The following is a 115,343-nucleotide window of genomic DNA, read 5'->3' as shown; positions in this document are numbered from 1 at the left end:
CCTTGTACGCCAGCAGCCCCTCGCGCAACGCGCCGCCGTACGGGCCGAGCGCGACGCAGGGCGGCAGGCCGGGCGGGGCCGGATCGGGCCGGGCCGGTGCGGGACGCAGCGACTCCAGCTCCCGCACGCAGCCGCTGCAGAAGCCGTGCCGCAGCCGTACCGATCCCGCGCCGCAGCCCGCGCACCCGGCGGGCAGCACCAGGTCGGTCAGGTCCGACCAGAGCCCGCCCACGTCACGCACCGACGGCTCAGTAGAGGAAGAACGGTGCGGTCGGGTTGGTCGCCCGGCTGCCCGACGGAACGTCGAGCACCTGCTCCCGCTTCACGTAGTCGAACGGGTTGTTCCGCCAGGCCGCCCCGTCCGTCTCGAACATGAACGAGAACGCGGCCAGGCCGCGGTCGCCGCCGCCCGGATACCCGGCGAGCTGGGTCACCGGGGCGCCGATCTCCACCGCCAGCGGGGTCTCCCAGGCACCGTCGACGCTGAGCTGGTGGATCGCCGAACGCCGGTCCGCCTCGTTGCCGGCGAGCGCCAGCTCGTTCTCCGCCACCCAGTCCACCACCGTCACGCCGGTGAGCAGCGTGGTCACCCGGCGGGGCTGTCCGAGGCTGACCACGCCACCGTCGACGCTCACCGCGGCGACGAAGACCGCGCCGCCGGAGGCCAGCGCGATCCGGTGGCCGTCGAGGGAACCGGCCACAGCCGTCACCGGCCCCGGAACGGACAGCGGGATCTCGCTCGTCCGGCCCGCGCCGTCGAACCGGTAGAGCCGGCCGTCTGCCGCCACCAGACCGGCCGGGCGGGCCTTGTTCAGCGACCGCAGCCAGGTGGGACGACTCATCGCCCGGAACGTACGGTCGCCGGGGCTGAGCATCGCGACCGGTTCCGGACCGGTGCCCACCTTGAGCCGCCTGCGGTTGTCCGACCCGGTCACCACGAGCGCGGCGAGCACCTGGTCGTCGGCGCGGGCGAGCGACGCGGAGACCACGTTGCGGTTCTCCGCGGGCGGCAGCGGCACGGCGGCCCGCGACTCGTCGCCGAACGCCAGGGGGCGGACGGCGCCGTCGTAGACGGCGAACCGCATCGGATCGCCGCCGCGTGGATAGGCGGCGGTGGAGACGCGCTCCCGCCGCAGGTCGACTGTGAGCCGCTTCTGGTTCTGGATCTTCAGGTCGACCTGGCCGTCGAGGTCCGACAGCGACCAGGCGAGCTGGGTGCCGAGCCGGGTCAGCCGCTGCTCGTTGGCGCCCGGCATGTTCAGGTTGATCTCCCAGTGGCCGTCGGCGCCGGTCGCATTGTTGATCAGCTGGGTGCCGTCGGGCAGCCCGGTCACGCCGGGGGCCAGCCAGTCCGACGGGCGGTCGGCCAGCCACTTCATCACCTCGGTGATCCGGCGCTCGGTCGGCGCCGACGAGGGCAGGTGACGCTGGTCCGGCACCAGCCGGGTCAGGTCGGTGTTCCAGAAGTAGACGGTGCGGGGACGGTAGTACTCGCGCATCGCCGAGTCGCTGGCCAGCAGCACGTTCGGCAACTCGGTGATCAGCAGGCCGGTGCCGGCCGGCTCGGCCCGGCGCAGCTCGAAGGCGTACTGCGTCTCGCTCGCCACCGGCGGGCCGAGCGTGCCGTCGGCGCGCAGCACGCCCACCTGCTGCACCTTGAGCGTCACGGTGCTGGTGCCCTGGTTGTTGGGCGGCGTGCTCTCCGGCTTCTCCCGCAGCCGCACCACCGTCAGTTCGACCTCGCTGGTCTGCGGCTTGCCGGGAAGCAGGTCGCGGGCTTCCGCGGCGAGGAACTTCCGGGCCCGGGCGTACGCCTGATCGCGTTCCCCTGCCGCGGCGGCCCGCAGGTAGTTCTCGATGAACGGCACCGGCTCGCTGCTGTCGGCCGGCTCGGGCGGCCGGGCCGGGCTGCCGTTGAGCGCCCCGGACTCGGCGGCCGGCACCGAGCCGTCCACCTGCACGTCCGTCTGGTCCGGGATGCCGCATCCGGCGAGCGCGGCCGGCAGCAGCGCGCCGGTCAGCAACAGGGCCAGGACGCGGCGGTTCACGGCCGCGCCTCCGCGTGGTCGCCCCCGCCGGCCGATCCGGCGGTCAGCGCCGCGACGCCGCCGCCGGGCCCGACGGCGGGCAGCCCACCGTCGCGGGGGCCGCCGAACGGCACCGTGGCGTCGGCCGGCACCAGCCGCAGCGGGGAGGTGGTGAGCCGGTCCCCGGCCCGGGCCGGCAGGGTGAGCCGGAACTGCGCGCCCTGCCCCGGCGCGCCCCACGCCTCCAGCCAGCCGCCGTGCAGGCGGGAGTCCTCCAGGCTGATCGACAGGCCCAGCCCGGTGCCGCCGGTCTGCCGGGCGCGCGACGGGTCGGCCCGCCAGAAGCGGTTGAACACCAGTTTCTCCTCCCCCGGCTTGAGGCCGACGCCGTGGTCCCGCACGGTGATCGCCACCGCGCTCTGGTCCTGGCCCAGGGTGATCCGTACCGGCTTGGCCTCGCCGTGCTCGACCGCGTTGCCGACCAGGTTGCGCAGCACCCGCTCGACGCGGCGCGGGTCGACCTCGGCGATCACCGGAGTGTCCGGCAGGTCCAGCTCGATGGTCACCCCGACCCGCTCGGCCAGCCCGGCCAGCCGCTCGGTCACCCGGTGCACCACCGGCACCAGGTCGGTCGGCTCGCTGTCCAGCACCGCGAAGCCGGCGTCGAACCGGCTGATCTCCAGCAGGTCGGTGAGCAGTTCCTCGAACCGGTCCAGCTCGGCCTGGAGCAGCTCGGCGCTGCGGGCCACAGCGGGGTCGAACTCGTCGCGCTCGGCGAAGATCAGGTCGGCGGCCATCCGGACCGTGGTCAGCGGTGTCCGCAGCTCGTGCGAGACGTCGGAGGTGAACCGGCGTTGCAGCCGGGACATCTCCTCCAGCCGGAGGATCTGCCGTTGCAGGTTCGTCGCCATCTGGTTGAACGAGGCGGCCAGCAGGGCGAGGTCGTCCTCGCCGGAGACCACCATGCGCTGGTCGAGCAGGCCGGCGGAGAGCCGCTGCGCGGTGCGCGCGGCCACCCGTACCGGCGTCACCACCAGCCGGGTGACCAGGGCGGCCAGCAGGCCGAGCAGCAGCACCAGCGCGACGCCGGTGGCGACCACCGTGGCCCGGGCGTCGGCCGCCGTCGCGTCCTGCCGGGCCAGGGGTACGAGGTAGTAGAGCTCGACCTGCCCGAACTTGGTGGGCACCGGGGAGCCGTAGACCAGATATTTCGTCCGCTCGCCGCCGAGCGAGCCGGTACGGATCTGGTGTGCGACCTTGCCCGAGGCGACTGTGGCCCGCAGCTCGTCGCCGATCACCGCGCCCACCGGCACTTCCGGCGTGGTACGCGGCTCGATGAACTCGGCGAAGTTGTCGGCGGTGATCGCCACCACCACGCCGCTGGTCTGGGTGGGGTCTCCGCCGGCCAGGTAGTTGACGGTGCCGTCGATGGTGTTCTGGAGCTGCGCCTCCTGCGGCTGGCTGTAGAGGTTGAACTGCTTGGCCGCGTACTCGCTGCCGTTGCTCAACCGCAGCCGCACGTCGGTCTCGGCGTTCTCCAGCAGGATGCTCGTGATCTTGTCGGCGATCAGATAGGCGAAACCGCCCACCAGCAGGCTCGACGCCACCAGCGTGATGGTGACCACACGGACCTGGAGCGACCGCCGCCACGCCTGGTGCACGGCGGCCACCAGCCGGGCGACCCGGCCGGTCAGGGCGAGCCAGAGCGCCCGCACGGCGTGGAGCCGGCGGGGCGCGGCGGTCGGCGGGTCGGGCAGCGGGGTGGTCACCACAGTGCTGACCAGGCTATCCGGTACCCGCCTTGTAGCCCACGCCCCGCACGGTGAGGATGATTTCGGGTCGCTCCGGATCCGGCTCGATCTTGGCGCGCAGCCGCTGGACGTGCACGTTGACCAGGCGGGTGTCCGCCGCGTGGCGGTAGCCCCAGACCTGCTCCAGCAGCACCTCGCGGGTGAAGACCTGACGCGGCTTGCGGGCGAGCGCGACCAGCAGGTCGAACTCCAGCGGCGTCAGCTTCACCTCCTCGCCGTCGCGGCTGACCGTGTGGGCCGGCACGTCGATGGTGATCTGGTTGCCGGGCGGGCCGATGGTCAGCATCTCCGGCGCCACGTCCTCGCCCCGGCGCAGCCGGGCCCGCATCCGGGCCACCAGCTCCTTGGGCTTGAACGGCTTGACCACGTAGTCGTCGGCGCCGGACTCCAGCCCGAGCACCACGTCGACCGTGTCGCTCTTGGCGGTCAGCATCACGATCGGCACGCCGGACTCGCCCCGGATGGCCCGGGCCACGTCGATGCCGCTCATGCCCGGCAGCATCAGGTCGAGCAGGACGATGTCGGGTCGGTTGTCGCGGAACGCGGCCAGCGCCCGTTCGCCGTCCGCGACGAAGGACGGCACGAAGCCCTCGCTGCGCAGCACGATGCCGAGCATCTCGGCGAGGGCGGGGTCGTCGTCGACCACGAGTACCCGGGCTCTCATGGGGTTTATCGTTCCATCCCCGTTCGTCTGGAGTGTTCGGCGTCTCCACGAGACCGTAGCGCCGAGCGGCCCCGCGCACCACAGCAAGTCGGCGTGGCCGCCCAGCGTGGCGCGCCGGGCGGACGGGTCCACCGGATGCGGACCCGCCGTGCAACCATGATCCCCCGGGCGTCGCCCCGCCCGCCACCTCCGCTCGCCCCGCCCAGGAGTACGCGTGCCCGACGCCGGCCCGACCGCGGTGCTGCCGCGCCGTCCGCTGACCGTCGGCGAGCTGCTCGACGCGGCCGTGCTGCTGCTGCGCGACCAGGCCCGGGTACTCGTCCCGATCGCCCTGCTGCTGGCCCTCGCCGAACAGGCGGTGCTCCACCCGCTGCGGATGCTCGCCGGGGCGGAACCGCCGTTCTGGTGGCCTGCGGAGTTCGGTGACTCCCTCCCCGCGTACTGGCTGCTGCTGGCGGCCGGCGCCGGCACCGAGGCCGCGATCGTCGCGCTGCTCGGCGCCCCTGCGGCACGCGGCGCCGGCGCGGCGCTGCTGGGGCGCCGTCCGGGGCCGTCCGAGCTGCTGCGCGGCACCCGGCTCGGCGTGGCGCTGCCGGCCGCCGTCCTGGTCGGGCTGACAGTCACCGCCGCCGCTCTGACCGGGCCGGGCTGGTTCCCGGCGTACGCGCTGCTCGGCCTGGTGGTGCCGGTGCTGGTGCTGGACGGGGTGCCCGCCCACCTGGCGCCCTGGCGGGCGGTACGCCTGGCCGGCCGGGTCGGCGCCCGGGCCGCCGCGATCCGGCTGCTGGGCTACCTGGGCTGGTGGCTGATCCGGCTGGGCATCGGGCTGGGCGTCTACCAGGGCCTCACCATGCTGGGCCTGTTCGACGTCTCGGCCTGGGCGCTGCCGCTGACGATCGCCGCGTTCACCGCTGTGAACGCGCTCGCGTACCCGGCGCTCGCCTGCCTGGACGCGGTGCTGCACCTGGAGACCCGGATCCGCACCGAAGGGCTGGACATCCGGCTCTCCCGCGCACCGGCCGGCGTACCCGAACCGGTCCTGCTGGCGGCGCACCGGTGAGCCGGTGGTGGACCGAGACGGTCGCGGCCCTCGGTGACGTGGTGCCGCTGCCGCTGGTCGCGCTGATCCTGCTGGCGGTCGCGCTGCTGGTGGCGCTGGGCTGGTACTTCTTCCCGGCCTGGGTGCCCCGGTTCGCTCTCCCCCGGTGGCGGCGTCCACGGCTGCCCCGGCTGAGGCTGCCCCGCTTCCGGCGGCGGCGTGCCCGCCGGAAGCGCACCGAACCGCCACCGGTACGCCTGCCCGCGCCCCGGCCGCCGGAACCGGCGGCGGCCGGACCTGGGCTGGCCGACCGGCTGGCGGCCGAGGGCCGGTACGCCGAGGCGGTCCGGGAACGGCTGCGCGAGATGGTCCGGCTCCTGGTCTTCCGGCAGGTGGTGGAGCCCCGCCCCGGGCTCACCGTCGTCGAGCTGACCGAGGCGGCGGCCCGTACCCGGCCTCAGGTCCGGCCGACGCTGCACGCGGCCGGGGAGATCTTCTCCGACCTCTGGTACGCCCGGCGCCCCGCCACCGCCGCGCACGACCGGCGGATGCGTGAACTCGCCACCGACCTGAGTCGCGAGCTGACCGGGGAGGAGCCGCGGTGACCGCCACTGTCGTACCGGAGACCACGACGACAGCGACCACCGCGGCGCCGCGCCGGCGGCCGTACCGGTTGCTCGTCCCGCTCGGGCTCGCGGTGCTGGTGATCGTGACCACGCTCGTGCTGCGCGCGGCCGACCGGCCCGACGCCGACGAGCCCGGTTTCCTGTCCCCGGTCGCCACCGACGACGACGGCGCCAGCCGGCTCGCCGAGGCGCTGCGGACGCAGGGCGTGCCGGTACGCCGGGAGACGGATCTGGCGGCGGCGCTGCGTACCGCCGGTGCCGAGCCGAGCACGCTGTTCGTGCCCGCGCCCGGCCTGGTGCACCCGGACCTGCTCGACGGGCTGACCACACTGCCGCCCGGCAGCCGGCTGGTGCTCGTCGAGCCGTCCCGGCGGGTGCTCGCCGAGCTGGACACCCCGGTCGAACCGGCCGGCGGGCGCTGGGCCGCCCGCGCGGTGCCGCCGGACGCCGACGGCACGCCCTGCCCGCTGCCCGAGGCGGTCCGGGCCGGCACGGCCGCGATCGACCTCCAGCGGTACGCCGGACCGGCCGAGGTGGACCACTGCTACGGCGGCGCGCTGCTGCGCGTCCCCGGCCGGGTCGAGGTGGTGCTGGCCGGCGCCAGCGACCCGTTCCGCAACGACCGGATCGGCGAGTGGGGCAACGAGGCCCTCGCCACCGGCCTGCTCGGCGGCGACCGCCCGCTGGTCTGGCTCGACCTGCCCGAGCCGGCGTCGGCCCCGACCGGTCCGAGCTGGTCCCCGGAGCCGTTCACCGAGGAACCCGCCCCGGCCGGCAGCGGCAGGTCGGAACGGCCCGACCCGCCCGACCGCGCCGACCCGCCGCGGGAGAACCCGCTCTGGGGTGCCTTCCCGCAGTGGTTCTGGGCCCTCCTGGTGCAGCTCGCCCTGGCCGGCCTGCTCGTGGTGCTCTGGCGGGCCCGCCGGCTCGGGCCGCCGGTGTCGGAGCCGCTGCCGGTGACAGTCCGGTCCGCCGAGACGGTACGCGGCCGGGCGCGGCTCTACCGCCGGGCGGGCGCCCGGGACACCGTCGCCGGGACGCTGCGCGCCGCCGCGCTGGACCGGCTGACGACCCGGCTCAACCTGCCCCCGGGCACGCCCGACGGCGAGGTGGCCGCCCGGGTCGCCGAGCGCGCCGGCGCCGACCCGGAACGGGTGGCCGACCTGCTCTACGGCCCCGCCCCGGAGAAGGACCGCGAGCTGCTGGAGCTGGCCCGCGAACTGGACACCCTGACCCGTACCCTGGCCCCGCATCCCAGCGAAGGAGACCCCCGGTGACCGGACCCGTCACGACCACCGCCCCGTCCGGCGCCCGCGCCGCCCTGCACCGGCTGCGCGCCGAGGTCGCCAAGGCCGTCGTCGGGCAGGACGCCGTGGTCACCGGCCTGGTGATCGCCCTGCTCTGCCGAGGGCACGTGCTGCTGGAGGGCGTACCGGGAGTGGCCAAGACGCTGCTGGTGCGGACGCTGGCCGCCGCGCTCGACCTGGACGCCAAGCGGGTGCAGTTCACCCCCGACCTGATGCCCGGCGACGTCACCGGCTCGCTGATCTTCGACCAGCGCACCGCCGCGTTCACGTTCCGGCAGGGACCGGTCTTCACCAACCTGCTGCTCGCCGACGAGATCAACCGCACCCCGCCCAAGACGCAGTCGGCGCTGCTGGAGGTGATGGAGGAGCGGCAGGTCTCCGTCGAGGGCGAGCGCCGCCCGCTGCCCGACCCGTTCATCGTCGCGGCCACCCAGAACCCGGTCGAGTACGAGGGCACCTACCCGCTGCCCGAGGCGCAGCTCGACCGATTCCTGCTCAAGCTGACTGTGCCGCTGCCCGAGCGCGAGGAGGAGCTGGGCGTGCTGCGGGCGCACCACGCCGGCTTCGACCCGCGCGACCTGCGTGCCGCTGGCGTACGCCCGGTGGCCGGCGCGTCGGACCTGGCCGCCGCCCGGGCCGAGGTGCGGATGGTGCACGTGGCCGAGCCGGTGCTCGGCTACATCGTGGACCTGTGCCGGGGCACCCGGTCCGCCCCGGCGCTGGAGCTGGGCGCGTCCCCCCGGGGCGCCACCGCGCTGCTCAACGCCGCCAAGGCGTGGTCCTGGCTGGCCGGCCGCGACCACGTCACCCCGGACGACGTCAAGGCGGTCGCCCGGCCCACGCTGCGGCACCGGCTGCGCCCGCGTCCGGAGGCGGAGCTTGAGGGCGTGACTGTGGAAGCCGTGCTGGACTCGGTGCTGGCCACCGTGCCGACGCCGCGATGACCTGGCGGGCGGGTCTGCTGCTCGGCGCGGGCGCGCTGACCCTGCCGGCCTGGCCGGCGCCGTTCCTCGGCGTCGCCGTGCTGACCGCGACGGTGCTGCTGCTGGTGCTGCTCGACCGGGCGATGGCGGTCCCGCCGGACGCGCTCACGATGACCCGGTCCGGGGAGCGGACGGTCCGCCTCGGCGGCACCGCCACCGTCACGCTGCACCTGGCCAACCCCACCGGTCGCACGCTCCACGCCCAGGTACGCGACGCCTGGGTGCCGTCGGCCGGGGCGCGCCCCGACGTGCCGCCGGACCGCCTGCTCACCGTGCCGCCCGGTGGCACCGCCACGCTGCCGGTCCGGCTCACCCCGACCCGGCGCGGCGACCGGCCGGCGGTGGCGCTGACCGTACGCTCGCTCGGGCCGATGCGACTGGGCGCCCGGCAGCGCGCCGGACAACCCGCGACGCCACAGTGGACGCTGCGGGTGCTGCCCCGCTTCGACTCCCGCCGGCACCTGCCGGAGAAGCTGGCCCGGCTGCGGGTCATCGACGGCGTGCAGGTGACACGGGGGCGCGGTCAGGGCACCGAGTTCGACACGCTGCGCGAGTACGCGGTGGGTGACGACGTCCGCTCGATCGACTGGCGGGGCAGCGCCCGTCGCGCCGACGTGCTGGTACGCACCTGGCGCCCGGAGCGGGACCGGCGACTGGTCTGCGTCCTGGACACCGGCCGCACGTCGGCGGTACGCCTCGGCGACGAGCCGCGGCTGGACACCGCCATCGACGCGGCGCTGCTGCTCACCGCGCTCGCCGCCCGGGCCGGTGACCGGGTGGACCTGCTGGCGGCGGACACCGAGATCCGGGCCCGGGTGACCGGCAGCGGCCGTCCGGCGCTGCTCGCCCGGCTGGTCGACGCGGTGGCGCCGTTGCAGCCCGCGCTGGCCGAGACCGACTTCGAGCTGATCGCCGCCGAGGTGCTGCGCCGGGAGCGGCAGCGCAGCCTGGTGGTGCTGTTCACCGCGCTGGAGGCGGGCGCGATCGGCGACGGGCTGCTGCCGGTGCTGCCCCGGCTGGCGACCCGGCACCGGGTGGTGCTGGCCGCGGCCGGCGACCCGGTGCTGAACCGGCTCGCCACCGCCACCCCGGCCGGCCCGGACGACCCGTACGCGGCCGCTTCGGCGTGGCGGGCGCTGGCCGAACGGGACCGGGTACGCGCCGCCCTGTCGCGCTACGGCGTGACTGTGGTGGACGTGCCCGGGCACCGGCTGGCCCCGGCCGTCGCCGACACCTATCTGCGGCTCAAGTCCCTCGGCCGGCTCTGACCGCGCGCCGGCCGAGCACCAGCGCGTACGCCAGGAAGGCCAGCCACACCGCGGCGCCCGCGGCCACCCGCAGCGGGATCGGCACCGGCGCCGGGGTCACGAACGCCTCGATCAGCGCGGAGACGGCGAAGACGCCGACCAGGCCGGCCGCGACCACGGCGGCGAGCCGTCCCGCCTCGGCGAGAGCCCGGCCGCGTCCGAGGTGCGCGGGCGGGGCGATCCAGGCCCAGGCGGTCCGCAGGCCGACCCCGGCGGCGACGAAGATGCCGGTCAGCTCCAGCAGCCCGTGCGGGGTGATCATGCCGAAGAAGACGTCCGCCCGCCCGTAGGAGATCATCACGCCGCCGACCACGCCGATGTTCAGCGCGTTCTGCCACAGCAGCCAGAGCACCGGCACCACGAGCACGCCGGCGGCCAGGCACTGGGCGGCCAGCCAGGCGTTGTGCGTCCAGAGGTGGAACGCGAACGTGGGCGCGGCGAACTCGGTGTAGTAGCCGGCGAAACCGGAGTCCACGAGCTGCCGGGCCGCCTCGGGGCCGACGAACGCGGCGGCGGTGTCCGGGTTACCGGCGACGAACCAGATGAGGAAGGCGCTCAGGGCGCTGAACGCCGTGGCCACGCCGCACCACCACGGCCAGGCCCGGTAGAGGGCGGCGGGCAGGTCGGCGGCCAGGAACCGGCCCACCGCCGCCCAGGACGGCCGGGGGCGGCCGGTGACCCGGGCCCGGGCGGCGAGGACCAGGTGGGACAGGCGGTTCACCAGCGTCGGCTCGGGTGCCCGGGCGCGCAGCGCGGAGAGGTGTGTGGCGCTGCGCTGGTAGAGCGCCACCAGTTCGTCGACCTCGGCCGCGTCGAGGCGACGCCGGCCGGTCAGGTGTTCCAGCCGCCGCCATTCGGCGCCGTGCTCGGCCACGTACGCGTCGAGATCCACTCGTCCTCCCCCGTCCGGCGTCCATGGTGTTCACTGTCGGGGTGCGCGCGCAACCTCCCCCACCGCCCAGTTGGGCCGACGCCGGTCTGGTCAGCGGCGAGGCGGTGGAGCTGGACGTCCGGGTGGCCCGGCTGGGCTCCCGGGTGCTCGCCCTGCTGATCGACGCCGTGATCCAGCTCGTGCTGTTCCTGTTGCTCGGCGCAGTGCTGGCCATGGTGGCGCTCGCCCTGCTGGGCGACGTCCTCGACGCCGCGCTGGCCGGCGCGCTCCAGGTCGTGCTGATGGTGCTGGTCCTGCTCGGCTATCCGGTGGTGATGGAGCGCTTCGCCGGTGGCCGGACGGTGGGCAAGCTGGCAGTGGGGCTGCGGGTGGTACGCGCCGACGGCGGCCCGGTGGGGGTGGGCCAGTCGCTGACCCGGGCGCTCGTCGGCGTCGCCGTGGAGTGGCCCGGGCTGGTGCTGCCGCTGCTGAGCTGGGCGGCGAGCGTCACGGTGATGCTCACCGACCCGCGCGGTCGCCGGCTGGGTGACCTGGTCGCCGGCACGCTCGTGGTGCACAGTCGCGGCGCCGCGCTGTGGCGGCCGCTGCCGCCGGCTCCGCCGCCGCTGCTGGTCTGGGCGACCACGCTCGACCTGACCCGGTTCGACGACGGGCTGGCGCTGGCCGTCCGGCAGTATCTGGACCGGCTGCCTCAGCTCGCCGAGCCGGACCGTTCCCGGCTGGGCCGGGCGTTGTGGGTGGAGGCCGCGGCGGTCACCTCGCCGCCTCCGCCGTGGTCCGCGCCGGACTGGGTCTACCTGTCCGCCGTGCTGGCCGAGCGGGGGCGCCGGGCCGCGCTCCGGCTGGGCCGCGCCCGGGCGGTCACCGCCACGCTCTGGCCGGAGTTGGTCCCGCCCTCGGCCGTCGCGCCGGCCGCCCTGCGTCCCGCCGCGCCGGCCGTCGACCGGTTGCGGTCCGCGGCGCCGGAGGCCGCCCCCGATCCGGTACGCCGCTGAGCCGGGCTCAGCCGAACAGCCCTCGCCCCCACCAGTCGGCGGCGTCGCGTACGCCGGGCGGGCAGGCGAACAGGCCGCTGGAGACGTGCCGCAGGTACTCGTTCATCGCGTCGTTGCGGGCCAGCCGGGTCTGGATCGGCACGAACTGCCGGCGCGGATCCCGCTGGTAGGCGATGAAGAACAGACCGGCGTCGAGCCGGCCCAGCCCGTCCGAGCCGTCCACGAAGTTGTAGCCGCGGCGCAGCAGGCGGGCACCGCTGTTCGCGTCCGGGTGGGCCAGCCGTACGTGCGCGGTGTCGGCGATGAGCGGCTCGCCCTCGTCGCCCTTCGCGGCGAAGTCCGGCTCGTCGAACTCGTCCCGCCGGCCCAGCGGCGCGCCGCTGCCCTTGGTCCGCCCGACGATCATCTCCTGCTCGGCCAGCGGGCTGCGGTCCCACGTCTCGATCAGCATCCGGATCTTCCGGGTGACCAGGTAGGAGCCGCCCGTCATCCACTCCGGGCCGTCACCGGGCTGCACCCAGAGCTGGTCGCGGAGCAGGCCCGCGTCCTCGGCCTTGAGGTTGGCGGTGCCGTCCTTGAAGCCGAACAGGTTGCGCGGCGTGGCCTGGTCCCGCGACGTCGACGAGGTACGCCCGAAGCCGAGCTGCGACCAGCGGACACTCACCACGCCCATGCCGATCCGGGCCAGGTTGCGGATGGCGTGCACCGCCACCTGCGGATCGTTGGCGCAGGCCTGGACGCAGAGGTCGCCGCCGGACAGCTCCGGCCTGAGCGCGTCCCCGGCGAAGTGCGGCAGACCGGCGAGGGCGGCCGGACGGCGGGCGGCGACACCGAAGCGGTCCCGGCCCTGCGCGTCGCGGAACAGCGTCGGCCCGAAGCCCACGGTGAGGGTGAGCTGCGACGGGGGCAGTCCGAGCGCCTCGCCGGTGTCGTCCGGCGGGGCCTCGGGCATACCGCCGACGGCGCCGATCACCCCGGCGTCCTTGCCCGTGGTCATCCGGGCCGCGGCGGCGGTCCACTCCTGCAGCATCGCGACCAGCCGGTCCCGGTCCTTCGTGACCACGTCGAACGCGACGAAGTGCAGCCGGTCCTGAGCGGCGGTGGTGATACCGGCCTGGTGCTCGCCGAGGAACGGCACGGAACCGGCGGCCGATCCGGTCGCTGACGCCTCGTTCCCGCCGGCGAGCAGCGCGCCCGCCCCGCCCGCCACGCCCGCCACCCCGGCCACGCCGACGCCGGCCAGGGTCATCGCCCGGCGCCGGGACAGGCCGCGGCCGATCCGCTCGCGGTTCGGCTCGCTCGTCGCGTCACCACCGGCCGGGCCGGTCATCGCGCGACGGCCGCCGCAACCTTGCTGACCGGCTCGGCCAGCGCGTTCACCGCGTCCGACAGCTCCTTGAGTTCGGCCTTGCCGAGCTGGGTGTGCAGCTTCCAGCCGTCGCCGTCCCGGTGCTTGCCGAGGGTTGCCTCCACGTTCGCGAACTCGCTGTCGAGCTGCTTCACCAGGTCGGGCGCGCGCTGCTCCAGCGCCGGGCGCAGCGCCGCGATCGCCGCCTTCGAGCCCTCCAGGTTGGCGTTGAAGTCCCAGAGGTCGGTGTGCGAGTAACGCTCCTCCTCGCCGGTGATCTTGCCGCTGGCGACCTCGTCGAGCAGCGCCTTGGCGCCGTTGGCGAGCTGGAGCGGGGTGAGCTTCTCGGCGTCCGCCTTGGCGACGATCGCCTTCACGTCGACCAGGAGACGGTCGGCGATCGCGCCGTCCTTGCTGACGTCCCCGGTGGTCCAGAGGTCCTTCTCGATCCGGTGGAAGCCGGTGAACTCCATGCCCTCCTCGACCACCTCCTCGCGGCCGTCGATCTTCGGGTCGAGATCGCCGAAGCTCTCCGCCACCGGCTCGATCCGCTCCCAGTAGGTGCGCGCCACCGGGTACAGCGCCTTGGCCTTGGCCACGTCGTTCGCCTTGACCGCGGCCACGAACTCCTCGGTCTTCGTCAGCAGCGCGGCGGTCTGGCTGCGCACGTACCGCTGGTAGCTCTCAGTGGCCTGGGCCAGCGCGGCGTCAGGGGCGACTGTCGCGGCGGTTCCGGAGACCTTCAGCGCGCCCCGGATGCCCCGGCCGCTCATCCCCGGCTTGCAGGCCGTCTCGTACGTGCCGGCGGTCAGCTCGACCCGCAGCTCGCGGCTGAGCCCGGGAGCGATGTTCTCCACCTCGCCCATCACCCGGTCACCTGCGGCGTAGACGTAGAACTCGTTGACCTTGGAGCCGGTATTCGTCACCTTGAACGTCACCTGACCGGCGTCGATCTCGGTGTCGCCCACCTCGCAGACGGTGTCGGTGGCCTTGACGGCGATCGGCCCGCCGTTCGTGGCGTCGGCGTCGTCACCGCCTCCGCAGCCGGCCAGTCCGGCGATGGCGAGCAGCCCGGCGGTGGCGGGGGCGGCGAGTCGAGTGGTACGCATCGTGCGGGGTCTCCTCGGAAACGGGCGGATCAGGATCGGGGGGACTGAGCGGGGGCGACGTCGGCCGGCGCGGCGGACGTGCCGGCGGCCGGCTCGTCGGGCTGTGCCGGCTCGGTGGACCGGGCGGGCTGAACCGGCTCAGCGGGCTGCACCGGCTTCGAGGGCCGGCCCGGCTTGCGCAGGAAGAGGACGAGCACCGGCACCGCGTACGCGACCCAGGCGACCAGTTCCAGCACCGTCGGCGCGGCGGTGACGTTGAACATGCCGGCGAGCAGCGCGCCGTACCAGGAGCCCGGGTCGAGCGTGTTCGAGATGTCGAAGGCCAGGTCGTTCAGGCCGGGCAGCACGCCGGCCTCCTGGAAGTCGTGCACGCCGTACTTGAGGATGCCGGCGGCGACCAGGATGAGCAGCGCGCCGGTCCAGGTGAAGAACCGGCTCAGGTTGATCCGCACCGCGCTGCGGTAGAGCAGGAATCCGATCACGACGGCGGTGGCGATGCCCCCGGCCAGGGCGAGCAGCGAGCCGGGCCCGGTGCCGCCGGCCGCGCTCTCGGCCGCGGCGTAGAAGATCAGCGCGGTCTCCAGGCCCTCGCGGACCACGGCGAGGAATGCCATGCCGGCGACCGCCAGGGAGCCGACGGCGAGGGCGTCGGTGAGCTTGCCGCGCAGCTCACCGGCGATGGTGCGGGCGGCCCGGCGCATCCAGAAGATCATCCAGGTCACGAAGACCACGGCGGCGACCGAGGTGACCGCCTCGAACAGCTCGCGCGACTCGAAGGTGCGCAGCAGCGAGGTGGAGGTGTACTGGATCAGGGAGCCGAAGCCGACGGAGAGCGCCACGGCCAGGCCGACGCCGGCCCACACCTGCGGCAGCCGGTCCCGGCGCTGCGACTTGACCAGGAAGGCGACGAGGATGCTGACCACGAGCGTCGCTTCCAGGCCCTCGCGCAGGCCGATCAGGTACGTGGCGAACATGGGTACTCCGTAGTCAGGCTTGCCTCAGCAACTTAGGGCAGCCTCACCTTGCTCCTGTTCACAGCAAACGTCAAGCTGATCCGGGTAACGTCACTCGGTTCGACATCCGCCGGACTCCCTCCCGTACGCGAAAGGGACCGGGACGGCCGCGCGGCGGCCGACCCCGGTCCCTTCGGGAGCGTGGAACTCAGTAGCGGTAGTGGTCCGACTTGAACGGGCCCTCCGGCGAGACGCCCAGGTAGGCGGCCTGCTCCTTGGTCAGCGTGGTCAGCTTCGCGCCGAGCGCGTCCAGGTGCAGCCGGGCGACCTTCTCGTCCAGGTGCTTGGGCAGCACGTAGACGCCGATCGGGTATTCCTCGGTCTTGGTGAACAGCTCGATCTGGGCGATCGTCTGGTTGGCGAACGAGTTCGACATCACGAAGCTCGGGTGGCCGGTGGCGTTGCCCAGGTTCAGCAGGCGGCCCTCGGAGAGCACGATGATGGCGTGGCCGTCGTCGAACCGCCACACGTCGACCTGCGGCTTGATGTTCTCCCGGGTCACGTCGCTGCGCTTGGCCAGGCCGGCCATGTCGATCTCGTTGTCGAAGTGGCCGATGTTGCCCACGATGGCCTGGTGCTTCATCCGGGCCATGTGCTCGTTGGTGATGACGTCGAAGCAGCCGGTCGCGGTGATGAAGATGTCGGCCTGCTCCACCACGTCGTCGAGCGTGGCGACCTGGTAGCCGTCCATCGCCGCCTGGAGCGCGCAGATCGGGTCGACCTCGGTCACCACGACCCGGGCGCCCTGGCCGCGCAGCGACTCGGCGCAGCCCTTGCCCACGTCGCCGTAGCCCATGACGACAGCCATCTTGCCGCCGATCAGCACGTCGGTGGCGCGGTTGATGCCGTCGATGAGCGAGTGGCGGCAACCGTACTTGTTGTCGAACTTGCTCTTGGTGACCGAGTCGTTGACGTTGATGGCCGGGAAGAGCAGCGTGCCGGCGCGGTGCATCTCGTAGAGCCGGTGCACGCCGGTGGTTGTCTCCTCGGTGACGCCCTTGATGCCGGCGGCGATCCGGGTCCAGTGCCGGCCGTCCTCGGCCAGCGAGCGGTGCAGCAGTTCGAGGATGACCGCGTACTCCTCGGAGTCGGCGGACTCGACCGGCGGCACGACGCCGGCCTTCTCGAACTCGGCACCCTTGTGGACGAGCAGGGTGGCGTCGCCGCCGTCGTCCAGGATCATGTTCGGGCCCTGCCCGTCGGGCCACGCCAGCACCCTCTCGGTGCACCACCAGTACTCCGGCAGCGTCTCGCCCTTCCAGGCGTAGACCGGCACGCCGGCCGGGGCCTCCGGGGTGCCCTCGGGGCCGACCACGATCGCGGCGGCGGCGTGGTCCTGGGTGGAGAAGATGTTGCAGGACGCCCAGCGGACCTGCGCGCCGAGCGCGACAAGGGTCTCGATCAGGACGGCGGTCTGAACGGTCATGTGCAGCGAACCGGTGATCCGGGCGCCGGCCAGCGGCTGGGCCTCGGCGAACTCACGCCGGATCGCCATCAGGCCGGGCATCTCGTGCTCGGCGAGCCGGATCTCCTTGCGCCCGAACGCGGCGAGCGACAGATCCGCCACCTTGTAGTCGCCCTCGGCGAGGGTGCTCGGCCGGGCCTGCGACGACGCGCCGCTGGAGGCCGCCGGGAGGGTGCTGGTCATGGAAGCTCCTGTCGAACGATGGTGGTGCGCGCAGCCTTCCACCTTACGCTCGCGGGCCACTCGGCCCGTGCCCGGTTGGCCGACCGCGCGATCGGCCGGTCGGCGGACAGCGCGCGGGGCGGTCGGTCGTGAGCGGACTTTCCACCCATGGCCCGGCCGCCCCGCGCATCCCCCCGGTTTGGTTCCCCCGCACGTCACCGGACCTTCGTCGCGACAACGCTGCGTACCCATAGAGTCACACCACGCAGCGTGACCGTCAAGCTATTTCGGGAAAGTCGGACTTGCGCGGTTCAGTGCATGCCGCAAGTGGCGACGAACGCCACGCCCGCCCCGCACACCGTCAGCGGGCCACCGGCCGCCGCACCGACCGCTGCCTGACCCGCGTCCAGCGTCACCACGCCCACGCCGTCGTCAACGGTCAGCTTCCCAGCCCGGCAGAGCACCACCCGCGGCCCGGGCAGCGTCAGCCGCACCCCCGGCGTCCCGGCGGCCACCTCGACCCGGTGCAGCGCGAAGTCCTCCACCGGCACCGGCCAGGTCAGCACCCCCGGCTCCACCTGCTCCGGCCGCAGCACCGGCTGGGTCAGCACCTCGAACCGGAGCACCCGCAGCAGCTCGTCCACGTCGACCCGCTTCGGGGTCAGCCCGCCGCGCAGCACGTTGTCGCTGGCCGCCATGATCTCGACGCCGGTGCCGCGCAGGTAGGCGTGCAGGTTTCCGGCCGGCATCCAAATGCCCTCGCCGGGCGCCAGCCGGACGTGGTGCAGCAGCAACGCCACCACCACGCCCGGGTCGGCCGGATAGCCCGACGCGAGCGTGCGGACCAGCTCGGCGTCCGCCGAGGCCGGCCCGGCCTCGGCCGCCGCCAGCACGGCCGCCACCAGCCCCGCGCGCTCCGCCCGGGGCCAGCTCAACAGCAGGCGTACCGCCTCCCGCAGCCCCGCCGGCCCGTCGCGCAACGCCGCCACCACAGGCTCCAGCGCGGGTACGCCGAACGCGGCGATCGCCGCCGCCGACTCCCCCGGATCGCGGAAGCCGCACAGCGCGTCGAACTCCGAGAGCGCCACCAGCAACTCCGGCTTGTGGTACGGGTCGACGTAGTTGACCCGCCCCACGTCGGCGGCGTGCCCGGCGCGGGCCTGCTCGGCGTCCGGATGCGCCTGGAGACTCAGCGGCGCGTCGGCGGCCAGCACCTTCAGCAGGAACGGCAGCCGGGTGCCGAACCGGCCGACCAGCCGCTCCCCCAGCCAGTGGCCCGGCTCGGCCACCAGCAGTTCGGTGAGGCTGACCGGTCGGCCGGCGCGCTGCACAGTGGCCGGGGCACCCGGATGGGCGCCCAGCCACAGCTCCGCCTCCGGCCCGCTGCTCGGCACCGGCCGCCCCTGCAACTCGGCGATCGCGGTGCGCGAGCCCCAGGCGTAGTCACGGATCCGGCCCTGCAACAACTCCATCGGTTCAGCTCCCGGGCCGCCCGGCCACCTCGTCGGCGGGGTGCGCCTCGCCGCCGGTAACGGCCTCCGGGGCGGCGGTCTTCGCCGCCCGCCCGGTGCCCGCCCGCTCGGCCTCCGGCGAGTAGATGTCCGGCTCCAGGTAGATCACCCGGGCGGTCGGCACCTCGCGGCGGATGCGCGCCTCGACCGCGTTGATGTCGCGGGCCAGGTCCTCGGCGGTCTCCCAGGCCGGCACCGCGATCTTCGCGGCCACCATCAGCTCCTCCGGGCCCAGGTAGAGCGTCTTCATGTGGATGATCCGCTCGACCTCGGGACCGTTCGTGACGGCCTGCTCGATCTTGTCCAGCTCGCTCTGCTCGGCGCCCTCGCCGAGCAGCAGGCTCTTGGTCTCGATCGCCAGCGTGATCGCGATGACCACCAGCAGCACACCGATCATCGCGGTGCCCGCCGCGTCCCACATGCCGTTGCCGGTGATCAGCGTCATGCCGACGCCGAACAGCGCGAAGACCAGACCGACCAGCGCGCCGAGGTCCTCCAGCAGCACCACCGGCAGCTCCGGCGCCTTCGCCCGGCGGATGAACCGGACCCAGGTCTGGTTGCCCCGGACCAGGTTGGACTCCTTGATCGCGGTACGGAAGGAGAAGCTCTCCATCACGATCGCCGCGACCAGCACCGCCACCGGCACCCACTGCCAGCTGTCGATCGGGTGCGGGTCGGACGCCTTGTGGTACGCCTCGTAGAGCGCGAACAGGCCACCGATGCTGAACAGCACGATCGCCACGATGAAGGCGTAGATGTAACGCTCCCGGCCGTACCCGAACGGGTGCTGCGGCGTGGCCTGCCGCTTGGCCCGCCGGCCGCCGAGCAGCAGCAGGCCCTGGTTACCCGAGTCGGCCACCGAGTGGATCGACTCGGCCAGCATCGACGACGAGCCGGTGAGGGCGAACGCGATGAACTTGGTGACGGCGATGCCGAGGTTCGCCGCCAGGGCGGCGACGATCGCCTTCGTGCCCCCGTTTGCGCTCATTCCCCGCCTCGCTCGATGCCCCGTGTGCTCACTGGTTTGCCAGCTCCTTCATCTCCGTGATGGCCGGTACCGCCATCGGGTCCAGTCCGTGTGCCAGGGCCAGGTAGATCGAGGCGAAGTCGGGAACCGCCACCAGCGACGCGAGCCGCTCCAGCGCGGAGCCGCCCTCGGCGGTCACCACGTCGCAGCGCACCCCGCGCCGCTCGGCGAGCGTCTGCACCGCGTCCGCGCGGCGCTCCTCGACCGCCAGCGGCTCGTCGGTGTCGTCGTCGGCGTTGAGCCCGCCGTCACGCAGCAGCACCAGCCGCAGCCGGGTGCCGTCGGACTCGTCGTCGCCCGGGTCGGCGAAGATGTCCCGCTCGCCCTCGGCCAGGCCGCCGAACACGCCGTCGAGCAGGCCGACGCGGCCCCGGCCCGCCTCGCCCAGCGCACCGGTGACCACCGGGTAGCGGGCGTTCGCGGACAACGTGTCACCGAACCGCCGGGCGGCCACGGTGGCCAGCGGGGACGAACCCCACACGATCGGGATCGAACCGGACAGGCCGAGCGCCAGCGACTTCGCCGGGTTGACGAAGGACTCGGCGGTCGGCCGGCATCGATCGGCGTCGGCGTCCAGCCGGGCCGCCGTCTCGGCCAGGTCCGCCTCGTTGACCTTCACGAGCCCGAGGGTACGGGCGGCCAGCAGAACCGGCACGGTGAGCGCCCAGAGGCTGGCCCGGGCCGGCGCGCGCCGGGGCACCGGGATGAACGGCGCGCGAGCGCGCTCCGCCACCGACTGGAGCTGCGAGTCGGGCGCGCCGACCGCGACCAGCCGGGCACCGCGCCGGTGCGCCGCCTCGGCCGCGCCCAGCGCCTCCGGGCTGCGGCCGGACGCGCTCACCGCGATGACCACGTCCGCCGCGCCCACCCAGCCCGGCACACCGGCGCTGCGGTGCGGGATGACCGGCACCGGGCAGCGCGGCCCGGCGACGGTGGCCAGCACGTCACCGGTACGCCCGGCGGTGCCGATACCGGCGATGACCACAGCGCGGGGTCGCCCGTCGTCGGCGAGCACTGACAGGTTCGCCTCGGCGGCCAGCGCCGCCGACTCGCGCACCTGGGCACCCCCGGACGCGGTGAACCGGAGCATGCCGCCCGGATCCCGCTCGGAGAGCTGCGCCGCGTCGTTCAGCAGGGCCTCGTCGGCGTGCCGGTGGCCGCTTACCCCGGCCGTACCCTCCATCACCGCGACGACCCGCCCCGCGCCTCGTCGGCGGCGGGTCCACCGCGCGCCTCGTCCAGCAGGAGCACCGGGACGTCGTCCCGGACCTCGAAGATGCGACCGCACTCGGTGCAGGTGAGCGTCTGCGCCTGCGCGTCGTAGTCGAGCGGGGCGTGGTGCGTGTCCGGGCAGGCGAGGATGTCGAGCAACTGCGGGTCCAGGGCCACGGCGCGGCTCCTTCCACGTATGCGGTCTCACCGGTCGGCGGTGCCGATCGGCGCACGCGATCTTATCGGCCGAGCGGCCCCGGCACCGGGCCCCGTTCGGCCCCGGTGTTCCGTCCTCCGGCCGGGCAGGTGGCGGCTACCGGGTCACGGCATGACCACCCACAGTCACGGTAACCCCGGGACCGGGTCGGGTTCCGGCTCAGTCCGGCAAGCGGGGCAAGACGCTCGTCGCGTCCCCGGCGGGCGGGGCCGGCGGCGTCGGAGCGGGCGCGGGTGCGCCGTACACGTTGCCGGCCGGGCGGGGCGGCGTCGCGCCCCCGTACACCGAGGGGGCCGGTCCGGGCGTGCCGGAGCGGTAGGTGGTGGTGCTGCGCGGCAGCGGGACCGGCGGGAGCCCGGCGTCCGGGCCGCCGCCGGTGCGGTCGGCGCGGTTGCGGCGCAGCAGCAGGACGATGAGAGCGGCGCCGACGAGCACCAGCCCGATACCGAACCACATGATCATGGAACCTCCGAACGACGAGTCGTCGGCCGCGGCGGTGGCCGGGGCGACGGCGGCGGCCACCGGCGACGTGTCGGTCGCCTCGGCCGGCGTGGTCTCGCTCGCGCTGGGCGTCGGCGAGGGCTTACGGGACGGGCTGGGGCTCGGGGTCCGCGGGGCGCCCACCAGCCGGGCCGACCCACCGGCCCGGCCGAGCACGTCGCCGTTCGCGGCGCTCGCCTCACCGGCCAGTTCCAGCCGCCCGCCGGCGGCGCCGGCCAGGAAGGACACCCGGTAGCGCACGGTGACGCCCTTGCCCTGGCAAAGCGGCCGGTCGACCGGCGCGACCGCGGCGGTGGCGACGGCGCCGTCCCCGGAGACCTGCACCGGCACCCATCGGCCCCCGGATGCCACCTGCACCCGGACCTGGTCCGCCCGCAGGCCCTCCAACCGGAGCCCGACCGCGGTACGCAACTGCACGCAGCCGTCCGTGCGCTTGCGCACCTCGACCGCCACCGTGCCCGGCGGACCACCGGCGGTGAAGCTGTTCGCCGACCGCAGTCCCACCCGGTCGTCCCGGGCCGATGCCGGTGACGCCGGGACGGCGATCAGGCCACCCAGCAGCGCGCCGACCATGACCCACCGCGCCGCGTGCCGCCCTGCCGACATCTCCACCTCACCGTTGCGTCCGGACCGGATCCGCCGGTCAGGTTACTACCGGCCCCTCCGGGCACCCGCGCATCGAGCACGCCACATGTGTGCCGCGCCACGCGCTCACCGCCCGCCCAGGTCACCGCCCGACGCGTCTGCCTCGGCGAGCACCCGCCGGCACAGCCGGTCGGCCGTACGGGTGGTCTCCGGCAGCCGGTACCGGGGCGTCAGTGCCAGTACCCGCTCCACCGCTTCGTCCAGCCCCATCCGGTGCCCGACGCTCACGAAGACCGGCCGGACACCGTCCTGGGTCCGCAGCACCCGCCCGACCACCTCGCCCTCGTCGCACAGGTCGGCGCTGTCACCACGCGCGGGTCCGGGACCCGTCCACGAGCCGACGAGCGGCGTCTTGCCCACCCCGATCGTGGGCAGCCCGGTCACCAGGCCCAGGTGACAGGCCAGCCCGAAGCGGCGCGGGTGCGCCAGCCCGTGCCCGTCACAGACCAGCAGCTCGGGACGGACGGTGAGCCGGTCCAGCGCGGCGAGCAACGCCGGCATCTCGCGGAACGCGAACAGCCCCGACACGTACGGGAAGGCGGGCCGCCCCACGCACACCGCCTCGTCCACCACGTCGAGGGTGGCCGCGTCCAGGACTGTGACGGCCGCCGCGAGCAGGTCATCGTCCTGCGCGTACGCCACGTCCAGCCCGGCCACCGTCGCGGGCGCGGCCGGACCGGGCCCGACCAGGTCGACCCGGGACCGCAACTCCTCCTGTACGCGTCGCGCCTCCGCCACGTCGCCGGGCGGCACATAGGGCACGGGCAGGCCGTCGGTGGAGGGCATGGCGTTTCCGGGCCGCTGTCAGGAGGCGGTGGAGGCGATGGTGGGGTCGGCGGCGGGGTCACCGGCCTGCTGGAGCTGCTCCTCGAACATCACGAAGGTCCGCCGCCGGATCCCCTTGATCAGCGCGGCTTCCTCCGCGGTGAACGGTCGTCTCTCCGCGACGGCGGGCGCCTCGAGCGCCCGGACCGTCTCGTAGAGCGCGAAGACCGGCCCTTCTCCGCTCAGGTAGCGTCCGCGCAACTGCTCGACGTGCTGCACGAAGGCATCAGCCGAGCGCACGTAGATCTCGCCGCCCACGCCACCGATCACGTCGTCGACGATCTCGTCCGCCGGCCGCCAACCCCCCGTCGAGCGGTCCAGCTTCCAAGCGGCGTGGCCGCCACCCGGTGTGGCGACCAGCTTCACAGGTGTGTCGTAGTGCTCGAAATAAGCGGGAAGTTCGACGCCGTCGACTGTAGCCATCACTCACGCTCCTTGTGCAGCGCCGTCTGAAGAGCCTCCCAGAACAGCTCACGCTGGCGCCGAAGCACCGCCCGACGAATGGCGGACTCCGTCACCGTCACGCTACGTCCCTCCTCACGAGCGACCGCTTCGAGGTCGCGCCGCACTTCGAAGAGGGAGTGTTCCCAGGTCGCCACTCTGTCGAGTGGCGCCAGTTGCAGCCGAAACTCAGCGATGTGCCCGTTGGAGGCACGAACGAACATCTGGACGTCTCGGTATCCACTTTTCTGTGGGCTCTGGAAGCGGTCTTCAAACTTCACCAGATCCAATCGTCCGTCGTTCCTCAGACGTGCCAGTCCGCCGTAGAGTTCGTCGAGGTTGCCAAACGAGACGTAGCCGCCCGCGAGATCCTTCAGCTGTGATGCATCGCCGCCGTAGCCCTTGATCTTGTCCTCAGCCCGCCCACGGTCCTTGGGCTCACGACGCCGGTGGTATTCGGCACCACCACCGCATGACTCTGCCAAATCCCGCCCCAGGGAGTTGAGCTCCGACTGCGCGACAGCGGCTTCCTCATACAACTGGTCCAAGAACTGCTTTCGATACGCGGCGTCACCGAGTCGCGTTAGATCGAAACCCGGCTGCGCGGCCTCCGCGCCATCAGTCGTAAAGGATTCGCTCACCGCCAGGTGAGCGCCTGTCAATGGAGTCGGCATCAGGGCCGGCGGTTCCGTCGATGCAACGACGTCAGCCCCCCGTTCCCGGATCTCGCCTACCACGTCTTGCAACACGTCGATGGCCTGCTGGTGGCTGGCCAGGTGGTGCAGGGTCAGCGGCCGCGCGGTCAGCGAGTTGGCGAGTTCCGGCGTCGCCAGGATCATCCGGACCAGGTCGGGCCGCTCCGCGAGCTGCCGCACCAGCGTCTCGGCCAGCAACTCCTCCCGTCGCGGCGGTGCCTCCCAGCTCTGGTCGAGCATCCGCAGCATGCGCGGGTCGGCGAACAACCGGGTGAGGTCGGCCGCACCGTTCTCGTCCAGCCCCGGTACGAGCCGCCGCAACGTCGGCACGTCGGCGTGCTGCGCCAACTCGACGGGCGTCACCCCGGCGGCGAAGGCGGCGTCGAGGTTCCCGCTCTCCGCCAGCGCGTCGCGTACGTAGAGCCCGGCGGCGATCCGGTCGGCGTGTGCCTGCCGGTGGTCCTCGCGTACCCGGTCGGGTTCCGGCTCGACGGGCGGCGCGCTGCCCGGCATCGGTCCGTCGGCGCGCCGGTGGATGGTCGTGGACTCGCCGAGCAGGTGAACGTGGTTGAAGTCCGGGACGTGGCCGTCGGCGATCGGCGGCGGGGCCGGCGGGCGTGGCGGCGCCGGACGGGGTAGCGGCTCGGGCAGGACGTTGTAGGTGCCGGGTGGGCGGCCGGGGAGCGGCATCGGGCGGCCGTCGGGGCCGAGCACCAGAGCGTCGACGCCGACCACGTTGCCGCGGGCCGGACGGCCGCTGTGGTGGTAGATCGGCCGGTCCGCCACGTCGCCCGTCTGCGGGTCGAGGAAGAGGATCGTGCCGTCCTGGTTCAGCGCCACCCACGCGTGCGAGCCGCCGCCCTCGAAGCTGGTGATGAGGAATGCGTAACTGCCGTGGCCACCTGATGCGAGCTGCGCGTACAGGTCCCGGTAACCGCCGTCCACCAGGAGCTGCCGCTCCCGGCCGGTGACACCGGGCCGGTCCGGCGGGCAGAGGTTCTGGAACCGGCCGCCGGTCGTCTGCTCGACGCGAAGCGGTCCGTCCGCCTCGCCGCTCACCGGCCGGTTCACGTCGCCGTTCAGGTAACCGTCGAACGTACGCGGCGCCGCGACGCGCGGCCGTCCATGAACCCAGGTCTCGAACAGCGACAGCGTACAGTCGAGGCAGTTGATCCCCCGGGTGGCGTCGGCCGCCGGTCCGCCGTCGTTCGCGAGGCGGAACCATCGGCCGCGCCGCGGATCGGCGGTACGGGTCACGCTGCCGTCGGGGTTGCGGGGCATCTGCCGTTCGAGGTCGGTCTGGTGCAGCGCCAGCGGGGGCCGGAGCCCTCCTCGGCGGCCGTAGGGCCGGGACCTGTCGATCGGCTCGGGGTGCCCGTGACCGGTGAGCGCCGAGTGGTCGGCCGTATCCACCGCGCCGACGGCCAGGTCCGCCACGTCGTCGTTGATCCGGTAGAAGTCGGGGTCGTCCTCGATCATCACCTCGCGCGGCAGACGCTGGCCGGCACGGACCGCCTCCACCTCGTCGACGGCTCGGTAGTGCAGGCGTTCTCGCCGCCGGCCCTCCCACACGTGCCGGTCGGCGAGCTCGTGCCGCCCGGCTTGGCGCAGTTCGTGGGCCTGCATGAGGAGCCAACGCGCCGCCTCGTAATGCTGTTCGGCGAGGTCACGCAGCTCCTTGATCTGCGCATGGCGTCTGTTCTCCTCGTGCAAGGCACGCTGAGACTGCAGATAGCCCCGGTAGCGCCGCCGGTCCAGACCTTCCCGATCAGCTTTCAGCCGCGCGGCGCGCTGCTGAGCGGTCTCACGAGGCCACGTCCGGGCATCGAGCGGGCCAGGGTTCGGCCCCGGGGAGTCGTCGGTAGGAGGGCGATGCGGAGCCAAGGACTCCAGCAGCGGAAAACGGGGATTCGGCCCTGGTCGGGGCTCGGGCCCGATGGTCGGCGCTCCCGGGTGCGGTACCGGCTGGGGGTTGACCGGTGAGACCGGCGGCGGTCCCACCTGACCTCCGGTGCTGATGGGCGCAGTCCGGTCTGCCGTAGGTGGTGACGCGGCCTGCGGGTGGTCGGCAGGCGGCGCAGGCAGTGTCGCCGGTGCGGCCGCCGCCTGAACGGGGGTGGTCGAGGCCGGTGTGGCGTGGTCGATCGGCGCTACAACCGGACCCGCGCCGCCGTTGACTCCGGTCGACGGCGGGCCGGCGACGGGCGCGTCCGTGATCATCGAGGACAACGTAGGGCTCGTGGTGACCGCCGGACGTGCCACGTCGTGCGGGACGACATCGCCGAGCGGCGGCGTCGTTGTGGGATCCGGCGCCGGGCGGGGCAGGTCCACGGCGAGCGGGTGCGGACCGGCGGCTTGGGGCGTGACGTGCGTGGGTGGCACGGGGACGGCGCCCGCGGTCGTGTCGCCGCTATGGACGATCGGCTCGGCGACCCGCTGGGCCGGGATCAGCCCGACGGGATCGGCGGCGACCGGCACGTCCAGGCCGAACGGCGGCACCGTCAACCCGCTCAGCTGCCCGTCGAGGCGGCGTTGCAGTGCCGAGTCCGCCTGGTTGGTGGCGGACCCGGTGGCGCCGGAGGCAGCCGCGCGTGCCAGATCCTCCAGCGACGGCCCTTGGCCGGTCGCCAGACCCGCGGCGGTCTCGGCGAGCGTCTCCCCGGCCATCTCCCGCCCGAACCGCTCGCCGATCTCCGCGAACCGCCCGTTGGCGTGCCGGCCCAGCCCGGCCAGTGGCGCGACCGCGCCGCCGGCGAATCCGCCGAGAGCCGACGTGCTCACGTCGGTCAGGTCGAGGCCGTCCCGCCTGCCGGTGGAGTTCTGGTACGCCTGCGTGCCGAGGCTGGTGCCCGCCTCCTGGCCGGCCTCCAGCAGGCCGCCGACCGCGGCCCGGCGAGCCAGCTTGCGGGCGCCGGACTTGGCCGCCTCCTTCGCGGCCCGTTCGCCCGCCTCCTTGAGGCCCTGCTTGACCGCCTTGCGGGCGAGCTGGGCCACCAGCCGCTTGAAGATCTGCTGCACCACGACCCGCGTGGCGGTGATCGCGGCAGCCGCCGCCGGTGAGGCGGCGCCCAGGGTGAGCACTGTGGCGACGGCCAGGGACAGCAACTCGACGACCAGGATGCCCAGCTCGATCCAGGCTTCCAGCTTCGCGCCCTCGATGTCGCAGCCGCAGGAGTCGACCAGACGCGCCAGTTCGTCGGTGGCCGCGACCAGGACGTGCAGTGGCGCGTCCTCACCCTCGGCGAGCTTGTGCCACGCAGTGTCGAACGCGCCGGCGACCAAACCGACTCCCCCGTACCCGCTCTTCACCTCACCCGCGGCGGTGATCGCGTCATCGCGCGGACGGGTCAGGACGCCTGCTACGCCGTACCACTGGTCGGCCAGGTCCCAGACGGCGCGCTCGTCGCCCTCCGGCCATTCGACGCCGACCACCCAGTCGAGCGCCTCGTAGATCCAGCCGGGCAGGTCCCACGGGCAGAAGTCGAGCGGGTGCGGGATCGGGCTGGGCAGCATGCTCACGCGCGGGTCCTCCGGTGGTCAGCGCCGGGGCCGATGGGGGTTGTGCCCTTGCTGCGGGACCTTCCCGAGGTCACGGGCGTTGCTCAGGTCCGTCTCCACGGTGGCCGTGACCGAGCGGACAACGTCCGACCCGAGCACCTCCAGCGACCGGCCGAGAAGCTCCCACGCGCGCAGCAGCGCCTCGGCGTAACCCTGGTACTGCTTGTCGAACGCGGCGCCGATGTCGTCGCGGCCCCAGGGCCGCTGGGCGCTCGCGGCGGCGATCGGCTCGCCCGCCTCCCGCCGGGCCGCGCTCACCGCCCGCCCCGACAGCGCCAGGTCGGCCCCGCCGCGCCGGGCCCGGTCCGGGTCCAGCCAGATCTCTCCCCCGGCCACCTGTCACTCGCCGCGGGCCAGCACGGAGTCGGCCCGGCTCAGCAGCGCGCCGAAGTCATGGGTACGCAGGAACTCGACCGACGGAGAGCCCGGCGGCAGGTAGCCGGCGACCAGTTCGCGGGTGGCGGTGGTCGCCGCGGTGGAGGCGCGCAGCACGGTTTCGGTGATCTTCCGGCTCAACGCACGGGCGTCCCGGTCGTGGAACGCCGCAGGGCTCACCTCGACGCTGATCAGCTCGCCTCGCGCGCCGACGATCGCGGTCACCTGACCGTCGTCGGAGCGTTCGGTGACCCGCAGGTCGGCCAGCTTGGTCTGGAGTTCGTCCAGACCGGACCGCAAGCGCTGGTATTGGCCGTACACCTCGTCGAATCGCGCGCGCAGTGCACGGTTCGCATCCCGGTCCGCACTCTCGGCCACCGTCGCTCCCCTTCCGTCACCGTGGGTAGGGCCGACCATACCGGGTGCCACGAAATCCGTGGGGTCCGGTAATTTCAGGTGGTGATCGAGCGACAGCAGGCCGAGCAGATCGCCTCGGTGTGGGCCCGGCGGGACTCCGACCGCCTCGGTTTTCCCTGCACACCCGAGGTCGAGGAGTTCGACCTGGGCTACGTGGTGAGTTCCAGCGTGTCCACCGAGGCCCGGGCGCTCCCCGGCGACCTGCCGACCACTGTGATCGACAAGGAGACCGGCGAGGTGTCGACATGGCCGCGCGTGCCGGCCGCGGCGGTCGAGCGGATGTACCGGCAGCGGCGCCCGGCCGAACCGCGCGCGCCGCGTACCGTCGATCCGGCCGCCCAACTGCTGCGTGAGCTGACCCGCCTGCCCACCCCCGGCGCGGCTGCGCACCTCACGCTCGACGGCCGGCAGCACGTCGCGCAGGGCGCGAAGGGCGACATCGAGGTGCGCCACCATCCGCTCGTCCGGTCCTATCTGGACGAGTTACCGGTGGGGCATCTGGTACGCGGTGGGGAGCGGCACGCCGAGATGATCGTCGTTTCCGACGCGCTGTACGAGCACGACCACCGCCGCGCCGCCGAAGGCCTGCCGCCGCTGTCCATCGAGGACGCACGCGACCTGCTCGGCACCAGCCGGATCGAGGTCTATCGCACCCGTGAGCCGGGCGATCCCCAGGGCGGACAGGCGGATCTTCCCTGCGACTCGTGCGTCCGGTTCCTGGTGCGGTTCGCGGTACTGCCGTGGTCCGACCTCGCCTTCGTGGAGGAGTGGCGCCCGGAGCCGCGCGAGGTCATTCAACCCGGGCGGTTTCCCGACGAGGTCGCCCACGCCCTCGTGGACGGCGGCTGGCAGATCAGCATGTTCAACGAGGCACTCGCGATGGGCGCCATGACCGAGACGAAGGCGGTCGCGGGACAGCATCACCGGCACGAGACGTTCCCCGCCGCCGAGGCGGCGCTCACCGCGTTCCCGGCCGTCCTGAGCCGACGGCGCGGGCCCGGCGAGCAGGTCTGGATCAGCCGGTTCACCACGAACCCGCTGCGGGCCGCGCACACCGCCGACTCCCTCGCCGACTTCGCCGCCGTCCTGGGCGCCCGCCTGTTCCCGCTCGGCAGCGAGCGTCAGGAGAGCATCCTCGCGGTCGACGAGCACGGCCGCGTCTTCGCCCTCGACCAGGCCGGCGAGTGGTTCCTCGGCGCCGACATCGACGCCGCCCTCATCACCCTGCTGCTCGGGCGCGCCCCGGCCCGGGTCCGCGACGACGGCACCTGGTGAGGCCGAGGGCGGGCGATCAGAGGGCCACGCCGGTCAGCACCGTGACCCGCGGCTCGGTGTAGTCGTCCATCGCGCTGCGCAGCCCTTCCCGCCCGACCCCGGAGCCCTTCACGCCGCCGTACGGCATCTGGTCGGCCCGGTACGACGGCACGTCCCCGACGATCACGCCACCGACCTCCAGCGTGCGGGCGGCGTCGAACGCCACGTCGAGCCGGTGGGTGAAGACGCCGGCCTGCAGCCCGTACGCGGAGTCGTTGACGGCGGCGAACGCGGCCCGGTCGTCCGCGACCGGGGCGACCACCAGCACCGGTCCGAACACCTCCTCGGCGCACACCTTCGCGTCGGCCGGTACGCCGCTGAGCACTGTGGGCGGGTAGGTGGCGCCGTCGCGCCGCCCGCCGGCCTCGATGACCGCGCCGGCGGCGACCGCCTCGTTCACCCAGCTCTCGACGCGCTGCGCCGCCTCGATCGACACCAGCGGGCCGACGTCGGTCAGCTCGGATCGCGGGTCGCCGGTGCGCAGCGCCTGCACCGCCGCGACGAGCCGGGGCAGGAAGCCGTCGTAGAGCCACTCGTGCACGTAGACCCGCTGCACGGCGATGCACGACTGCCCGGCCTGGTAGTTGGAGAACGTGGCGATGCGGTGCGCGGCGAAGGTCAGGTCCTCGTCCGCCGCCCAGTCCTCGCAGATGACCGCCGCGGCGTTGCCGCCGAGTTCCAGCGTGACGTGTTTGTCCGGCGCGGCCCGGCGGATGGCCGCGCCGACGGGCCCGGAGCCGGTGAACGACACCACCGGCAGCCGGGGATCGGCGACCAGTTCGGCGGCGCGCTCGTTCGGCAGCGGCAGCACCGAGAACATGCCCTCGGGCAGGTCGGTCCCGGCCAGGATCTCGCCGAGCAGCAGCGCGGTGAGCGGTGTCGCCGGTGCGGGCTTGACCACGATCGGGGTGCCGACGGCGAGCGCCGGGGCGACCTTGTGGGCGACCAGGTTGAGCGGGAAGTTGAACGGGGTGATGCCGAGCACCGGCCCGCGCGGCACGCGCCGGACCAGGGCGATCCGCCCGGTGGCGGCGGGGTCGGTGTCGAGCCGTTGCAGCTCGCCGGAGAACCGGCGGGCCTCCTCGGCGGCCCAGCGGAACGTGGAGATCGCGCGTCCCACCTCGGCCTTCGCCCACTTGACCGGTTTGCCGTTCTCGGCGGTGATCAGCGCGGCGGCCTCGTCGGCCCGCTCGGCGAGCCGGCAGGAGACGTGGTCCAGTGCGGCCGCGCGTGCGTGCGCGGGCAGGGCCGCGGCCTCCGCGGCCACCCGGGCGGCGCCCGCGACTGCGGCTTCGACCTGGTCGGGCGTGGCGCGCGTGGTACGCCCCACCGGCTGCCCGTCGTACGGGTGGGTGACTGTCAACTCGTCCTCGCCGTGGGCGGGGCGACCGGCGACGTAGAAGGCTCTCGGCTCCACGACCGGCAGCCTAGACCACAGACACCCGCGCGGAAACAGTTGCTCAAACCCTTGTCTGCCTCGGATTTAGTAGCCAAGATGGCAGTCAGATTGCGATAACCTCCGCTGACCCTCTCCCCGGCCACCCTCTCGGAGACTCTGATGAGCGACCAGCAGCAGCTGCGCAACTTCGTCAACGGCGAGTACGTCGACCCGGTGGACGGCGGCTACGCCGACCTGGTCGACCCGTGCACCGGCGAGGTCTTCGCCCAGGCCCCGGTCTCCGGCGCGGCGGACGTGGACGCGGCCATGAAGGCCGCCAACGCCGCGTTCGAGACCTGGCGGGACGCCACGCCCGCCGAGCGGCAGCGCGCGCTGCTGAAGTTCGCCGACGCGGTCGAGGCGCGGGCCGCCGAGCTGGTCGACGCGGAGGTCCGCAACACCGGCAAGCCCCGGCAGCTCACCGCCGACGAGGAGCTGCCGCCGGCGATGGACGAGTTGCGCTTCTTCGCCGGGGCGGCCCGTCTGCTGGAGGGGCGCTCGGCCGGTGAGTACATGGCCGGGCACACCTCGTACGTGCGGCGCGAGCCGATCGGCGTCTGCGCCCAGGTGACCCCCTGGAACTACCCGTTGATGATGGCGGTCTGGAAGATCGCACCGGCGCTGGCGGCGGGGAACGCGGTGGTGCTGAAGCCGTCGGACACCACGCCGGTGTCGACGCTGCTGCTGGCCGAGATCGCCGCCGAGCACCTGCCCCCGGGTGTGTTCAACGTGGTCTGCGGCGACCGCGACACCGGCCGTACGCTGGTCTCCCACCCGACCCCGCAGCTCGTGTCGATCACCGGCTCGACCCGCGCGGGCATGGAGGTCGCCGCCGCGGCGGCGCCGGACCTGAAGCGGACCCACCTGGAGCTGGGCGGCAAGGCCCCGGTGGTGATCTTCGACGACGCGGATCTGGCGGCGGCGGCCGAGGCCATCGCGACGGGCGGCTACTTCAACGCCGGTCAGGACTGCACGGCTGCGACCCGCGTGCTCACCGGGCCGGGCATCCACGAGGACTTCGTGGCCGCGCTGACCGAGCAGGCCCGCAACACCCGCACCGGCGCGCCGGACGACGCCGACGTGCTCTACGGCCCGCTGAACAACGCCAACCAGCTCGCCCGGGTGAGCGGCTTCGTGAACCGGCTGCCGGACCACGCGAACGTCACCACCGGCGGTGCCCGGGTCGGCGAGCGCGGCTTCTTCTACGCCCCGACCGTTGTCTCCGGCGTTCGCCAGACCGACGAGATCGTCCAGGACGAGGTGTTCGGGCCGGTCATCACCGTGCAGCGCTTCTCCGACGAGGACGAGGCGGTGCGCTGGGCGAACGGCGTGGACTACGGCCTGTCCGCCTCGGTGTGGACGCGCGACCACGGCCGGGCCATGCGGATGACACGGCGGCTGGACTTCGGCTGCGTCTGGGTGAACACGCACATCCCGTTCGTCTCGGAGATGCCGCACGGCGGCTTCAAGCACTCCGGCCACGGCAAGGACCTGTCGGTCTACAGCCTGGAGGACTACACCCGGGTCAAGCACGTCATGCACAACATCGAGGGCTGATCCCGATGACCACGAGCGAGGAGTTGCACAAGCGCCGGGTCGAGGCGGTGGCGCGGGGCGTGGGCAGCACCGTTCCCGCGTACGTGGACCGGGCGGGCGGCGGCACGATCACCGACGTGGACGGGCGGGAGTGGATCGACTTCGCCGCCGGCATCGCTGTCACCAACGTGGGCAACTCCGCGCCGCGCGTGGTCGAGGCGGTACGCGCGCAGGCCGAACGGTTCACCCACACCTGCTTCATGGTCGCGCCGTACGAGTCGTACGTGGCGGTCTGCGAGCAGCTCAACGCGCTGACGCCGGGTGGCTTCGAGAAGCGGTCGGCGTTGTTCAACTCCGGCGCCGAGGCGGTGGAGAACGCGGTGAAGGTCGCCCGGCACGCGACCGGGCGGCCCGCGGTGGTGGTGTTCGACCACGCGTACCACGGCCGGACCAACCTGACCATGGCGCTGACCGCGAAGAACATGCCGTACAAGCACCGGTTCGGGCCGTTCGCCGGTGAGGTCTACCGGGTGCCGATGTCGTACCCGCTGCGCGACGGCGGGCTGGACGGCGCCACCGCGGCGGCCCGGTCGATCGAGATGATCGAGAAGCAGGTGGGCGCGGAGAACGTGGCGGCGCTGCTGATCGAGCCGATCCAGGGCGAGGGCGGTTTCGTCGTACCCGCGCCGGGTTTCCTGCCGGCACTGCGCGAGTGGGCGACGGCGGCCGGGGTGGTGTTCGTGGCCGACGAGATCCAGACCGGCTTCTGCCGCACCGGCGACTGGTTCGCCTGCGAGCACGAGGGCGTGCAACCGGACCTGATCACGCTGGCGAAGGGCATCGCGGGCGGCCTGCCGCTGGCGGCTGTGACCGGCCGGGCGGACCTGATGGACGCGGTGCACGTCGGCGGTCTCGGCGGCACGTACGGCGGAAACCCGATCGCCTGCGCCGCCGCGCTCGCGTCCATGGAGACGATGCGGGAGCTGGACCTGGCCGCCGCCGCGCGCCGGATCGGCGCGGTGATGGGTGAGCGGCTGCGCGCGACAGCCGCCGGTGACCCGCGCGTCGCAGAGGTACGCGGCCGGGGCGCGATGCTCGCCGTGGAGATCGTGCAGCCGGGCACGCTGACGCCGGACCCGGCCGCCACGGCGGCGATCTCGGCGGCCTGCCACGCGGCCGGGCTGCTCACCCTGACCTGCGGCACCTACGGCAACGTGCTGCGGTTCCTGCCTCCGCTCGTCATCTCCGACGACGAGCTGGGCCGGGGACTGGACATCCTGGCGGCCGCCTTCGGCTGACACCGGACGTGGAACACCATGGGCCCGATCTCCCCCAGGACCGGCCCATGGTGTTCCGCCCGGAGGATCAGCGGAGCAGCTCCACAGTGTTGCGCCGGACCAGGTTCTTGCCGGGTTCGCGGATCGCGTCCATGGCCGCCGTGTTGAGCAGCACGCAGCTTCCGGACGGCCCGGTCACGGTCACCGTCACCGCCTTGTCGTTGTCCAGGTTCGTCACCCGCAGCCGGGTGCCGAGCGGGAACTGGCCGCTGGTGGCGGCCGGTGCCCCGCCCTCGGCGAAGAACGTGAGCGCGCCGGTGCAGACGCTGCCGCCGATCGGTTGCGCCGCGCCCGGCCGGGTCTCACCCGGCTGCGCACCGGGCGCCGGGGCGGCGGCGCCGTCGAGGCGTTCCACCACGTTGCGGCGGACGACGTTCTTGCCCGGCTCGCGTACCAGGTCCATGGCGGCGGCGTTGAGCAGCACGCAGCTTCCGGACGGCCCGGTCACGGTCACCGTGGCCACCTGCCGGTTGTCCAGGTTCGTCACCCGCAGCCGGGTGCCCACCGGGAACCTGTCGCTTGTCGCGGCCGGCGGCCCGCCCTCGGCCGAGAAGGTCACCGACCCGGCGCAGACCGACCTCGCGGCCGGCGCGGTGTCCGCGAAACCGAGTCCGGTGCCCACCGAGACCGCCACCGTGGCGGTCACCGCCACGGTCGCCGCCAGCACGTGCTTGCGCTGCACCCTCACGTTCTCTCCCGTCGTCGCTGTCGTTCGACGCGTGGTACGGACGGGAGGGCCGGACCGTTCACCCGGATCGGCGGACTACAGCGGACCGTAACGAGTGCGTGGCGCTCCGGTCATCGGCGCCCGGTTCCGTCCGGCACATGAGCCGGATGACGCATTGGCGCTCGGGGGTGAGGTGGGTCACGATGGGTGGAAGGAGGCGCTGGTGGCTGACCCGTGGCTCGCCCTGGAGTTCGGCGCGGATCCGGCGGAGCGGATCGCGCAGGTCGGTGCCGCCCACGAGGCGTTCCTCACCGCCGGCACCACCTCCGGCCGGGTCCGGGAGGTGGTGGCCCGGTCCTGGGAGCGGTCCGCGCTGCTCGACCCGGAGACCACCGCGCCGGTGGACCTCACCGACGACGCGCTGGAGACGTACCGCGCCGCACATCCGCTGGCCCGGGTGATGCCGCTGTTCCGCGACCTGCTCGGCGGCATCGCGCAGGACGGCGCGCACCTGATGGCGGTCTGCGACGCCGCCGGCCGGCTGCTCTGGGTGGAGGGCCATCCCGGGGTGCTGCGGCATGCCGAGCGGATGAACTTCGTACCGGGCGCCCGCTGGGACGAGGCGCACGCCGGCACGAACGCCCCCGGCACCGCCCTCGCCGTCGACCACGGCGTGCAGATCTTCGCCACCGAGCACTTCGTCCGGCCGGTGCAGCGCTGGACCTGCGCGGCCGCGCCGATCCACGACCCGGCCAGTGGCGCGCTGCTCGGTGCCGTCGACATCACCGGCGGGGATCACCTGGCCAACCCGCAGAGCCTGGCGCTGGTCCGGGCCACCGCCCGGGCCGCCGAGGCGTTCCTGGCCGGTGCCGCGCCCGCCGCGCCGGACGTGGCGTACGTGTCGGCGCTCGGGCGCGACGAGGCGGAGCTGCGCGTCGGCGGCCGGCGCATCCGGCTCGGCCGGCGGCACAGCGAACTGCTGGTGCTGCTCGTCGACCATCCCGAGGGGCGCACCGGGGAACAGCTCGGCCTCGACCTCTACGGCGACGACAGGCGGCACCCGGTCACGCTGCGCGCCGAACTGTCCCGGCTGCGCCGCGTGCTCGGCGAGGAACTGCTCGACTCCCGCCCGTACCGGCTGCGGCCGGCCGTACGCGCCGACTTCCGTACCGTCACCGAACTGCTGGAGCGTGGCGATCCGGCGGCGGCTCTGCGCGCGTACCCCGGGCCCCTGCTGCCCCTGTCGGACGCGCCGGGAGTGGCGCGACTGCGCCGCCTGGTCGACGGCCAGTTGCGCGCCGCGGTGCTGGCCGGCGCCGACCCGGGGCTGCTCGCGGCCTGGACCGCGACGGCGGCCGGGTCCGACGACCTGGCCGCCTGGCAGGCCCTGGCCCGGGCGTTGCCGCCGGGCGCGCCCCGCCGGCCGCTCGCTGTCGCGCGGGCCCGCCAGCTCGCCGAGGAGTACGCGCTGCCGCGCGCAACGTTCCTGCAACGTCCCGGAAACTAGCCTGCCCGCCATCCACCCCAGACGGACGGCGGAGGTACCCATGACGCGCTACGACGCCCCCACCCACTGGCAGTCCCGCTACGACCACTACATCGGCGGCGAGTACGTGAAGCCGCACGGTGGGAGGTACTTCGAGAACCCGACCCCGGTGACCGGGCAGACCTTCTGCGAGGTGGCCCGGGGCACCGCCGAGGACGTGGAGAAGGCGCTCGACGCGGCGCACGGCGCGGCCGGCACGTGGGGCCGCACGTCGGTCGCCGAACGCTCGCTGATCCTCAACCGGATCGCCGACCGCATGCAGGACAACCTGGAGTCCCTCGCGATCGCCGAGACGTGGGAGAACGGCAAGCCGGTACGCGAGACGCTGGCCGCCGACATTCCGCTCGCGATCGACCACTTCCGCTACTTCGCCGGGGCGATCCGGGCGCAGGAGGGCTCGCTCGGCGAACTCGACGACGACACGGTGGCCTACCACTTCCACGAGCCGCTGGGCGTGGTCGGGCAGATCATCCCGTGGAACTTCCCGATCCTCATGGCGGTGTGGAAGCTCGCCCCGGCGCTCGCCGCCGGCAACGCGGTGGTGCTCAAGCCGGCCGAGCAGACGCCCGCCTCGATCCACTACCTGCTCTCGCTGATCGGCGACCTGCTACCGCCCGGCGTGGTGAACGTGGTGAACGGCTTCGGCGTCGAGGCGGGCAAGCCGCTCGCGTCCTCGCCACGCGTGGCCAAGGTGGCGTTCACCGGCGAGACCACCACCGGGCGGCTGATCATGCAGTACGCCAGTGAGAACATCAAGCCGGTCACACTGGAGCTGGGCGGCAAGAGCCCGAACATCTTCTTCGACGACGTCAGCGCCGCCTCCGACGACTTCCGGGACAAGGCGCTCGAAGGCTTCACCATGTTCGCCCTCAACCAGGGCGAGGTCTGCACCTGCCCGTCGCGGGCGCTCATCCAGCAGGGCCACTACGCCGACTTCCTGGCCGCCGCCGTGGACCGGACCGGGCAGATCAAGCAGGGACACCCGTTGGACACCGACACGATGGTCGGCGCGCAGGCGTCCAACGACCAGCTGGAGAAGATCCTGTCCTACCTGGACATCGGGCGGCAGGAGGGCGCTCGGGTCCTCACCGGCGGTGAGCGGGCCGACCTCGGCGGCGAGCTGTCCGGCGGCTACTACGTCCAGCCGACCATCTTCGAGGGCGACAACTCGATGCGGATCTTCCAGGAGGAGATCTTCGGCCCGGTGGTGTCGGTGACCTCCTTCGCCGACCTGGACGACGCCGTGAAGATCGCCAACGACACGCTGTACGGCCTCGGCGCGGGCGTGTGGACCCGGGACCTGAACACCGCGTACCGGGCCGGGCGGGCCATCCAGGCCGGCCGGGTGTGGACGAACTGCTACCACGCCTACCCGGCGCACGCGGCGTTCGGCGGCTACAAGCAGTCCGGCATCGGCCGGGAGAACCACAAGATGATGCTGGAGCACTACCAGCAGACCAAGAACCTGCTGGTCAGCTACTCGCCGAAGAAGCTGGGCTTCTTCTGATGGGTGACACCGTGACCCTGACCCCCGCGGCGGCCGACCTGATCCGGTCGCTGCGGGGGCAGCACGGCCCGCTGATGTTCCACCAGTCCGGCGGCTGCTGCGACGGCAGCGCCCCGATGTGCTACCCGGCGGGTGAGTTCCGCACCGGCGGCTCGGACGTGCTGCTCGCCTCGCTCGCTGTCGACGGGGTACCCGAGCCGGTGGAGTTCTGGATGTCGAAGGCCCAGTGGGAGCTGTGGCGGCACACCCGGCTCACCGTCGACGTGGTGCCCGGCCGGGGCAGCGGCTTCTCCCTGGAGGCGCCGGAGGGCGTCCGCTTCCTCATCCGGTCCCACCTGAACCGCTGATCTGTCCGAGATCTTGCAGCTCGCGGGCATCGCGGCGGTGGGATGCTGACGCCGTCCACTTCGGAGTAAGCGTCCCACCACCGCCCGACAGGAGACCGCGCATGAACCCGGTCCGACAGCCAGTGCTCGCCGCCGGCCTCACCGCCCTGGCCACCGCCGCCACGCTCGGGCTCGCGCCGGGCGCCGCCGTCGCCGCCCCGGCGGCCTCACCCAGCATCTCCGTCAACTGGTTCGGCGCGGCCGACGTGCGGGCACACACCGCCACCGTCGGCGGCCGGTTCGACTGCGGCGCCGAGCGCGGCCTCGCGTACATCGAGGTGCACCTGGACCAGCGGGTACGGCGCGGGTCGGTCACCGGCTTCGGGTTCGGCGTGATCGGCGCGTGCACCGACGAGCGCACCGCCGGCACCTGGACCGCCACGATCCCCGCCGACCAGGGCAGGTTCCGCGGTGGTCCCGCCACGGCGACAGCCCGCCTGGTGGTGGAGCCCAACTCCCTCACCGAAACCACCGAACCGTTGCGCCTGCGCCCCCGCTGCGCCCGCCCCTGACCCCCTCCCCTCCCTCGACCCCGCGATCTTGCACCCTGTGCCCCCTGTTTGTCGCATCGGTCCCTTTTGCGGGGTAGGCAAGTACAACGAAAAAGGGGGGAGGGGGCTCAGCGGGCGTCGAGGAGGGGCTGGGTGGGGTTCCACGGGGTTCCACCGGCGGCGTCGTGGCGGCGGCGGGCTATCGCGGACAGCGCCTCCAGCACCACCCGGTTGCCCAGGTACGCGGTGATGTCGGCGTGGTCGTACGGCGGGGCCACCTCGACCACGTCCAGCCCGACCACCGGCAGCTCGTAACAGACCCGGCGAACCGCGTCGAGAAGCTGCCGGGAGGTGAACCCACCCGGCTCGGGCGTGCCGGTGCCGGGCGCCATGCCCGGGTCGACCACGTCCACGTCGACGGAGAGGAACACGCCCTCGCACTCGTCGGTCGCGATGCCGAACGCCTCGGTCAGGCAGGTGTCCAGCCCGCGCGCCACGATCTCGGTCATCTCGTACGAGCGCATCCGCTGTTCCGCCATCCACGACAATGTGGAAGGGCCGGGCCAGTAGCCGCGCAGCCCGATCTGGAGGAAGCGGTCGCCGCGTACCGCACCGGACTCGATGAGCCGGCGCATCGGCTGGCCGTGGCCGTGCAGCGAGCCGAACTCGACGTCGCCGGTGTCGGCGTGCGCGTCGAAGTGCACCAGCGACACCCGGCCGAGCCCGTGGTGCCGGGCCACCCCGGTGGCGTCCGGCAGCGCGATGGAATGGTCCCCGCCGAGCACCACAGGGATCGCCCCGGCGGCGGCTACCGCGTGCACGGCGGTCTCCAGCGCGGCGAGCGAACGCTCGATGTCGCCGCTGAACATCTCCACGTCGCCGGCGTCGTAGACGCACAGGTCCTTCAGCCCGTCGACGCGCAGCGCCAGCGACGGGCGGGAGCCGTCGTGCGGGAGGTAGCAGGCCTGCCGGATGGCGGACGGCCCGAACCGGGTGCCCGGCCGGTGCGAGGTGCCGCCGTCGAACGGCGCCCCGATGATCACCACGTCCGCGTCGGCGTACGTGACCGGCTCCTCGACTGTGCACGGCGGCACGCCGAGGAACGTGATGTCGGGACCGTACATCGGGCCGTACCGGGTCATCGTTCCTCCATCCCCCACGGCGAACCGTAGCCGGTGAGCAGGTCCAGGAAGGGTGCCGGCGGGAACGCCTCCGGGCCGAGCACGCCAGTGCCCGACCAGGCGCCGGTGGCGAGCAGTTCCAGCGCGACGACCGGGTTGACGGCGGTCTGCCAGACCACCGCCTGGTGGCCGTACTCGGCCATCGACCACTCGTTGTCGACCACGTGGTAGAGGTAGACGCGGCGGGGCCGGCCGTCCGGCCCGGTGCCGGTGACGTACGTGCCGGCGCACGTCTTGCCGCTCATCCGGTCGCCGAGCGTGGCCGGGTCGGGCAGGGCGGCGGCCACCAGGTCGCGCGGCGACACGTCGACCCCGCGCACGCGCACCGGCTGGGTGGAGTCCAGCCCGAGCTTGTGCAGCGTACGCAGCACCTCGATGAACTCGGCGCCGAGGCCGTACTTGAAGGTGACCCGCTTCGCCTGCACCCAGCGCGGGATGAGCAGCACCTCCTCGTGCTCGACGTTGACGCACTCGACCGGGCCGATCCCGGCCGGGAAGTCGAACACCTCCGGCTCGCTGAACGGTTCGGTGGTGAACCAGCCGCGCCCGGTCTCCCAGATCACCGGCGGGTTGAGGCACTCCTCAATGGTGGTCCAGATGGAGAACGAGGGCGCGAACTCGTAGCCGGCGACTGTGAGGTTCGCGCCGTCGCGTACCCCGATCTCGTCGACCTCGGCGAAGAGTTCGTCGGCGGCGTAGCGGGCGAAGACGTCGGACAGGCCCGGTTCGACGCCGATGCCGCACAGCGCCAGCCGCCCGGCGGCGGCCCATTGCTCCGCGACGGCGAACTGCTCGTCGCCGAGCTTGACCCCGGTCTCGGCGTAGGGACGCTCGGGGTGCGGCCGGGACAGCGACATCGCCATGTCCAGGTAGTCGGCCCCGGCGGCGAACGCGCCGTCGAAGATCGGCATGACGAAGCGCGGGTCGACCGCGTTCAGCACGTGCGTGATCCGGTGTTCCCGGCACAGGGCGGCCACCGCGTCGGCGGAGGCGGCGTCCACTGTGGCGGCGACGAACCGGTCGCCGTGCCCGGCGACGGCCCGCGCCGCACGCGCCGGGTCGTGGTCGGCGACCACCATGGTCTCGAAGAAGGTACGGCGGGCGGCGATGGATACGGCGGCGGAGCCGACGCCACCGGCGCCGACGAGGAGGATACGCATCAGGAGTCGAACCCCAGTCCAAGACGGTCGAGAGTACGGAGCCAGAGGTTGCGCCGGCCGTCGCGCGCGTCGGCGCAGGCGAGCGACCAGCGGGTGAGGTTGATGCCCACGGACCGGGCCGGTTCCGGCGGGAACGGCAGCGGCTTGCGGCGCACCAGGTCGAGGCGGGTCAGCGGGGTGTCAGCGCCGGAGAGCAGGTCGAGCGTCACGCGGGCGCCGAACCGGGTCGCGCCGACGCCGAGCCCGGTGAACCCGGCCGCGTACGCCAGGCGTCCGGAGTACGCGGTGCCGAAGAACGCGCAGAACCGGGTGCAGGTGTCGATGACCCCGCCCCAGCGGTGGCTGAACCGCAGCCCGTCCAGTTGAGGAAAGGTCGCGAAGAAGTGCGACGCCAGCGTGGCGAAGGTGGCCTCGCGCTGCTCCAGCGCGGGCGCCACCCGGTTGCCGTAGTGGTAGACGGCGTCGTAGCCGCCGAACAGGATCCGGTTGTCGGCGGTGAGCCGGTAGTAGTGGAACTGGTTGCCGGTGTCGGCGAGCCCCTGCCGGTGCCGCCAGCCGACCGCGTCGCGCTGCTCATCGGTCAGCGGCGCGGTCATCAGCGCGTAGTCGTAGACCGGCACGACCCAGGAGCGCAGCCGGCGCAGCAGCGGCGGGAACGCGTTGGTGGCCAGCACGACCTGCCGCGCCCGTACCGCGCCGGGCGCCGCGTCCGCGCCGCCCGCCGTGGTGGCGCGCAGCCCGGCGCCGTCGCGGGCCAGGCCGGTGACGCGGGTGTGCTCGTGCACGCGTACGCCCAGGTCGAGCGCCGCCCGGCGCAGTCCCCAGGCGAGCTTCGCCGGGTCGAGCAGGGCCACCCGGTCGCGGTCCCACATCCCGCCCAGGTACGTCGGCGACGCCACCTCGGCGCGTACCTCGTCGCGGTCGAGCAGCCGCACGTCGTGGCCGTACCGGCGGGCCAGGTCGGCGTCGGCGGCGAGCCCGTCGAGCTGGTACGGCTCGACGGCCACCGCCAGCTCGCCGGTGCGTTCGAAGTCGCAGTCGATGTCGTACTTCGCCACTGTGGCGGCGATGGCGTCGAGGTTCTCCCGGCCCAGCCGTTCCAGCTCGCCGATCTCGCCGGGGAACCGTTCGACGCCGTTGGCGAGCCCGTGGGTGAGCGACGCGGCGCAGAACCCGCCGTTCCGCCCGGACGCCGCCCAGCCGCACGTGCCCGCGTCGACGAGCAGGACGTCACGGTCCGGGTCGGCCTCCTTGGCGAGCAGCGCGGTCCACAGCCCGGCGTACCCGCCGCCGACCACGAGCAGGTCGGCGGCGTGCGCCCCGGCGAGCGGCGGCAACGGGTCGGGGCGAACCGGGCGGTCCAACCAGTACGACACGGGCGCGGCGTCGGCCAGTGCCCGGCCGGTATGCGGGGGTGTCATGGCTTGCCCGCCGGTGTGGCGACCATCGCGAGGGCGGCCCGTCGCGCCCGCCGCCCGCGCAGCGAGGTGGCCCCGACCAGCAGCAACGCGATCACGAACATGGCCGTGCCGATCACGTTGACCTGCGGCGGGATGCCCCGCTGGGAGGCGCCCCAGACGTACATGGGGAACGTGACAGTGGTGCCGGCGTTGAAGTTCGTGATGATGAAGTCGTCGAAGCTGAGCGAGAACGCCAGCAGCGCGGCGGCCACGATGCCGGGTAGCACCAGCGGCAGCGTGATCCGCCGGAACGTCTGCCACTCGCTGGCGTACAGGTCCATCGCGGCCTCCTCCAGCCGCCGGTCCATGCCGGAGAGCCGGGCCTTGACGGTGACCACGACGAACGACACGCAGAACATGACGTGCGCGATGACGATGGTCCAGAAGCCCTGCGGCACCCCGGCGGCGACGAAGAGGGCGAGCAGCGAGGTGCCCATCACCAGTTCCGGTGTGGCCATCGGCAGGAAGATCAGCCCGTTGAGCCCGGACCGGCCGCGGAAGCTGTGCCGGACCAGGGCGAACGCCATCAGCGTGCCGAGGAGCGTGGAGACGACTGTGGCGATCAGGCCGATCTGCATGCTGCGCACCACGGCGTCGCACATGTCCGAGGTGGCGCAGGGCTGCTTCCAGTTGTCGAGCGTGAACTCGTTGAAGTCGTAGGAGAGCCGGCTGGAGGGCCGGTTGAAGGACAGACCGGCGACCACCATGATCGGCAGCGTCAGGTAGCCGAGGACGAGCACCGCTACGCCCATCACCCACCGGTCGGCGAGCCAGCGCCTCATCAGAGCCGGCCCCCATTCGCGACTGCGGGGCTCCGCTTCGCTGCGCTCCTCGCGCTCATCAGAGCCGGCCTCCATTCGCGACTGCGGGGCTCCGCTTCGCTGCGCTCCTCGCGCTCATCAGAGAACCTCCTCCGTGCCGGCCTTACGCAGGTAGACGAAGACGATCGCCAGGATCGCGGCCATCAGCAGGAACGACAGCGCCGCGCCCTGCGGATAGTCCAGCCGGACCAGGAACGCCGAGTCGATGACGTTGCCGATCATGTACTCGTTCGGCGTACCGAGCAGCTCGGCGTTGATGTAGTCACCGGTGGCCGGGATGAAGAACAGCAGCGTGCCGGCGATCAGGCCGGGCATCGACAGCGGCAGCGTGACCTTGGCGAACGCGCGCACCGGGCTCGCGTACAGGTCGCTCGCCGCCTCCAGCAGCCGGGGATCGAGCCGCTCCAGGCTCGCGTACAGCGGCAGCACCAGGAACGGCAGGAAGTTGTACGTCAGGCCGAGCACCACGGCGATCGGGGTGGCGAGCAGCCGCCCGTCCGGGCCGAGCAGGTGCACGTCGCGCAGCAGCCCGACGAGCGCGCCGTTGTCCGACAGGATGGTCTTCCAGGCCAGCGTGCGCACCAGGAAACTGGTGAACATCGGCGCGACCACCGCGACCAGCAGCAGGTTCTTCCACCGGCCGGCCTTCTGCGCGATCGCGTACGCCAGCGGGTAGCCCATCAGCAGCGCGAGCACCAGCGCGACGGCCGAGTAGAGGAAGGACCGGGAGAACTGCGGCCAGTACGCCTGCAACGCGTCCGGGTAGTTGCTGAACGCCCAGGTCATGGCGTACCCGGTGGAGAGCGAGCCGGCCGGGTCGTAGAGGCTGGCCGAGGCGAGCTGCACCAGCGGGAGCGCGAAGAAGACGAGCAGCCAGACCGCGCCGGGCAGCAGCAACAGGTACGGCAGGAGGCGGCTGCGCCCGCGCCGCACCGGCGGCGGCACCGGCTTCCCGGCGGAGGCCGGTACGTGGGCCAGCGCGCTCATGGCAGCGCACCCACCGGCGGCTCGTCGAGCAGCGGCGTGGTCTGGTCGTCCTCACCGGCGGCCCGGGGCAGCAGGAACGCGTGCCGCGGATCCCAGTGCGCGGTCACCGCCGTACCGACCGCGAGGCGGCCGCCCAGCCCGCTGTTCGCGGCGAACGCGGACAACTCGCTGCCCCACGCGGTGCGCACCAGGTACTGGGTGCTCACCCCGACGTAGGAGGCGTCGGTGACCACGCCGCCGACGTGCTGGTGCCCGGCCGGCACCGGGTCCGGGCCGTCGGCCAGGTGCAGCTTCTCCGGACGTACGCCGAGGAAGGCCGGACCGTCGGTGAGCCGGGCCCGGCCGGCGGGCACCGAGAAGCGCGAGCCGTGCGCCGTGACCAGCACGTCGTCGGCGGCGCGACCGCCGGCTTCGGCGGCGAGCAGGTTGGACTGGCCGAGGAAGTTCGCCACGAACGCGGTGGCCGGGTACTCGTAGATGTCGGCGGGCGCGCCCAGTTGCTCGATCCGGCCGGCGTTCATCACCGCGACCGTGTCGGCCATCGTCATGGCCTCCTCCTGGTCGTGGGTGACGTGCACGAACGTGATGCCGACCTCGGTCTGGATCCGCTTCAGCTCGATCTGCATCTGCCGGCGCAACTTGAGGTCGAGCGCGCCGAGCGGCTCGTCGAGCAGCAGCACCTGCGGGTGGTTGATGAGCGCCCGGGCCAGCGCGACGCGCTGCTGCTGGCCGCCGGAGAGCTGGGCCGGGCGGCGCCGGCCGTACCCTTCGAGCTGCACCAGCGCGAGCATCCGCTCGACCTGGTCGCCCACTTTGCGGATGCCGCGGCGGCGCAACCCGAACGCCACGTTCTCGTGGATGTCCAGGTGCGGGAAGAGGGCGTAGCTCTGGAAGACGGTGTTCACCGGCCGCTTGTACGGCCGCAGCCCGGCGATGTCCTGCTCGCCGAGCAGCACCTGCCCGCTGGTGGGCTGTTCCAGCCCGGCGATCATCCGCAGCGTGGTGGTCTTGCCGCAGCCGGACGCGCCGAGCAGGGCGAAGAACGAGCCCTGCGGGACGGTGAGGGTGAGGTCGTCGACGGCGGTGAAGACGCCGAACCGCTTGGTCAGGTCGACCAGTCGCAGGTCACCGGCCGGGGTCTGCTGCCCCTTCACGCGCCGATCACCTGCTGGAACTTGGTCTCGTACTCCTTCTCCTGCGCCTCGTCGAGCGCCATGAAGACCTTGGCCTTGGCCAGCATCGCGTCGTCCGGGAAGATCAGCGGGTTGCTCGCCAGATCCGGGTCGATCTTCTCCATCTCGGCCTGCGCGCCCTGCACGGGACAGATGTAGTTGACGTACGCGGCCAGCTTCGCCGCCACCGCCGGGTCGTAGTAGTGGTTCATCAACGCCTCGGCGTTGGCCTTGTGGGTGGCCTTGTTCGGCACCAGCATGTTGTCCGACCAGAGCATCACGCCGGACTCGGGCACCACGAACTTGATCTTCTCGTCGTCGAAGCCGAGCTGCACGACGTCGCCGGACCAGCCGATGCACGCGGCGATGTCGCCCTTGGCCAGGTCGGGCGCGTAGTCGTTGCCGGTGAACCGCCGGATCTGCTTGCTGTCCACCGCCTTCTTGAGCTTGTTCAGCGCGTCGTCGAACTGGGCCGGGGTGAACTCGGCCGGGTCGTGGCCGAGCGACTGGAGCAGCAGGCCGATGGTGTCGCGCATCTCCGACAGCACTGTCACCTTGCCCTTGAGATCGGGGCGGGTGAGCAACTCGTCGACGGTGCGGATCTCCTTGGTGACCTTCGCGTTGTACGCGAGCCCGGCCAGCCCGGACTGCCACGGGACCGCGAGCTGGGTCTCGGCGTCGAAGGAGCGCCCGCGCAGCGACTGCAGCAGGTTCGCCTCGACGTCGGGCATCTTCGACCTGTCCAGCTTCTGCACCCAGCCGAGGCGGATCATCCGGGCGGCCATCCAGTCGGTGAGCACCATGATGTCCCGGCCGGTGCTCTGACACCCGGCGAGCTGGTTGCGCACCTTGCCGAAGAACTCGTTGTTGTCGTTGACGTCCTCGGTGTACGTCACCTGGATTCCCGACGCGGCGACGAACGCGTCGAGCGTGGGGCGCTTGGACTCGTCCTTCTCGTCGGTGTCCATGTACTGCGGCCAGTTCGAGAAGGCGACCTTCTTCTCGGTGGCGGACAGATCCTCGCTCTTGCAGCCGGCTTCGGTCTGCTGTGCGCCCTTGGTCCCGCAGCCGGCCAGGGTGCCCGCGGTGGCGAGCAGCGCGGCCGAACCGACGGTCCCGGTGAGCAGACCACGCCGGGTGAGGGTCCGGAGGGGACTACGCATGTGACGACTCCTTGGGGGGCATCGTCGGCGGCGGGACGGGGGCGGCGCGCCGGCGGGAGGGTCAGTGGCGATGGACGACTGATCCTGACATGAGAAAACCTCTCTCACAAGGGATTCCGTTGCCGGAATAGCCACTCGCCACGAAATACGCCAGACTGCGCGGGGCACTACGCTCAACACGGAGAATCGAACACGAGGAGCGTCGATGGTCAACCGGCACCAGGAGAACTCCAACGGCGCCCGCCGGGTCACGGTGCGCGAGGGAGCCAATCACGCTCTGCTCGACGACGTGGCCAAGCAGATCATCGAGCAGCTCCAGGAGGACGGGCGCCGCCCGTACGCGAGCATCGGCAAGGCGGTCGGCCTCTCCGAGGCGGCGGTACGCCAGCGGGTGCAACGGCTGCTCGACGCGGGCGTCATGCAGATCGTCGCGGTCACCGATCCGCTCCAGCTCGGCTTCCCCCGCCAGGCCATGATCGGGCTACGCACCGACGGCGACCTGGAACCCGTCGCCGACCGGCTGGCCGAGTTCGAGGAGATCGACTACGTGGTGATCACGGCCGGCTCGTTCGACCTGCTGGCCGAGGTGGTCTGCCGCAACGACGCACACCTGCTGGAGATCCTCCAGAAGCTGCGCGGCGTGCCCGGGGTGCTCTCCACCGAGGCGTTCGTCTACCTGAAGCTGCGCAAGCAGACCTACAGCTGGGGCACCGCCTGATGCGGATTCCGTCGATCGGCAAGTGATATGGCGCTGAATCCGTCGCGATGAAGCTTTTTCGCTTGCCTTATCGGCATCGCCTATGGGATAACCGTGGGCAGAGCGGCCGGTGTCACCCCTGACCGGCCCGAGACCCGATGGGGCTGACATGGCCAACGCCACCGACCATCTCTGGATGCACTTCACCCGCATGGCGAGCTACCCCGCCGGCGAGGTTCCGACAATCGTCCGGGGCGAGGGCGCGTACGTGTGGGACGCGCGGGGCCGCCGCTACCTGGACGGGCTGGCCGGGCTGTTCGTCGTCAACGCCGGACACGGCCGCACCGAGCTGGCCGAGGCCGCCGCCAAGCAGGCCGGCGAGCTGGCCTACTTCCCGCTCTGGTCGTACGCCCACCCGAAGGCCGTCGAGCTGGCCGAGAAGATCGCCACGCTCACCCCGGGCGACCTGAACCGGGTCTTCTTCACCACCGGCGGCTCCGAGGCCGTCGAGGCGGCGTGGAAGCTGGCCCGGGCCTACTTCAAGCGCACCGGCAAGCCCACCAAGCACAAGGTGGTCAGCCGCTACATCGCCTACCACGGCACCTCGATGGGCGCGCTGTCGATCACCGGCCTGCCCGGCATCAAGACCGACTTCGAGCCGCTGGTGCCGGGTGGCATCAAGGTGCCGAACACCAACTTCTACCGGGCCCCCGAGCACGGCGACGACCCCGAGGCGTTCGGCCGCTGGGCCGCCGACGAGATCGGCCGGGCGATCGAGCAGGAGGGGCCGGAGACGGTCGCCGCAGTCTTCCTGGAGCCGGTGCAGAACTCCGGCGGCTGCTTCCCGCCGCCCCCCGGCTACTTCGAGCGGGTACGCGAGATCTGCGACGCGTACGACGTGCTGCTCGTCAGCGACGAGGTGATCTGCTCCTGGGGCCGGCTCGGCGAGTACTTCGGTGCCGTCCGCTACGGCTACCAGCCGGACATCATCACCACCGCCAAGGGCATCACCTCCGGCTACGCCCCGCTCGGCGCGATGATCGCCGGCGAGCGGCTGATGGAGCCGTTCCTCACCGAGACCGGCATGTTCGCGCACGGCGTGACGTTCGGCGGCCACCCGGTCTCCTGCGCGGTCGCGCTGGCCAACCTGGAGGTGTTCGCCCGGGAGGACCTGATCGGGCACGTCCGTGCGAACGAGGGCGCGTTCCGATCCACCCTGGAGAAGCTGCACGACCTGCCGATCGTCGGCGACGTCCGGGGCGACGGCTACTTCTACGGCATCGAGCTGGTGAAGGACAAGACGACCCGCGAGACGTTCGACGAGGCCGAGTCCGAACGGCTGCTGCGCGGCTTCCTGTCCACGGCGCTGTTCGACGCCGGGCTCTACTGCCGGGCCGACGACCGGGGCGACCCGGTGGTGCAGCTCGCCCCGCCGCTGATCGCCGACCAGCAGCACTTCGACGAGATCGAGCAGATCCTGCGCGCGGTCCTGACCGACGCGTGGTCACGGCTCTGACGCCGACGACCGTGGAGAGCGCCCCGACCGCGCGCCGGGAACCGGAGCCGCAGGTTCCCCACCCCGTTGATCATGAAGTTGGCGGCACTCAGGGAGATCGAGAACGCCGTCAACTTCATGATCGACCGGCGGGGCGGGTCAGTGGTGGGGTGGGATGACCCGGAGGTGGCCCCGGCGGCCCTGCTGGGGGGTCTGGGGCTTGGCGGGCTCGTCCTCCGGAGGGCGCGGTGGGGCCGGGCGTGCGGCCTCGCGTACCGCCTCGGCCAGCGCCACCAGGTCGTCGGTGGTGGGCGGCGGCGGCTCGAACTCGCCCTCGTGCCGCACCACGTCCCAGCCGCGCGGGGCGGTCAGGCTGCGGGCGTGCGGCTCACACAGGTCGTACGTGTGCGGTTCGGCGAACGCCGCGAGCGGGCCCACCACCGCCGTCGACTCGTTGTAGACATAGGTCAATGTGGCGACCGCTTGCCGGGGGCAGCCGTTACGGGAGCAGCGCCGTGGTGACCTCACGGCGGCAGGGTATCCCCATTACCGGGTCCGGCGCACCGCTTCGCGTTACGACACGCCCGTCATGGTGATCACAATTCCTCCGATCGGCGCAGCGGCACGCCGGGCGGCCGCGCGACGGCGGGTGGACCGCCGACCCGGGCTACCCTGTGCGTCATGACGAGCCCCCAGAACCGCCGCCCCGGCTCCGGCCGGCGCACCCACCGTGACCGGCACGGTCGCGGGCTGCGCGGGCGGCTGGTGCCGGCCACGGTGCCGCTGGCGCGGACGAAGGCCGAGGTCTTCGACGATCTGGTGCTCGACACGGTGGAGACGCTCGAACGCCGGTTCGCCAAGGAGCTGGCCGGGGTGGAGTTCGCGGTCGAGGACGTCCCGCCGGATCTGAACGTCTACGACTCGGACGTGCTGGAGGACGGCGAGGTGCCGCTCGCCCGGCTGCTGCCCGGGCGGCCCGGCCGCCAGGAGGTGCCGCCGCGGATCGTGCTCTACCGGCGGCCGCTGGAGTTCCGCGCGATGGACCGCGAGGACCTCGCCGACCTGGTGCACGACGTGATCATCGAGCAGGTGGCGAATCTGCTCGGGGTCGACCCGGACGAACTGGCCTGACCGGGCCGACCGGACAGGCGCCGCCACCCGGCCGGACGCGCCGGCCGGACGACGACCCGGGTCCGGGCGGCCCCCACCGCCCGTGGACCCGTACGTGGATCAGGCGGCGACCCGCCGCTTGAGCTTGCGCCGCTCCCGCTCGGAGAGGCCACCCCAGATTCCGAACCGCTCGTCGTGGCCGAGCGCGTACTCCAGGCATTCCGTCTTCACTTCGCACCGCGAGCAGATGCGCTTCGCCTCGCGGGTCGAGCCGCCCTTCTCGGGAAAGAACGCCTCCGGGTCGGTCTGCGAGCAGAGCGCTCGCTCCTGCCACTCCGGCGCGTTCCCGAGCAGGTCGGCCACCTCGAGCTGGCCGTCCATCGATTGCCTCCTTGTCGCGCACCGGCGTCATTCGCCGCTGCAACCCCCCACGCGAAAGGCGTGCCTGTCCGTACGGTCACCATTTGTTGCGTTCCGTGCGAACAACCCCATTCAAATTACACGCGTGTAATGCGTGCGCCGTCAAGCCAAACTTGATAATGGAGTCGCCCTCCCGACACGTCCGTGACGACCGCCCCGGTCGCCCGTAGCCTCGCAACCTGCCCTATCGATTCAGACCCCGGACGAGTAACGCCCTCCCCGGCGAGTTGCCGGAAGTTTTCTGCCGTGGCGCATCTCCGGCAGGCCGGCCGGACGCCCCCGCCGGCCGCTCGTACCAAGATCAGAATTGGTGGGGCAAAGGGTAACCCGCTTCCCGCGGTACCGCCCGTCGAGCCGTCCAACGCCGACCGCGCCCCGTCCATCATGTGGGCAGGGCGCGGGTTCCGGCGCGACTGACCGGTCAGTCCAAGCAGGCTGGTGAGCTGGTGGGCCAGACGAATTCGGCGATCGACCCACCGGTGACCGGGATCGCGCCGGCCGACGTACTCTCGTCCCACCAGACGGTATACACACCCGCCTCCAGATCCGGGTAGACCGCACTGTGGAACACCCCGTCCCGGACGTGCCGCTCGCGTACGGCGGAGTGGGTCCGCGGGCCGTCGAGGTCCACGCGGCTGATCTCGATCTCCCGGCCGTGCAGGTCCCGCCCGGTGTGGATGATCAGTGCGCCCCGGTCGCCGCCCAGGTCGAGCACGACGCTGCCGACCTCCGACGGGCCGAGGTCGTGATGGTGTGACATCCGCCGGCTCCCGTCAGGACTTCTTCGCCTGCGGGTTGCCGAACCCGTCGTACGGCGTGCCGAGGAACGGAAAGTCGGCCAGGAACGGCGCTGTCACGTCGGCCGCGCTCAGACCCGGTGTCACCGCCGCCGCGGCGGCGTCCGGCCGGAACGTCTTGTCGACCAGCGGCACGGTCAGCCCGGCGATGGCACGCAGCGCGATCGTCACCACGTCGTCGCCGACACGGCGGCCGTTGGGGAAGCCGGCCAGGTCGCCGCCGAGCACGCCGAACCGGTCCGGTTCGCGGCTGGGCCGGATCGCCGTGTTCAGCCGCAGCATGTCCGCCTGGACGTCACCGGTGGTGTTGGCGAAGCCGTCGATCAGTCCGGCCGGGACGCCGGTGAGCAGGATCGCCACCAGGTCGGCGCGCGGCTTCTCGGACTTGTTGAGCGCGTCCAGACCAGGGAACACACCCGGGTAGAGCGCCGGCAGCAGCGCGGCCAGCTCGGGCCGCTCGACGAACCCGGCGAACCGCTTGTCCTCCGACGGCGGCAGCGTGTTCCAGACGTCCTTCCTGGACATCGGCACGATGACCTCGTTGAACAACGGGTTACCGAGCCGCGACACCTGGGTGAAGGGTCCGGCGGCGGTATCAGCGGCCACCCGGTCACCCAGCACCCGCACCTGCTGGCGGGACGCGCTGGTCCAGACCCCGATGGTCGAGGCGCGGTCGGCGTAGCCGTAGCGGGCCGCCCTGCGGCGTATCTGGCTGAGCGGCACCTGCACGGCGAGACTGTGGACGTTGAGCCGGTCCAGCGCGTTCACCGGCTCGCCCTCGTCCCGGAACAGCTTCCTGCCGGCGACGTGCAGCTGTTGAAACGGCCGCAGCGTACCCAGCTCGAACACCGCGCCCAGGTCGACGAAGAAACCGTCGGCCCGCTGCCCGGCGAACACCTTCTCACCTGTGGACAGCTTGAACGTCGCCTGCCGGACCAGGTTCTGGTAGTCCGGCGTGGACAGCGGCCCGACGTTGCACGGCGGGCAGGGCAGTTTGTGCGCCAGCACACGCGTGCGGCCGTCGGCGATCCGGGTCAGCCGGTAGAACTGCCGCCGGTTCCAGTTCTTGCTCTCCAGCGACTCGATCGGCCCCGTGTTGTAGAGAAAACTGTTCTGGTTCGTGATCTCGGTAGTGAATTCGAAACGATAGGTGACGTCCGGATGACCGTCGCCGTCGTTGTCGATGTGGATCTCGTACCGGACGTCGTCACCGAACTCGAAGAAGTTCGGGCCGCCGGACGGAAGCTGCACCGGCACGTAGTTGGCGATCAACGTGACCGTGTCCGGCTGGCTCGGCGTGACGAACGCGTACAGGTCGGAACTGTCGGCGACCGGATCCTTGGCGATCTCCGGGGCCTCGCGGTGAGAGGACATGGCGGACGCACCTTCGTCGGGGGAACGGAAGTCGGAACCGGCGCCGGGCGGTCGCGCCGGTGGAGGGTGGGATCAGCGCCGGCCGGCGGCGCGCACCAGGCGGTCGGCCAGGCCGCGGTCGCGTACCTCGACCCGGGTGGTGCCGACGAAGACGTCCATGACGCCGGTGGCGGCGTCGCGGAGGTGGACCACGATCGGCTCGTCGCGCCGGCTCGCCGTGGGGGCGTTCTGGGCGGCGGACAGGCCCGGCACGGTGAGGGCGGCGGCACCCAGTGTGGCGCTCGCCGCGGCGGTGAGCGTCTGCCTGCGGGTCAATCGCGGCCAGGTCCGCCGTTTCGGCGCGTCGGTGGTCTCGTCAGTGCTCATCGGCAACCTTTCCGGACCGGCGCCGCAGCGCCGCAGCGGGCCGGGCGCCCGGACACCGCCGGGCCCCGGTTCGGGATCACCGGCGGCGGTCCTCGCCGAGACCGCCGCCGGCATCCACAGGTACGGCGCGCGGCGGGGAAAGGTTCGACCTCAGGCGCGGGCGTGACCGTACGCGGTCGTCCGCTTGCGGAACGGCCGTCCGGCGGCGGTGGCGATGGCCCGCAACTGCTCCTCGGTACGGGCCGAGCCGTTGCCCGAGCCAGCCATCCGGGAGATCGTCTCCTCCATCAGCGTGCCGCCCAGGTCGTTGCAGCCGCCGCGCAGCATCTCCACGGTCCCGGCGTCGCCGAGCTTCACCCAGGAGCACTGGATGTTGTCGATCCGGCCGTGCAGCAGCAGCCGGGCCATCGCGTGCACCGCCCGGTTCTCCCGCCATGTCGGTCCCGGGCGGGCGATGCCGGCCAGATAGATCGGCGCGTTGGTGTGCACGAACGGCAGCGCCACGAACTCGGTGAACCCGCCGGTACGGTCCTGCACGCCGGCCAGCACCCGGAAGTGGGCGAGCCACTGGCCCGGGTGGTCCACGTGGCCGTACATCATCGTGGAGCTGGACCGGATGCCCAGCTCGTGCGCCGTGCTCACCACCTCGACCCAGGCGGCGGCCGGCAGTTTGCCCTTGGTGAGCACCCAGCGCACGTCGTCGTCGAGGATCTCGGCGGCGGTGCCCGGAATGGTGTCCAGTCCGGCCTCGCGGAGCTGGAGCAGCCACTCCCGCACCGGCACGCCGGCCTTCGCGGCGGCGGTGACGATCTCCATCGGGGAGAACGCGTGCACGTGCATGTCCGGCACCCGCGCCTTGATCGCGCGGACGATGTCGGCGTAGCCGGTCACCGGCATCTTCGGGTCGATGCCGCCCTGGAGGCACACTTCGGTGGCGCCCGCCGTCCACGCCTCCTCGGCCCGGTCGGCGACCTGCGAGAGCGAGAGCCGGAACGCGTCGGCGTCGCTCTCCCGCTGGGCGAACGCGCAGAACCGGCAGCCCACGTAACAGACGTTCGTGAAATTGATGTTGCGATTGACCACGTAGGTCACGTCGTCGCCGACCGCGTCCCGGCGCGCGTCGTCGGCCAGCCGGCACAGCTCCTCCAGCGCCGGGCCGTCCGCGCCGAACAGCGCCAGCGCCTTCGCCTCGTGCGCCGGCGTCAGCAGCGCGGCCGGGTCGTCAGCGGCCAGCCGCAGGCCCGCGCGCAGGTCGGCGTCCGCGCCACCACCCAGGGGTACGCCGGCGCGCGCCTCCGGCGCCACCTTGCCGGCCACCTCGGCCCAGTCGCCGTACACGCTGTCGAAGTCGCCCCGCCGGTCGTCGGTCCGGCCGGTGACGTCGATGGTGACGTGCAGGTCGGTCCGGCCGCCGTAGCCCGACTCCGGCTCCTGCCAGGGCCGTCCCACCGGGCGGGCCGCCTCGACCGCGAGCCCGGTGGCCGGGTCGGCGAGCGCTGTGACGTGCGGCAGCAGGCGCGGATCAAGCCACGGCCCGCCCGCCCGGACGTACTCCGGGTAGACGGTCAGCCGCTCGCGCAGCGTGAACCCGGCACTCGCGGTACGCGCCGCCAGCTCGTCCAGGTGCGGCCAGGGCCGCTCCGGGTTGACGTGGTCGGGCGTGACCGGGGATACGCCGCCCCAGTCGTCGATGCCGGCGCGCAGCAGCAGGTCGTACTCGCCCGCGATGAGGTTCGGCGGGGCCTGGATACGGGCCTTCGGGCCGAGCAGCACCCGGGCCACCGCCACTGTGGCGGCCAGGTCGTGCAGCTCCGCGTCGGGCATGCCGCGCATCGCGGTGTCCGGCTTGGCGCGGAAGTTCTGCACGATCACCTCCTGGAGGTGGCCGTACTCCCGCATCGCCCGGCGGATCGCGAAGATCGCGTCCACCCGCTCGGCCCGGTTCTCGCCGATGCCGATCAGGATTCCGGTGGTGAACGGCACCCCGACCCGGCCGGCGTCGTCGAGCACCCGCAGACGTACCGCCGGTTCCTTGTCCGGCGAGCCGAAGTGCGGGCCGCCCGGTTCGGACCAGAGCCGGGTGGCTGTGGTCTCCAGCATCATGCCCATGCTCGGCGCGACCGGCTTGAGCCGCTGCAACTCCGACCAGGTGAGTACGCCCGGATTGAGGTGGGGCAGCAGGCCGGTCTCCTCCAGCACCGCCACCGCGCAGGCGCGCAGGTAGTCCAGCGTCGAGTCGTACCCCCGCTCGTCCAGCCACCGGCGGGCCGCAGGCCACCGCTCCTCCGGCCGGTCGCCGAGCGTGAACAGCGCCTCCTTGCAGCCCTGCGCGGCGCCCGCGCGGGCGATCGCCAGCACCTCGTCGCGTTCCAGGTAGGCGGCGGGCAGCCGGTGCGGCACGGTGGCGAACGTGCAGTAGTGGCAGCGGTCCCGGCAGAGCCGGGTCAGCGGGACGAAGACCTTCTTCGAGTACGTCACCACGCCCGGCCGCCCGGCGTCGCGCAGCCCGGCGTCGCGGATGTCGGAGGCGACCCGGAGCAGCTCGTCGAGCACCGGCCCGCGAGCGGCGAGCAGCGCGCCCGCCTCGCCGGCGTCGAGCGCCCGGCCGGCGGCGGCCCGCCCCAGCGCCCGCCGGATGCTCGCCTCGGTCGGTTCGGGGTCGCTGCGATCAACCATCCGCCCAGCCTAAGCGCTGCCGGACGGCCGGACGCCCACCCCCGGCTGCGGTCCGGGCACCCGGGACGAGCCGGGTGATCCGCCGCACAGCGGCGGGCGAGACGGTGGCGGCTGGTGGCTGGTGGCGGCGGGCGACGATGCTCCGTCGCCCGCCGCCCCCGGGGCTCAGCGAGGCTGGTTCGGGTCCTCGCGGTCGAACCGCTGGGTGCGCTCGTCGTCGGCGGCCGGCGACGGCGCCCCCGGCTCGGCGGACTGGCGCGGGATCGCCTGCGTCGGGTCGGCCGACGGCGGCTGGCCGAACGGCGGCGCGGGCTGCGGCGAGCCGTACTGCGGGCCGGCGTACGGGACGCCGGACTGCGGGTCGGCGGACGGGCCGGACTGCGGAGCGTGCGGCGGGGCGGTGTTGAACGGCGGCGCCGACTGCGGCTGGCCGTACGGGCCGGGCTGCTGCGGCCAGCCGGGCGGGGGCGAGCCGGCCTGCGGGTAGCCCTGGCCGAGCTGCTGCGGGTAGCCGCCCGGACCGGGGTAGCCGCCGGGCTGACCCGGCTGCTGCGGCCAGCCGGGCTGGGCCTGGCCGTACACGCCCGGCTGCGGCTTGGGCTTCGGCACGTAGTAGAGCGTGCGCCAGATCTTGAACACCACGAACGCGGCTACCGCGAAGATCGCCAGCCACGCCGCGCGGGTCAGCAGGCCGAGGAAGGCGTCCAGCACCTCGCCGTCGGCGAGCCGGCCGACCAGCCAGATCAGGAACGTCAGCGCGCCGAACACGGCGGACACGGCGTACTCGACGAGCGCCACCTGCGTGATCAGCTTGGCCCTCGGCACGACCGGGAGGATCACTGTGGCGATCAGCACGGCGAGCACCGGCAGGACTGTCGACTCCAGGCCGACGAATGTGAAATACGTACTCCCGGCCCGGCCGGTGAACGTGCTGTAGTCGTCGACCGGTAGCAGGCGCAGCAGGCCGACGAAGAGCAGCACGGCGTTGGCGCCGAGAAGGACGAGCGCGGCCAGTTCGCGCAGTGGCTTGATCAACTGGCTGGCCTGCGCGGCGTCGCCGGACGCGGGCTCGGCGGGGCTGGTCACGGACTCCCCCAGGGGACGAAAGCGGACAGTTGCCGGAGTGAGCGTAGTCTCTCCGGCCACCGGACGATCGACGGCGGCGCGTGCGGAAGGATGGACGCCATGCGCATCGTGGTACTGACCGGCGGCATCGGGGGCGCCCGTTTCCTGCTCGGCGTGCGGGCGTACGCCCGGGAGGTGGGCGCCGAGGTGACAGCAGTGGTCAACGTCGGCGACGATCTGCTGCTGCACGGGCTGAAGGTCTGCCCCGACCTGGACAGCGTGCTCTACACGCTCGGCGGCGGCGCCGACCCGGAGCGGGGCTGGGGCCGGGCGGGCGAGACCTGGACGGTGAAGAACGAACTGGCCGCGTACGGCGCGGAGCCGAGCTGGTTCGGCCTGGGCGACAAGGACGTCGCCACCCACCTGGTGCGCACCCAGATGATCAACGCCGGCTATCCGCTGTCCCAGGTCACCGAGGCACTGGCGGCCCGCTGGCAGCCGGGCGTACGGCTGCTGCCCGCCACCGACGACCGCCTGGAGACCCATGCGGTCGTCACCGACGAGCAGGGCCGCCGGGCGATCCACTTCCAGGAGTGGTGGGTGCGGTATCGGGCCGGCGTACCCACCGACCGGTTCGTCTTCGTCGGCGCGGACGCGGCGAAGCCCGCGCCCGGCGTGGTCGAGGCGATCGCCGCCGCGGACGTGGTTCTGATCGCGCCGAGCAACCCGGTGGTGAGCATCGCCCCGGTGCTGGCGGTGCCCGGCCTGCGCGACGCGGTGGCCGGCGGCCCGGCCCCGGTGGTCGGGGTGTCGCCGATCATCGGCGGTGCGCCGGTACGCGGCATGGCCGACCGCTGCCTCGCCGTGCTCGGCGTGGAGTGCAGCGCGGCCGGCGTGGGCGGCCTCTACGGCGCCCGGCCGGCGGGCGGGCTGCTCGACGGCTGGCTGGTCGCGCCGGAGGACGAGGGCGCCGTGGTGCCGGACGTGACCGTCCGCGCGGCGCCGCTGCGGATGACCGACGAGGCGGCGACCGCCGCGATGGTGCGCGCCGCGCTGGAGTTGATGTGAGGCTGGAGATCCTGCCGGTGCCAGGTATCGGTGACGTGACCGAGGGCGACGACCTGGCGGCGCTGATCACCGGTGCGGCGCCCTGGCTGCGCGACCACGACGTCCTGGTGGTCACCAGCAAGATCGTGTCGAAGGCGGAGGGCCGGCTGGTCGACGTGCCGGCCGACGGCCCGGAACGGCTCGCCGAGCGGGACCGGATCCTGGCCGGGGAGACCGCCCGGGTGGTGGCGACCCGGGGCGCGACCCGGATCGTGCAGACCCACCACGGGTTCGTGATGGCCTCCGCCGGCATCGACGCCTCGAACGTGGACAAGACCAGGCTGGTGCTGCTGCCTGTCGACCCGGACGCGTCCGCCCGGACGCTGCGCGCCGCGTTGCGCGACCGGTACGGCCTCGACGTCGCAGTGATCGTCAGCGACACGATGGGACGCCCGTGGCGCAACGGGCTCACCGACGTGGCGCTCGGGGTGGCCGGCATGCCGGCGATCCGCGACCACCGGGGCGAGGTCGACCCGTACGGCAACGAGCTGTTCGTCACCCAGATGGCTGTGGTCGACGAACTCGCCGCCGCCGGTGAGCTGATCAAGGGCAAGTGCGACCAGGTACCGGTGGCGGTGGTCCGGGGTTATCTCGCCGCGACCCGGGACGACGACGAGGGCGCCCGTACGCTCGTGCGCGACGCCTCGATGGATCTGTTCTCGCTCGGTACGGCCGAGGCGCGCGCCGCCGGTCTGCGGGCGGCGGCGACGCTCGCGGACCGGATCGGCCCCGAGCCCGCCGATCCGGCCGCGGTGCGGCGGGCGATCGACGCGGTGGCCGACGTGGTCGCGCCGGGCACTGTCTTCACCCACGTCACCGACGACGAGGTACGCGCCGGACTCGCCGCCACAGTGCCCGGTTGGCCCGCCTCGGCCACCGGCCTGCTGCTCGGCGCGGCGTCCGCCCCCCTCGGCCCGGCGGACCTGGTCCGGTTCGGCGCGGACCTGCAACGCCTGCGCGCCGCGCTGGCCGCCGAGGGCGTCGACTCGACGTTGCTCCCGCCCCCGTCCGGCAGCACCGCGAGCGCCACGCTGGCGCTCTGACCCGGCCCGCCGGTCCGACGGGGTTCAGGCGTCGAGGACGGCCCGGCCCAGCGGTGTGAGCGTGTGCAGGACGGTGTTGCGGTCACGCCGGCTGACCAGCAGTCCCGCGTTGCGCAGCACGGTGGTGTGCTGGCTCGCCGCGGCGGCGGAGATGCGCAGCCGGCGGGCCATCTCGCCGGTGGTGCAGCCCTCGTCGGCGGCCTGGAGCACCCGGGAGCGGGTACGGCCGAGCAGGGCGGCGAGCGCCTCGCCCTGCGGCGACGCGGCGGCGCCGGACGCGGGCGTCAGGCCGGCGAGCCGGTCGACCGGGTAGACCAGCACCGGGGGCAACGTCGGGTCGACCAGCGCCACCGGGGTACGCGAGCAGAAGAACGACGGGACGAGCAGCAGCCCCCGGCCGTCCAGGTGCAGCTCCCGGGTGTCCGGGTAGTCGAGCACCTCCAGCACACCCGACACCCAGCGCATGTTCGGCCGCAGGCTGGCCAGCAGCCCTTCGGCGCCGCCGTCGAGCATGGCGCGCGCACGCCGGGCCCGGTCCGCCTCGACCGCCGCCTGCACGCGGGACCAGTAGGGCGCGACCGCCAGCGACTGGTACCGCGCCATGGCGTCGGTGAGGTGGTGCAGCGTGTCCGGCTCGCCACGGGCGAGCGAGGTGGCCGTCGACGGCAGCGTGGTCTCCCCGGCGAGCAGCGTCAGGTCGCGGCGCAGCATGTCCACAGAGGTGCCCCGGACCGCTTCCAGCCCGGCCTGGAAGCCCTCCCGGCTGGCGAACGGGGTGAGGAAGTCGGGGAAGTAGCCGCGCGGCGGGTTGAGCGCGAGCAGCAGGCGGTACTGCTCGGCGTCGGTGTCGGTCCGCAGGCCGTGCGCCACCGTGCGCCGCCACGTGGTCATCATCGGATCCCGGCTGCGCCCCTGGAGCAGGTGCAGGCTGAGGACCAGTTCCCAGAGCGGGTCCGCGGCCGGGGCGACCCGGGTCCGCAGAACGTCCTCGCCCGAGAAAATGATCTTCAACATGGGTTGCTGCTCCCGTGCGGACGGCGGGGGTGCCCGCCACACCTCGCACTGTACCCGCCGGTACTAATCTCCATCTTTAAGCGTCAGGTGAAAGACCTCGACGCTGGGCGGGCCGGTTCGGCAAACTCTCTGTTGCCCGCCGACGCCGGGGCGCAACATCGACCCGGACGCCGGCTGACGGGCGTGGCCGGGCGGCACCACGAGGGTCTGCGACATCAGTCGCAGGGGTGCCGCCCGGCCCTCGCTCATCCGATCCAGAGCGCCACCCGGTGGTCCTCGTCGGTGACGTAGTAGCAGCGTCCCGCCAGCTCGGCCAGCCCCTCCACGTGATGGAACGGCGCCAGCTCCGCCACCACCTCCCCGGCCACCAGGGCGCCCCCGCCCGCGTCGTGCCGGAACCGCACGTGCCGGGAGGTCACCTCACCGCCGTGCGGATGGTCGTCCAGCAGCACCGACCCCTTGCCCAGCGCGTCGATCGACCCGGTCACCGCCGCGTAACCGCCGTCGCCGGTCGGGGTGATCGCGCGGAAGCCGGCGAGCGCACCGGGCGGCGTCACACCGGTCAGCGCGTACGCCCCGAGCCCCAGCAGGTCACCCGGCCGCTCCGGGTCGTCGAACATCTCCGGTACGCCGGCCAGCTCGACGTAGACCGGCTCCCCCTCGGCGGTCACCGGGAAACGCAGCCCCAGCAGCGCCGTACCGGCCGGGGTGAACGCCGCCGCCTCGACGTTGACCGGCAGGTCGTCCGCGGCGAGCCGGGTCACCCAGCTCTTGGCGCGGGCGGTGCCCCGGGCCAGCGTCTCCACGATGAACCGCTCCCGGACCCGGTCACCGGCCGGCAGCAGCGTCAGCGGGGCGGCGGCGAGCGCGTCGTTCATCGCCCGGTGCAGCCGGAAGCGGTTGCGCACCACGCGCACCGGCAGCGGCCCGGCCACGGCGTCGTCCTCCCGGAACCGGGCCACGAACGCACGGCGGGGCCGCAGCGGGCCGCCCTTGGACCCGAAGTGCGAGCCGAAGACGTACACCCAGCCGTCGTGGTGGGCGAGCGCCTCGCCGTCCTCGGTGCGGCCGTTCTCGCGGCCGGCATCGGCAGGTACGTGGTGCGCCACCCAGTGGCCGTCGTCGCGTTCCAGCAGCAGCGCCAGACACTGCTCGACCGGCCCCTCGTCCAGCACCGTCCAGAAGCCGCGGCGCGCGCCGTGCGCCCGCAGCAGCGCGGCCGACCGCACCGGCAGGAGGTCGCTCGCCTCGTTGCCGGCCACCAGGAACTCAACGAGTCGCAGGGTCACCGCGCCAGGGTACGGAGGGCGCGCTCGTAGAGTGTCCGGGTGCCCGATCTCATCCCGTACACCGAGTTGCACGCCGACGCCGTCGCGACGCTGAGCCGCTGGACGCCGACCAGCCCCGCCGCCGGCGCCGCCCGGGACCGGACCCTGGCGCTGCTGGCCGACGGGCCGGCGGCGATGGGCCGGACGCACCGGGCCGGGCACGTCACGGCGAGCGCGCTGGTGCTCGACCCGGACGGCCGGGTGCTGCTCTGCCTGCACGGCAAGGTCCGCAGGTGGATGCAGCTCGGCGGGCACTGCGAGCCCGGCGACCGGACGCTCGTGGCCGCCGCGCTGCGCGAGGCGACCGAGGAGTCCGGCATCACCGGCCTGACCGTCGAGCCGGAGCCGATCGACGTGGACATCCACCAGGTCACCTGCCAGGGCGGGTCGTTCCACTACGACGTCCGGTACGCCGCCCTGGCCCCGGTGGGGGCGGTCGAGCGGGTCAGCGCGGAGTCCGAGGCGCTCGGCTGGTTCCCGCCGGACCGGCTGCCCGAGCCACTCGCCCACGCCACGGCCCAGCTCGTGCCGCCGGCGCTCGCGGTGCTGGCCCGCCACTCCGGCGGCTGAGCGGCGATACCACGCCGCGCCGCCGGACGCGTCGCCGCCCCGGCGGCCCGGCGGATCAGACCAGGCCCTCCTCGCCGCGTTCCTTCAGCTCGTCCACGATCCTCTTCACGTCCTGCGCGCGGTCGCGCGGGCACACCAGCAGCGCGTCCGGGGTGTCCACGACGATCAGGTCGTGCACCCCGACGGTGGCCACGAGCCGCCCGGAGTGCGGCACCACCACTGTGCCTGTGGTGTCGTGCAGCAGCACGCCCGGCTTCGCGTCCCCGCCCAGCACCACGTTGCCGGCGCCGTCGGTGGGCAGCACCTCGCCGAGCGTGTGGAAGTCACCCACGTCGTTCCAGCCGAAGTCGCCGGGCACCGTACCCACCCGGCCGGCCGTGGCCGCGCCCTCCATCACCGCGTAGTCGACCGAGATCCGGGGCAGCGTCGGCCAGATCCGGCCGAGCACGTCGTCCTGCTCCGGGGTGCCCCAGGCCGCCGCGATGGCGGTGATCCCGGCGTGCAGTTCCGGCTGCTGGCGGGCCAGCTCGGCCAGGAAGACGTCCACCCGCCAGACGAACATGCTGGCGTTCCAGAGGTGCCGGCCGGAGCGGACGTACACCTCGGCCACCTCGGCGGCCGGCTTCTCCTTGAACTCGCGTACCGGGCGCAGCGGGCCGTCCCCGACCGGCTCGCCGGTCTCCAGGTAGCCGTAGCCGGTCTCCGGACGCGTCGGGGTGATGCCCACAGTCATCAGCAGCCCCTGCTCCGCGCCGCGGATGGCCTGCCGTACCACCTCGGCCAGCCGGGCCGGGTCGCCGATCAGGTGGTCGGCGGCGAACGAGCCCATCACCGCGTCCGGGGTCCGGCTGGCGATCACCGCGGCGGCCAGCGCGATCGCGGCGCAGGAGTCGCGCGGCGACGGCTCGACCAGGATGTTCTCCTCCGGCAGGCCAGCCAGTTGCCGAGCCACCGCCGCGGCGTGCGCGGCCCCGGTGACCACGAGCGTGCGCTCCGGAGTGGTCAGCGGCGACAACCGGTCGACAGTGGCCTGCAACAGCGAGGCGGCGGTGCCGGTCAGCGGGTGGAGGAATTTGGGATGGCCGGCACGGGACAACGGCCACAACCTCGTGCCGCTGCCGCCCGCCGGGATGACGGCGTAGAACATCAGCACATCATGCCCGAAGCGGGCGAGCCGTCACGGTCGGTCGCCCGGGACCGGCAGCCGTCGCTCAGGACCGGGCCCGTCGCCACGCCGCGATGTGGACCTCCGCGCTGGACTCCCAGGTGAACTCCTTGGCCCTGTCGAAACCGGCCTTGGCCAGGGAAAGCCGCCGCTGCTCGTCGTCCAGCAGGGCGCCCAGGTCGGTGGCGATCTGGTCCGGGTCCTCGCTGGTGTAGGCCACCGCGTCGCCGCCCACCTCGGGCAGGGACAGGCGCGGCGTGGTGAGCACCGGGGCGGCGCACGCCATCGCCTCCAGGATCGGCAGGCCGAAGCCCTCGCCGTAGGAGGGGTACGCCGCCACCAGCGCGCCGCCGAGGAAGCCGGGCAGGTCGGCGTAGCGCAGGTAACCCGGGCGCAGCAGCCGCAGGTGCGACGGGACCTCGGCCACCGCGCGGTCGATGTCGTCGTCGTGCCCCTGGCCGCCGGCCACCACCAGCGCGGGCGGGTTCGGCCGGTCGGCCACCGCCCGGGCCCAGCCGCGGATCAGGTTGGGTACGTTCTTGCGCGGCTCCTTGGCCCCGAGGAACGCGATGTAGCTGCTGTCGCCCAGCCCCAGGCGGGCCCGGACACGTGCCTTCTCCTCGTCACCGGGCGCGTGGAACGCGTCCTGGTCGACGCCGTGGTAGGCGACGTCGATCCGGGTCGGGTCGGCGTCCAGCAGCCGGATCAGCTCGTCGCGGGTCGCCTTGCTCGGCACGATCACCCGGCTGGCCCGGCGCAGCGACGTCTTGATCGCGCTGCGGAAGAACGTCCGGCGCGACTTGTCGTAGTGCTCCGGCTCGGTGAAGAACGTCGCGTCGTGCACTGTGACGGTCACCGGGCAGCCGGCCCGCAGCGGGCAGGTGTAGAACGGCGAGTGCAGCACCTCGGCGCCGACCTGCTGGGCCAGCAGCGGCAGGCCGGTCTGCTCCCAGGCCAGCCGCGCCGGCCGGTGCGCGACCGCCGCCGGGGCGGGGATCACCTCCGCGCCGGGCAGCATCCGGGTGTAGCGCTCCAGGTCGGTGCGGAGGCTGACCACGGCCAGGTCGACACTGGTGCCGCAGACCCGGCCCAGCGCGCCGAGCAGTCCGTCGACGTATCTACCGACGCCGCCACGGTCGGCGGGGACACTCGTGGCGTCGATGAGAACGCGGGGCGGGCGACCGGCGGTCACGGGGCGACTCCTCAGGTGGCGCGGTTGTGGGGAACAACACTCTCGGCAAGCCTACGCCGGGCCGGGCGCGAGGCGCTGACCGCGACCCGACGGTACGCCGACTTGTCGCTGTCATCGAGTACGCACGCGGGGCGCGTATCGTTCGCGCCGATGGCCGACAACATTGCCCGGGTGTTCGCCGACGCGATCGCGACCGACCCCACCCGGCCGCTGCTGACCTGGTACGACGACACCACCGGCGAACGCACCGAACTCTCCGGGGCGACGCTCGCGAACTGGGTGGCGAAGACCGCGAACCTGCTCACCGACGAGGTCGGCGCCGCGCCCGGCGACACGGCCGGGGTGCTGCTGCCGCCGCACTGGCAGACCGCCGCAGTGCTGCTCGGCTGCTGGTCGGCGAAGCTGACAGTGGCCGGCACGCCGGGCCCGGTGGAGGCGCTGTTCGTGGCCGTCGACCGGGTCGACGAGGCGGCCGGGTGGCCGGCCGGCGAGCGGTACGCGCTGGCGCTCGACCCGTTCGCGCTGCCGATGCGGCAGGTGCCGGCGGGCTGCACCGACTTCGTGGCGGCGGTACGCGGACACGGCGACCACTTCACGCCGTACCCGGCCGGCGGCGAGGCGGACGCGGCACTGCTGGCCCGCGCACAGGCTCGCGCCACCGAGCTGGGCCTGGGTAGAGGCGACCGCCTCCTGGTCGACGTGACCACCCACCCCGACCCGGTCGACTGGCTGCTCACCCCGCTGACCGCGGGCGCCAGCGTGGTCGCGTGCGCCCACCCCGACCCGACCCGCCTGCCCGCCCGCGCCGAAACCGAGAAGACCACCCACACCCTGACCTGACCCCGCCCCCTCCCCCCGCGTTGATCTTGCAGTTTCAGAAAATGCAAGATCAACGGGCAAGTCGTCGGGGCGGCGTGCAGGATCAGCGGGGGGAGACGGGGCTGTCGGTGGTGGTCCGGCGCTGGGCCAGGGCGGCGAACGCCGTCAGGGACTCGGGGTTGGCCAGGGCGCCCTTGGCCGCCGCGCTGTCGATCGGGGTGCCCGTCAGGATCTTCTTGACCGGCACCTCCAGCTTCTTCGCGCTCAGCGTGCGGGGCACGGCCCGGACCTGGTGGATCTCGTCCGGCACGTGCCGCGGCGACAGGGCGGTACGCAGCTCCCGGCAGATCTTGCGCCGCATCTCGTCGTCGAGTTCCAGGCCCTCGGCCAGCACCACGAACAGCAGCAGCTCACCCGCGCCGCCCTCGTCGTCCTCCAGGTGCACGACCACCGAGTCGACCACCTCGTCCAGCCCCTCGACCACGGAGTAGAACTCGGCGGTGCCGAGGCGCACGCCGCCCCGGTTGAGCGTGGCGTCGGAGCGGCCGGTGATCACGCACCCGCCGCGCTCGTTCACGGTGATCCAGTCGCCGTGGCGCCACACGCCGGGATAGACCTCGAAGTACGCCTCCCGGTAGCGGGCACCGTCCGGGTCGTTCCAGAACCCGACCGGCATGCTCGGCATCGGCGCGGTGATCACCAGCTCGCCGAGCTGCCCGATCACGGCGCTGCCGTCGGCGGAGCGGGCCTCCACCTTCGCGCCGAGCGCCCGGCAGCCGATCTCCCCGGCGTAGACCGGCAGCAGCGGCACACCGCCGACGAACCCGGTGCACACGTCCGTGCCGCCGGACAGCGACTGGAGCTGGAGGCGGTCGCTCACGTTCTCGTACACCCAGGTGAAGCCCTCGGCCGGCAGCGGCGCGCCGGTCGAGCCGAGGCCGCGCACCGCGGACATGTCGGCGACCTCGCGCGGCACCAGCCCGGCCTTGCGGCAGGCCAGCAGGAACGGCGCGGACGTGCCAAAGTACGTGGTGCCGGTGTCGGCGGCCAGCCGCCACAGCGCGCCCAGGTCGGGGTGGCCCGGGTTGCCGTCGAACAGCACGATCGCCGCGCCCACCGCCGGGCCGGAGACCAGGAAGTTCCACATCATCCAGCCGGTCGTGGTGAACCACAGGAACCGGTCGGACGGACCCAGGTCGTGGTGCAGCGCCAGCATCTTGAGGTGTTCCAGCAGGATGCCGCCGTGGCCGTGCACGATCGGCTTGGGCAGCCCGGTGGTGCCGGAGGAGTAGAGCACGTAGAGCGGATGGTCGAAGGCCACCGGCGTGAACGCCAACGGCTCGTCGGTCGGCGCCGCCAGCTCTGCCCACGGCAGCGCACCGTCGGGGGCCGGGCCGTCCGGATCGAGGTACGCGATGGCGACCGTGTGCCGCAGCGACGGCAGCGCGGCCCGGATCGCGGCCACCTCGGCGCGCCTGTCGACCGGCTTGTCGCCGTACCGGTAGCCGTCGACGGCGACCAGCACCGTGGGCTCGATCTGCTGCCAGCGGTCGGTGACGCTGCGGGTGCCGAACTCGGGCGCGCAGGAGGAGAAGATCGCGCCGAGGCTGGCGGTGGCGAGCAGCAGGACGTACGTCTCCGGGATGTTCGGCGCGTACGCGGCCACCCGGTCGCCCGGCCCGACACCGAGGCGGCGCAGCCCGGCGGCCACCCGGCGCACCCGCTCGCGCAGCTCGGCCGCGCTGAGCGTCTCCGGCGCGCGGGTCTGACCGTGCGCGATCACCGCCGGGTCGTCGTCGCCCAGCCCCGGCATGCGCAGCACGTTCTCGGCGTAGTTGAGCGTCGCGCCGGGGAACCAGCGGGTGCCCGGCATGGCCCGGTCGGTGAGGGTGGCGGTCGGCGGGGTGTGCGCGACCACGTCGAAGTAGTCCCAGATCGAGCGCCAGAACGCGTCCAGGTCGGTCACCGACCACTGCCACAGCGCGTCGTAGCCGGCGAACTCCAGCCCGCGGTGCTCGGCCAGCCAGCGCAGGTAGTCACCGATCCGGGACCGCTCCCGCACGTCCGCCGGCGGCGTCCACAGCACGTCAGCCACTGTTCCACCCTCCCCTGGGCCCGCCACGACGGTGTGCCGGGGCCGTGGCGCCATCTTGCCCTACCTCGTGCCGCCATTGTCCGCGCCGGGTACGCCGTACGGGGCGTGGCCCGCCCACACCCCGAACCCCCACCCCATGTGGCCCACGTGTAAGGAAGGGCCCCCTATTAACGCCTCGTGCATTGGAAGGGCCCCTTGTTAACACCTCGCCCTCCGTGGGTGTCCGCCGCCCGTGGAGGGCGCGGCCCGCGTGGCAGCGGTGTTAACAGGGGGCCCTTCCTCTACCGCAGGCGTTAACAAGGGGCCCTTCCTTACACCTCAGCCGGCGCGGTGGGCCTGGATCGCGTGGCGCCGGGCGAGCCGGTGCGCGCGCCGGATCTCGGCCTCCCGGAAGCGGCGCTCGTCCTCCGGCGTCTCGGGCAGCACCGGCCGGACCGGACGCGGCGAGCCGCCCACGTCGACGCCCACGAAGACCAGGTACGCGGTGGCGACCCGGACCGGTTCCTCCTCGGCCGAGTCCCAGCGCTCGGCGACCACCCGCACCCCGACCTCCATCGAGGTCTGGCCGGTCCAGTTGATCTGCGCGTGCGCGTGCACGAGATCGCCCACCCGGACCGGCTCGGAGAAGACGATCTCGTCGATGGACGCGGTCACCGCGGTCCCGCCGCTGTGCCGTGCCGCCGCCGCGCCGGCGACGTCGTCCACGAATTTCATCAGTACCCCACCGTGCACGGTCCCGTACAGGTTGACATCGACCGCGGTCATGATGCGACTGAGCGTGACGCGGGAGTACGAGGTCGGCTTACCCGGCGGGACCGCGGGATGATCTGTCATGCCGAAAACGGTACGGTGCGCGGATGCGACATCTCTGGAGCTTCCTCGCCGGGTTGGCGGTGGCGCCCGTCACCTGGGTGCTCGTCACGCTCGGTCAGGACGGATCTGAGCGGACCGTCGACCGCTGGGTGGAGATCGGGACGTACAGCACGCCGAACCTGATCGAGCCGGCCGTCTATCTGGGCGTCGCCGGCATCCTGCTCGGCCTGCTCGGCACGTTGCGCTTCTCGCCGTTCGGCCCGCTGGTGGCCGGCCTGCTGCTCGCGGTCCCGTACCTCGGGCTGTTCGTGGCGCCGTTCAGCGTGCGGGACCGGGTGCCGGACGACCTGAAGCTGCTCGGTGACCCGTTGCCGCTGCGCGACCCGCTGGACAACGGCACGCTGTTCCTCATCGGCGTGCTGCTGCTGATGGCCGTGTTCAGCACGAGCCGCTGGCGCCGTCCCGCCACACAGGCGACGGCCGAGGCGGAGCTGACCCCGGCCGCCACACCGGTGGAGCACAAGCCGACGCTCACCGACTGGCCCCCGGCGCCGGCGAAGGACCCGGACACACCGCCGCTCACGCTGGCGTACCCCGAGACCCCCACCGAACCGCTGCCCCGCCGCACCGGCGGCGAGTCGCCGTGGTCCGCGCCCCCGCGCGGCGCGGGCCGGCCGGAGGGCACCGAGAGCCGTTGAACGAGCGCGGGCGGGCCGGTACGCACCGGCCCGCCCGCCCGAACGTCGCTCGTCAGCCCTTGAGCAGTTGGCGCGCCATCACGATGCGCTGCACCTGGTTCGTGCCCTCGTAGATCTGGGTGATCTTGGCGTCCCGCATCATCCGCTCGACCGGGTAGTCGCGGGTGTAGCCGTAGCCGCCCAGCAGCTGGACCGCGTCCGTGGTGATCTCCATGGCGGCGTCCGACGCGAAGCACTTCGCGGCCGCGCCGAAGTAGGTCAGATCCGCGTCGCCGCGCTCGGACCTGCCGGCGGCGGCGTACGTGAGCTGCCGCGCCGCCTCCAGCTTCATGCCCATGTCGGCGAGCATGAACTGGATGCCCTGGAAGTCGGCGACCGGCTTGCCGAACTGCTTGCGCTCCTGGACGTAGCCCTTGGCGTAGTCCAGCGCGCCCTGCGCGATGCCGACGGCCTGGGCGGCGATGGTGACCCGGGTGTGGTCCAGCGTCTTCATCGCGGTGGCGAAGCCGGTGCCCTCGGCGCCGATCATGCGGTCGGCCGGGATCCGGACGTTGTCGAAGTAGACCTCGCGGGTGGGCGAGCCCTTGACGCCGAGCTTCTTCTCCGGCGCGCCGAAGCTGACGCCCAGGTCGGACTTCTCCACCACGAACGCGGAGATGCCCTTCGAGCGGGCTGTGGGATCGGTCACGGCGAACACGGTGTAGTACTCGGACACGCCCGCGTTGGTGATCCACCGCTTCACGCCGTTGAGCACCCAGTGGTCTCCGTCACGTACCGCCTTGGTGGTCATCGAGGCGGCGTCGCTGCCCGCCTCCGGCTCGGAGAGGCAGTAGGAGAACATGCCCTCCCCGGCCGCGACCGGCGTGAGGTACCTGCGCTTCAGCTCCTCGGAGCCGGCCAGCAGCAGCGGCATGGTGCCCAGCTTGTTCACCGCCGGGATCAGCGAGGACGACGCGCAGGCCCGGGCCACCTCCTCGATCACGATGGCAGTGGCCAGCGCGTCAGCGCCGGCGCCGCCGTACTCGACCGGGATGTGCGGGGCGTGGAAGTCGGCCGCGCGCAGGGCCTCGTAGGACGCCTTGGGGAACTCACCTGTCTCATCCGCCGCGGCGGCGTGCGGAGCCACTTTGGCCGCACAGACCTCACGGACCGCCTCCCGGATCGCCTCGTGCTCCTCCGGCAACCGGTAGACGTCGAACGACTGCTCTGCGGCCATGTCGGCCCTCCCCTTTCACCGCTATCATGCGCAGTCTGTGCCGCCCGGAGGCCGACGACTGCCGCAGACTGAAGGATAGCCACCGGCCCCGGCCGAACCTTACCGGCGGGTAGGCTCGCGCCCGAGCCTCGCCCGCCCGACCCCATTACCCTCACAGCAGACATCCAGTTCCCCTCGGTGCCCGGCCTCGGCGCCCCAGCAGAATGCGACGCGTGGAAGCGCCGCCAGTGCGAGCGGAGAAGACAGGCGTGACGATTCCGTACCCGAACACCCAGCCGATGCCCGCCATCGCAGCGGTGACCCCGCCGTCCGGCGCCGCCCGCCCGCGGGTGACCTTCCTCGGCACCGGCTACCTCGGTGCGACCTACGCCATCTGCTACGCGGAGCTGGGCTACGAGGTGCTCGGCTTCGACGTCGACGCGGACAAGATCGCCAAGCTGAACGCGGGCGAGGTGCCGATCCACGAGCCCGGCCTCGACGAGCTGCTGCGGCGCAACCTGGCCGCCGGCCGGCTGCGGTTCAGCACCGACATCCAGGAGACCGCCGACTTCGGCGACGTCCACTTCATCTGCGTCGGTACCCCGCAGCGGGCCGACGGCATGGGCGCCGACCTGTCGTACGTCGAGGCGTCGGTGACCAGCCTCGCCCAGCACCTGACCCGCAAGGCGCTGATCGTCGGCAAGTCCACCGTTCCGGTGGGCACCGCCGAGTGGGTGGAGCAGCTCGTCGGCAAGCACACCCCGGCCGACCTCGGCGTCGAGGTGGCGTGGAGCCCCGAGTTCCTCCAGGAGGGCTTCGCCGTCGACGACGTGCTGCGTCCGAACCGGATCGTGGTCGGCGTCAAGAGCGAGTGGGCCAACGGCATGCTGTTCGCCGCCCACAAGGGCGTCTTCGACCTGGCCGCCACCGAGGACCGCGAGGTGCCGCTGGTGGTCACCGACTTCGCGACCGCCGAGCTGGTCAAGGTCGCCGCGAACGCGTTCCTCGCCACCAAGATCTCCTTCATCAACGCGATGGCCGAGGTCTGCGAGGCGGCCGGCGGCGACGTCACCCAGCTCGCCCGCTCGATCGGCTACGACCCGCGCATCGGCAACCGGTTCCTCCAGGCCGGGCTCGGCTTCGGCGGCGCCTGCCTGCCCAAGGACATCCGCGCCTTCCAGGCCCGCGCCCAGGAGCTGGGCGCCGGTGAGGCGCTGCGCTTCCTGCACGAGGTCGACCTGATCAACCAGCGCCGTCGCAGCCGCGTGGTGCAGCTCGCCGCCGAGCTGCTCGGCCGCCGCTCCGGGCCGGCCGGCCCGGACCTGTCCGGCACGCGGGTCGCGGTGCTCGGCGCCACGTTCAAACCCAACACCGACGACGTACGCGACGCGCCGGCGCTCGCGGTCGCCTCGCTGCTCGGCAAGGCCGGCGCCGACGTGCACGTGTTCGATCCGCAGGGGATCGAGAACGCGCGCCGGGCGGTGCCCGAGCTGACGTACGAGGAGACGATGAACGACGCCGTCCGCGGCGCCGACCTGGTCTGCGTGCTCACCGAGTGGGCCGAGTTCCGCAACGCCGACCCGGTGGCCCTGGGCGAGCTGGCGAACGGCCGCAAGGTGGTCGACGGGCGCAACTGCCTCGACTCCACACTGTGGACGCAGGCCGGCTGGGAGTACCGCGGCATGGGCCGCCCCTGATCCGCTGAGCGCGCGGACCGGCCGCCGGGGAACGTCTCCCGGCGGCCGGTCCGTTTTTGTTGTCCGGAACGCGGCGGCAACTGTCGAAATCCCGGCCCACTCAAGGCATGCTGCCTCTGGGAGGTCCACAGTGCGGGGGCACGGGCGGACGGGAGACTGTCGTGGAGAGCTTCAGGTGCGCCTCGTGCGGGCAGGACGTCAAGCCCGCCGTCGTCTGCCCGCGCTGCGGCGCGCCCCAGCCCCAGTGGGCCGAGCACCTGGCCGGCATCGAGCGCTCGATCGCCGAGATGAAGGCCCGCGACGCCGAGATCGCCCGGGAACAGCGGCAGATCGCCGCCAAGATGCAGGCCGCTCTCTTCCAGCGGGACATCCTGGCGCACGCCGGTGAGGAACGGATCCGGCAGGCCACCCGGCCGCGCCGGGTGCTGCGGCGCCGGCCCGGCCGCCGCCCGCCCACCGCGGCCACCGGCGCGCCGCCCCGGGTGCCCCGCCAGGGCACCCCGCCACCCGGCCCGCCGGAGGACCTGCCCCCGTCGCCGCCGCGCGGTCGTCCGCGCTGGCTCGACGCGGACGACCCGGAGCACCCGCCCGAGGCGTCCTCGCGCGAGGTGCAGAACATCCCGCTCGGGCTGGGCGCGCTCCTGCTCGGCGTCGCCGCGGTGGTCTTCGCAGCGGTCGCCACCAGCTCGATGGACGCGCTGGCCCGCCTCGGTGTGCTGCTGGTGGCGACGGCGCTGATGCTGCTCGCCCCGCCGGTGCTGGCCCGGCGCGGGCTCACCTCCACCGCCGAGACCATCGCCGCGGTCGGGTTGCTGCTGGTGCCGCTGGCCGGGTACGCGCTGTGGGCCGTCGACCGGATCGGCGGCGACGGATCGGGTGCCGCGTTCGCCGGGACGATCTTCCTGGTCACCACGCTCGTCGCCCTGGGGTACGCGTACGGGACGGGTCTGCGCGCGCCACGCTTCGCCACAGTGCTGGCCGCCCAGCCGGTGCTGCCGCTGCTGGCGTACGAGCGGATCACCGGGCCGGTCGGCTGGGCGCTGGTGCTGACAGTGGTGGCGGTACTCGACCTGGCGCTGGCCCGTTCGGCTGTGGTACGCGAGCGGCCGGTCCGGCGAGACCTGCCCGCCACCGAGCCGGTACCTTCCGTCCCGCCCCGGCAGCGCGCCGACGACGACCGGCCCGAGTCGGCGCCGGAGGAGTCCGCCGAGGTGCTGGGCGGTGAGACGCCGCCGGGTCCGGCCGCCTCCGCCACCGCCCGGCCGGTGCCCTGGTTGTCCGAGCTGACCTGGCTGCTGCACGGCGTGGCGGTCGCTGTCGCGCTGGCGTACGCGGTCACCGGCCTGCTGCGCGCCACCACGGTGCCCCCGGCCGCCGCCGCGGGCGCGACGTTGCTGCTCGCCGCCCTGGTCGCGCTGGCCGGGACGCTCGTGCTGCGCCGGCCGCCGCTGCCGGACGTCGGTGCCGGCATCCTCACGCTGGCGGTCATCGGCGCGCTCGGCCGGGTCGCCTCGGTGGCCCTGCCGGGCCGGTCCCTGCTGCTCATCTCCGCCGTCATCGCGCTGACCGGGCTCGCCGTCCGGGCCGTACCGGAGACGGCCCGGCGTGGGCCGCAGATCGCCTCCGCGGTGGCGCTCACGGTCAGCGGCCTGGTGGTGGCCGGTGGCGCGCTGCGCGCCGGGCTGGCCCCGGTCCGGGCCGCCTTGCCGGCATGGTCGGCGGATCTGGGCGGATGGCACGCCGAGCTGGCCCGGGCGGTCGGCCCGACCGGCTGGCAGCTCGCGGCCAGCGCGTTGCTGCTCACGGTCGCCGCCGTGATCGCGCTGCCGGCCGAGATCCGGCGCGAGTTCGCGGTGGTCGGCGCGGCGCTCACCGCGCTCGCCGTACCCGCGTCGCTCGGTCTTGGCTGGGCGGCGGCCTGCTGGCCGACGTTGCTCACAGCTGTCGCGGTCGGCGTGCTCGGGCTGACCGCACGCACCGAACGGTCCGCTGTGGCGCACGCGGTGACGGCGGCCGGGTTGGGCCTGGTCGGCGCGGGCGCTTCGCTCGCCCGCCCGGCGCTCACCGCCGCCGCGCTGACTGTGCTGTTCCTGGCCGGGGCGCTGGTGTCCCTCGCCCCGCGGGTCCGGCTCGCGGCTGCCGCGACGGAGACGGTCTGCGCCTGGGCGGCGGGCGGCGCGGCGTTCGCCCTGCCCGGTGCCGTCGCCGCGTTCGTGGCGGCCACGGTGCCGGCGCCGCCGGTCACCACACCGGCGAACCTGCGCGAGATCACCGTGCCGATCCTCGCGGCGAGCTTCCTCGCCGTCTGCGTCACGCTCGGCTACGCCGCCCTGGTGCAGGTGGCGCAGCGGCACCTGACCATGCCGCACGCGCTCGGTACCGTGCTCGGCGCGGTGGCGGTCGCCGCCGCCGCGTTCGGTGCGCCTGGTGCGACATCGGCGGACGCCTGGGTGGGCAGCCTGCTCCTGGTCGCCGCCGCGCTGCTGGCACTCGCCCCGCGCATCGACGCCGGTCGCCGCGCGGACATGTCCCTCGACGGGTCCGACCTGGCGCTTGCCGCCACCACAGTGGCGCTCGTCGCCACGCTGGCCCGGATCGCCGCGGTGCTCGCCCCCGGCGGCCAGCTCGTGGTGGCCTCCGCGCTGGTCCTGCTGGTGGCGGTGGCCGCCCGGGCGCTACCCGAGGAGTGGCGGCGCGGCCCGATCCTCGGCATCGCCGCCGGTGGCACGCTGATCGGCCTGATCGCCGCCTGGAGCGCGTTGCGTGGCGGGCTCGGCGTGCTGGCCACCCCCGGCCCGATCTGGGCCGGCGACCTGAGCGGCTGGCCGGCCGCGCCGACCGGCGGATCGACCTGGCAGGCCCCGGTGGCGCTGGCGCTGCTGGGGGTGACCGCGGCCGTCCTGCTGCCGCCGCCGTGGAAGTACGACGTCTCCGGCCTGGCCGCCGTGCTCGCCACTGTGGGCGCTCCGGCCGCGTTCGACCTGCCCTGGTGGTCCCCGGTGCTGGTCGGCTGCATGGTGGCCACCGTCTACGGCATGGCCGCCGCGGCCGCCGTCGATCCCCGGGCCGCGCTGTCCCGGGCCACCGTGGCCGGGGTGGTGGCGCTGCACGCGGCCGGGGCCGGGCTGGTACGGCCGTGGACCACAGCGCTGGCGCTGGGCAGCATCGCGCTGATCGGCGCGACTGTGGCCGCAGTGGCCCGCACGCTCGCGCCTTCCCTTGTCGACGACATCCGCAGCGAGGGCATGCCGCCGCATCTGGTGCAGGTGGGTGGCGCGGGCGCCGGAGCCGCACTGCTCGCACTGCCCGGCGCGGTGGCCGCGCTGGCAGTCGGGTACGGCCGCCCACCGCAGGTGGTGCTCACCGCCGCGCTCGCCGCCGCCAGCATCGGGCTGGCCGCGATCGCGGCGGTACGCCGGCAGGTGCCGCAATATCTCCCGTACGCGAGCGTCGCAGTGGTCGGCGGGGCCACCGTGACCGCCGCCGCGGCGCTCGCTGTCGGCCTGCCGGCGGGCGTGTTCGCCGCCGCCGCCGCGTTGCTCGCTGTGCTCGCCGAACTGGTACGGGCGGCCACCGTCCCGCCCGCCGGTTCGGGTCGGCCGGTACGCCGCTGGACCGTGCTGCTCAACGGGGCGCTACGGCGTGCCCCGGACGATCCCGAGCTGCGCTGGCGGGTCAGCCCGGCCGCCGGCGCGCTCGCCGCCGCGGCGCTGCCCACCGCGCTGGCCCTGGCCACCCTGGCGCCCTCGCTCGTGGTGGCGCTGTTCTCGCCGTTCGCGGTGTTGCGCCGGGTGTGGCAGGGGCCGCCGCCGGAACTGCTGACCCCGCCGCCGGAGGCGGTCGACCCCACGCACGTGCTCACCGCGCTGCTGCTGACTGTGACCGCGGCGCTCGCCGCCACCGGGTTCAGCGGCGGCCGGCGGTCCCGGGCGGTGCCGGTGATCCTGCCCGGGGCGGCGATCACGCTGCTGATCACGCCGGTGGCGCTGGGGCGGGGCTGGCCGGTTACCGCGCTGGCCGCGCTGGCGGTGTTCACCATCTCGATGCTCGGGCTGGCGCTGACACCGCCGCCGGCGATCGCCGAGCCGGGCCGGTCGATCCGGGTGGCCCGGGTGCTGGTCTTCGCGCTGGGGCTGGCAGCCGGTGGCGCCGGGCTGGCCGGCAGCCTCGCCACGAGCGACCTGACCGTGTTCACGCTCGGCGGGGCGGTCGGCGTGGGTGCCGTCGCGGCGTTGTTCGGCACCACCCAGCGGGCGCGCATCCTGGGCTGGTTGTTCGGCTCGGTGATGGCTCAGCTGTTCGTGCTCACGATCGGCCTGAAGTCCGGGCTGGCGGCCGTCTGGTCCGCGTTCGGGGTGCTCGCGGTCGGCGCGGCGTTGCAGGTGTTCGCCGCCACGCTGCCCCGGCTGCGCCGTCCCGAGGCGTACCGGGAGGCGGCCACAGTCGAGTGGAGCGGCTACGGGGCGGCGCTCATCGCGCTGGCGCTGGCGTACGACTCGCCCCGGCACATCGCCGCGCTGCTGGCCGCCTGGGGCGCGGTCCTCGGGGTGGCGGCCAGCCGTCCGGGGCGCCGCCCGATGGAACGCAACCTGCTGTTCTGGGCGGTGGTGGCCTGCGAGATCAGCGCCTGGTGGATCCTGATGCGGGTGGCCGACGTGGCGCTGCCGGAGGCGTACACGCTGCCGTTCGCCGCACTCGCCCTGCTGGTCGGCGTCCTGCAACTGCGGCACCGGCCCGACCTGTCGAGCTGGGTGGCGTACGGGCCGGCGCTGGTCACCGCGTTCCTGCCCACTCTGGCGATCGTGATCGCGACCGAATCGAGCATGCTGCGCCAGGTGCTGCTGCTGCTCGGCGCCGTCGCGGTGCTGATTTTCGGCTCGACCAGCCGGCAGCAGGCGCCGGTGATCGTCGGTGCGACGGTGACCGCTGTCGCGGCCGTGCACGCGCTGTTCAGCCTCGGCCCGTGGCTGGTGCTGATCCCGGTCGGCATCGTGCTGCTGGTGCTCGGGGCGAGCAACGAGCGCCGCCGCCGCGCCCAGGAGCGCCTCCAGACCGCCCTGCGCGGCATGCGGTGAGCCGGTCCCGGCCGGTCACGCTGAGCGCCTTGGAGACAGAGAGTGACGAGACGGTCAGATCAGGGAGGCGCGCAGCGCGGCATCCTTCTCCGCGACCAGATCCTCCAGGCTCGCCTGGTAGGCGGCCATCCGGTCGCGCAGCACCGGGTCCGAGGCGCCCAGGATGCGTACCGCGAGCAGGCCGGCGTTGCGGGCGTTGCCGATCGACACGGTGGCGACCGGCACGCCGGCCGGCATCTGCACGATTGACAGCAGCGAGTCCATGCCGTCCAGGTACTTCAACGGCACCGGGACGCCGATCACCGGCAGCGGGGTGACCGAGGCGACCATGCCGGGCAGGTGGGCCGCTCCGCCCGCGCCCGCGATGATCACCTGGACGCCACGGCCGGCGGCGGCCCGGCCGTACTCGATCATCTTGACCGGGGTGCGGTGCGCCGAGACCACGCCCACCTCGTACGGCACCCCGAACTCGTCGAGCGCCTCGGCGGCGGCCTTCATGACCGGCCAGTCCGAGTCGCTGCCCATGATCAGCCCGACGGTGCTCATCAGTGCCCCTCCTGGAGCCAGCGGACGGCACGCGCGGCCCGGGCCCGTACGTCGTCCAGGTCGTTGCCGAGCACCGTGACGTGCCCGATCTTGCGGCCCGGGCGGACCTGCTTGCCGTACAGGTGGACCTTGGCCCCCGGTTCGGCGGCGAACAGGTGGTGCAGCCGCTCGTCGACGGACATGCCGCCCGGTGCACCCCCCAGCACGTTCGCCATCACCACGACCGGCGCGGTCAGCGAGGTGTCCCCCATCGGGTAGTCGAGCACCGCCCGCAGGTGCTGCTCGAACTGGGAGGTCCGGGCGCCCTCGATGGTCCAGTGCCCGGAGTTGTGCGGCCGCATCGCCAGCTCGTTGACGACCAGCCCGGACGGCGTGTCGAACAGCTCCACCGCGAGCAGGCCGACCACGCCGAGCGCGGTGGCCAGGTCGATGGCGAGCTGCTGCGCGGCCAGGGCCTGCTCCTCGGGCAGGTCGGGCGCGGGCGCCAGCACCTCGACGCAGATGCCGTCGCGCTGCACCGTCTCCACCACCGGGTACGCGGCGACCTGCCCGAACGGCGACCGGGCCACCTGTACGGCCAGCTCCCGGCGCAGCGCCACCCGCTCCTCGACGAGCAGCGGGGTGCCACCGGCGAGCAGCGTCGCGGCCTGCTCGGCGGCCTGGCCGGCGTCGTCGACCATCCAGACGCCGCGGCCGTCGTAGCCGCCCCGGGCGGCCTTGAGCACCACCGGCCAGCCGGTCTCCTCGCCGAACGCGATCAGGTCGGCCGGGGACTCCACCGGACGCCACGCCGGGTTCGGCGCGCCCAGCTCGCCGAGCCGTTCCCGCATCACCCGCTTGTCCTGCGCGTGCACCAGCGCCTCGGCCGGCGGGAACAGCTTCACGCCCTCGTCGGTCAGGGTGCGGATGTGCTCGTTGGGGACGTGCTCGTGGTCGAAGGTGACCACGTCGCAGCCCTTGGCGAACGTCCGCAGCGCGGCCAGGTCGGTGTGGTCGCCGTACTGGACGTCGGCGGCGACCAGCGCGGCGCCGTCGTCCGGGGCTTGCGCCAGCACACGCAGCGACTGGCCGAGAGCGATGGCGGCCTGGTGGGTCATCCGGGCGAGCTGGCCGCCGCCCACCATGCCCACGACGGGGAGACCGGTACGGGAGTCCATAGCGCCGCCAGCCTATAAGGGCCGGTGCCGGGCCGGACCGTGAGGGCGGGCCGGCCCACTCCGCTCAGCCGAGCTGCGCGATCAGCTCCTCGACGCCGGTCACCGGCCGCCGGCAGACGAAACCCCGGCAGACGTACGCGGCGGGCTTCCCGTCGACGAACGGCCGCCCGGCCAGCAGTGGCACGCCGGGCTGGTCCGGGGCGCCGGCCACCACCACCGCGCCGGGCGGGGCGTGGCGCCGGGCCGCGGCCACCAGCGGGTCGCCCTCCGGGTCACCGGTCGCCACAGCGATCTCGTACGGCCCGGACAGCAGCGCCTCGCCGACGGTGGCCGCGTACCCGGTGAACCGGGCGTGCCGGTCGACGATCGGCGCGACCGTCGTCAGCGTCTTCTCGGCCGCCTCCCGGTAGCGGGTCTCGCCGGTCAGCGCCGCGTACGCCACGAGCGCCGCGACGATCGCCGACCGGCCCGACGGGGTCGCGTTGTCGGTCGGGTCGGCGGGCCGGGTGACCAGGCGCTCGGCGTCGTCGGCGGTGTCGTAGAAGGCGCCGTCCGGGCCGGCGAACCGGGCCAGCGCCACGTCGAGCAGCTCACCGGCCAGCGTCAGCCACCGCCCCTCGCCGGTGAGCTGGTGCATCGCGCAGAACGCCTCGGCGACGCAGCCGTAGTCCTCCAGCACCCCGGCCGGCTGACCCACGACCTTGTCCCGGGAGACCCGGCGCAGCCGGCCGTCCACGAGATGCACGGCGGCCAGGTGCTCGGCGGCGTCCCGCATCGCGCCGTCGGAGACGATCAGCACGCCGTCCATCAGGTTCGCGTCCTCGTCGTCGGGCGACACGAGCAGCGCGGCGACCTGCTGGAACTCCGCGATGGCGGTGATCGCGAGCCCGTTCCAGGCGGCCACCACCTTGTCGTCGCGGGCCGGCTGGGGCCGGGTGTCGCGGGCCGCCAGCAGCCGGCCCACCACGTCCTGCCAGCGGGCCCGCACCTCCGGGTCGGCGTCGTCGACGTCCCGGGCCAGCCGCAGCACGCTGGTGCCGTGCTCGAACGTGCCGTCGGCGGTGACCTCGAACAGGTCCGCGGCGAACCGGCCGTCGTCCTCCCCCAGCACCTCGACGAGCTGGCCGGGCGTCCAGACGTAGGTGAGCCCCTCGACGCCCTCGGTGTCCGCGTCGAGCGCCGAGGCGAAGCCCTCACCGGCCCGGTGCAGCTCGTCGGCGAGGAACCGGGCGGTGTCGCGGGCCACCCGGCGGGCCAGCCGGTCGCCGGTGAGCCGCCAGAGCTGGGTGTAGACCCGCAGCAGCAACGCGTTGTCGTAGAGCATCTTCTCGAAGTGCGGCACGATCCAGTGACCGTCCACAGAGTAGCGGGCGAAACCGTTGGCGAGCTGGTCGTTGAGGCCGCCGCGGGCCATCGCCTCGCAGGTGTGCCGGACGATCTCCAGGCTGCGCGCCGAGCCGGTGCGCTGGTGGTGCCGGAGCAGGAAGAGCAGGTTCATGTGCGGCGGGAACTTCGGCGCACCGCCGAAACCGCCGTTGGTCTCGTCGTACTCCCGGTCGAGCCGGCTCGCCGCGGCGTCGAGCAGGTCGGCGGTGAGCGGGGCGACGACGCCGCCGACTGCCTGCGCGCCGCCGATCGCCTCGACCACCGCGGCGCCCTGCCGCAGCACCGCCTCGCGCTGGTCGCGCCAGGCGGTGGCGACCGAGCCGAGCAGGCGGATGAAGTTGGCGCGGGGGAAGTACGTGCCGCAGAAGAACGGTGTGCCGTCCGGCGTGGCGAAGACCGTCATCGGCCAGCCGCCCTGCCCGGTCATCGCCTGGGTGGCGGTCATGTAGACCGCGTCGACGTCGGGGCGCTCCTCGCGGTCGACCTTGACGCAGACGAAGTCGTCGTTCATGAGCCGGGCCACTGCCTCGTTCTCGAACGACTCGTGAGCCATCACGTGGCACCAATGGTCACAGGCATAAGTGACACGACGAATACCCAACTGATATCAGTACGGGAACGTCGCGTCTCTTAGCCTCTGCCATCGCCTCCTCTCCCCACGGCCACCAGTCCACGGGATTGGCAGCATGCTGGAGGAGGTAGGGCGAGGACGCACTACCGAGCCGGTTCACCGTGCCAGCTTCTCATGACTAGTCCTCGGCCAGCAACCACCCCTCAGATCCTCGATCAACTGGGCGATTTTGCGCGGTCCACCAAGGCTGGCTTCATGGCGCTGAGCACAGCCATGAACTGGTTCCAATCTTCCTCAGACAAAGGAAAATCTCCTTCTATCACAACTTTCGCGCCGTTGAAAACTGGAATCGGAAACCGGGAGGCGCTAGACGAAGGCCGTACATCGGAAGCCTGGCTCGAAGTCATGAGTAGGTCAGGTTCGTGAAGCTCCGACTTGGTCTCATGGTCGCTCTCGCCACGTGTGTCGTCGGTGTCGACCCGCGACGCTCTATCGCTGGCTTCCAGCTGAGCGAACGCTACGGTCTGTTTGTAGCCACGTATCAGGTCCTCGGCGCCGCCTTCAGTGAAACCTCGCTGCCGAACGAGCTCCCAACGCAGGTTGGCATCGGAGGGCAGCTCGTTCCCGTAACGATCCCAAAGCTCTCGGTGGGCGGAGGGCATCAGAGCCGCCTGTTTGATCGCGGCGTTTCGCGCTGATTGATTAGGGTTAGCAATAATATCAACTGCAAGATGCGTCAGTCGTCCACGCCGCTCAGCCCCCTTCCCCTCATCAGTCAGCAAGCCGAACTTCTTCAGGGCCGCGACCGACAGGTTCGCTGGCCCAGTCATGCCCTTATAGCCCCAGTGCGCAACGATCTTTTGGATCGGCGTGGGGTGCTGACGCTCACGTTCATAAAGCTCACGAGCGCGGCGAACGGCGGTTTCGAGGTTGATCGCGGGGAAGCTGGGCGAGCGACCGGCGGTCCGGCGGGCCGGCGTCGAGTCAGACATGCTGGTCATTGCAGTACCCCCTTCGATAGCACTGTACTGGAGCTAGGCGAGCTCCACAACTTCTCGACTTGACTCCATGACTCCATGTCGGCTAGCCTGTTGCTGCCCGGCTGGAGTGGTAGCGACAGCGATCTGCCGCGAGAGTTACCGACCGGCGTGAGGAGCGGAGGTCGATCGGTGTTGCTGACATATGTCGACGAGTCGTACACCGACCGCTGGTTCACGATGGCAGCGTTGCTCATCGGCGGTCCCGCAGCAATCAGCTTGACCGATGAACTGGAGCGCGTCGCTGGCGCTGCAGCCAAGGCTTACGGCCTAGAACCTGGCGTGGAACTCCACGGCCATGAGATCTTCCATGCCGCCGGAGCGTGGGCCGGAGTCCCCGTACGCGCTCGGGTCGGGGTGTTTGATGATGTTGTCGAGGCGGTCGCCGGCCAAGACGTCAAGGTCATAGCCCGGGCGATGGACATCGCAGGGCAGCGCGCCCGCTACTCGGCTCCCGAGCCACCACACACCGTCGTCTTGCAACACCTGTTGGAGCGAGTTGATGAGTGCGCTACCCGCTTCGGTGACTACGCCCTCGTAATCGCTGACGAGGTCGACGGTCAGGCAAAGCACCGAACAGACCTGTCGGCATACCGAGAGGTGGGGACAAAGGGCTACCGACACCGGAAGCTCACGCGAATCGTCGATACGCTCCACTTCGCGCCCAGCCGTGCCAGTCGCCTGGTGCAAGCCGCAGACGTCATCACGTTCCTCTATCGGCGTGTCTACACCCATCAGGAGACGGACGAACGTTCACGTAAGGCGAAGATCGCGATGTGGAAGCGGCTGCAGCCACGAGTTCATCATGAGCTCTGCTGGTTCCCCTCGCATACGAGCGCGGGCGGGCAGCAAGCTCTCTGGGCCCAGGATCTTCGATAGATGCACAAAGGGCCCGCTAGGCGGGCCCTGAGGCTGTGCGGGCAGCTAAGCCATCCCGCGCACCAACCCTACCAGTTTCTGCCAGCCCTCGCCAGGAAAAATTGCTGGTCAGGCTGATGATCCATCATGCCGAGCCAGGTCTAGCTGCAACGCTCGGCCTATTACGCCTTCTACGAGTTCACTGACACCAGTGGCAGGCCGCGTAGCCGACCGAGATGAGCACCGGCACGTCACGCCGTTTCGCCTCGGCGAACGCCTCGTCGCACCAGGGCCACCAGTCGACCGGGTTGTCGGCGTGCTGGAGCAGATAGGGCGACGTGGCCTCGGCGAGTCGGTTCACCACCCGACCCTATCCACCATCACCTTCCGGCGCCGCCGGTGCGGCAGGGGTCAGGAGGCGCCGTCGGCGCGCAGCGGGAAGACGTTGCCCGGGGCGGCGTCGCGCAGCGACCCGAGCACCGCGGCGATCTTGTCGGCCGGCATCGGCTTGAAGAAGTGGTAGCCCTGGGCGGCGGTGCAGCCCAGCTCGGCCAGTGCGGTGCGCTGCTCGGCGGTCTCGACCCCCTCGGCCACCACCCGCAGGCCCAGTTCGTGGGCCAACCCGACCGTGGTCCGGACGATCGCCGCCGCCTCCGGCGAGTCGGCCATCCGGAGCACGAACGAGCGGTCCACCTTCAACTCGTCGACGGCGATGCGGGTGAGGAACGTCAGCGACGAGAACCCGGTGCCGAAGTCGTCCACGGCGAGCTGCACGCCCATGCCCCGCAGCGTGGCCAGCACCTCGTCGATGACCTCCAGCTCGCTCATCACCACCGTCTCGGTGATCTCCAGGACCAGCCGGTGCGGCGGCACCTGGTGGCGGCGCAACGCCTCCTCGATCTCGGCGGGCAGCCGCGGGTCGAGCAGGCTGCGCGCGGACAGGTTCACCGAGATCGGGACGTCCAGCCCGTCCCGCGCCCATCCGGAGGCGACCTCCAGCGCCTTGTCCAGCACGTACCGGGTGAAGCTGCCGAGCTGCTCGCTGTTCTCCACCGGGCGGATGAAGTCGGCCGGACCGAGCCAGCCCCGACGCGGATGCCGCCACCGGATCAGCGCCTCCACCCCGGTCGGCGCGCCGGTCGCCAGGTCCACCGCCGGCTGCAACGCCAGCACCAGCTGGTCGTCGGCGGCCAGCGCCTCCCGCATCTCCGCGAGCAACGCCAGGTGGTCGGTGCTCGCCGCGTCGCGGGAGCTGTCGTACGCGGCGACGCTGCCGCCGCCCTCCTTCGCCTGGTACATGGCGATGTCGGCGCGCCGCAGCAGCTCGGTGAGGTCGGCCGCGCCCGCGTCGGCGACCACGACGCCCACCGCGACCTCCACGGACATCCGCACCCCGGCCACCTCGGTCGGTGCGGCGAGGCGCTCGGCGACCTCCCGGGCCTGGCGCAGCGCGTACGCCAGCGGGGCCGTCCGGTCCTCGACCAGCGGCACCGAGGTCAGCAGCAGCGCGAACTCGTCGCCGCCGAGGCGCCCGAGCAGGTCACCCGGCCGGGTCAGCGCGGCGAGCCGGTTGGAGGTGAGCCGCAGCAACTGGTCGCCCGCCGAGTGCCCGAGCGTGTCGTTGACCTCCTTGAACTGGTTCACGTCGAGCAGCAGCAGGGCCACCGGGTGGTCGTGGGCGCGCTGCCGCAGCGCCTGGTCCCCCTTGGCCAGCAGCGCCGCCCGGTTGAGCAGTCCGGTGAGCTGGTCGTGCACCGCGTCGTACGACGAGCGGGCGGTGACCAGCCGCAGCTCCCGGTGCGTGGCGGCGTCGTGCAGGGCGGCGGCCAGCGCGTCCCCGAAGGCCGCCACGCCGTCGCGTTCCCGGGCGCTCGGCGGGGCGGACCGGGCGAACCGCACCCGCAGGCGGCCGACCTCGGCGGATCCCACGGCGAGGCGGCGCACCAGTTCGTGCTCCCCCGCGTCGGCGCCGGCGGACGGCTCCACCTCCCGGTCGCGTACCTGCCCGCCGCGGTCGGCCCGGTAGCGGCGCCAGCGTCCCTCGCCCCGGGCCACGTCGACCTCGACCAGTTCCGCGCCGAACAGGGTGAGCGCGCCGGTCACCGCGGCGGTCGCCACGCCGCGCTCGTCGAGCTGGTTGAGCGCGGCGGTGGCCTCGGCGAACGCCCGCCAGGTGCGCCGCTCCTGGTCGGCGCGGAGCCGGTGGCGGTACGTCTGCTGGAGCAGCCAGAGCGGCGGCGGCAGGAGCAGCAGCCAGCGCGCGTCGAGTTCGAGCAGCGCGACGACCACCAGGCCGACCGCCACGTTGCCGACGAACATGAGCAGCTTGCCGCGCAGCGCGGCGATCAGCGGCGGCCCGATCGCGATGCCGTGCCGCAGGGCGCGCGTGACGGCGCCCAGGAAGGCGGTGGTCAGCAGGTACGTGACCGCGGCGGCGGTGAGCGTGAGCGCCAGCTCCGGGGTGGGCGCCGCGAGCAGCGGCGGGCCGAGCGCGGTGGCCACCGCGGCGGCGAGCGCGGTGGCGGCGGTGAGCGAACCGGCGATCCCGACCAGTTCCAGCGCCGGACGGCGGTCGGAGACCAGCGACATCACGGTCCAGGCGGCGCCCACGCCCAGCAGGGCGGCGGCCGGGAGCCAGCCCGCCGGCACCAGCCAGAGGCAGACCACGAGCGCGGCCTCGCCCCAGGTGATGCTCACCATGCCCGAGGCGGTACGGAAGCGCAGCCGGGCGAGCTGGGCCACCGCGAACGCGACGGTGGCGATGCCGAAGCGTGCCGGACCGGGCAGTGGGTGGTCGGCCGGCAGGTGCGCCGGGACGGTGAGGCCGAGCACTGCGGCGAGCAGACCGGTCAGCGCGACCGCGACGGTGAGCAGGACGACGCCGACCGGTGTCCCGCGCAGGCCGATCCGGTCGGGGGAACGGTCGGCCGGCTCGGTGGTCACGGGGCCGCCCCGTCGACGGGTCGGGCCGGGGCATGGTCGGGGGCCGGTGCTGTCTTCGACATCGGCGTCCCCTTCCGCGCAGGGTCCGGGGCCTGACGGTCCCCCCGGCGGAAGGCTAAGCCAAAGCCGGTGGTCGCAACAGGGGGCGACGACCGGCTTCGACGTGATTCACGCGGTGTTCAGCTGTTGCGGTGCTGCTGGGAGCCGTTGGGCGCATTAGTCGGTGAATCCTGCTCGACGAGCCCGTCTGTCGGATCGGCGACTGCGGAATCGGCCCGGCCGGGGGTGCCCTGCTGCGGGAAGCGGTCGGGCAGCCGGCGCAGCCGGGCGTTCATGTTGCGGATCAGCAGGACGGTGACGGTGGCCAGCGCGACGATGAGGAAGAGGCCCATCGGACCGGCCAGACCACCCGTGCGGGTGTCACCGAAGTTGTTCTGCGCGAGCACCTCGACGGTGGTCAGCATGGTGTTCCTCCGATGTGCGACTGAGCACCAGGGTAGACCCCGGCCGGGTCAGTGGGCACGGCACGCCTCGCGTACGCCGGCGAACAGGTCGGACTCGGGCAGCGGGCTGTCGACCATGGACCGGGCGAGTTGGAAGTCCTCCGTCGGCCACGCGCGCTTCTGCAGCTCCATCGGCACCTGGAACCAGAAGCCGTCCGGGTCGATCTGGGTGGCGTGCGCGCGCAGCGCGTCGTCGCGGACCGGGAAGTAGTCGGCGCACTCGACCCGGGTGGTGATCCGGGCGCCCTTGTCGGGGCGTTCGTCCCAGCGCTTCATCCAGTCGCCGTACGGCGACTCGAGCCCGGCGGCGAGCACCGCCTCGTGCAGGCTCATGATCCTGGCCCGGGAGAAGCCCACGTCGTAGTAGAGCTTCAGCGGCTGCCACGGCTCGCCCAGCTCGGGGTGGCGCTCCGGGTCACCGGCCGCGTCGAACGCCGCCACGGTGATCTTGTGGGTCATGATGTGGTCGGGGTGCGGGTAGCCACCCTCCTCGTCGTACGTGGTGACGACGTGCGGGCGGAACTGCCGCATCAGGCGCACCAGCGGCGCGGCGGCGACGTCCACGTCCTGGAGGGCGAAGCAGCCCTCCGGCAACGGCGGCAGCGGGTCGCCCTCGGGCAGCCCGGAGTCGACGAAGCCGAGCCACGCCTGCTCGACGCCGAGGATGGCCCGGGCGGCGTCCATCTCCGCCCGCCGGATGTCACCGATGTTCGCCCACACGTCGGGGCGGTCCATCTTGGGGTTGAGCACACTGCCCCGCTCGCCGCCGGTGGCGGTGACGACCAGGACGTCCACCCCTTCGGCGACGTATTTCGCCATCGTGGCGGCGCCCTTGCTCGACTCGTCGTCGGGATGGGCGTGCACCGCCATGAGACGCAGTTGTTCTGCCACCTTCGGCGCTCCTCGTCTGTGCCCGCCGACCGACCCCCCGGGCCGGCCGGCCGACCTGCCGGAATCTCCCCCCGCGCCCGCGAAAGCCCCCGTGACGGCCGGCCGGGGCCCGCCACCGGAGTGGCCAGGGCCACGCCCGCCGGTCCAGACCGACCTGCCATCCTTGACTCAGCGCCGGGCTGGGAAGATGGACCTAGCCATTCTTGCCGATGCCGCCGACAACAACGCCAGGAGATACCCGCCGGTGAGCGAGACGCACGCCACAGTCGCCGCGGATGCGCCGGTCTTCCCGCCGGGCCGCTACGGCCGCCGCCGGGAGCCCGGACGCCGCCGGCCGCTTCTGCTCGCCCTGACGGTGACGATCCTGCTCGCCGTCCTCGGCCTGGGCGCGGCGAAGCTCTATTACCAGTACGGCGACCCGGAGTACCAGGGCGAGATGATCAGCTACACCGGCATCACCGACTCCCGGGTGGTGGTCGACTTCCGGGTCACCGTGCCACCGGGCGGCTCCGCCACCTGTCTGCTGCGGGCCCGCTCCCACGACGGGGCCCAGGTGGGCAGCGCCGAGGCCACCGTGACCGCGGAGCCCGGCCAGCGCCACATCCGGACCCGGCAGGAGGTACCCACGAGCGCCCGGCCGTTCATCGGCGAGGTCCTGCGCTGCCGGCCGGCCGGCTGAGCCGGGCCGCCGGCGAGTCGCCGGCCACCGCACCCCGGTTCCGTCACCGGCACCCGGGGTGATTGATCACACCTCGACGCGACCCGCACTGGTAGCCTTGCAAGTTCACCTGTCAGCCAGTCCGCACCAATCGAGGAGACCGCCTGTGTCCACAAATGGAAACGAGGCGCCCGCCACCTGGCTGTCCCAGGACGCCTACGACCGTCTGCAGGCCGAGCTCGACGAGCTGATCGCCAACCGGCCGGTCATCGCCGCCGAGATCAACGCCCGGCGCGAGGAGGGCGACCTGCGGGAGAACGGCGGCTACCACGCCGCCCGCGAGGAGCAGGGCAAGGCCGAGGGCCGCATTCTCTACCTCAAGGAGCTGCTGCGCACCGCCAAGGTCGGTGAGGCGCCGGACGCCGACGCGGTGTCGCCGGGCATGGTCGTGAAGATCTACTTCGACGACGACGCCGACGACAGCGAGACCTTCCTCCTCGGCTCCCGGGAGATCGCCTCCACCACCGACCTCACCGTCTACAGCCCCGAGTCCGCGCTCGGCAGGGCGATCCTCGGTGGCAAGGCGGGGCAGACCTGCACCTACACCGCGCCCAGCGGCGCCGATATCAAGGTGACCATCGTCTCCTTCGAGCCGTACAGCGGCTGACCCCTCCGGACCCGCGCCGGATGGCTCGGGTCCCGAACCCGACCGAGGCTGACAGGCCCTCCTCGGACCCGAGCCGCACACCCGAACGCCCCGACCGGATCATCCGGCCGGGGCGTTCGCGTTCCGCCGGGGCTCAGCCCTCGCCGGTGAAGACCACCTGGTAGCCGCTGGCCCGCAGCGCGCTGATCAGCGTGTCCGAGTGCTCCACCCCCCGGGTCTCCACGGACAGGGCCACCTCCACCTCGCCGAGGCGCAGGTGCGGGTTGGCGCGCTGGTGCACCACGTCCACCACGTTGGCCCGGTGCTCGGCGATCTCGCCGAGCAGGGAGGCGAGCTGACCGGGCCGGTCCGTGCAGCGCACGGTGATCCGCAGGAACCGGCCCGCCGCCGCCAGGCCGTGCTCGATCACCCGGAGCATGAGCAGCGGGTCGATGTTGCCGCCGGAGAGCACCGCGACGACCGGCGCGGTCACCTCCACCGCGCCGGCCAGCAGCGCCGCCACGCCGACCGCACCGGCCGGCTCGACCACCTGCTTGCCGCGTTCCAGCAGCATCAGCAGCGCCCGGGAGATGTCCTCCTCGGAGACCGTGACGACGTCGTCGACGAGCTTGCGGACATGGGTGAAGGTCAGCTCGCCGGGACGGCCGACCGCGATCCCGTCGGCGATCGTCGCGAACGAGGGCAGCCGCAGCGGCTCGCCGGCCCGCAGCGAGGGCGGGAAGGCGGCGGCGCTCGCCGCCTGGACCCCGATCACGCGTACGTCGGGACGCAGCGCCTTGGCCGCCACCGCCATGCCCGAGACCAGCCCGCCGCCGCCCACCCCGGTCACGATGGTGCGCACGTCCGGGCACTGTTCGAGGATCTCCAGCGCCACGGTGCCCTGCCCGGCGATCACGTCCGGGTGGTCGAACGGGTGGATGAACACCGCTCCGGTCCGCTCGGCGAAGGTCTGCGCCGCCACGAGCGACTCGTCCACCGTGTTGCCGACCAGCTCGATCTGCGCGCCGTACCCCTTGGTCGCGGCGACCTTCGGCAGCGGCGCGTTCACCGGCATGAAGACTGTGGCGTGCGCGCCGACCAGCCCGGCGGCGAGCGCCACCCCCTGGGCGTGGTTGCCGGCGCTCGCCGCGACCACGCCGCGGGCCCGCTCCTCGGCCGAGAGCCGGGAGATCCGCACGTACGCGCCGCGCACCTTGTACGACCCGGCGCGCTGGAGGTTCTCGCACTTGAGCCAGACCGGCCCGCCGAGCGCGGCGCTGAGCGGCCGGGACGGCTCCAGCGGGGTGGTACGGGTGACACCGGCGAGCAGTTTCCGCGCGGCCTGTACGTCGGCGAGACCGACCAGTTCCGTCATGCCCCGATCGTGCCACCCGGCCCCGGCGGGACCTGCGCCGACGTGGCCGGCGGCGCGGGCGGCACCGGTGCCACGGGAGCCGGCCACCCCGGGTGACCGGGCCGGACCGGCTGCCCGGGCCACGTGGGCACGGCTCGCGCGAGCCGGTCCTGCTGGGCGGCGGAGATCCGGCGGACCAGCACGACGAACGCGATCCCGGCGACGAGGCAGGCCACCGCCGGCACCAGCCGCGGTGCGAGCGCGTCCTCGTAGAAGCGCACGTACGTGGCGAACTCCGCGTCGTTGCGGGGCAGCTCGGTCAGCCGGTCGTAGCGCTGCTGCTCGGCCCGGGCGACGAACCGGTCACCGATCAGGAACACCAGCCAGCTCGCCCACCACACCCCGACGAGCCACGACTGGCGGCGCCGCCACACGCTGTTGCGGAGCAGGTCGGCGAGCGCCCGGGCCGGTACGACGAGGTTGGCGATCGGCACCAGCCACCCGGCGATGGCCCACGCCGGGCTCAGGTTCGGCACCGCGCCCGGGAACGCGTCGAGGTTCTTGCGGGCCCGCCAGGTCCAGATCACCACGAGCGTCCCCGCGGTCAGGAGCGCGAGCAGGTAGGGCACCGAGAACAGCACTTCGGCCAGCACCGCACCGAGCAGCACGTCCCGGTCGAGCTGCTCGGCGGCCGAGCGGGCCATCCGCACACCCACGATCGGGAACAGGGCCGTCAGCAGGTAGCACAGGGTGGCGGCGCCGACCGCGATCGCGCCGGCCACGGACAGGCCGCGTACGCCGTACGTGGGCACGCCGGGGCTCACGGCGGGCTGGCCGACCCGGGTGCCGCAGCGCCGGCACTCCTCATAGGCCGGGGATGTGGCGTCGCCACAGGTCTGGCAGTGCATCGGGGACCGTCCGAGGTGGTGAGCGCGACAGAGGTGCGCACACGCTAGACGATCACCCGGCGGCCGGCGACCCCGTTCCGACGCGGGGATAGCCGGGGGCGTGCCGGGCCCACGGCGCCTGCAACTCGAACTGGCCGGCCACCCCGAGCAGCAGCAGTTCGGAGCCGGGCGGGCCGACGAACTGCACGCCCACCGGCAGGCCGTCCGGGCGGCGTCCGACCGGCACCACGATCGACGGCAGCCCGGCGATGTTCCACGGCGCCGCGTACGGGGCGTACCTGATGTTGGTCGACATGTTCGCCAGCCAGGAGCGGCCGGACCACCCGGCGGCCTCCGGCGGCGGTCCGGCCAGCGCCGGGGTGAGCAGCAGGTCGATCGAGTTGTCGGCGAAGAAGTTCACCGACCGTTCGCGCCAGGCGGCCCGGTCGGCCTCCCGCACGTACCCCCGGCGCTGCGCCCACTCGCCGAGCCTGACGTGCCGGCGGCTGCGCCGCTGGAGTTGACGCGGCGCCACCCCGGCGGCGCGCACGTCGGCGGCGGCCGCCGCGAACCAGGTGGCGATGCCCTGGAGGCCGAGCCGGGTCGGGTAGACCGGGTCGGCGGGCACGGTGTCGTGACCGGCGGCGGCCAGCAGCCGGCCGGCGGCGGCGACCGCGTCCCGGTTCGGCGCGTCCGGCGAGACGCCGCGTACCGGCGAGCGCAGCGAGACGCCCACCCGCAGCCGCTCCGGCGGGACCAGCTTGTCCGGCCGGCGGCCGGCCAGCACCGAGAAGCCGACCACCGCGTCGGCGACGGTGCTGGTCAGCATGCCGTGCTCGGTGAGGCCGAACCAGTCGTCCGCGCCGAGCTGGCAGGGCACCACACCCCGGCCGGGCTTGAGCCCGACCAGGCCGCAGCAGGCCGCCGGAATGCGGATCGACCCGAGACCGTCGTTGCCGTGGGCCATCGGCACCAGCCCGGCGGCCACCGCGGCGGCCGCGCCGCCGGACGAGCCGCCGGGGGTACGCGCCGGATCCCACGGGTTGCGGGTCACAGCGGTGTCGTCGTCGGTGAGGGCCCACAGGCCCAGCTCCGGCATCCGGGTGACGCCGAGGATGACAGCGCCCGCGCCGCGCAGCCGCCGGACCACCTCGTGGTCGGCCTCCGCCACCTCGGTACGCATCGCGGCCGACCCGTTCCAGGTGGGCAGGCCGGCCACCGGCGTGTTCTCCTTGACCGCCACCGGCACCCCGGCGAGCGGCAGGTTCGCCAGTTCCTCCTGCTCGTCGACCTTCTCCGCCTCGGTGATCGCCTCGCCGCCGCGTACCGTGCGGAACGCGCCCAGCTCGGCGTCGACCCGGGCGACGTGGTCCAGGTGGTCGGCGACGACCTGGGTGGCGGAGACGTCGCCACGGCGTACCGCCCGGGCGATCTGCTTCGCGGTCGTCCCGACCCAGGTCGTCGGCAAGATGTCCGGCACTGCCACCCTCCCCAGCCAGCGGTCAGCCCAGAGCCTGCTCCAGATCGGCGAGCAGGTCGTCGACCGTCTCGATGCCGACAGACAGTCGCACGAGATCGCCGGGAACTTCAAGCGGCGAGCCCGCAGCGCTCGCGTGTGTCATCCGGCCGGGGTGCTCGATCAGGGACTCGACGCCGCCCAGCGACTCGGCGAGCACGAACAGCCGGGCCCGGTTGCAGACCTGGACGGCGGCCTCCTCGCCGCCGGCCGCGCGGAACGAGATCATGCCGCCGAACCGGCGCATCTGCTTGGCGGCCACCTCGTGTCCGGGGTGCGACGGCAGGCCCGGGTAGACGACCTGGGCGACCTTGGCGTGTTCGTCCAGGTAGGCCGCGATCCGCTCGGCGTTGTCGCAGTGCCGGTCCATCCGTACCCCGAGGGTCTTGATGCCGCGCAGGGTGAGCCAGGCGTCGAATGGGCCGTTGACCGCGCCCATCGCGTTCTGGTGGTAGCGCAGCTCCTCGCCGAGCGTGCGGTCCGCCGCGATCAGCGCGCCGCCGACCACGTCGGAGTGTCCGCCGACGTACTTCGTGGTGGAGTGCACCACCACGTCCGCGCCGAACGCGATCGGCTGCTGCAGGTACGGCGAGGCGAACGTGTTGTCGACCACCAGCAGCGCGCCGGCGTCGTGCGCCACCGCTGCGAGCGCGGCGATGTCGGCGATGCCGAGCAGCGGGTTGGTGGGCGTCTCCACCCAGACGATCCTGGTGGTGCCCGGGCGGATCGCGGCACGCACGGCGTCCGGGTCGGAGACCTTCGCCGGGGTGTACGCGAGGCCCCAGCGCTCGGCCACCTTGGCGAACAGCCGGTACGTGCCGCCGTACGCGTCGTCCGGGATCACCACGTGGTCGCCCGGCTTGCAGACGGTCCGCAGCAGCGTGTCCTCGGCGGCCAGGCCGCTGGCGAAGGCGAGCGCCACCGGGCCGCCCTCCAGCGCGGCCAGGCACTCCTGGAGCGCGTCCCGGGTGGGGTTGCCGGAACGGCTGTACTCGTAGCCCTCACGGGGCGCGCCGACGGCGTCCTGGGCGTACGTGCTGGTCTGGTAGATCGGCGGGATCACCGCACCGGTGCGGGCCTCCGGGTCCTGACCGGCGTGGATGGCGAGTGTCTCGAAGCCGTGGCTCATGCCGCAGACGTTAGCCTCCCGCCCCGTCGCGCTTTCGCCAACCCGGCGCGAGTCACAACCGCGAATGCCAGCTTTTCGTCGATCATGAGGTTGACGGTGGTCGCGGTCCGATTTGTCACCGCCAACCTCATGATCACGCTCGGCGGGAGGTGGGTTGGCCGGGTGGGGCCTAGGGTGAGGTCGTGAGCGGGTGCGTGTTCTGCGGGATCGTGGCGGGCGAGGTGCCGGCGTTCCGGGTGACCGACGAGCCGGACGGGGTCGCGTTCCTCGACACCCGGCCGGTGTTCAAGGGCCACGTGCTCGTGGTGCCGCGCACCCACCTGGTCACCCTGTCCGACCTGCCGGCCGACGCGCTGCCCGGCTACTTCCGGCTGGTGCAGCGGATCGCCGTGGCGGTGGAGACCGGTCTGGGCTCCGGCGGGACGTTCGTGGCGATGAACAACCGGGTGTCCCAGTCCGTACCGCACCTGCACACCCACGTGGTGCCCCGCACCAAGGGCGACGGGCTGCGCGGCTTCTTCTGGCCGCGTACCCGGTACGCCGACGACGCCGAGGCGACGGAGTTCGCCGGGCGGATCTCGGCGGCGCTGGCCTGACGTCGCGGTGGGCGGGTAAGGAACCACTGGGCGACGTTGTTGCACACGCTGGGAAAGCCAAGAGAGGAGTCCCACCGTGTTCCTCCGCCGCATGAAGGCCGAGATGATCTCTCCTGACCAGGCCCTGCCGGGCCGCCCGATCGCGATGCCGGTCGCCGACCGGCACGAGGTGCTGCCGTCGGCGCTAAAGGGCCCGTTCCCCGAGGGCGCGCAGGTCGCCGTCTTCGGCATGGGCTGCTTCTGGGGCGCCGAGCGGCTGTTCTGGACCCTCCCCGGCGTGATCACCACGTCCGCCGGTTACGCGGGCGGGTACACCACCAACCCGACGTACGAGGAGGTCTGCTCGGGCATGACCGGGCACGCCGAGGTGGTCCAGGTGGTCTACGACCCGTCGAAGATCGCCTACGAGGACCTGCTGAAGGTCTTCTGGGAGAACCACGACCCGACCCAGGGCATGCGCCAGGGCAACGACGTGGGCACCCAGTACCGCTCGGCGATCTACACCACCACCGACGAGCAGCTGGCCGCGGCCAAGGCGTCGCGGGACGCGTTCGCGCCGATCGTGGCCCGGGCCGGCAAGGGTGAGATCACCACCGAGGTCGCGCCGCTCGGCGACTACTACTTCGCCGAGGACTACCACCAGCAGTACCTGGCTCCGACGAAGAACCCGAACGGCTACTGCAACCACGGGCCGAACGGGCTGAGCTGCCCGGTCGGCGTCGCGAAGACCAGCTAGCCACCACCGGCCACCGGGCTTACGACCCGGTGGCCTCGGGCCGGAAATTGGTACGGACTTCGCGCCAGAATCTGCCTATACTTCGAGCATGACTGTCGTGCCGTTCACTGAGGCCCGCAACCGCCTTTCGGAACTCATCGACGAGGTGGCCTCGACCCACGAGCGGATAGAGATCACCAGGCACGGCCACGCCGCCGCTGTGCTCATTTCCGCCGACGACCTCGCCGCGTTGGAAGAGACCCTGGAGGTTCTCTCCAGTGCCGAGGCCATGCGGCAACTTGGCGAGTCCAAGGCCGCCATCGAAGCCGGTGACGTCCTCGACGGCGACGAACTCGCAGCGCTGATGGCAAAGCGATCGAGGCAGGCAAGGTGACCGGTTCCGACCCCGGCGGCTACCGACTTCAGGTCACCGGCCCGGCCGCACGCGCCTTGGCCGGACGGCTACCAGAGAAGATCTCCGCGGCCGTCTACGAGTTCATCACCACCGCTCTCCTCGACAACCCGCACCGCGTCGGCAAACGACTTCTTCTGCCGCCGTTCGAAGGCACCTGGTCGGCCAGGCGCGGCACATACCGTGTCCTCTACGAGATCGACGAGGACGACCGCGTCGTGACCGTGACGGCAATCGAACACCGCGCCGACGCTTACCGGTCACGTTGATTCGAAGGCGGGAATCGGTAGCGCACCGTCCGCCAGGGATCAAGAACCAGAACGGCTACTGCAACCACGGACCGAACGGGCTCAGCTGCCGGCCGGGGTGCCGAAGTGCAAGATCTGTGAGAGCCGACGACGCCGGAGCGCTCCCGGCCCGTGCGGTGTTCATCACACCGGAGACGGGCCGGGTTTCCGGCATCCGGGCGCGGAGGGCAGGAACCGCAGGCGTGACAGGCAACCACCCAGCGTGACGGCGCATCGTAGCAAGCTGTCACACGTTCGTCATCGTCTCAACAGGCGAACTGCAACAAGCTCTGGCAGCATTGGCTCGTATGTGCGGACTTGCGGGAGAGTTCCGCCGTGACGGTTCACGCGCCGACGTCTCGGCCGTGGAGCGGATGGCGGCCACGATGAGTGACCGAGGGCCCGACGACAGCGGCGTCTGGTCGCAGGGCCCGACCGCGCTGGGACACCGGCGCCTGAAGATCATCGACCTGTCCGCGGCGAGCGGCCAGCCCATCGTGGACGCCGCCGCCGGGCTCACCGGAGTCTTCAACGGCTGCATCTACAACTACCGGGAACTGCGCGCCGAACTGCAGGCCAAGGGCCACCGGTTCTTCTCCTCCGGCGACAGCGAGGTCGTGGTCAAGGCGTACGCCGAGTGGGGGCTCGACTTCGTCGACCACCTGATCGGCATGTTCGCGGTGGCGATCAGCGAGCGCGACACCGGCCGCCTGGTGCTGGCCCGGGACCGCCTCGGCATCAAGCCGCTCTACCTGGCCGAGAACCCCGGCGTGGTCCGGTTCGCCTCGACCCTGCCGGCGCTGCTCGCCGGCGGCGGCATCGACACCACCATCGACCGGGTGGCGCTCGCCCACTACCTGAGCTTCCACAGCATCGTGCCGCCGCCGCGCACCATCCTGGCCGGCATCACCAAGCTGCCGCCGGCCACGGTCCGGGTGTACGAGGCGGACGGCTCCACCCACGAGCGGGTCTACTGGGATCCGGCGTTCAGCCGCGCCGCCGAGCGGGCCGGCTGGTCCGAGCGGGACTGGCAGGACGCGCTGCTCGACTCGCTGACCACAGCCGTACGCCGCCGCATGGTGGCCGACGTCCCGGTGGGCGTGCTGCTCTCCGGCGGCCTCGACTCCAGCCTGGTCGTCGCGCTGCTCGCCGGCGAGGGGCAGGCCCGGTCCGGTCTGGCCACGTTCTCCATCGGCTTCGACGCGGTCGGCGGCCGGGAGGGCGACGAGTTCGTCTACTCCGACCTGGTCGCGAAGACGTTCGGCACCGACCACCACCAGATCCGGGTGCCCACCGGTGACCTGCTGCCGCCACTGGAATCCGCCGTCGCGGCCATGAGCGAGCCCATGGTCAGCCACGACTGCGTGGCGTTCTGGCTGCTCAGCCAGGAGGTCGCGCGACACGTCAAGGTGGTGCAGTCGGGCCAGGGCGCGGACGAGATCCTGGGCGGCTACCACTGGTACCCGCCGCTCGCCGGGGTGGACCGGGAGCAGGCGCTCGAGACGTACGCGAAGGCGTTCTTCGACCGCGACGCGGCCGGACTGGCCCGGGTGCTCGACCCGGCGTGGCTGGCCGGCGGCGACCCGGCGCGGGAGTTCGTCGCCGCGCACCTGGGCCGCGCGGGCGCGCAGACCGCCGTCGACGCGGGCCTGCGGATCGACACCCAGGTCATGCTGACCGACGACCCGGTGAAGCGGGTCGACAACATGACCATGGCGCACGGACTGGAGGCCCGCGTGCCGTTCCTCGACCACGAGTTCGTCGAGCTGGCCGCGAGCTGCCCGCCGGAGCTGAAGCTGGCCCAGGGCGGCAAGGGCGTGCTCAAGGAGATCGGCCGCCGGGTCCTGCCGCACGAGGTCATCGACCGGCCCAAGGGCTACTTCCCGGTGCCCGGACTCACCCACCTGGAGGGCAAGCTCCTCGACCGGGTACGCGACGCGCTCACCGCGCCCGAGGCGCGCCGCCGCGACCTGTTCCGCGCCGACTACGTCGACGCGCTGCTCGCCGACCCGAATGCCGAACTGACCCCGTTGAACGGAAACAAGCTGTGGCAACTGGGACTCCTGGAAATGTGGCTCCAGAGCCACGGAATCGACTGACCGTGACCGACACCCTCGCCACCGGAACGGCGCGTACCGACCGGGAACGGGTGCTGGGCCGGCGCCGGGAACTCACCGGCCCCGGCGGTGACCCGGTCGCACCGGGTACGCCGGAGCCGCGGCAGCCGGAGACCGCGTCCACCGACGCCTCGGGCGTGGTGCTGGACTGCGGCTGGGGCCGGCTGGTGTTCGGGCAGACGTTCGACGACCAGGTGCACGTGGCCGACGTGCTGCGCTCCGAGGCGGTCGGCGCCCGCGACATCTGCATCTACCTGCGCGACCCGCACGTGCTGGTGTCCCGGCTGCCGGACGAGCTGTTCATCGACCCGTCGCTGACGTACCGGCTGCCGCTGGGCGAGAAGCGGCCCGCCGCCACCGAGGGCGGCGAGGTACCCGGGCTGGCCGTCCGGCCGCTGTGCGACGCCGCCGACGCCGAGGCGGTGAACCGGATCTACGCCCGCAACGGCATGGTCACCGCCCCGGTCGAGGTGCTGGTGGACAACGCCGGCACGGACCGGTTCCTGCACCTGGTGGCCGAGGACACCACCGGTGAGGTGGTCGGCACCATCACCGGCGTCGACCACGTCGCGGTCTTCGGCGACCCGGAGAACGGCGCCAGCCTGTGGTGCCTCACAGTCGACTTCAACACCGCCCCGCCCGGCACCGGCCAGGCACTGCTCACCGCGCTCGCCGACCGGCTCGACGCGCGCGGCCGGGCGTTCGTGGACCTGTCCGTGCTGGCCGAGAACTCGGGCGCGATCCGGCTGTACGAGCGCCTCGGCTTCCACCGCACCGGCACGCTCTGCGTGAAGCGGAAGAACCCGATCAACGAGCGCCTGTTTCTGCCCGCCATGCCCGAGGGGTACGACGAGCTGAACCCGTACGCGAAGATCGTCGCGGACGAGGCGATGCGCCGCGGCATCCGGGTCGAGGTGACCGACCCGCACTGGGGTGAGCTGAAACTGACCACCGGCGGCCGGACCATCCACACCCGCGAGTCGCTGTCGGAGCTGACCTCGGCGGTGGCGATGAGCCGCTGCGACGACAAGCGGGTGACCCGGCGCATCCTCACCGAGGCGGGGCTGTCGGTGCCGCGCGGGCGTACCGCCACCGGCGAGCCCGACGACGTCGCGTTCCTCGACGACGTGGGCCCGGTGGTGGTCAAGCCGGCGCGGGGCGAGCAGGGCAACGGCATCACCGTCGGCGTGCGTACGCCGGAGGCCCTCACGGCGGCCGTCGAGCTGGCCCGCCGGTTCTGCCCGGACGTGCTGATCGAGGAGCTGCGCGCGGGCGAGGACCTGCGGGTCGTGGTGATCGACCACGAGGTGGTCGCCGCCGCCGTACGCCGGCCCGCGCAGATCACCGGGGACGGCGTGCACGACATCACCGAGCTGATCGAGCGGCAGAGCCGTCGCCGGGCGGCAGCCACCGGCGGCGAGTCCCGCATCCCGGTCGACGACATGACCCGCGAGGTGGTGGCGGAGGCCGGGTACCGGATGCACGACGTGCTCCCGGAGGGCGAGGTGCTGGCGGTCCGGCGGACGGCCAACCTGCACACCGGCGGCACGATCCACGACGTGACAGCCGGGCTGCACCCGGCGATCGCCGAGGCGTGCGTCACTGCGAGCCGGGCGCTCGACATCCCGGTCACCGGGCTGGACCTGCTGGTCCCCGCCCCGGACCGGCCCGAACACGTGTTCATCGAGGCGAACGAGCGGCCCGGGCTGGCCAACCACGAGCCGCAGCCCACCGCCGAGCGCTTCGTCGACCTGCTCTTCCCGGGTACCCGGGCACCGCAGCGACTCTGGTCGCCGGCCGGTGCGGCAGGCTCTGGGGCATGACCGCACGCAAACCCCAACCGCTCAAGCTCGACCTCGACTACCTCCGCCAGGTGCTGGTGGAGCTGCTGGAGATCCCCAGCCCGTCGGGGCGCACCGACCACATCCAGCAGTACGTGGGCGAGCGGCTCTCCGCGATCGGGATCAGCTCCACGCTGACCCGTCGCGGGGCGCTGAGCGCCTGTCTGCCCGGCCCCCGGTCGACCGGCGCCGACCGGGCCGTGGTGGTGCACACCGACACCATCGGCGGAATGGTGAAGCGGCTCAAGGAGAACGGCCGGCTGGAGGTCAACCCGATCGGTACGCACAGCGCCCGCTTCGCCGAGGGCGCCCACGTGCGGATCTTCACCGACGACCTGGACCGGATCGTCACCGGCCAGGTGCTGCCCCTGAAGGCGAGCGGCCACCGCTACAACGAGGCGGTCGACCTCCAGGGCGTCGGCTGGGAGCTGGTCGAGGTGCGGGTGGACGAGCCGGTGCACGACGAGGCCGGCCTGCGGACGCTGGGCATCGACGCCGGAGACTTCGTCGCGTTCCTGCCCAACCCCACGATCACCCCCACCGGGTACGTCAAGTCCCGGCACCTGGACGACAAGGCGGGCGTGGCGGCGGTGCTGACCGCGTTCAAGGCGATGGTCGACGCCGGTGTCACCCCGGCGGTCACCGCGCACCTGCTGGTCACCGTCACCGAGGAGATCGGCCACGGCGCGAGCCACGGGCTGGACCCGGACGTCGCGGAGATCGTCTCGGTGGACGCGGCCGTGGTCGCGCCGGGCCAGCAGTCCCGGGAGACAGCTGCCACGCTGGCGATGGGCGACGGGGTCGGCCCGTTCGACTACCACCTGACCCGCAACCTCGCCTCGATCGCCGAGGAGCACGGCGTCGACCTGGTCCGGGACGTGTTCGACTACTACCGCTCGGACGTGGCCGCCGCGGTCGAGGCCGGGGCGCACGCCCGGGTGGCGCTGCTCGGGTTCGGCGTGGACGCCACCCACGGCCACGAGCGCACCCACCTCGACGGCCTGCACCAGCTCACCCAGCTGCTCTGCCTCTACCTCCAGAGCCCGCTGGTCTTCCCCGAGTGGGACGCCGAGCCGGAGGGCGACCTGGCCGACTTCCCGTCGCTGGCCGTGCAGCCGGCGAACGAGGAGGGCCCGCGCGAGGGCCCGATCGGCCTGGACTGACCGGGCCTGTGATCGAAATCCGTTGCCTCGGCCGCCGCGAAGTGGATAGCGTGGCGGTACACGGGAAAGGAGGTGGTCCAGACTTGTATAGCAATCGGACTCGTGAGGTGGCTGTCCGCTAGCCGCTGTCCTCGACAGTGAAATCTCGCCCGCCGCGAGGCGGGCACCTGCAGGATCGTCGAGACCGTGTGGCAGCGGTGCGGCGAAACCACGACAGCCACCCGACCCCCGGGGTGCCGGCCCAGTCCAGCCGGCCCGCGCGCGAGCGCGGAAGCCCCGGGGGTCGCTTTTTGCCTTCCGGAGGATGCCGTGTCCATGCGTGAGCTGGTGGTGCTCGGTACGGCCAGCCAGGCCCCGACCCGGCGGCGCAACCACAACGGCTACCTGCTGCGCTGGGACGACGAGGTGATCCTCTTCGACCCGGGCGAGGGCAGCCAGCGGCAGATGCTGCACACCGGGATTACCGCCACCGACCTGACCCGGATCTGCGTCACCCACTTCCACGGCGACCACTGCCTCGGGCTGCCCGGCATGATCCAGCGCCTCTCGCTCGACCGCGTACCGCGCCCGGTGGCTGTGCACTTCCCGGCCGGCGGCGCCGAGTACTTCGCCCGGCTGCGGCACGCCTCCAGCTTCTACGAGACCGCCGAACTGGCAGTGGAGCCGATCGACGCCGACGGGCAGCGGATCACGCTGGGCATCGGCACGCTGGAGGCCCGCCGGCTGCGGCACCCGATCGAGACGTACGGGTACCGCCTGGTCGAGCCGGACGGCTGCCGGATGCTGCCGGAGCGGCTGGCCGCGTACGGCATCGCCGGTCCGGATGTGGGGCGGTTGCTGCGCGACGGGCACCTGGACCGCGACGGACGCCGCGTCACCCGGGACGAGGTGAGCGTGACCCGGCCGGGACAGCGGTTCGCGTTCGTGATGGACACCGGGCTCTGCGACGGCGTGTACGCGCTGGCCGAGCACGCCGACCTGCTGGTGATCGAGTCGACGTTCCTGGAGTCGGAGGCGACGCTCGCCGCCGAGGTCGGGCACCTCACCGCCGGCCAGGCCGCGCGGGTGGCGGCCGAGTCGGGGGTACGCACGCTCGTGCTCACCCACTTCTCCCAGCGGTACGCCGACCCGCGCCGCTTCCGCGACGAGGCCCGGGAACACTTCTCCGGTGATCTGGTGATCGCCGAGGATCTCCAGACGGTACAGGTGCCGCCCCGGCGGGTACCGTCGCCCGGGTGACGACCTCCCTACGTTCCGCGACCGAGGCCGACCTGATGGCGGTCGGCGCCCTGCACCAGCGTTCACGGGTGGCGGCGTACTCGTCGTTCCTGCCGCCCGAGGCGCTGGCCGACCCGACGCCCGAGGCGATGGGCCGCTACTGGGTGGAGCGGCTGGCCTGGGAGGGTGCCGACCACCGGATGACGGTGGCCGAGCGGGACGGGCGGCTGGTGGGTTTCAGCTATCTCGGCCCGGACGACGAGGGCGACCCGGCGACCGGGCTGCTCAACGCGATCCACCTGGAGCCGTCCGAGCGCGGCCGGGGCACCGGGCGGGCGCTCATGGTGGACGCGCTCGACGCGATGCGGGCCCGGGGGTGGACGCGCGCGGTGCTGTGGGTGCTGCGGGACAACGCCGCCGCGCGCGGGTTCTACGAGCGCGGCGGCTGGGCCGCCACCGGTGCGCAGCGGGACGAGCACATCGGCCGGGTGCTCGTCCCCCAGCTCCGCTACGCCCGCCGCTTGTAAGGAAGGGCCCCTTCTTAACGCCTGCGGTAGAGGAAGGGCCCCCTTTTAACACCGCGGTGTTAAAAGGGGGCCCTTCCTTACACGCAAGGTCAGCGGGCGCCGAGGTGGGCCAGCAGGTCCTGGCGGGTCAGCACGCCCTTGGGCTTGCCGTCGACCAGGACCAGCGCCGCGTCGGCCTTCTCCAGCAGCCCGACCGCCTCGCTCACCGGCTGGCCGCCGCCGATCATCGGCAGCGGCTCGCCCATGTGCCGCTCGATCGTGTCGTGCAGGTGGGCCTGGCCGGTGAACAGGGCGTCGAGCAGGTCCTTCTCGGCGATCGAGCCGGCCACCTCGCCGGTCACCACCGGCGGCTCGGCCTTGAGCACCGGGAGCTGGGAGACGCCGTACTCGCGCATGTAGTCGATCGCGTCGCGGACCGTCTCGGTCGGGTGCACGTGCACCAGCTCGGGCAGGCCACCGGGCTTGCCGGCGAGCGCGTCGGCGACCGTCGGCTCGGTGCCGGAGTCGTCCAGGAAGCCGTACCGGGCCATCCACTTGTCGTTGAAGATCTTCGACAGGTAGCCCCGGCCGCCGTCCGGCAGCAGCACCACGATCACGTCGTCCGGGCCGGCCTTGCGGGCCACCTCCAGCGCGCCCACCACCGCCATGCCGCAGGAGCCGCCGACCAGCAGACCCTCCTCGCGGGCCAGCCGGCGGGTCATCTCGAAGGAGTCCTTGTCCGACACCTCGACGATCTCGTCGGCGATCTTCCGGTCGTACGTCTCCGGCCAGAAGTCCTCACCGACACCCTCGACCAGGTACGGCCGGCCGGTGCCGCCCGAGTAGACCGAGCCCTCCGGGTCCGCGCCGACCACCTTGACCCGGCCCTCGGACGCCTCCTTGAGGTAGCGGCCGATGCCGGAGATGGTGCCGCCGGTGCCGACGCCCGCGACGAAGTGGGTGATCTTCCCCTCGGTCTGCCGCCACAGCTCCGGGCCCGTGGTCTCGTAGTGCGAGCGCGGGTTGGCCGGGTTGCTGTACTGGTTGGGCTTCCACGCGCCGGGGATCTCCCGGGCCAGCCGGTCGGAGACGTTGTAATAGGAGCGCGGGTCCTCCGGGGCGACGGCGGTCGGGCAGACCACCACCTCGGCGCCGTACGCGCGCAGCACGTCCTGCTTGTCCTGGCTGACCTTGTCGGGGCAGACGAAGACGCAGCGGTAGCCCTTGAGCTGGGCCACCAGGGCCAGCCCGACGCCCGTGTTGCCGCTGGTCGGCTCCACGATCGTGCCGCCCGGCCGCAGGATGCCCGCCTTCTCGGCGTCCTCCACCATGCGCATCGCGATCCGGTCCTTGACCGAGCCGCCCGGGTTCACGTACTCCACCTTCGCCAGCACGGTGGCCTGGATGCCCTCGGTGACGTTGCGCAGGCGTACCAGCGGGGTGTTGCCGATCAGCTCGACGACGTTGTCGTAGTACTGCACCTCGTTGTGCCCTTCGTCGCGCCGCCGTCGTGGGGCGGTCGGTCAGCCGTCAGTTCGCCGACCAGCGTACGTGCCGTCAGGGCACCACATGCCCGGGGATGACGGAGCTGCGACGTGCCTCCCACTCCAGGAACCGCTCGGTCTCGGCGAGCACGCTGCCGGCCAGCCAGGTGACCATGACCGCGTCGTCGGCCAAGCCGAAGATCGCCAGCGGGATCTCCGGCAGCAGGTCGATCGGGGAGACGATGTACACCGTCGCCCCGGCCATCAGCGCCAGGCGCAGGCCGCCGTCGTACTCGCCCCTGGTGGTCGCGCGGATCATCCGCGGCAGCGCCGCCAGCCGGGCCCCGAGCGACGGCCCGCCCCGCGTGCCCGCCGCCAGCGCCCGGGCCAGCGCGGCGAACGCAGCGCTGCGCTTCAACGTCTTCCCCATGATGTCGCCCCTCTCCGCCCGACCATGGTGCGGCCCGGGGGCAAGCCCGCGTCCGCTGCCCCCATCGGTACCCAATCCGGGCGGAGCCCAGCCATCCGATCACGGACAGCAGTGGTCGTACCGGCGCGATACTGTCGGTTCATGGGGGACGCTGGTTCCGTCGCGCCGGTCCGCCGGCAGCGCGCCCGGCAGATCGCCCGCCTCGCGGCGATCGGCACGGGCGCCACGGTGGCGGCCACCGCCGCCACCGGCGGGGTGCTGCTCGGTCAGGCCCGGCAGGCCCGCCGCACCATCCCGATGGCGCAGGCCCCGCCGCCGCGCTGCGACGGTGTGTACGGCGCGAGACTGCCCGGCCCGCCGATCACCATGGTCGTCCTGGGCGACTCGTCAGCGGCCGGGTACGGCGTGCACAGGCGCCGGGAGACACCGGGCTCGCTGCTGGCCACCGGGCTGTCCCGCCGCCTGCACCGGCCGGTCCGGCTGCACCGGTTCGCCGTGGTCGGCGCGCTGTCCTCAGGGCTGAAGCCGCAGGTCGAATCCGCCCTGGAGGTCGAGCCGGACGTGGCCGTGATCCTGGTCGGCGGCAACGACGTCACCAACCGCTCACCGTTCTCGGTAGCGGTGCGCTACCTGGTCGACGCGGTCCGCACGCTCCGGGCGGCCGGCTGCGAGGTGGTCGTCGGCACCTGCCCCGACCTGGGCACCATCCGGCCGATCCAGCCGCCGCTGCGCTGGCTGGCCCGGCGCTGGAGCCGCCAGCTCGCCGCCGCGCAGACGGTGGGCGTGGTCGAGGCCGGCGGCCGTGCCGTCTCGCTCGGCGACATGCTCGGGCCGCGCTTCGCCGCCGAGCCCGGGCGGATGTTCGCCTGGGACCGGTTCCACCCCTCCGCCGAGGGGTACGCGATAGCCGCGGCGGCGTTGCTGCCCACCGTGCTGTCCGCGCTGGGCGCGGTCCCGGAACGCAGGCCTGTCCTGCCCGGCGTGGAAGGCGTACGGTCGCTCCCGGAGGCCGCCCACCAGGCGGCCCGGCACGCCGGCACGGAGGTCAGCGGCGCCCAGCTCCGGGGTCGCGACCGCGGGCCGGGCGGGCGGTGGGCGCAGCTTCGCCGGCGGGCCTTCTTCGGCGTCGGCGCGGTGCCACCGACCGGCAGCGCCGCCGACTCGGCAACGCTGGAGGGAACGGCATGAGCGAGCGAAGCGGAGTGCTGTCATGAGCGAGCGCGGTGAGGTGGCCCGGTGGGGCCGGGCCGCGGCCCTGTCGCTGCTGGCCGGGACGATGGGCGGCGCGGCGGTCCTCGCCGGCCAGGCCATCGCCGCCCGCACCCGCGAGTACGCCCAGCCCGAGCTGGGCCTGGTGCTGCGCGCGACGGTCGGCCGTGCGGACGCCCCGCCGCTGCGGCTGGTGCTGCTGGGCGACTCGTCGGCGCTCGGCGTGGGCGTCGACCGGTTCGAGGACACCATCGGCGGTCAGCTCGCCAACCTGCTCGCCGAGGGGCCGACCGGCCGCCGGGTGCAGCTGTCCAGCGTCGGGGTCTCCGGCTCGCGCGCCACCGACCTGGCCACCCAGGTGGCCCGGGCGCTGCTCGGCGAGCGGCCGGACGTGGCGGTGGTGCTGATCGGGGCGAACGACGCCACCGCGATGGTGCGGCCCGGTGACGCGGCGGCCTATCTCGGCTCGGCGGTACGCCGGCTGCGGGAGGCGCACGTCGAGGTGGTGGTGGGCACGTGCCCCGATCTCGGCGCGGTACGCGCGGTCGCCGCACCGCTGCGTCAGGTGCTCGGCTGGTCCGGTCGGCGGATGGCGCGGGCCCAGACGGCGACCGTGCTGGACGCCGGCGGTACCGTCGTCGACCTGGGCACCGAGGCCGGTCCGGTGTTCCGCGCGGACGCGGGCACGCTCTGCCACGACGGCTTCCACCCGTCGGCCGACGGCTACCGGGTGTGGGCGCACGCCCTGCTCCCGGCGGTCGAGGCCGCGGCGGCCGTCGCGTTCCGGCACCACCGGCGACCGCCCACGGGGTGACATTTCCCGCCCGCCTCGCCGCTTCCCGGTCATGTTACTCGCGCGTTAACGTTGGTTCATGCCGATTGAGTCGCCCCGCGACGCCGTCATCGTCGCCACCGCCCGGTCCCCCATCGGCCGCGCGTTCAAGGGTTCCCTCCGCGAGGTCCGCCCGGACGATCTCGCCGCCACCATCGTCCAGGCCGCCCTCGACAAGGTCCCGGCGCTCGATCCCACCACCATCGACGACCTCTACCTCGGGTGCGGTCTGCCCGGCGGCGAGCAGGGTTTCAACATGGCCCGGGTGGTCGCCACCCTGATGGGCCTGGACGGCCTGCCCGGCGCCACGCTGACCCGCTACTGCGCGTCCTCGCTCCAGACCACCCGGATGGCGATGCACGCGATCCGGGCCGGGGAGGGTGACGTGTTCATCTCCGCCGGTGTGGAGATGGTCTCCCGGTACGCCCGGGGCAACTCGGACACGCTGCCGCCGGAGGCGCAGGCGCTCGTCGGCGGCGGCTGGGAGAACCCCCGCTTCGCCGAGGCGCGGGAGCGTTCCGCGGCCCGCGCCCAGGGCGGCTCCGAGGTGTGGACCGACCCGCGCGAGGCCGGGCAGCTCCCCGACATCTACCTCGCCATGGGGCAGACCGCGGAGAACCTGGCCCAGGCGTACGACGTGACCCGCGAGGACATGGACGCGTTCGGCGTCCGCAGCCAGAACCTCGCCGAGAAGGCGATCGCCGACGGCTTCTGGGCCCGTGAGATCACCCCGGTCACCACGCCGGACGGCACGGTGGTCGGCACCGACGACGGCCCGCGTGCCGGGGTGACCCTGGAGGCGGTGGCCGGTCTGAAGCCGGTGTTCCGCCCGGACGGCCGGATCACCGCCGGCAACTGCTGCCCGCTCAACGACGGCGCCGCCGCCGTGGTGATCATGAGCGCGCAGCGCGCGTCCGAGCTGGGGCTCACCCCGCTGGCGCGGATCGTCTCCACCGGTGTCACAGCGCTCTCCCCCGAGATCATGGGCCTGGGCCCGGTCGAGGCGTCGAAGCAGGCGCTCAAGCGGGCCGGCATGACCATCGACGACGTCGACCTGGTCGAGATCAACGAGGCGTTCGCCGCCCAGGTGATCCCCTCGTACCGGCAGCTCGGCATCCCGGAGGAGAAGCTGAACGTCGCCGGTGGCGCGATCGCCGTCGGCCACCCGTTCGGCATGACCGGCGCCCGGATCACCGGCACGCTGCTCAACGCGCTGGAGTGGCACGACAAGACCATCGGTCTGGAGACCATGTGCGTCGGCGGCGGCCAGGGCATGGCGATGGTGCTCGAACGACTGAGCTGAGACCGGTTCGCCGGTGCGCGGGCCGGGTACGGGAGGCCGCATGGGGACCGTCGTGGAACGTGAGCGCAAGTACTCCGGCGACGAGGGTTTCCGGCTGCCCGACCTGACCGGGTGCGGTGGCGTCGTGACCATGTCCGACGCCGCCGTCTCGGATCTGGACGCCGTCTACTGGGACACCGACGACCTGCTCCTGCTGCGCAGCGGGCACGCGCTGCGCCGGCGTACCGGCGGGCACGACGCGGGCTGGCACCTGAAGGTGGGCGCTGTGGGTGGCGCCCGGGTCGAGCACCAGTTCCCGGCCGGGGCGTCCGACGACGGCCCGCCGCCCGAGCTGGTCGCGCTGATCCGCGGCGCGTCGCGCGGTCGCCCTGTGGCCCCGGCGGCCCGGGTCGTCAACCGCCGCCGGGAACACCGGCTGCTGGGCGCGGACGGCCGGGTGCTGGCCGAGGTGTCCGAGGACGACGTCCGGTCCGAGGACCTGGTGGACGGCACCGCGCGGACCTGGCACGAGATCGAGATCGAGCTGGTCGAGGGCGACGAGGAGCTGCTCGACGCGCTCGGCGAGCGGCTGCGCGCGGCAGGCGCCCGCGAGGTGGCGGTCAGCAAGTCGCACCGGGCCGTCGCCGGCCGGATCGAGCGCTTCGACGACCGGGAACCGGACGGCCCGGCGGGACCGGTCCTCGCGTACGTCAGGGCACAGCGGGACGCGATCGTCGGCAACCACGCGGCCGCGTACCAGGGGAACGAGGACGCGGTCCACGACATGCGCGTCGCGACCCGCCGGTTGCGGACGACGTTGCGTACCTTCCGGGGGTTGTGGGACCGCCGGGAGAGCGAGGCGGTCCGGGCCGAGCTGCGCCGCCTCGGCGGCGAGCTGGGCCGGGTCCGCGACACCCAGGTGATGGCCGCCCGGCTCACCGAGGCGGTGCACGAGCTGCCGGACGAGCTGGTGCTCGGCCCGGTGGCGGCGCGGATCGGCGAACGGTTCGCCGCCGACCTGGCCGAGGCGACCACCGCGCTGCGGTCCGCGCTGGACTCCCGCAGCTACCCCGCCCTGCTGACCCGCCTCGACCGGCTGGCCGGCGCCCCGCCCGCCGACGTCGGCCGGCGCTGGATGGACCGCCGGGTCCGCAAGGCGGTACGCCGCGCCGACGGTCGGCTGGACCGGGCGCTCGCCACCACCGGGCCGGACGGGGACGCCGCGCTGCACGAGGCGCGCAAGAAGCTCAAGGCCGCCCGCTACGCGGTGGAGGTGCGCGAGGCCGCCGGCAAGCACGCCGCTCGCCTGGTGAAGCGGTTCAAGGCGCTCCAGGACCTGCTCGGCACCCACCAGGACTCGGTGGTCACCCGGGAGGTGCTGCGGCGGCGGGCGCTCCAGGCATACGCCGACGGCGAGAACACGTTCACCTACGGCCTGCTGCACGCGAGGCAGGCCGAGGCCGCCGGCCACGACCGTCCCGCGGTCCTGCGGGCCCGCGACCGGTCAAGACACCGCAAGGTACGCCGCTGGCTGAACCCCTGACCGTCCCCCTTCTCCGTCGATCATGAAGTTGACGGGGATTCGCGTCCGTTTCGTCCCCGCCAACCTCATGATCAACAGGGCCGGGAGCGGGGGTTGGTCAGAGGGCGGCGCGGGTTCGGGTTACCGCTTCGGCAGCGGTGGCCAGGACCTGGGCCGGGGGCGCGGCGAGCGCGAGGTCGGCGGATACCACGCGGAGCTGGTCGGGTAGCGCCAGGTCGCTGGGGAGGCGGGGCACCTCGCGGCGCGGCTCGCCGGCCGCGTCGGCGGCCAGGTTGGCGATCTCCTGGACCAGCCTGTGCACCAGGTCGGCGCGGGACACGTTGCCGATGTCGGCCTTGGCCGACCAGCGCGGCTGCTGCCAGTGCCCGACCTGTCGGACCAGCAGGGTCACCGCCCGGTCCAGTTCCGATGCGCTCATCGCCGCCGAGTCTACGGCGGCACCAGGCCGGAGCGTGCTCAGCCGGCGTCAGCGGCGCACGTAGCTGAGCAGGCGGAGGATCTGCCAGTACAGGAAGATCAGCCCGACCAGCAGACCGAAGCCGCAGTACCAGGCGTATCGGCGGGGCAGACGGTTCGCGGCCGACCGCTCGACCAGGTCGAAGTCGAGGATGAAACTGAGCGCGCCCGCGATGATCGCCACCACCGAGAACAGGTACGGCAGCCAGCCCACCCGGTCGCTAAGGCTGTAGACGACCACCCCCTGCCGCCCGGTGGACAGGTACGCGAAAAGGTTGACCAGGCCGATCGCCACGATCCCGACGAGCATGCCGATGACCAGCCGCGCCAGGCGCGGGGTGGCGCGAACCAGCCGGGCCCGGTAGAGCACGGCCATGCCGAGGAAGACGCCGAACGTGCCCACCACCGCCTGCGCCACGATGCCCGGGTAGACCAACTCGAAGGCGCGGCTGGCCACCCCGAGCAGCAGGCCCTGGAGCACCGCATACCCGACGATGACCGGCGGGCTGGTGATCTGCTTGAGCGAGATGACGAGCACCAGGGCGAGGCTGGCCAGCGCGCTCCCGGCGAGCGCGGCGGAGATCCACGCGGCCTGCGGCACCACCACCCAGGACACCGCCGCCGTGACACCGGTGACCAGCAGCAGGCCCACGGTCCGGCTGATCACGTCGGCCACCGTCATCGTGTCGGCGGTCCCGATCCCGAGCACCTGCCGCTCGGCGCGGCCGACGTCGTCCAGCCGGTCCAGCACCGGGTTGGCACTGCGCACCGTGACCACCTCCCGCCCACGTACCCGGATCCCACTCTGCCCCGGGCGGCCAGGCGGGGACGGGGAAACGGCGACGCCCGCCGCCGCGGATGCGACAGGCGGGCGTCGTCGGGGAGGGCGTGATGTCAGTCGTCGCCCTGGAAGTAGCTGAGCAGCCGCAGGATCTCGATGTAGAGCCAGACCAGGCCGACCACGATGCCGAAGGCGGCGGTCCAGGAGTAGCGCTGCGGGAGGCCCATCCGGACCCCCTCCTCGATGTCGGCGAAGTTGAGCACGAAGCTCAGCGACGCCACCACGATGCAGACCAGGCTGAAGCCGATCGCGAGCGGGCTGCCGTCACGCAGGTGCGTGTTCACGCCGAACAGCGCCAGCACCAGGTTGACCAGCATCACGCCGAACAGTCCGGCCATGATCGCCACCATGATCCGGGCGAACTTCGGCGTGGCCCGGATGATCCGCGCCTTGTAGATCATCGCCATCAGGAAGAACACGCCGAACGTGGCCACGACCGCCTGGAGCACGATGCCGTCGTAGAGCGACTCGAACGCCTTGCTGACCATGCCGACGAAGACGCCCTCGATGACCGAGTACGCCACGACGAGCGCCGGGTTGGCCATCCGCGAGAACGAGATGATCAGGCCGAGCACCAGGCCGACCACCGCGGCGCCGATCCACGCGACGCCGACGAGCGAGTCCGGCACGAGCACCCAGGCCGCCGCGGCCGAGGCGCCGAGGATGGCGAGCATGAGGACCGTCTTGACGACCACGTCGTCGAGGGTCATCGGGGTCACGGCGGGCGGGGCCACCGGCTGGCCGTAGCCGCCCGGGTAGGGCTGGGCGTAGGGCTGCTGCTGCGGGTACTGCTGGGGGTATCCGGGCTGACCGTACGGCCCGGGCTGGGCGTACCCGGCCGCCCGCTCACGCTCTGCCGCCTGGCCGAGCCGGGCGAGCACCGGGTTCGAGGTCTTCACTTCTCAGGCCTCCCTCAGGGGGTCGATCGCACGTAGACGTGCTACCCCAGGGTAGACGTGGGCGCAATCGCACGCGCCACGGCTAGCTGTGGGAAAGCTGAGAGTTCACGTGCCCGGGGCGGGGGTCGAACCCGCACGCCTTGCGGCAGCCGCTTTTAAGGCGGCCGTGTCTGCCGTTCCACCACCCGGGCGGGTGACACCGGCGCGTCGACACGCGGCGGTGCAGATCTCACCGTAGCGGCTCGGCCGCGACGCGGCGTACCCCGACGGGTGCGGCCGTTATGGTCGAGGCCGTGACCAGCGCCGCCCGCACGGCACCCGGGCCCGACCACGCCCGGGCGGTCCGCCCGGCGGCGGTCACGCGGCGGGTGACGGCCGCCGTCCGGCGGCACCGCGCGGACCTGCTCGCCGGGTTGGCGTTCGTCGCTCTCGCCGGATGGCTCACCCACGGCCTCTGGCCGTCGCCGGGCACGCGGGCGCTCGCGCTCAACCCGGCCGACCAGACGCTGTACGAGTGGTTCCTGGCGCTGGACGCGCGTGCCCTGCGCGGCGAGCTGAGCCTGGTCACCGGTCGGCTGAACGCGCCGGACGGGGTCAACCTGATGGCCAACACGTCGGTCGTGGCGCTCGGTGTGCTGCTCGCCCCGGTCACGCTGGCGTTCGGGGCGCCCGTGACGTTCGCCCTGCTCGTCGCCGTGAACATGGCCGGGACGGCGCTCGCCTGGTACCTGCTGTTCACCCGCGTCCTGCGGGTCCGCCGGCTCGCGGCCGCACTCGGCGCGGCGCTCTGCGGCTTCGGGCCGGGCATGGTCTCGCAGAGCAACGGCCACCTGCACATGACCGCGCAGTGGCTGGTGCCGGTGCTGGTCTGGCTCGTGGTCCGGCTGCTGCGCGCCGCCGATCCGGCCGGCCGCCCGGACGGCCCGGACCGCCGCCGGACGGCCTCCTCCGCGGCCGGGCTCGCCGCTGTCGTCACGGTGCAGGTCTTCGTCGGCGAGGAGGTGCTCTTCCTCGCCGCGCTCACCCTGGCGGTGACAGCCGTCGCGTACGGGCTGACCGACCGGGACCTGCTGCGCCGGGCCGGTTCCGGCTTCGCCGGTGGCCTGCTCGCCGCCGCGGGACTGGTGCTGCCGGTGCTGGCGTACCCGCTGTGGGTGCAGTTCGCCGGACCGCAGGGCGTCGCGGACGGCATGTTCCCACCCGCCTACTTCTCCGCCGACCTGATCGGCTGGACCCGCCTCTCCGCGCTGACGGTGTTCGGCAGCCCGGAGGCGGTGCGGCTCACCACCGGTCCGGCCGAGTTCACCACGTTCCTGGGCTGGCCGCTGCTGCTGGTCGCCGCCGCCTGCGCGGTCCGGCTGGGCCGGCGCGCCCCGGTGGTGGCGCTCGTGGCCGCCGCGCTGACGATGGCCGCACTCGCGCTCGGCCCGGAGGTGGTGGCCGGCGGTGAGCGGACCGGGATCCCCGGCCCGTACGCGCTGCTGGCCGGGCTCCCGGTGGTGGACGGCGCACTGCCGACGCGGTTCGCGCTGGCGGTGCTGCCGCTCGTCGGCACCGTGCTCACGCTCGCCGTGCACCGGGCGCTCGGCGAACCCGGCCGGGCACGCCGGATCGTCCCGTTCGCGGTCGGCGCGGCACTGCTCAGCGTCTTTCCCACACCGCTGCCCACGATGGACCGGCCGGCGCTGCCCGAGTTCGTCACCGGCGGCCACTGGCGGCAGTGCGTACGCCCCGGCGGGGTGCTGGTGCCGGTGCCCACCGCCACGCCCCAGGATCCCTGGCCGATGCGCTGGGCCACCGCCACCGGCGTCGCGTTCGCCATGCCGGAGGGCTTCTTCATCGGCCCGTACGGCCCGCACGGCTCGGCCACCATGGGCACCTGGCAGCGTCCCACCTCGGCGCTGCTCGCCGACGTGGCCCGCCGGGGCGTGGCACCGGCGGTCGGTGACCGGCAACGCCGCCAGGCCGCCCGGGACGTCGAGTTCTGGCACGCCTCGTGCGTCGCGGTGACCGACGACACGCCGCACGCGGAGATGCTGCGCCGCACCCTGGAGCAGCTGTTCGGGCGGCCGGGCACGCGGCTCGCCGACGCCTGGACCTGGCGGTTCTGAGGCGCCGGACACCGCTGTCCGGGCCCGGACAGCGGTTCTGAGCCCGGACACGGCGAAGAGCCCCTCCCGTACGGAAGGGGCCCTTACGCGAGACGCGTCAGACGCGCGCGGCGACCGGCGGGGCGGACGCCTCGGCGAACTCCTCGCGCGGGTCGTGCAGCTGGCCCAGCGCCACCACCTCACGCTTGAGGAAGAACGCCAGCGTCCAGTCGACCACCACGCGCACCTTGCGGTTGAACGAGGGGATCCGCGACATGTGGTACGTCCGGTGCATGAACCACGCCGGCCAGCCGGTCATCTTGATGCCGTAGACCTGCGCCACGCCCTTGTGCAGGCCGAGGCTCGCCACGCTGCCCGCGTGCTTGTGCTTGTAGTCGACCGGATCGCGCCCGCGGATCACGTTCGCGATGTTGTCGGCCATCCGCGCCGCCTGCCGCACCGCATGCTGGGCGCTCGGGGAGCAGAAGTTGCCCGGTTCCTTGGTCAGGTCCGGTACGGCGGCGCAGTCGCCGGCGCTCCACGCGCCCTCGACCACCCGGTCGCCGTCCACGATCTGCAGCGTCGGCCGGCAGGTGACCCGGCGGCGCTCGTCACGCGGGAAGTCCGTCGCGTCGAGCATCGGCGACGGCTTCACGCCAGCGGTCCAGACGATGGTGTCGGACGGGAAGCTGTCGCCGTCGGAGAGCTTCACCACACCGTCGACGCAGGACTCCAGCCGGGTGTCCAGGCGGATGTCCATGTCCCGCTTCATCAGCTGCTGCACCGTGTAGGCGCCCATGTCCCGGTCGACCTCGGGCAGCACCCGCTGGGTCGCCTCGACGAGCACCCAGCGCATGTCCTCCGGCTTCAGCTCCGGGTAGTAGCGCAGCGCGTCCCGGGCCATGTCCTCCATCTCGGCGAGCGCCTCGATGCCGGCGTAGCCGCCGCCCACGAAGACGAACGTCAACGCGCGGCTGCGGACCGCCGGGTCGGTGGTGGAGGCCGCCACGTCGAGCCGGTCCAGCACGTGGTTGCGCAGGAAGATGGCCTCGCCGATGGTCTTGAACCCGATGCCGTTCTCGTGCAGGCCGGGGATCGGCAGGGTACGAGAGACCGAGCCGGGCGCGACGACCACGTGGTCGTACCGGATCTCCCGGGCCGGGCCGCTGATCGGCTGCACCACGGCGGTCATGCGGTCGTGGTCGATCCGGGTGACGGTGCCCGCCACCACGGTGCACTTGCGCAACTCCCGCCGCAGCGGCACCACGGCGTGCCGAGGGGAGATGTTGCCCGCCGATGCCTCCGGGAGGAACGGCTGGTACGTCATGTGCGGCTGCGGGTCGACGACGATGACCTCGGCCTCACGCCTGCTCAGCTTCTTGGACAGGCGCAGAGCGGCGTACAGGCCCACGTGACCGGCACCCACGACAAGGATCCGCTTCGGGTTCACGTCATCTATCTTTCCCCGGGTGCTTCGGGTAATCCCGCGCGAGACCCCCTTCTGTGACGGAGCACAACCGGTGTGACCTGCGCAACGTCCCTGGAGCGCTGGGTCATCTGCGGCGGAGCAGCCAGCCCAGCAGGGTGCTCAGCCCCACCGCCACCAGCAGCCCCACCACCGTCGCGGCCTGTGAGCCGCCGGTACCGCCCACTCCCCCGAGCCACGCCAGCACCACGCCGAGCACGGCACCGGCGAGCACCACGCCACCCACGCGGCCCAGCCACCGCAGCACCACGTCCGGGTCGATCAGCCCGTCGTAGGGCAGCAGCGCGGCGAGCGCGCACAGCGAGTGCGCCAGGTAGAGCAGCGTCGCCACGGCGAGCAGCCGCCACAGCGCCGGTGGCCGGTCGAAGCCGAGCGTGGCCAGCAGCCAGCCGCCGACCGTCACCAGCGCGGTGAACGTCGGCCAGATCCGGCGCGGCCCGGCCGCCGGCAGCACCGCGGCCACCGTCAGGGCCAGCAGCGAGCGCGGGGTGAGGGCCTGCACCGGGTACGCGAGCAGGAAGCCGGCCAGCACGGTGAGGAAGATGCCGCCGCGTACGAGCAGCGGCAGCGGGCTGACCCGGGCGGCGGCGTACCGCAGCGCCCGCACCCGCTCCACCACAGCGTTCACCGGCCCGCCCTTCCGTTCCTCGCGCTCACCGCAGCCCCGCCTTCGGGGCGGTCGCCAGCCGGGCCACGTCGCGCAGCACCTCGTCCAGGCTGCCCGCGCCGGCCCAGCGCACCACCGGCACCCCGTGCTCGCGGAGCTGGCCGATCATCGTGTCCCGGTCCAGCCGCCACAGCCGGTACGCGACCTCGGCCCAGCCCCGCTCCTTCGGCACCGGCAGTTCGGCCGGCAGCGTGTCCACAGCCACCACGAACCGCCCGCCCCGGGCCAGCCGGGCCAGCATCTGCGCGGACCGCTCGTCGAGCAGCGGGGTGAGCACCACCACGAGCGCGTCCGAGGAGAGCACCTGCGGGCCGAAGACCTGGTCGTACGGCTCGTGCGGGGACGACTCGGCCCGCACGTCGAGCAGCCACTCCAGCACTGTGAGGCACTGCCGCCGCCCGGTGGCCGGACGCAGCCGCCGGGCGGCCGGCCCGTACTCCAGCATCGACACCCGGTCGCCGCGGTGCAGGTAGTGCTCGGCGATCGCGGCGGCGGCCCGCACTGTGGTGTCCAGCACCGACGCCGCCCCGTTCACGCCACCGGAGCGGCCCGCCTCGGCCAGCACGTCCAGCAGCACCACCACCTCGGCGTCCCGGTCCGAGAGCGTCGCCGCGACGTGTAGCTGGCGGGCCCGCAGCGACACCCGCCAGTCGATCCGGCGCAGCCGGTCGCCGGGCGCGAAGACGCGTACCCCGGCCAGTTCGCCGCCCTCGCCCGGCCGCCGCGAGCGGTGCGCGCCGACCAGCCCGGCGGCCCGGGGCATCGTCTCGACCGCGTCGAACGGCTCGGTACGCGGATAGACCCGCGCCCGGATCGGCTCGGTGATCACCGCGCGGGAGACCAGCAGCCCGTCGGCGGCGGCGACCCGCACCCCGGCCGGGCCGATCGGGTGCCGTCCCCACCGCAGGGCGGTGCCGGTCAGTTCCAGGTCGACAGCGCTGCCCCGCGGTACGGAGGTGACGAACGGGCGGTCAGCGCCGCCGGAGCGGCTCACGTCCAGCCCGGCACCGCCGAAGCCGACCTGCTCCACCCGCAGCC

Annotated in this window: 101 protein-coding genes, 1 tRNA gene and 1 pseudogene (2 of these 103 running past the window's edge); 40 read left to right on the top strand and 63 right to left on the bottom strand. The window is 73.1% G+C overall.

The window, feature by feature from the left end:
• The 4 genes in view from O7622_RS09125 to mtrA are tightly spaced (at most 13 nt apart) and all read right to left on the bottom strand, a layout consistent with a single transcriptional unit that may run on beyond the window.
• Window positions 1-241, bottom strand: the 5' end (the start) of a protein-coding gene (locus tag O7622_RS09125; RefSeq protein WP_282312851.1) for a phosphoribosyltransferase family protein. The gene continues 464 nt to the left of window position 1, outside the view; only the first 241 of its 705 coding nucleotides appear in the window; it begins with the start codon at window positions 239-241; the stop codon falls past the left edge of the window.
• Between the two features lie 7 nt (window positions 242-248).
• On the bottom strand, window positions 249-2,048 hold the full coding sequence (locus O7622_RS09120; RefSeq protein ID WP_282312850.1) for an LpqB family beta-propeller domain-containing protein: 1,800 nt from the start codon (window positions 2,046-2,048) through the stop codon (window positions 249-251).
• A complete protein-coding gene (mtrB, locus tag O7622_RS09115) occupies window positions 2,045-3,799 on the bottom strand; it encodes an MtrAB system histidine kinase MtrB (protein ID WP_282312849.1) in 1,755 nt (584 codons plus the stop codon). The genes O7622_RS09120 and mtrB overlap by 4 nt, the downstream gene beginning before the upstream one ends.
• 13 nt (window positions 3,800-3,812) lie before the next feature.
• A complete protein-coding gene (gene mtrA / locus O7622_RS09110; protein ID WP_013284210.1) occupies window positions 3,813-4,502 on the bottom strand; it encodes an MtrAB system response regulator MtrA in 690 nt (229 codons plus the stop codon).
• Window positions 4,503-4,716: 214 nt separating this feature from the next.
• Between mtrA and O7622_RS09105 the strand changes: the two genes are divergently transcribed.
• Genes O7622_RS09105 through O7622_RS09085 form a run of 5 tightly spaced genes read left to right on the top strand, consistent with a single transcriptional unit; the run spans window position 4,717 to window position 9,725 of the window.
• Window positions 4,717-5,562, top strand: coding sequence for a hypothetical protein (locus O7622_RS09105; protein WP_282312846.1), 846 nt, complete (start codon window positions 4,717-4,719; stop codon window positions 5,560-5,562).
• Window positions 5,559-6,146 carry a DUF4129 domain-containing protein gene (locus O7622_RS09100; protein ID WP_282312844.1) on the top strand — a complete coding sequence of 196 codons (588 nt, stop codon included), beginning with the start codon at window positions 5,559-5,561 and terminating at the stop codon, window positions 6,144-6,146. The genes O7622_RS09105 and O7622_RS09100 overlap by 4 nt, the downstream gene beginning before the upstream one ends.
• Complete coding sequence (locus tag O7622_RS09095) at window positions 6,143-7,444, top strand: DUF4350 domain-containing protein (protein WP_282312842.1); 1,302 nt, start codon at window positions 6,143-6,145, stop codon at window positions 7,442-7,444. The genes O7622_RS09100 and O7622_RS09095 overlap by 4 nt, the downstream gene beginning before the upstream one ends.
• A complete protein-coding gene (locus O7622_RS09090) occupies window positions 7,441-8,418 on the top strand; it encodes a MoxR family ATPase (RefSeq protein ID WP_282312841.1) in 978 nt (325 codons plus the stop codon). Before O7622_RS09095 ends, O7622_RS09090 begins: the two co-directional genes overlap by 4 nt.
• Window positions 8,415-9,725, top strand: a complete 1,311-nt coding sequence (locus O7622_RS09085; RefSeq protein ID WP_282312839.1) for a DUF58 domain-containing protein — start codon at window positions 8,415-8,417, stop codon at window positions 9,723-9,725. The genes O7622_RS09090 and O7622_RS09085 overlap by 4 nt, the downstream gene beginning before the upstream one ends.
• Here O7622_RS09085 and O7622_RS09080 read toward each other — a convergent pair.
• Window positions 9,703-10,656 (bottom strand): stage II sporulation protein M, encoded by a 954-nt coding sequence (locus O7622_RS09080; protein ID WP_282312838.1) that lies wholly within the window; start codon window positions 10,654-10,656, stop codon window positions 9,703-9,705. The genes O7622_RS09085 and O7622_RS09080 overlap by 23 nt on opposite strands.
• Window positions 10,657-10,697: 41 nt before the next feature.
• On the opposite strand from O7622_RS09080, the gene O7622_RS09075 reads away from it, so the two are divergent.
• Window positions 10,698-11,651, top strand: a complete 954-nt coding sequence (locus O7622_RS09075; RefSeq protein ID WP_282312837.1) for an RDD family protein — start codon at window positions 10,698-10,700, stop codon at window positions 11,649-11,651.
• A gap of 7 nt (window positions 11,652-11,658) precedes the next feature.
• Here O7622_RS09075 and efeB read toward each other — a convergent pair whose 3' ends face one another.
• The 14 genes from efeB to O7622_RS09005 form a co-directional block, all read right to left on the bottom strand.
• Window positions 11,659-12,981: an iron uptake transporter deferrochelatase/peroxidase subunit gene (gene efeB / locus O7622_RS09070; protein ID WP_282312836.1), complete on the bottom strand. Its 1,323-nt coding sequence runs from the start codon at window positions 12,979-12,981 to the stop codon at window positions 11,659-11,661.
• Window positions 12,978-14,108, bottom strand: a complete 1,131-nt coding sequence (efeO, locus tag O7622_RS09065) for an iron uptake system protein EfeO (protein WP_282312834.1) — start codon at window positions 14,106-14,108, stop codon at window positions 12,978-12,980. The genes efeB and efeO overlap by 4 nt, the downstream gene beginning before the upstream one ends.
• 29 nt (window positions 14,109-14,137) lie before the next feature.
• Complete coding sequence (gene efeU / locus O7622_RS09060) at window positions 14,138-15,082, bottom strand: iron uptake transporter permease EfeU (RefSeq protein ID WP_282312833.1); 945 nt, start codon at window positions 15,080-15,082, stop codon at window positions 14,138-14,140.
• Window positions 15,083-15,269: 187 nt separating this feature from the next.
• A complete protein-coding gene (ahcY, locus tag O7622_RS09055) occupies window positions 15,270-16,769 on the bottom strand; it encodes an adenosylhomocysteinase (RefSeq protein WP_282312832.1) in 1,500 nt (499 codons plus the stop codon).
• A 290-nt stretch (window positions 16,770-17,059) separates the two neighbouring features.
• The gene (gene manA / locus O7622_RS09050) at window positions 17,060-18,220 is read right to left on the bottom strand and encodes a mannose-6-phosphate isomerase, class I (protein ID WP_282312831.1); all 1,161 of its coding nucleotides are present in this window, start codon (window positions 18,218-18,220) and stop codon (window positions 17,060-17,062) included.
• A gap of 4 nt (window positions 18,221-18,224) precedes the next feature.
• Window positions 18,225-19,247: a cation diffusion facilitator family transporter gene (locus tag O7622_RS09045; protein ID WP_282312830.1), complete on the bottom strand. Its 1,023-nt coding sequence runs from the start codon at window positions 19,245-19,247 to the stop codon at window positions 18,225-18,227.
• Between the two features lie 28 nt (window positions 19,248-19,275).
• Window positions 19,276-20,472, bottom strand: coding sequence for an SIS domain-containing protein (locus tag O7622_RS09040; RefSeq protein ID WP_282312829.1), 1,197 nt, complete (start codon window positions 20,470-20,472; stop codon window positions 19,276-19,278).
• The gene (locus O7622_RS09035) at window positions 20,469-20,675 is read right to left on the bottom strand and encodes a Trm112 family protein (RefSeq protein ID WP_091418686.1); all 207 of its coding nucleotides are present in this window, start codon (window positions 20,673-20,675) and stop codon (window positions 20,469-20,471) included. The genes O7622_RS09040 and O7622_RS09035 overlap by 4 nt, the downstream gene beginning before the upstream one ends.
• A gap of 199 nt (window positions 20,676-20,874) precedes the next feature.
• Entirely contained in the window at window positions 20,875-21,822 is a 948-nt protein-coding gene (locus O7622_RS09030) for a hypothetical protein (protein WP_282312827.1), read from the bottom strand.
• A gap of 105 nt (window positions 21,823-21,927) precedes the next feature.
• Window positions 21,928-22,647, bottom strand: coding sequence for a deoxyribonuclease V (gene nfi, locus O7622_RS09025; protein ID WP_282312826.1), 720 nt, complete (start codon window positions 22,645-22,647; stop codon window positions 21,928-21,930).
• Between the two features lie 18 nt (window positions 22,648-22,665).
• A complete protein-coding gene (locus O7622_RS09020) occupies window positions 22,666-23,109 on the bottom strand; it encodes a hypothetical protein (RefSeq protein ID WP_282312825.1) in 444 nt (147 codons plus the stop codon).
• Entirely contained in the window at window positions 23,109-27,335 is a 4,227-nt protein-coding gene (locus tag O7622_RS09015) for a toxin glutamine deamidase domain-containing protein (protein ID WP_282314092.1), read from the bottom strand. Before O7622_RS09015 ends, O7622_RS09020 begins: the two co-directional genes overlap by 1 nt.
• 24 nt (window positions 27,336-27,359) lie before the next feature.
• Window positions 27,360-27,716, bottom strand: a complete 357-nt coding sequence (locus tag O7622_RS09010; RefSeq protein WP_282312824.1) for a hypothetical protein — start codon at window positions 27,714-27,716, stop codon at window positions 27,360-27,362.
• A gap of 3 nt (window positions 27,717-27,719) precedes the next feature.
• A complete protein-coding gene (locus O7622_RS09005) occupies window positions 27,720-28,133 on the bottom strand; it encodes a YbaB/EbfC family nucleoid-associated protein (RefSeq protein ID WP_282312823.1) in 414 nt (137 codons plus the stop codon).
• 81 nt (window positions 28,134-28,214) lie between these two features.
• Here O7622_RS09005 and O7622_RS09000 point away from each other — a divergent pair, with 81 nt between their 5' ends.
• Window positions 28,215-29,447: a YwqJ-related putative deaminase gene (locus tag O7622_RS09000; protein WP_282312822.1), complete on the top strand. Its 1,233-nt coding sequence runs from the start codon at window positions 28,215-28,217 to the stop codon at window positions 29,445-29,447.
• 16 nt (window positions 29,448-29,463) lie between these two features.
• Here the strand turns inward: O7622_RS09000 and O7622_RS08995 are convergent, their stop codons facing one another.
• Window positions 29,464-30,903: an aldehyde dehydrogenase family protein gene (locus tag O7622_RS08995; RefSeq protein ID WP_282312821.1), complete on the bottom strand. Its 1,440-nt coding sequence runs from the start codon at window positions 30,901-30,903 to the stop codon at window positions 29,464-29,466.
• A 141-nt stretch (window positions 30,904-31,044) separates the two neighbouring features.
• Here O7622_RS08995 and O7622_RS08990 point away from each other — a divergent pair, with 141 nt between their 5' ends.
• A complete protein-coding gene (locus O7622_RS08990; RefSeq protein WP_282312820.1) occupies window positions 31,045-32,481 on the top strand; it encodes a gamma-aminobutyraldehyde dehydrogenase in 1,437 nt (478 codons plus the stop codon).
• Window positions 32,482-32,486: 5 nt separating this feature from the next.
• Window positions 32,487-33,758, top strand: a complete 1,272-nt coding sequence (gene gabT, locus O7622_RS08985) for a 4-aminobutyrate--2-oxoglutarate transaminase (protein ID WP_282312819.1) — start codon at window positions 32,487-32,489, stop codon at window positions 33,756-33,758.
• A gap of 67 nt (window positions 33,759-33,825) precedes the next feature.
• On the opposite strand, the gene O7622_RS08980 is transcribed toward gabT, so the two are convergent.
• Complete coding sequence (locus tag O7622_RS08980) at window positions 33,826-34,485, bottom strand: hypothetical protein (RefSeq protein ID WP_282312818.1); 660 nt, start codon at window positions 34,483-34,485, stop codon at window positions 33,826-33,828.
• 202 nt (window positions 34,486-34,687) lie between these two features.
• Here O7622_RS08980 and O7622_RS08975 point away from each other — a divergent pair, with 202 nt between their 5' ends.
• The 4 genes from O7622_RS08975 (at window position 34,688) to O7622_RS08960 (ending at window position 38,415) form a co-directional block, all read left to right on the top strand.
• A complete protein-coding gene (locus O7622_RS08975) occupies window positions 34,688-35,971 on the top strand; it encodes a transcriptional regulator (RefSeq protein ID WP_282312817.1) in 1,284 nt (427 codons plus the stop codon).
• Window positions 35,972-36,011: 40 nt separating this feature from the next.
• Window positions 36,012-37,517, top strand: coding sequence for an aldehyde dehydrogenase (gene adh, locus O7622_RS08970; protein ID WP_282312816.1), 1,506 nt, complete (start codon window positions 36,012-36,014; stop codon window positions 37,515-37,517).
• Window positions 37,517-37,864, top strand: coding sequence for a DUF779 domain-containing protein (locus tag O7622_RS08965; RefSeq protein ID WP_013284177.1), 348 nt, complete (start codon window positions 37,517-37,519; stop codon window positions 37,862-37,864). Before adh ends, O7622_RS08965 begins: the two co-directional genes overlap by 1 nt.
• 101 nt (window positions 37,865-37,965) lie before the next feature.
• On the top strand, window positions 37,966-38,415 hold the full coding sequence (locus O7622_RS08960) for a hypothetical protein (protein WP_282312815.1): 450 nt from the start codon (window positions 37,966-37,968) through the stop codon (window positions 38,413-38,415).
• 107 nt (window positions 38,416-38,522) lie between these two features.
• Here the strand turns inward: O7622_RS08960 and speB are convergent, their stop codons facing one another.
• From speB to O7622_RS08925, 7 genes are all read right to left on the bottom strand, one after another.
• Window positions 38,523-39,536 carry an agmatinase gene (gene speB, locus O7622_RS08955; protein WP_282312814.1) on the bottom strand — a complete coding sequence of 338 codons (1,014 nt, stop codon included), beginning with the start codon at window positions 39,534-39,536 and terminating at the stop codon, window positions 38,523-38,525.
• The gene (locus O7622_RS08950) at window positions 39,533-40,735 is read right to left on the bottom strand and encodes a saccharopine dehydrogenase C-terminal domain-containing protein (protein WP_282312813.1); all 1,203 of its coding nucleotides are present in this window, start codon (window positions 40,733-40,735) and stop codon (window positions 39,533-39,535) included. Before O7622_RS08950 ends, speB begins: the two co-directional genes overlap by 4 nt.
• Window positions 40,735-42,156: an FAD-dependent oxidoreductase gene (locus O7622_RS08945; protein ID WP_282312812.1), complete on the bottom strand. Its 1,422-nt coding sequence runs from the start codon at window positions 42,154-42,156 to the stop codon at window positions 40,735-40,737. Before O7622_RS08945 ends, O7622_RS08950 begins: the two co-directional genes overlap by 1 nt.
• Entirely contained in the window at window positions 42,153-42,977 is an 825-nt protein-coding gene (locus O7622_RS08940) for an ABC transporter permease (RefSeq protein ID WP_282312811.1), read from the bottom strand. Before O7622_RS08940 ends, O7622_RS08945 begins: the two co-directional genes overlap by 4 nt.
• 117 nt (window positions 42,978-43,094) lie before the next feature.
• Entirely contained in the window at window positions 43,095-44,003 is a 909-nt protein-coding gene (locus O7622_RS08935) for an ABC transporter permease (protein ID WP_282312810.1), read from the bottom strand.
• Window positions 44,000-45,157, bottom strand: coding sequence for an ABC transporter ATP-binding protein (locus O7622_RS08930; protein ID WP_282312809.1), 1,158 nt, complete (start codon window positions 45,155-45,157; stop codon window positions 44,000-44,002). Before O7622_RS08930 ends, O7622_RS08935 begins: the two co-directional genes overlap by 4 nt.
• Window positions 45,154-46,338: a spermidine/putrescine ABC transporter substrate-binding protein gene (locus tag O7622_RS08925; RefSeq protein WP_282312808.1), complete on the bottom strand. Its 1,185-nt coding sequence runs from the start codon at window positions 46,336-46,338 to the stop codon at window positions 45,154-45,156. The genes O7622_RS08930 and O7622_RS08925 overlap by 4 nt, the downstream gene beginning before the upstream one ends.
• 205 nt (window positions 46,339-46,543) lie before the next feature.
• On the opposite strand from O7622_RS08925, the gene O7622_RS08920 reads away from it, so the two are divergent.
• Together O7622_RS08920 and O7622_RS08915 are read left to right on the top strand one after the other, a co-directional pair.
• Window positions 46,544-47,056 (top strand): Lrp/AsnC family transcriptional regulator, encoded by a 513-nt coding sequence (locus O7622_RS08920; protein ID WP_013284166.1) that lies wholly within the window; start codon window positions 46,544-46,546, stop codon window positions 47,054-47,056.
• Between the two features lie 148 nt (window positions 47,057-47,204).
• A complete protein-coding gene (locus O7622_RS08915; protein WP_282312807.1) occupies window positions 47,205-48,551 on the top strand; it encodes an aspartate aminotransferase family protein in 1,347 nt (448 codons plus the stop codon).
• A gap of 138 nt (window positions 48,552-48,689) precedes the next feature.
• On the opposite strand, the gene O7622_RS08910 is transcribed toward O7622_RS08915, so the two are convergent.
• Complete coding sequence (locus tag O7622_RS08910; RefSeq protein WP_013284163.1) at window positions 48,690-49,058, bottom strand: DUF3499 domain-containing protein; 369 nt, start codon at window positions 49,056-49,058, stop codon at window positions 48,690-48,692.
• Between the two features lie 153 nt (window positions 49,059-49,211).
• Here O7622_RS08910 and O7622_RS08905 point away from each other — a divergent pair, with 153 nt between their 5' ends.
• A complete protein-coding gene (locus tag O7622_RS08905) occupies window positions 49,212-49,661 on the top strand; it encodes a metallopeptidase family protein (protein WP_018787548.1) in 450 nt (149 codons plus the stop codon).
• A 99-nt stretch (window positions 49,662-49,760) separates the two neighbouring features.
• On the opposite strand, the gene O7622_RS08900 is transcribed toward O7622_RS08905, so the two are convergent.
• The 6 genes from O7622_RS08900 to O7622_RS08875 all read right to left on the bottom strand — a co-directional run bounded on the left by O7622_RS08900 (window position 49,761) and on the right by O7622_RS08875 (window position 56,359).
• Complete coding sequence (locus O7622_RS08900) at window positions 49,761-50,021, bottom strand: WhiB family transcriptional regulator (RefSeq protein WP_013284161.1); 261 nt, start codon at window positions 50,019-50,021, stop codon at window positions 49,761-49,763.
• Between the two features lie 460 nt (window positions 50,022-50,481).
• On the bottom strand, window positions 50,482-50,820 hold the full coding sequence (locus O7622_RS08895; RefSeq protein WP_282312804.1) for a phospholipase: 339 nt from the start codon (window positions 50,818-50,820) through the stop codon (window positions 50,482-50,484).
• A 13-nt stretch (window positions 50,821-50,833) separates the two neighbouring features.
• Window positions 50,834-52,231, bottom strand: coding sequence for a DUF4331 domain-containing protein (locus tag O7622_RS08890; RefSeq protein WP_282312803.1), 1,398 nt, complete (start codon window positions 52,229-52,231; stop codon window positions 50,834-50,836).
• A gap of 72 nt (window positions 52,232-52,303) precedes the next feature.
• Window positions 52,304-52,597, bottom strand: coding sequence for a hypothetical protein (locus O7622_RS08885; RefSeq protein ID WP_071096699.1), 294 nt, complete (start codon window positions 52,595-52,597; stop codon window positions 52,304-52,306).
• 150 nt (window positions 52,598-52,747) lie between these two features.
• On the bottom strand, window positions 52,748-55,273 hold the full coding sequence (locus O7622_RS08880) for a bifunctional FO biosynthesis protein CofGH (protein WP_282312801.1): 2,526 nt from the start codon (window positions 55,271-55,273) through the stop codon (window positions 52,748-52,750).
• Between the two features lie 165 nt (window positions 55,274-55,438).
• A complete protein-coding gene (locus O7622_RS08875) occupies window positions 55,439-56,359 on the bottom strand; it encodes a hypothetical protein (protein ID WP_282312800.1) in 921 nt (306 codons plus the stop codon).
• Between the two features lie 99 nt (window positions 56,360-56,458).
• On the opposite strand from O7622_RS08875, the gene cofD reads away from it, so the two are divergent.
• Both cofD and O7622_RS08865 read left to right on the top strand, forming a co-directional pair.
• Complete coding sequence (cofD, locus tag O7622_RS08870; RefSeq protein ID WP_282312799.1) at window positions 56,459-57,406, top strand: 2-phospho-L-lactate transferase; 948 nt, start codon at window positions 56,459-56,461, stop codon at window positions 57,404-57,406.
• Window positions 57,403-58,488 carry a coenzyme F420-0:L-glutamate ligase gene (locus O7622_RS08865; protein WP_282312797.1) on the top strand — a complete coding sequence of 362 codons (1,086 nt, stop codon included), beginning with the start codon at window positions 57,403-57,405 and terminating at the stop codon, window positions 58,486-58,488. The genes cofD and O7622_RS08865 overlap by 4 nt, the downstream gene beginning before the upstream one ends.
• A gap of 24 nt (window positions 58,489-58,512) precedes the next feature.
• On the opposite strand, the gene O7622_RS08860 is transcribed toward O7622_RS08865, so the two are convergent.
• Together O7622_RS08860 and O7622_RS08855 are read right to left on the bottom strand one after the other, a co-directional pair.
• A complete protein-coding gene (locus tag O7622_RS08860; RefSeq protein ID WP_282312794.1) occupies window positions 58,513-59,502 on the bottom strand; it encodes a winged helix-turn-helix domain-containing protein in 990 nt (329 codons plus the stop codon).
• Between the two features lie 245 nt (window positions 59,503-59,747).
• A complete protein-coding gene (locus O7622_RS08855) occupies window positions 59,748-60,791 on the bottom strand; it encodes a hypothetical protein (protein WP_282312792.1) in 1,044 nt (347 codons plus the stop codon).
• Window positions 60,792-60,830: 39 nt separating this feature from the next.
• Between O7622_RS08855 and O7622_RS08850 the strand changes: the two genes are divergently transcribed.
• Window positions 60,831-61,400 (top strand): NUDIX domain-containing protein, encoded by a 570-nt coding sequence (locus O7622_RS08850; RefSeq protein WP_282312791.1) that lies wholly within the window; start codon window positions 60,831-60,833, stop codon window positions 61,398-61,400.
• Between the two features lie 55 nt (window positions 61,401-61,455).
• Here the strand turns inward: O7622_RS08850 and O7622_RS08845 are convergent, their stop codons facing one another.
• Both O7622_RS08845 and O7622_RS08840 read right to left on the bottom strand, forming a co-directional pair.
• Window positions 61,456-62,547: a sugar phosphate nucleotidyltransferase gene (locus O7622_RS08845; RefSeq protein WP_282312790.1), complete on the bottom strand. Its 1,092-nt coding sequence runs from the start codon at window positions 62,545-62,547 to the stop codon at window positions 61,456-61,458.
• Window positions 62,548-62,611: 64 nt separating this feature from the next.
• Window positions 62,612-63,757 carry a glycosyltransferase family 1 protein gene (locus tag O7622_RS08840; protein WP_282312788.1) on the bottom strand — a complete coding sequence of 382 codons (1,146 nt, stop codon included), beginning with the start codon at window positions 63,755-63,757 and terminating at the stop codon, window positions 62,612-62,614.
• Window positions 63,758-63,907: 150 nt separating this feature from the next.
• Here O7622_RS08840 and O7622_RS08835 point away from each other — a divergent pair, with 150 nt between their 5' ends.
• Entirely contained in the window at window positions 63,908-64,597 is a 690-nt protein-coding gene (locus O7622_RS08835) for a TIGR03089 family protein (protein ID WP_282312786.1), read from the top strand.
• Between the two features lie 82 nt (window positions 64,598-64,679).
• Here O7622_RS08835 and O7622_RS08830 read toward each other — a convergent pair whose 3' ends face one another.
• Together O7622_RS08830 and O7622_RS08825 are read right to left on the bottom strand one after the other, a co-directional pair.
• Complete coding sequence (locus O7622_RS08830) at window positions 64,680-66,671, bottom strand: acetoacetate--CoA ligase (RefSeq protein WP_282312785.1); 1,992 nt, start codon at window positions 66,669-66,671, stop codon at window positions 64,680-64,682.
• A 318-nt stretch (window positions 66,672-66,989) separates the two neighbouring features.
• A complete protein-coding gene (locus O7622_RS08825) occupies window positions 66,990-67,505 on the bottom strand; it encodes an acyl-CoA thioesterase (RefSeq protein ID WP_282312784.1) in 516 nt (171 codons plus the stop codon).
• Between the two features lie 23 nt (window positions 67,506-67,528).
• Here O7622_RS08825 and O7622_RS08820 point away from each other — a divergent pair, with 23 nt between their 5' ends.
• A complete protein-coding gene (locus O7622_RS08820) occupies window positions 67,529-68,182 on the top strand; it encodes a hypothetical protein (RefSeq protein WP_282312783.1) in 654 nt (217 codons plus the stop codon).
• Between the two features lie 52 nt (window positions 68,183-68,234).
• Here O7622_RS08820 and O7622_RS08815 read toward each other — a convergent pair whose 3' ends face one another.
• A complete protein-coding gene (locus tag O7622_RS08815) occupies window positions 68,235-69,398 on the bottom strand; it encodes an acyl-CoA dehydrogenase family protein (RefSeq protein WP_282312782.1) in 1,164 nt (387 codons plus the stop codon).
• 248 nt (window positions 69,399-69,646) lie between these two features.
• Here O7622_RS08815 and O7622_RS08810 point away from each other — a divergent pair, with 248 nt between their 5' ends.
• Together O7622_RS08810 and O7622_RS08805 are read left to right on the top strand one after the other, a co-directional pair.
• The gene (locus tag O7622_RS08810) at window positions 69,647-71,074 is read left to right on the top strand and encodes a UDP-glucose/GDP-mannose dehydrogenase family protein (protein WP_120571563.1); all 1,428 of its coding nucleotides are present in this window, start codon (window positions 69,647-69,649) and stop codon (window positions 71,072-71,074) included.
• Between the two features lie 161 nt (window positions 71,075-71,235).
• Window positions 71,236-76,149 carry a permease gene (locus O7622_RS08805; RefSeq protein ID WP_282312781.1) on the top strand — a complete coding sequence of 1,638 codons (4,914 nt, stop codon included), beginning with the start codon at window positions 71,236-71,238 and terminating at the stop codon, window positions 76,147-76,149.
• Between the two features lie 54 nt (window positions 76,150-76,203).
• On the opposite strand, the gene purE is transcribed toward O7622_RS08805, so the two are convergent.
• From purE to O7622_RS08785, 4 genes and pseudogenes are all read right to left on the bottom strand, one after another.
• Window positions 76,204-76,695 (bottom strand): 5-(carboxyamino)imidazole ribonucleotide mutase, encoded by a 492-nt coding sequence (gene purE / locus O7622_RS08800; protein WP_013284141.1) that lies wholly within the window; start codon window positions 76,693-76,695, stop codon window positions 76,204-76,206.
• Window positions 76,695-77,852: a 5-(carboxyamino)imidazole ribonucleotide synthase gene (locus O7622_RS08795; RefSeq protein ID WP_282312778.1), complete on the bottom strand. Its 1,158-nt coding sequence runs from the start codon at window positions 77,850-77,852 to the stop codon at window positions 76,695-76,697. Before O7622_RS08795 ends, purE begins: the two co-directional genes overlap by 1 nt.
• A 64-nt stretch (window positions 77,853-77,916) precedes the next feature.
• Window positions 77,917-79,969 (bottom strand): annotated as a pseudogene (locus O7622_RS08790) (thioredoxin domain-containing protein).
• 55 nt (window positions 79,970-80,024) lie between these two features.
• Window positions 80,025-80,801, bottom strand: a complete 777-nt coding sequence (locus O7622_RS08785) for a hypothetical protein (protein WP_282312777.1) — start codon at window positions 80,799-80,801, stop codon at window positions 80,025-80,027.
• A gap of 177 nt (window positions 80,802-80,978) precedes the next feature.
• On the opposite strand from O7622_RS08785, the gene O7622_RS08780 reads away from it, so the two are divergent.
• Window positions 80,979-81,725 (top strand): DUF3800 domain-containing protein, encoded by a 747-nt coding sequence (locus O7622_RS08780; RefSeq protein ID WP_282312776.1) that lies wholly within the window; start codon window positions 80,979-80,981, stop codon window positions 81,723-81,725.
• Between the two features lie 178 nt (window positions 81,726-81,903).
• On the opposite strand, the gene O7622_RS08775 is transcribed toward O7622_RS08780, so the two are convergent.
• The 4 genes from O7622_RS08775 to mca all read right to left on the bottom strand — a co-directional run bounded on the left by O7622_RS08775 (window position 81,904) and on the right by mca (window position 86,041).
• Window positions 81,904-82,065 carry a DUF255 domain-containing protein gene (locus O7622_RS08775; protein WP_282312775.1) on the bottom strand — a complete coding sequence of 54 codons (162 nt, stop codon included), beginning with the start codon at window positions 82,063-82,065 and terminating at the stop codon, window positions 81,904-81,906.
• A gap of 50 nt (window positions 82,066-82,115) precedes the next feature.
• On the bottom strand, window positions 82,116-84,611 hold the full coding sequence (locus O7622_RS08770) for a bifunctional diguanylate cyclase/phosphodiesterase (protein ID WP_282314091.1): 2,496 nt from the start codon (window positions 84,609-84,611) through the stop codon (window positions 82,116-82,118).
• Between the two features lie 215 nt (window positions 84,612-84,826).
• On the bottom strand, window positions 84,827-85,111 hold the full coding sequence (locus O7622_RS08765) for a hypothetical protein (RefSeq protein ID WP_013284136.1): 285 nt from the start codon (window positions 85,109-85,111) through the stop codon (window positions 84,827-84,829).
• 48 nt (window positions 85,112-85,159) lie between these two features.
• Window positions 85,160-86,041 (bottom strand): mycothiol conjugate amidase Mca, encoded by an 882-nt coding sequence (gene mca, locus O7622_RS08760; protein WP_282312773.1) that lies wholly within the window; start codon window positions 86,039-86,041, stop codon window positions 85,160-85,162.
• A gap of 244 nt (window positions 86,042-86,285) precedes the next feature.
• Between mca and O7622_RS08755 the strand changes: the two genes are divergently transcribed.
• Both O7622_RS08755 and greA read left to right on the top strand, forming a co-directional pair.
• Window positions 86,286-86,720: a DUF4307 domain-containing protein gene (locus tag O7622_RS08755; protein WP_282312772.1), complete on the top strand. Its 435-nt coding sequence runs from the start codon at window positions 86,286-86,288 to the stop codon at window positions 86,718-86,720.
• Window positions 86,721-86,865: 145 nt separating this feature from the next.
• Entirely contained in the window at window positions 86,866-87,366 is a 501-nt protein-coding gene (gene greA / locus O7622_RS08750; protein WP_282312771.1) for a transcription elongation factor GreA, read from the top strand.
• 133 nt (window positions 87,367-87,499) lie between these two features.
• Here greA and ilvA read toward each other — a convergent pair whose 3' ends face one another.
• From ilvA to O7622_RS08730, 4 genes are all read right to left on the bottom strand, one after another.
• Window positions 87,500-88,720 carry a threonine ammonia-lyase gene (ilvA, locus tag O7622_RS08745; protein WP_282312770.1) on the bottom strand — a complete coding sequence of 407 codons (1,221 nt, stop codon included), beginning with the start codon at window positions 88,718-88,720 and terminating at the stop codon, window positions 87,500-87,502.
• Window positions 88,717-89,523, bottom strand: coding sequence for a DUF4328 domain-containing protein (locus O7622_RS08740; protein ID WP_282312769.1), 807 nt, complete (start codon window positions 89,521-89,523; stop codon window positions 88,717-88,719). The genes ilvA and O7622_RS08740 overlap by 4 nt, the downstream gene beginning before the upstream one ends.
• 136 nt (window positions 89,524-89,659) lie before the next feature.
• On the bottom strand, window positions 89,660-91,072 hold the full coding sequence (locus O7622_RS08735; RefSeq protein WP_282312768.1) for an amidase family protein: 1,413 nt from the start codon (window positions 91,070-91,072) through the stop codon (window positions 89,660-89,662).
• A gap of 16 nt (window positions 91,073-91,088) precedes the next feature.
• Window positions 91,089-92,231: a cystathionine gamma-synthase gene (locus O7622_RS08730; RefSeq protein ID WP_282312767.1), complete on the bottom strand. Its 1,143-nt coding sequence runs from the start codon at window positions 92,229-92,231 to the stop codon at window positions 91,089-91,091.
• A 182-nt stretch (window positions 92,232-92,413) separates the two neighbouring features.
• Here O7622_RS08730 and O7622_RS08725 point away from each other — a divergent pair, with 182 nt between their 5' ends.
• The 9 genes from O7622_RS08725 to O7622_RS08685 all read left to right on the top strand — a co-directional run bounded on the left by O7622_RS08725 (window position 92,414) and on the right by O7622_RS08685 (window position 101,107).
• On the top strand, window positions 92,414-92,827 hold the full coding sequence (locus O7622_RS08725) for an HIT family protein (protein WP_135243386.1): 414 nt from the start codon (window positions 92,414-92,416) through the stop codon (window positions 92,825-92,827).
• 76 nt (window positions 92,828-92,903) lie between these two features.
• Complete coding sequence (gene msrA, locus O7622_RS08720) at window positions 92,904-93,563, top strand: peptide-methionine (S)-S-oxide reductase MsrA (protein WP_282312766.1); 660 nt, start codon at window positions 92,904-92,906, stop codon at window positions 93,561-93,563.
• A gap of 88 nt (window positions 93,564-93,651) precedes the next feature.
• Window positions 93,652-93,936, top strand: a complete 285-nt coding sequence (locus O7622_RS08715; RefSeq protein ID WP_282312765.1) for a type II toxin-antitoxin system Phd/YefM family antitoxin — start codon at window positions 93,652-93,654, stop codon at window positions 93,934-93,936.
• Window positions 93,933-94,223, top strand: a complete 291-nt coding sequence (locus O7622_RS08710; protein ID WP_282312764.1) for a type II toxin-antitoxin system RelE/ParE family toxin — start codon at window positions 93,933-93,935, stop codon at window positions 94,221-94,223. The genes O7622_RS08715 and O7622_RS08710 overlap by 4 nt, the downstream gene beginning before the upstream one ends.
• 326 nt (window positions 94,224-94,549) lie before the next feature.
• Window positions 94,550-96,340 carry an N-acetylglutaminylglutamine amidotransferase gene (locus O7622_RS08705; RefSeq protein ID WP_282312763.1) on the top strand — a complete coding sequence of 597 codons (1,791 nt, stop codon included), beginning with the start codon at window positions 94,550-94,552 and terminating at the stop codon, window positions 96,338-96,340.
• Window positions 96,341-96,342: 2 nt separating this feature from the next.
• Window positions 96,343-98,181, top strand: a complete 1,839-nt coding sequence (ngg, locus tag O7622_RS08700) for an N-acetylglutaminylglutamine synthetase (RefSeq protein WP_282312762.1) — start codon at window positions 96,343-96,345, stop codon at window positions 98,179-98,181.
• Window positions 98,178-99,362: an osmoprotectant NAGGN system M42 family peptidase gene (locus O7622_RS08695; protein WP_282312761.1), complete on the top strand. Its 1,185-nt coding sequence runs from the start codon at window positions 98,178-98,180 to the stop codon at window positions 99,360-99,362. The genes ngg and O7622_RS08695 overlap by 4 nt, the downstream gene beginning before the upstream one ends.
• Window positions 99,363-99,671: 309 nt before the next feature.
• The gene (locus O7622_RS08690) at window positions 99,672-100,601 is read left to right on the top strand and encodes a ribonuclease Z (protein WP_282312760.1); all 930 of its coding nucleotides are present in this window, start codon (window positions 99,672-99,674) and stop codon (window positions 100,599-100,601) included.
• Complete coding sequence (locus O7622_RS08685; protein ID WP_348774058.1) at window positions 100,598-101,107, top strand: GNAT family N-acetyltransferase; 510 nt, start codon at window positions 100,598-100,600, stop codon at window positions 101,105-101,107. Before O7622_RS08690 ends, O7622_RS08685 begins: the two co-directional genes overlap by 4 nt.
• A gap of 89 nt (window positions 101,108-101,196) precedes the next feature.
• On the opposite strand, the gene O7622_RS08680 is transcribed toward O7622_RS08685, so the two are convergent.
• Entirely contained in the window at window positions 101,197-102,567 is a 1,371-nt protein-coding gene (locus tag O7622_RS08680; RefSeq protein ID WP_282312759.1) for a cystathionine beta-synthase, read from the bottom strand.
• A gap of 76 nt (window positions 102,568-102,643) precedes the next feature.
• Window positions 102,644-103,000, bottom strand: a complete 357-nt coding sequence (locus tag O7622_RS08675) for a YkvA family protein (RefSeq protein WP_282312758.1) — start codon at window positions 102,998-103,000, stop codon at window positions 102,644-102,646.
• A gap of 141 nt (window positions 103,001-103,141) precedes the next feature.
• Between O7622_RS08675 and O7622_RS08670 the strand changes: the two genes are divergently transcribed.
• The 4 genes from O7622_RS08670 to O7622_RS08655 are packed head-to-tail and all read left to right on the top strand — an operon-like array spanning window position 103,142 to window position 107,866.
• Window positions 103,142-104,188 (top strand): SGNH/GDSL hydrolase family protein, encoded by a 1,047-nt coding sequence (locus tag O7622_RS08670; RefSeq protein ID WP_282312757.1) that lies wholly within the window; start codon window positions 103,142-103,144, stop codon window positions 104,186-104,188.
• 22 nt (window positions 104,189-104,210) lie between these two features.
• Window positions 104,211-105,023, top strand: coding sequence for an SGNH/GDSL hydrolase family protein (locus O7622_RS08665; protein WP_282312755.1), 813 nt, complete (start codon window positions 104,211-104,213; stop codon window positions 105,021-105,023).
• 58 nt (window positions 105,024-105,081) lie between these two features.
• Window positions 105,082-106,344: an acetyl-CoA C-acetyltransferase gene (locus tag O7622_RS08660; RefSeq protein WP_282312754.1), complete on the top strand. Its 1,263-nt coding sequence runs from the start codon at window positions 105,082-105,084 to the stop codon at window positions 106,342-106,344.
• Between the two features lie 40 nt (window positions 106,345-106,384).
• Window positions 106,385-107,866: a CYTH and CHAD domain-containing protein gene (locus O7622_RS08655; protein WP_282312753.1), complete on the top strand. Its 1,482-nt coding sequence runs from the start codon at window positions 106,385-106,387 to the stop codon at window positions 107,864-107,866.
• A gap of 97 nt (window positions 107,867-107,963) precedes the next feature.
• Here O7622_RS08655 and O7622_RS08650 read toward each other — a convergent pair whose 3' ends face one another.
• From O7622_RS08650 to O7622_RS08635, 4 genes are all read right to left on the bottom strand, one after another.
• Window positions 107,964-108,284 (bottom strand): hypothetical protein, encoded by a 321-nt coding sequence (locus O7622_RS08650; protein WP_282312752.1) that lies wholly within the window; start codon window positions 108,282-108,284, stop codon window positions 107,964-107,966.
• Window positions 108,285-108,332: 48 nt separating this feature from the next.
• Window positions 108,333-109,091, bottom strand: a complete 759-nt coding sequence (locus tag O7622_RS08645; protein WP_282312751.1) for a Bax inhibitor-1/YccA family protein — start codon at window positions 109,089-109,091, stop codon at window positions 108,333-108,335.
• Between the two features lie 125 nt (window positions 109,092-109,216).
• The gene (locus O7622_RS08640) at window positions 109,217-110,062 is read right to left on the bottom strand and encodes a Bax inhibitor-1/YccA family protein (protein ID WP_282312750.1); all 846 of its coding nucleotides are present in this window, start codon (window positions 110,060-110,062) and stop codon (window positions 109,217-109,219) included.
• Between the two features lie 110 nt (window positions 110,063-110,172).
• Window positions 110,173-110,253 (bottom strand) — tRNA-Leu (locus O7622_RS08635).
• 90 nt (window positions 110,254-110,343) lie between these two features.
• Here O7622_RS08635 and O7622_RS08630 point away from each other — a divergent pair.
• Window positions 110,344-112,173, top strand: a complete 1,830-nt coding sequence (locus O7622_RS08630) for a hypothetical protein (protein ID WP_348774057.1) — start codon at window positions 110,344-110,346, stop codon at window positions 112,171-112,173.
• Window positions 112,174-112,270: 97 nt separating this feature from the next.
• Here O7622_RS08630 and O7622_RS08625 read toward each other — a convergent pair whose 3' ends face one another.
• The 3 genes from O7622_RS08625 to O7622_RS08615 all read right to left on the bottom strand — a co-directional run.
• Window positions 112,271-113,602: an NAD(P)/FAD-dependent oxidoreductase gene (locus O7622_RS08625; RefSeq protein ID WP_282312748.1), complete on the bottom strand. Its 1,332-nt coding sequence runs from the start codon at window positions 113,600-113,602 to the stop codon at window positions 112,271-112,273.
• 103 nt (window positions 113,603-113,705) lie between these two features.
• Entirely contained in the window at window positions 113,706-114,266 is a 561-nt protein-coding gene (locus O7622_RS08620) for a hypothetical protein (protein ID WP_282312747.1), read from the bottom strand.
• Between the two features lie 25 nt (window positions 114,267-114,291).
• A protein-coding gene (locus tag O7622_RS08615; RefSeq protein ID WP_282312746.1) for a DUF58 domain-containing protein crosses the window boundary here: on the bottom strand, window positions 114,292-115,343 show its 3' portion. 310 nt of this gene lie beyond the right edge of the window; 1,052 of the gene's 1,362 nt are visible here — the last part of the coding sequence; its start codon lies beyond the right edge, outside the window; its stop codon occupies window positions 114,292-114,294.

Origin of the sequence: Micromonospora sp. WMMD1076 (genome assembly GCF_029581475.1) — a bacterium.
Lineage (GTDB): Bacteria > Actinomycetota > Actinomycetes > Mycobacteriales > Micromonosporaceae > Micromonospora > Micromonospora aurantiaca.
This window is presented reverse-complemented; position numbering and strand designations above follow the sequence as displayed.

Coding starts and splice junctions, on each gene's coding strand:
- O7622_RS08925 (WP_282312808.1), bottom strand. CDS start 46,338: ATGCGTAGTCCCCTCCGGACCCTCACCCGGCGTGGTCTGCTCACCGGG.
- O7622_RS08835 (WP_282312786.1), top strand. CDS start 63,908: ATGGCCGACAACATTGCCCGGGTGTTCGCCGACGCGATCGCGACCGAC.
- adh (WP_282312816.1), top strand. CDS start 36,012: ATGACGCGCTACGACGCCCCCACCCACTGGCAGTCCCGCTACGACCAC.
- O7622_RS08765 (WP_013284136.1), bottom strand. CDS start 85,111: ATGCTGACCACCGTCGAGGTGCTCGCGCAGAACAACTTCGGTGACACC.
- O7622_RS08660 (WP_282312754.1), top strand. CDS start 105,082: ATGCCGATTGAGTCGCCCCGCGACGCCGTCATCGTCGCCACCGCCCGG.
- nfi (WP_282312826.1), bottom strand. CDS start 22,647: ATGCCCTCCACCGACGGCCTGCCCGTGCCCTATGTGCCGCCCGGCGAC.
- O7622_RS08895 (WP_282312804.1), bottom strand. CDS start 50,820: ATGTCACACCATCACGACCTCGGCCCGTCGGAGGTCGGCAGCGTCGTG.
- mtrA (WP_013284210.1), bottom strand. CDS start 4,502: ATGAGAGCCCGGGTACTCGTGGTCGACGACGACCCCGCCCTCGCCGAG.
- O7622_RS08705 (WP_282312763.1), top strand. CDS start 94,550: ATGTGCGGACTTGCGGGAGAGTTCCGCCGTGACGGTTCACGCGCCGAC.
- O7622_RS08670 (WP_282312757.1), top strand. CDS start 103,142: ATGGGGGACGCTGGTTCCGTCGCGCCGGTCCGCCGGCAGCGCGCCCGG.
- O7622_RS08820 (WP_282312783.1), top strand. CDS start 67,529: ATGCGACATCTCTGGAGCTTCCTCGCCGGGTTGGCGGTGGCGCCCGTC.
- O7622_RS08935 (WP_282312810.1), bottom strand. CDS start 44,003: ATGAGCGCGCTGGCCCACGTACCGGCCTCCGCCGGGAAGCCGGTGCCG.
- O7622_RS08655 (WP_282312753.1), top strand. CDS start 106,385: ATGGGGACCGTCGTGGAACGTGAGCGCAAGTACTCCGGCGACGAGGGT.
- O7622_RS09020 (WP_282312825.1), bottom strand. CDS start 23,109: ATGGCTACAGTCGACGGCGTCGAACTTCCCGCTTATTTCGAGCACTAC.
- ilvA (WP_282312770.1), bottom strand. CDS start 88,720: ATGACGGAACTGGTCGGTCTCGCCGACGTACAGGCCGCGCGGAAACTG.
- O7622_RS08915 (WP_282312807.1), top strand. CDS start 47,205: ATGGCCAACGCCACCGACCATCTCTGGATGCACTTCACCCGCATGGCG.
- O7622_RS08990 (WP_282312820.1), top strand. CDS start 31,045: ATGAGCGACCAGCAGCAGCTGCGCAACTTCGTCAACGGCGAGTACGTC.
- cofD (WP_282312799.1), top strand. CDS start 56,459: ATGCGCATCGTGGTACTGACCGGCGGCATCGGGGGCGCCCGTTTCCTG.
- O7622_RS08905 (WP_018787548.1), top strand. CDS start 49,212: ATGACGAGCCCCCAGAACCGCCGCCCCGGCTCCGGCCGGCGCACCCAC.
- O7622_RS08730 (WP_282312767.1), bottom strand. CDS start 92,231: ATGAGCCACGGCTTCGAGACACTCGCCATCCACGCCGGTCAGGACCCG.
- O7622_RS08815 (WP_282312782.1), bottom strand. CDS start 69,398: ATGGCCGCAGAGCAGTCGTTCGACGTCTACCGGTTGCCGGAGGAGCAC.
- efeU (WP_282312833.1), bottom strand. CDS start 15,082: ATGTTCGCCACGTACCTGATCGGCCTGCGCGAGGGCCTGGAAGCGACG.
- O7622_RS08890 (WP_282312803.1), bottom strand. CDS start 52,231: ATGTCCTCTCACCGCGAGGCCCCGGAGATCGCCAAGGATCCGGTCGCC.
- O7622_RS08845 (WP_282312790.1), bottom strand. CDS start 62,547: ATGTTCTACGCCGTCATCCCGGCGGGCGGCAGCGGCACGAGGTTGTGG.
- O7622_RS08825 (WP_282312784.1), bottom strand. CDS start 67,505: ATGACAGATCATCCCGCGGTCCCGCCGGGTAAGCCGACCTCGTACTCC.
- O7622_RS09030 (WP_282312827.1), bottom strand. CDS start 21,822: ATGTCGGCAGGGCGGCACGCGGCGCGGTGGGTCATGGTCGGCGCGCTG.
- O7622_RS08885 (WP_071096699.1), bottom strand. CDS start 52,597: ATGAGCACTGACGAGACCACCGACGCGCCGAAACGGCGGACCTGGCCG.
- O7622_RS08920 (WP_013284166.1), top strand. CDS start 46,544: ATGGTCAACCGGCACCAGGAGAACTCCAACGGCGCCCGCCGGGTCACG.
- O7622_RS08715 (WP_282312765.1), top strand. CDS start 93,652: ATGACTGTCGTGCCGTTCACTGAGGCCCGCAACCGCCTTTCGGAACTC.
- O7622_RS08665 (WP_282312755.1), top strand. CDS start 104,211: ATGAGCGAGCGCGGTGAGGTGGCCCGGTGGGGCCGGGCCGCGGCCCTG.
- O7622_RS08675 (WP_282312758.1), bottom strand. CDS start 103,000: ATGGGGAAGACGTTGAAGCGCAGCGCTGCGTTCGCCGCGCTGGCCCGG.
- O7622_RS08880 (WP_282312801.1), bottom strand. CDS start 55,273: ATGGTTGATCGCAGCGACCCCGAACCGACCGAGGCGAGCATCCGGCGG.
- O7622_RS08960 (WP_282312815.1), top strand. CDS start 37,966: ATGAACCCGGTCCGACAGCCAGTGCTCGCCGCCGGCCTCACCGCCCTG.
- O7622_RS08860 (WP_282312794.1), bottom strand. CDS start 59,502: ATGTTGAAGATCATTTTCTCGGGCGAGGACGTTCTGCGGACCCGGGTC.
- O7622_RS09085 (WP_282312839.1), top strand. CDS start 8,415: ATGACCTGGCGGGCGGGTCTGCTGCTCGGCGCGGGCGCGCTGACCCTG.
- O7622_RS08950 (WP_282312813.1), bottom strand. CDS start 40,735: ATGCGTATCCTCCTCGTCGGCGCCGGTGGCGTCGGCTCCGCCGCCGTA.
- purE (WP_013284141.1), bottom strand. CDS start 76,695: ATGAGCACCGTCGGGCTGATCATGGGCAGCGACTCGGACTGGCCGGTC.
- O7622_RS09015 (WP_282314092.1), bottom strand. CDS start 27,335: ATGCTGCCCAGCCCGATCCCGCACCCGCTCGACTTCTGCCCGTGGGAC.
- gabT (WP_282312819.1), top strand. CDS start 32,487: ATGACCACGAGCGAGGAGTTGCACAAGCGCCGGGTCGAGGCGGTGGCG.
- O7622_RS08650 (WP_282312752.1), bottom strand. CDS start 108,284: ATGAGCGCATCGGAACTGGACCGGGCGGTGACCCTGCTGGTCCGACAG.
- O7622_RS08940 (WP_282312811.1), bottom strand. CDS start 42,977: ATGAGGCGCTGGCTCGCCGACCGGTGGGTGATGGGCGTAGCGGTGCTC.
- O7622_RS08785 (WP_282312777.1), bottom strand. CDS start 80,801: ATGTCTGACTCGACGCCGGCCCGCCGGACCGCCGGTCGCTCGCCCAGC.
- O7622_RS08965 (WP_013284177.1), top strand. CDS start 37,517: ATGGGTGACACCGTGACCCTGACCCCCGCGGCGGCCGACCTGATCCGG.
- O7622_RS08695 (WP_282312761.1), top strand. CDS start 98,178: ATGACCGCACGCAAACCCCAACCGCTCAAGCTCGACCTCGACTACCTC.
- O7622_RS08630 (WP_348774057.1), top strand. CDS start 110,344: ATGGTCGAGGCCGTGACCAGCGCCGCCCGCACGGCACCCGGGCCCGAC.
- speB (WP_282312814.1), bottom strand. CDS start 39,536: ATGACCCGGTACGGCCCGATGTACGGTCCCGACATCACGTTCCTCGGC.
- O7622_RS09045 (WP_282312830.1), bottom strand. CDS start 19,247: ATGAGCGCAAACGGGGGCACGAAGGCGATCGTCGCCGCCCTGGCGGCG.
- O7622_RS08900 (WP_013284161.1), bottom strand. CDS start 50,021: ATGGACGGCCAGCTCGAGGTGGCCGACCTGCTCGGGAACGCGCCGGAG.
- O7622_RS08795 (WP_282312778.1), bottom strand. CDS start 77,852: ATGGACTCCCGTACCGGTCTCCCCGTCGTGGGCATGGTGGGCGGCGGC.
- efeB (WP_282312836.1), bottom strand. CDS start 12,981: ATGACCGGCCCGGCCGGTGGTGACGCGACGAGCGAGCCGAACCGCGAG.
- O7622_RS08945 (WP_282312812.1), bottom strand. CDS start 42,156: ATGACACCCCCGCATACCGGCCGGGCACTGGCCGACGCCGCGCCCGTG.
- ahcY (WP_282312832.1), bottom strand. CDS start 16,769: ATGACCAGCACCCTCCCGGCGGCCTCCAGCGGCGCGTCGTCGCAGGCC.
- manA (WP_282312831.1), bottom strand. CDS start 18,220: ATGGAGTTGTTGCAGGGCCGGATCCGTGACTACGCCTGGGGCTCGCGC.
- efeO (WP_282312834.1), bottom strand. CDS start 14,108: ATGCGTACCACTCGACTCGCCGCCCCCGCCACCGCCGGGCTGCTCGCC.